The 115343-nt window shown below is 65.6% G+C and carries 91 protein-coding genes and 2 pseudogenes (1 of these 93 running past the window's edge); 44 read left to right on the top strand and 49 right to left on the bottom strand.

Features of this window, described 5'->3' with window-relative positions; translation table 11 throughout:
- The 18 genes from FBZ88_RS14835 to FBZ88_RS14750 all read right to left on the bottom strand — a co-directional run.
- On the bottom strand, positions 1-216 hold the start of the coding sequence (locus tag FBZ88_RS14835) for a FadD3 family acyl-CoA ligase (protein WP_145617963.1). 1356 nt of this gene lie to the left of the window's left edge; 216 of the gene's 1572 nt are visible here — the first part of the coding sequence; the start codon lies at positions 214-216; its stop codon lies off the left edge, out of view.
- The gene (locus FBZ88_RS14830; protein ID WP_145617961.1) at positions 213-1379 is read right to left on the bottom strand and encodes an acyl-CoA dehydrogenase family protein; all 1167 of its coding nucleotides are present in this window, start codon (positions 1377-1379) and stop codon (positions 213-215) included. The genes FBZ88_RS14835 and FBZ88_RS14830 overlap by 4 nt, the downstream gene beginning before the upstream one ends.
- Before the next feature lie 8 nt (positions 1380-1387).
- Positions 1388-2590, bottom strand: a complete 1203-nt coding sequence (locus FBZ88_RS14825; protein WP_145617959.1) for an acetyl-CoA C-acyltransferase — start codon at positions 2588-2590, stop codon at positions 1388-1390.
- 11 nt (positions 2591-2601) lie between these two features.
- Positions 2602-3060 (bottom strand): MaoC family dehydratase, encoded by a 459-nt coding sequence (locus tag FBZ88_RS14820; RefSeq protein WP_145617957.1) that lies wholly within the window; start codon positions 3058-3060, stop codon positions 2602-2604.
- Positions 3061-3064: 4 nt separating this feature from the next.
- Positions 3065-3865 carry an SDR family oxidoreductase gene (locus tag FBZ88_RS14815; RefSeq protein ID WP_145617955.1) on the bottom strand — a complete coding sequence of 267 codons (801 nt, stop codon included), beginning with the start codon at positions 3863-3865 and terminating at the stop codon, positions 3065-3067.
- An 8-nt stretch (positions 3866-3873) separates the two neighbouring features.
- Positions 3874-5022 (bottom strand): acyl-CoA dehydrogenase family protein, encoded by a 1149-nt coding sequence (locus FBZ88_RS14810; protein WP_145617953.1) that lies wholly within the window; start codon positions 5020-5022, stop codon positions 3874-3876.
- A 10-nt stretch (positions 5023-5032) separates the two neighbouring features.
- Positions 5033-5944 (bottom strand): SDR family oxidoreductase, encoded by a 912-nt coding sequence (locus tag FBZ88_RS14805; RefSeq protein ID WP_145617950.1) that lies wholly within the window; start codon positions 5942-5944, stop codon positions 5033-5035.
- 2 nt (positions 5945-5946) lie between these two features.
- Positions 5947-6591, bottom strand: a complete 645-nt coding sequence (locus FBZ88_RS14800; protein ID WP_145617949.1) for a gamma carbonic anhydrase family protein — start codon at positions 6589-6591, stop codon at positions 5947-5949.
- Positions 6592-6595: 4 nt separating this feature from the next.
- Complete coding sequence (locus FBZ88_RS14795; RefSeq protein WP_145617947.1) at positions 6596-7747, bottom strand: acetyl-CoA C-acetyltransferase; 1152 nt, start codon at positions 7745-7747, stop codon at positions 6596-6598.
- Entirely contained in the window at positions 7740-8813 is a 1074-nt protein-coding gene (locus tag FBZ88_RS14790) for an acyl-CoA dehydrogenase family protein (protein ID WP_145617944.1), read from the bottom strand. The genes FBZ88_RS14795 and FBZ88_RS14790 overlap by 8 nt, the downstream gene beginning before the upstream one ends.
- Before the next feature lie 11 nt (positions 8814-8824).
- Positions 8825-9985 (bottom strand): acyl-CoA dehydrogenase family protein, encoded by a 1161-nt coding sequence (locus FBZ88_RS14785; protein WP_145617942.1) that lies wholly within the window; start codon positions 9983-9985, stop codon positions 8825-8827.
- Between the two features lie 12 nt (positions 9986-9997).
- Positions 9998-10750, bottom strand: coding sequence for an enoyl-CoA hydratase family protein (locus tag FBZ88_RS14780; protein ID WP_145617940.1), 753 nt, complete (start codon positions 10748-10750; stop codon positions 9998-10000).
- Positions 10734-11837, bottom strand: coding sequence for an NAD(P)H-dependent flavin oxidoreductase (locus FBZ88_RS14775; RefSeq protein WP_145617938.1), 1104 nt, complete (start codon positions 11835-11837; stop codon positions 10734-10736). Before FBZ88_RS14775 ends, FBZ88_RS14780 begins: the two co-directional genes overlap by 17 nt.
- 3 nt (positions 11838-11840) lie before the next feature.
- Positions 11841-12752, bottom strand: a complete 912-nt coding sequence (locus FBZ88_RS14770) for an enoyl-CoA hydratase (protein WP_145617936.1) — start codon at positions 12750-12752, stop codon at positions 11841-11843.
- An 11-nt stretch (positions 12753-12763) separates the two neighbouring features.
- Complete coding sequence (locus tag FBZ88_RS14765; protein WP_145617932.1) at positions 12764-13573, bottom strand: CoA-transferase subunit beta; 810 nt, start codon at positions 13571-13573, stop codon at positions 12764-12766.
- Between the two features lie 12 nt (positions 13574-13585).
- Positions 13586-14461: a CoA transferase subunit A gene (locus tag FBZ88_RS14760; protein ID WP_145617931.1), complete on the bottom strand. Its 876-nt coding sequence runs from the start codon at positions 14459-14461 to the stop codon at positions 13586-13588.
- Between the two features lie 3 nt (positions 14462-14464).
- Positions 14465-15397, bottom strand: coding sequence for a VOC family protein (locus FBZ88_RS14755; protein ID WP_425465789.1), 933 nt, complete (start codon positions 15395-15397; stop codon positions 14465-14467).
- Between the two features lie 128 nt (positions 15398-15525).
- A complete protein-coding gene (locus FBZ88_RS14750; RefSeq protein ID WP_145617928.1) occupies positions 15526-16320 on the bottom strand; it encodes an SDR family oxidoreductase in 795 nt (264 codons plus the stop codon).
- Between the two features lie 168 nt (positions 16321-16488).
- On the opposite strand from FBZ88_RS14750, the gene FBZ88_RS14745 reads away from it, so the two are divergent.
- The 8 genes from FBZ88_RS14745 (at position 16489) to FBZ88_RS14710 (ending at position 23231) form a co-directional block, all read left to right on the top strand.
- Positions 16489-17322, top strand: coding sequence for a sugar phosphate isomerase/epimerase family protein (locus tag FBZ88_RS14745; RefSeq protein WP_145617926.1), 834 nt, complete (start codon positions 16489-16491; stop codon positions 17320-17322).
- A 71-nt stretch (positions 17323-17393) separates the two neighbouring features.
- Positions 17394-17903: an Lrp/AsnC family transcriptional regulator gene (locus FBZ88_RS14740; protein WP_211102672.1), complete on the top strand. Its 510-nt coding sequence runs from the start codon at positions 17394-17396 to the stop codon at positions 17901-17903.
- Complete coding sequence (locus FBZ88_RS14735; RefSeq protein WP_145617924.1) at positions 17900-18394, top strand: Lrp/AsnC family transcriptional regulator; 495 nt, start codon at positions 17900-17902, stop codon at positions 18392-18394. Before FBZ88_RS14740 ends, FBZ88_RS14735 begins: the two co-directional genes overlap by 4 nt.
- Positions 18395-18584: 190 nt before the next feature.
- Complete coding sequence (locus FBZ88_RS14730; protein ID WP_145617922.1) at positions 18585-19670, top strand: alkene reductase; 1086 nt, start codon at positions 18585-18587, stop codon at positions 19668-19670.
- Between the two features lie 37 nt (positions 19671-19707).
- On the top strand, positions 19708-20151 hold the full coding sequence (locus FBZ88_RS14725) for a nuclear transport factor 2 family protein (RefSeq protein ID WP_145613666.1): 444 nt from the start codon (positions 19708-19710) through the stop codon (positions 20149-20151).
- A gap of 233 nt (positions 20152-20384) precedes the next feature.
- A complete protein-coding gene (locus FBZ88_RS14720) occupies positions 20385-21476 on the top strand; it encodes a hypothetical protein (RefSeq protein ID WP_145617919.1) in 1092 nt (363 codons plus the stop codon).
- A 147-nt stretch (positions 21477-21623) separates the two neighbouring features.
- On the top strand, positions 21624-22859 hold the full coding sequence (locus FBZ88_RS14715) for an NAD(P)/FAD-dependent oxidoreductase (protein WP_145617916.1): 1236 nt from the start codon (positions 21624-21626) through the stop codon (positions 22857-22859).
- Between the two features lie 51 nt (positions 22860-22910).
- Positions 22911-23231, top strand: a complete 321-nt coding sequence (locus tag FBZ88_RS14710) for a 2Fe-2S iron-sulfur cluster-binding protein (protein ID WP_145617914.1) — start codon at positions 22911-22913, stop codon at positions 23229-23231.
- A 70-nt stretch (positions 23232-23301) separates the two neighbouring features.
- Here FBZ88_RS14710 and FBZ88_RS14705 read toward each other — a convergent pair whose 3' ends face one another.
- Positions 23302-25053 (bottom strand): FAD-binding protein, encoded by a 1752-nt coding sequence (locus FBZ88_RS14705; protein WP_145617912.1) that lies wholly within the window; start codon positions 25051-25053, stop codon positions 23302-23304.
- A gap of 244 nt (positions 25054-25297) precedes the next feature.
- Between FBZ88_RS14705 and FBZ88_RS14700 the strand changes: the two genes are divergently transcribed.
- Entirely contained in the window at positions 25298-26353 is a 1056-nt protein-coding gene (locus FBZ88_RS14700; RefSeq protein WP_145613661.1) for a 3-ketosteroid-9-alpha-monooxygenase, oxygenase component, read from the top strand.
- Between the two features lie 329 nt (positions 26354-26682).
- Positions 26683-28110: an NAD-dependent epimerase/dehydratase family protein gene (locus FBZ88_RS14695; RefSeq protein WP_145617910.1), complete on the top strand. Its 1428-nt coding sequence runs from the start codon at positions 26683-26685 to the stop codon at positions 28108-28110.
- Between the two features lie 41 nt (positions 28111-28151).
- Here FBZ88_RS14695 and FBZ88_RS14690 read toward each other — a convergent pair whose 3' ends face one another.
- Positions 28152-28796, bottom strand: a complete 645-nt coding sequence (locus tag FBZ88_RS14690) for a TetR/AcrR family transcriptional regulator (protein ID WP_211102671.1) — start codon at positions 28794-28796, stop codon at positions 28152-28154.
- 350 nt (positions 28797-29146) lie between these two features.
- Between FBZ88_RS14690 and FBZ88_RS14685 the strand changes: the two genes are divergently transcribed.
- From FBZ88_RS14685 to FBZ88_RS14660, 6 genes are read left to right on the top strand one after another with little or no spacing between them, the layout of a single operon-like run.
- Positions 29147-30355, top strand: coding sequence for an acyl-CoA dehydrogenase family protein (locus FBZ88_RS14685; protein ID WP_211102670.1), 1209 nt, complete (start codon positions 29147-29149; stop codon positions 30353-30355).
- Between the two features lie 14 nt (positions 30356-30369).
- Positions 30370-31182 (top strand): alpha/beta fold hydrolase, encoded by an 813-nt coding sequence (locus FBZ88_RS14680; protein ID WP_145617906.1) that lies wholly within the window; start codon positions 30370-30372, stop codon positions 31180-31182.
- Entirely contained in the window at positions 31157-31990 is an 834-nt protein-coding gene (locus tag FBZ88_RS14675; RefSeq protein ID WP_145617904.1) for a fumarylacetoacetate hydrolase family protein, read from the top strand. The genes FBZ88_RS14680 and FBZ88_RS14675 overlap by 26 nt, the downstream gene beginning before the upstream one ends.
- A gap of 46 nt (positions 31991-32036) precedes the next feature.
- On the top strand, positions 32037-32972 hold the full coding sequence (locus FBZ88_RS14670; RefSeq protein ID WP_145617902.1) for an acetaldehyde dehydrogenase (acetylating): 936 nt from the start codon (positions 32037-32039) through the stop codon (positions 32970-32972).
- Positions 32969-34009 (top strand): 4-hydroxy-2-oxovalerate aldolase, encoded by a 1041-nt coding sequence (gene dmpG, locus FBZ88_RS14665; RefSeq protein ID WP_145617899.1) that lies wholly within the window; start codon positions 32969-32971, stop codon positions 34007-34009. The genes FBZ88_RS14670 and dmpG overlap by 4 nt, the downstream gene beginning before the upstream one ends.
- Positions 34010-34034: 25 nt before the next feature.
- Positions 34035-35765, top strand: coding sequence for an FAD-binding protein (locus FBZ88_RS14660; protein ID WP_145617895.1), 1731 nt, complete (start codon positions 34035-34037; stop codon positions 35763-35765).
- Positions 35766-35803: 38 nt separating this feature from the next.
- On the opposite strand, the gene FBZ88_RS14655 is transcribed toward FBZ88_RS14660, so the two are convergent.
- From FBZ88_RS14655 to FBZ88_RS14605, 11 genes are all read right to left on the bottom strand, one after another.
- The gene (locus FBZ88_RS14655) at positions 35804-36661 is read right to left on the bottom strand and encodes an SDR family NAD(P)-dependent oxidoreductase (RefSeq protein WP_145617892.1); all 858 of its coding nucleotides are present in this window, start codon (positions 36659-36661) and stop codon (positions 35804-35806) included.
- A gap of 22 nt (positions 36662-36683) precedes the next feature.
- Positions 36684-37655: an aldo/keto reductase gene (locus FBZ88_RS14650; RefSeq protein WP_145617889.1), complete on the bottom strand. Its 972-nt coding sequence runs from the start codon at positions 37653-37655 to the stop codon at positions 36684-36686.
- A 274-nt stretch (positions 37656-37929) separates the two neighbouring features.
- A complete protein-coding gene (locus FBZ88_RS14645) occupies positions 37930-38730 on the bottom strand; it encodes a crotonase/enoyl-CoA hydratase family protein (RefSeq protein ID WP_145613651.1) in 801 nt (266 codons plus the stop codon).
- 18 nt (positions 38731-38748) lie between these two features.
- Positions 38749-39894, bottom strand: a complete 1146-nt coding sequence (locus tag FBZ88_RS14640; RefSeq protein ID WP_145617886.1) for an acyl-CoA dehydrogenase family protein — start codon at positions 39892-39894, stop codon at positions 38749-38751.
- A gap of 24 nt (positions 39895-39918) precedes the next feature.
- Positions 39919-40995, bottom strand: a complete 1077-nt coding sequence (locus tag FBZ88_RS14635; RefSeq protein WP_145617883.1) for an acyl-CoA dehydrogenase family protein — start codon at positions 40993-40995, stop codon at positions 39919-39921.
- A gap of 20 nt (positions 40996-41015) precedes the next feature.
- Complete coding sequence (locus FBZ88_RS14630) at positions 41016-41927, bottom strand: NAD(P)-dependent oxidoreductase (protein ID WP_145617882.1); 912 nt, start codon at positions 41925-41927, stop codon at positions 41016-41018.
- A 49-nt stretch (positions 41928-41976) separates the two neighbouring features.
- Positions 41977-43410, bottom strand: a complete 1434-nt coding sequence (locus tag FBZ88_RS14625) for an aldehyde dehydrogenase family protein (protein ID WP_145617880.1) — start codon at positions 43408-43410, stop codon at positions 41977-41979.
- A 4-nt stretch (positions 43411-43414) separates the two neighbouring features.
- Positions 43415-44701: a CaiB/BaiF CoA transferase family protein gene (locus FBZ88_RS14620; protein ID WP_211102669.1), complete on the bottom strand. Its 1287-nt coding sequence runs from the start codon at positions 44699-44701 to the stop codon at positions 43415-43417.
- A gap of 63 nt (positions 44702-44764) precedes the next feature.
- The gene (locus tag FBZ88_RS14615) at positions 44765-46696 is read right to left on the bottom strand and encodes a flavin-containing monooxygenase (protein WP_145617878.1); all 1932 of its coding nucleotides are present in this window, start codon (positions 46694-46696) and stop codon (positions 44765-44767) included.
- 54 nt (positions 46697-46750) lie between these two features.
- Positions 46751-47605, bottom strand: a complete 855-nt coding sequence (locus FBZ88_RS14610; protein WP_145617875.1) for an SDR family NAD(P)-dependent oxidoreductase — start codon at positions 47603-47605, stop codon at positions 46751-46753.
- 32 nt (positions 47606-47637) lie between these two features.
- On the bottom strand, positions 47638-50148 hold the full coding sequence (locus tag FBZ88_RS14605) for a TonB-dependent receptor (protein ID WP_186464413.1): 2511 nt from the start codon (positions 50146-50148) through the stop codon (positions 47638-47640).
- A gap of 412 nt (positions 50149-50560) precedes the next feature.
- Between FBZ88_RS14605 and FBZ88_RS14600 the strand changes: the two genes are divergently transcribed.
- The 7 genes from FBZ88_RS14600 (at position 50561) to FBZ88_RS14570 (ending at position 58204) form a co-directional block, all read left to right on the top strand.
- Entirely contained in the window at positions 50561-51325 is a 765-nt protein-coding gene (locus FBZ88_RS14600; protein ID WP_145613643.1) for an SDR family oxidoreductase, read from the top strand.
- A 16-nt stretch (positions 51326-51341) separates the two neighbouring features.
- Positions 51342-52184 carry an SDR family NAD(P)-dependent oxidoreductase gene (locus tag FBZ88_RS14595; protein WP_145617868.1) on the top strand — a complete coding sequence of 281 codons (843 nt, stop codon included), beginning with the start codon at positions 51342-51344 and terminating at the stop codon, positions 52182-52184.
- Between the two features lie 21 nt (positions 52185-52205).
- Positions 52206-53003, top strand: a complete 798-nt coding sequence (locus tag FBZ88_RS14590) for an SDR family NAD(P)-dependent oxidoreductase (RefSeq protein WP_145613641.1) — start codon at positions 52206-52208, stop codon at positions 53001-53003.
- Between the two features lie 197 nt (positions 53004-53200).
- The gene (locus tag FBZ88_RS14585; RefSeq protein ID WP_145613640.1) at positions 53201-53884 is read left to right on the top strand and encodes a hypothetical protein; all 684 of its coding nucleotides are present in this window, start codon (positions 53201-53203) and stop codon (positions 53882-53884) included.
- Between the two features lie 58 nt (positions 53885-53942).
- Entirely contained in the window at positions 53943-54887 is a 945-nt protein-coding gene (locus FBZ88_RS14580) for an alpha/beta hydrolase (protein WP_186464412.1), read from the top strand.
- Between the two features lie 109 nt (positions 54888-54996).
- Positions 54997-55290, top strand: a complete 294-nt coding sequence (locus FBZ88_RS14575) for a hypothetical protein (RefSeq protein WP_145617862.1) — start codon at positions 54997-54999, stop codon at positions 55288-55290.
- Positions 55291-55813: 523 nt separating this feature from the next.
- Complete coding sequence (locus tag FBZ88_RS14570; RefSeq protein ID WP_186464411.1) at positions 55814-58204, top strand: TonB-dependent receptor; 2391 nt, start codon at positions 55814-55816, stop codon at positions 58202-58204.
- Positions 58205-58396: 192 nt separating this feature from the next.
- On the opposite strand, the pseudogene FBZ88_RS14565 reads toward FBZ88_RS14570, so the two are convergent.
- Positions 58397-59405 (bottom strand): annotated as a pseudogene (locus FBZ88_RS14565) (IS630 family transposase).
- A gap of 674 nt (positions 59406-60079) precedes the next feature.
- Here FBZ88_RS14565 and FBZ88_RS31575 point away from each other — a divergent pair.
- The 15 genes and pseudogenes from FBZ88_RS31575 to FBZ88_RS14495 all read left to right on the top strand — a co-directional run.
- Positions 60080-60286 (top strand): annotated as a pseudogene (locus tag FBZ88_RS31575) (DUF6538 domain-containing protein); the annotation flags it as partial.
- 12 nt (positions 60287-60298) lie between these two features.
- Positions 60299-61774 (top strand): site-specific integrase, encoded by a 1476-nt coding sequence (locus FBZ88_RS14560; protein ID WP_145617857.1) that lies wholly within the window; start codon positions 60299-60301, stop codon positions 61772-61774.
- Positions 61775-61967: 193 nt separating this feature from the next.
- Positions 61968-65126 carry a DISARM system SNF2-like helicase DrmD gene (gene drmD, locus FBZ88_RS14555; protein ID WP_145617853.1) on the top strand — a complete coding sequence of 1053 codons (3159 nt, stop codon included), beginning with the start codon at positions 61968-61970 and terminating at the stop codon, positions 65124-65126.
- Positions 65127-69101 (top strand): Eco57I restriction-modification methylase domain-containing protein, encoded by a 3975-nt coding sequence (locus tag FBZ88_RS14550; protein WP_145617849.1) that lies wholly within the window; start codon positions 65127-65129, stop codon positions 69099-69101.
- 96 nt (positions 69102-69197) lie between these two features.
- Positions 69198-70304: a helix-turn-helix domain-containing protein gene (locus FBZ88_RS14545; RefSeq protein WP_145617847.1), complete on the top strand. Its 1107-nt coding sequence runs from the start codon at positions 69198-69200 to the stop codon at positions 70302-70304.
- A gap of 9 nt (positions 70305-70313) precedes the next feature.
- On the top strand, positions 70314-70820 hold the full coding sequence (locus FBZ88_RS14540) for a hypothetical protein (RefSeq protein ID WP_145617845.1): 507 nt from the start codon (positions 70314-70316) through the stop codon (positions 70818-70820).
- 1 nt (position 70821) lies between these two features.
- The gene (gene drmA / locus FBZ88_RS14535) at positions 70822-74340 is read left to right on the top strand and encodes a DISARM system helicase DrmA (protein ID WP_211102668.1); all 3519 of its coding nucleotides are present in this window, start codon (positions 70822-70824) and stop codon (positions 74338-74340) included.
- Between the two features lie 11 nt (positions 74341-74351).
- The gene (gene drmB, locus FBZ88_RS14530; RefSeq protein ID WP_145617843.1) at positions 74352-76238 is read left to right on the top strand and encodes a DUF1998 domain-containing protein; all 1887 of its coding nucleotides are present in this window, start codon (positions 74352-74354) and stop codon (positions 76236-76238) included.
- A gap of 386 nt (positions 76239-76624) precedes the next feature.
- On the top strand, positions 76625-76978 hold the full coding sequence (locus FBZ88_RS14525; protein WP_145617840.1) for a plasmid mobilization protein: 354 nt from the start codon (positions 76625-76627) through the stop codon (positions 76976-76978).
- A complete protein-coding gene (locus tag FBZ88_RS14520) occupies positions 76971-77930 on the top strand; it encodes a relaxase/mobilization nuclease domain-containing protein (protein ID WP_145617838.1) in 960 nt (319 codons plus the stop codon). Before FBZ88_RS14525 ends, FBZ88_RS14520 begins: the two co-directional genes overlap by 8 nt.
- 916 nt (positions 77931-78846) lie before the next feature.
- Positions 78847-81009 carry a peptidase domain-containing ABC transporter gene (locus FBZ88_RS14515; RefSeq protein WP_145617836.1) on the top strand — a complete coding sequence of 721 codons (2163 nt, stop codon included), beginning with the start codon at positions 78847-78849 and terminating at the stop codon, positions 81007-81009.
- Complete coding sequence (locus FBZ88_RS14510; protein WP_145617834.1) at positions 81006-82256, top strand: HlyD family secretion protein; 1251 nt, start codon at positions 81006-81008, stop codon at positions 82254-82256. The genes FBZ88_RS14515 and FBZ88_RS14510 overlap by 4 nt, the downstream gene beginning before the upstream one ends.
- Positions 82257-82318: 62 nt before the next feature.
- A complete protein-coding gene (locus FBZ88_RS14505) occupies positions 82319-82549 on the top strand; it encodes a hypothetical protein (RefSeq protein WP_145617831.1) in 231 nt (76 codons plus the stop codon).
- Positions 82550-82622: 73 nt separating this feature from the next.
- Positions 82623-82976, top strand: coding sequence for a hypothetical protein (locus tag FBZ88_RS14500; RefSeq protein WP_145617829.1), 354 nt, complete (start codon positions 82623-82625; stop codon positions 82974-82976).
- Positions 82977-83031: 55 nt separating this feature from the next.
- Positions 83032-84804, top strand: coding sequence for an alpha/beta hydrolase family protein (locus tag FBZ88_RS14495; RefSeq protein ID WP_145617825.1), 1773 nt, complete (start codon positions 83032-83034; stop codon positions 84802-84804).
- A 179-nt stretch (positions 84805-84983) separates the two neighbouring features.
- Here the strand turns inward: FBZ88_RS14495 and FBZ88_RS30900 are convergent, their stop codons facing one another.
- From FBZ88_RS30900 to FBZ88_RS30270, 6 genes are all read right to left on the bottom strand, one after another.
- The gene (locus FBZ88_RS30900) at positions 84984-85292 is read right to left on the bottom strand and encodes an OB-fold nucleic acid binding domain-containing protein (RefSeq protein ID WP_246138678.1); all 309 of its coding nucleotides are present in this window, start codon (positions 85290-85292) and stop codon (positions 84984-84986) included.
- The gene (locus tag FBZ88_RS30895) at positions 85270-86538 is read right to left on the bottom strand and encodes a helix-hairpin-helix domain-containing protein (protein WP_246138666.1); all 1269 of its coding nucleotides are present in this window, start codon (positions 86536-86538) and stop codon (positions 85270-85272) included. The genes FBZ88_RS30900 and FBZ88_RS30895 overlap by 23 nt, the downstream gene beginning before the upstream one ends.
- A complete protein-coding gene (locus tag FBZ88_RS30890) occupies positions 86505-88208 on the bottom strand; it encodes a PHP domain-containing protein (RefSeq protein WP_246138665.1) in 1704 nt (567 codons plus the stop codon). The genes FBZ88_RS30895 and FBZ88_RS30890 overlap by 34 nt, the downstream gene beginning before the upstream one ends.
- On the bottom strand, positions 88205-89653 hold the full coding sequence (locus tag FBZ88_RS14485; RefSeq protein WP_145617822.1) for a DUF6504 family protein: 1449 nt from the start codon (positions 89651-89653) through the stop codon (positions 88205-88207). Before FBZ88_RS14485 ends, FBZ88_RS30890 begins: the two co-directional genes overlap by 4 nt.
- Positions 89589-90314 carry an ImuA family protein gene (locus tag FBZ88_RS14480; RefSeq protein WP_145617818.1) on the bottom strand — a complete coding sequence of 242 codons (726 nt, stop codon included), beginning with the start codon at positions 90312-90314 and terminating at the stop codon, positions 89589-89591. The genes FBZ88_RS14485 and FBZ88_RS14480 overlap by 65 nt, the downstream gene beginning before the upstream one ends.
- Before the next feature lie 83 nt (positions 90315-90397).
- Positions 90398-90649: a hypothetical protein gene (locus tag FBZ88_RS30270; RefSeq protein ID WP_186464410.1), complete on the bottom strand. Its 252-nt coding sequence runs from the start codon at positions 90647-90649 to the stop codon at positions 90398-90400.
- A 430-nt stretch (positions 90650-91079) separates the two neighbouring features.
- On the opposite strand from FBZ88_RS30270, the gene FBZ88_RS14470 reads away from it, so the two are divergent.
- Together FBZ88_RS14470 and FBZ88_RS14465 are read left to right on the top strand one after the other, a co-directional pair.
- Positions 91080-92666, top strand: coding sequence for a hypothetical protein (locus FBZ88_RS14470; protein WP_145617815.1), 1587 nt, complete (start codon positions 91080-91082; stop codon positions 92664-92666).
- The gene (locus FBZ88_RS14465; RefSeq protein WP_145617811.1) at positions 92663-95131 is read left to right on the top strand and encodes a phospholipase D-like domain-containing protein; all 2469 of its coding nucleotides are present in this window, start codon (positions 92663-92665) and stop codon (positions 95129-95131) included. Before FBZ88_RS14470 ends, FBZ88_RS14465 begins: the two co-directional genes overlap by 4 nt.
- Before the next feature lie 800 nt (positions 95132-95931).
- Here the strand turns inward: FBZ88_RS14465 and FBZ88_RS14460 are convergent.
- The 4 genes from FBZ88_RS14460 to FBZ88_RS14445 form a co-directional block, all read right to left on the bottom strand.
- Positions 95932-97461 carry an AAA family ATPase gene (locus FBZ88_RS14460; RefSeq protein WP_145617809.1) on the bottom strand — a complete coding sequence of 510 codons (1530 nt, stop codon included), beginning with the start codon at positions 97459-97461 and terminating at the stop codon, positions 95932-95934.
- 3 nt (positions 97462-97464) lie between these two features.
- Positions 97465-98271: a metallophosphoesterase gene (locus FBZ88_RS14455; RefSeq protein WP_145617808.1), complete on the bottom strand. Its 807-nt coding sequence runs from the start codon at positions 98269-98271 to the stop codon at positions 97465-97467.
- A gap of 134 nt (positions 98272-98405) precedes the next feature.
- The gene (locus FBZ88_RS14450) at positions 98406-98813 is read right to left on the bottom strand and encodes a hypothetical protein (RefSeq protein ID WP_145617806.1); all 408 of its coding nucleotides are present in this window, start codon (positions 98811-98813) and stop codon (positions 98406-98408) included.
- 119 nt (positions 98814-98932) lie between these two features.
- Entirely contained in the window at positions 98933-99286 is a 354-nt protein-coding gene (locus FBZ88_RS14445; protein ID WP_145617805.1) for a hypothetical protein, read from the bottom strand.
- Between FBZ88_RS14445 and FBZ88_RS31470 the strand changes: the two genes are divergently transcribed.
- Positions 99249-99698 (top strand): helix-turn-helix domain-containing protein, encoded by a 450-nt coding sequence (locus tag FBZ88_RS31470; protein ID WP_342780174.1) that lies wholly within the window; start codon positions 99249-99251, stop codon positions 99696-99698. The genes FBZ88_RS14445 and FBZ88_RS31470 overlap by 38 nt on opposite strands.
- Before the next feature lie 702 nt (positions 99699-100400).
- On the opposite strand, the gene FBZ88_RS14435 is transcribed toward FBZ88_RS31470, so the two are convergent.
- The 6 genes from FBZ88_RS14435 to FBZ88_RS14410 form a co-directional block, all read right to left on the bottom strand.
- Entirely contained in the window at positions 100401-101876 is a 1476-nt protein-coding gene (locus tag FBZ88_RS14435) for an NAD-dependent succinate-semialdehyde dehydrogenase (protein WP_145617804.1), read from the bottom strand.
- Positions 101873-103156, bottom strand: coding sequence for a 4-aminobutyrate--2-oxoglutarate transaminase (gabT, locus tag FBZ88_RS14430; protein ID WP_145617803.1), 1284 nt, complete (start codon positions 103154-103156; stop codon positions 101873-101875). The genes FBZ88_RS14435 and gabT overlap by 4 nt, the downstream gene beginning before the upstream one ends.
- A gap of 110 nt (positions 103157-103266) precedes the next feature.
- Positions 103267-104322 carry an agmatinase gene (gene speB, locus FBZ88_RS14425; RefSeq protein ID WP_145617801.1) on the bottom strand — a complete coding sequence of 352 codons (1056 nt, stop codon included), beginning with the start codon at positions 104320-104322 and terminating at the stop codon, positions 103267-103269.
- Between the two features lie 30 nt (positions 104323-104352).
- A complete protein-coding gene (locus FBZ88_RS14420; protein ID WP_145617800.1) occupies positions 104353-105747 on the bottom strand; it encodes a flavin monoamine oxidase family protein in 1395 nt (464 codons plus the stop codon).
- Positions 105748-105762: 15 nt separating this feature from the next.
- Entirely contained in the window at positions 105763-106374 is a 612-nt protein-coding gene (locus FBZ88_RS14415; protein WP_246138664.1) for a TetR/AcrR family transcriptional regulator, read from the bottom strand.
- Positions 106375-106450: 76 nt separating this feature from the next.
- Positions 106451-107890, bottom strand: a complete 1440-nt coding sequence (locus tag FBZ88_RS14410; protein ID WP_145617798.1) for an amidase — start codon at positions 107888-107890, stop codon at positions 106451-106453.
- Between the two features lie 652 nt (positions 107891-108542).
- Between FBZ88_RS14410 and FBZ88_RS14405 the strand changes: the two genes are divergently transcribed.
- From FBZ88_RS14405 to FBZ88_RS14395, 3 genes are read left to right on the top strand one after another with little or no spacing between them, the layout of a single operon-like run.
- Positions 108543-110882, top strand: a complete 2340-nt coding sequence (locus FBZ88_RS14405) for a TonB-dependent receptor (RefSeq protein ID WP_186464409.1) — start codon at positions 108543-108545, stop codon at positions 110880-110882.
- A gap of 49 nt (positions 110883-110931) precedes the next feature.
- Positions 110932-112086, top strand: coding sequence for an MFS transporter (locus tag FBZ88_RS14400; protein WP_088872876.1), 1155 nt, complete (start codon positions 110932-110934; stop codon positions 112084-112086).
- A 52-nt stretch (positions 112087-112138) separates the two neighbouring features.
- A complete protein-coding gene (locus FBZ88_RS14395) occupies positions 112139-113563 on the top strand; it encodes an aldehyde dehydrogenase family protein (protein WP_145617795.1) in 1425 nt (474 codons plus the stop codon).
- Positions 113564-113729: 166 nt separating this feature from the next.
- Here the strand turns inward: FBZ88_RS14395 and FBZ88_RS14390 are convergent, their stop codons facing one another.
- Positions 113730-115244, bottom strand: coding sequence for an ISL3 family transposase (locus FBZ88_RS14390; protein WP_145617794.1), 1515 nt, complete (start codon positions 115242-115244; stop codon positions 113730-113732).
- Between the last annotated feature and the right edge of the window lie 99 nt (positions 115245-115343).

Below are 115343 nucleotides of genomic sequence, written 5' to 3'. Positions count from 1 at the left end.
TTCGATCCGATTGGGCGCCCACAGGGCGACCACGTCCCCTTTATGGATTCCCCACGTCAGATAGGCGGCTGCGGCCCGGCGTACCTGGGTGTGAAGGCCGGCGAAGGTCCAGGTGCGTCCGCCGTCGATCAGGGCTGCCTTGTCCGGCCAAAGGCGTGCGGCGCGGGCGGCGATTGCGGGCAGGGTCTCCGGCAGCACCGGGGTGGCAAGGGTCATGGCCCGCGCGCCTCCCGTGGCAGGCCCAGGGCGCGTTCGGCGATGATGTTGCGCTGGATCTGGTTGGTGCCGGCATAGATGGTGTCGGCCCGTGACATGAGGAACATGGTGGTCAGCGGCGGGAAGCGTTCCGCCGTTTCACCGATCTCCGCCGCCGGGCCGGCGACATCCATGACCAATTCGCCCAAATCGCGGTGCCAGGTGGACCAGTAGAGTTTGTAGGTATAGCCCTCCGGGCTCAACTGGCCGGACTCGGCGTTGGCCAGCAGGCGCAGGGCATTGAACCGCATGATGCGCAGGCCGATCTGCGCCTGGGCCAGGCGTTGCCTGATCAGTGGATCGGCAGCCTTGCCGTTCTCCTTCGCCAATTCGATCAGGGCGTCCAGTTCATTGCGGAATTGCATCTGCTGGGCCAGCGTGGACACCCCCCGCTCGAACCCCAGCAGGCCCATAGCCACCCGCCAACCGTTGCCGTCCGCGCCCACCAGGTCGCGGACCTCGGCTAATGCGCCATCGAAGAATACCTCGCTGAATTCCGACTCCCCCGTCATCTGACGGATGGGGCGCACGGTGACGCCCGGCTGATGCATATTTACCAGCAGGAAGGACAGGCCCTTGTTGCCGACGGACCCGGGCTCCGTCCGGCACAGCACGAAGCACCAGTCGGCGATCTGGCCCATGGAGGTCCAAATCTTCTGGCCATCGATGATGTAGCGGTCGCCATCCCGCCGGGCCTTGGTGCGCACATTGGCCAGGTCCGACCCCGCATTGGGTTCGGAATAGCCTTGACACCAGATGGCGCGGCCGGCGGCGATGTCGGGCAGGAAGCGGTTCTTCTGGTCCGGGGTGCCAAAGGCCAGCAGGGTGGGGCCCGCCAGTTCCACGCCGATATGGCCGATGCGGGCGGGTGCCCGGGCGCGGGCATACTCTTCGGCGAACACGACCTGCTGGGCGATGCTGGCGTCACGACCACCGTAGGCGGCGGGCCAGCCGACGCAGCTCCAGCCCGCAGCACCCAGGCACTGTTCCCAATCACGCCGCCGTTCGATCAGGTCGACATGGTTGTTCAGCCCACGGATGTCGCGGAACGGGCCGGCCAGTTGGCTTTCCAGCCAGGTCGCGGCCTCGGCACGGAAGCGCTCAAGTTCGGGGGTGTCGTCCATGGGCTGTCTCAGAAGATTTCGAACAGGCCGGCGGCACCCATGCCGCCACCGATGCACATGGTGACCACACCGTACTTCTCCCGCCGGCGGTGGCCTTCGACCAGCAAGTGACCGGCAAGGCGCGCGCCCGTCATGCCGAAGGGATGCCCCACGGCGATGGCGCCGCCATCCACGTTCAGGCGGTCGTTGTCGATGCCCAGCCGATCGCGGCAATACAGTGCCTGGGAGGCAAAGGCCTCGTTCATCTCCCACAGGCCGATGTCGGCCATGGTGCGTCCCGTCCGCTCCAGCAGCTTGGGCACCGCAAACACCGGGCCGACGCCCATTTCCTCCGGGGCGCAACCGGCGACCGCGACACCGCGGTAGGCACCCAGCGGTTCCAGGCCCAGGCGTTCGGCCAGCTTGGCCTCCATGAGCAACACGGCGGCCGCCCCGTCCGACAGCTGAGAGGCGTTGCCGGCCGTGACATGACGGCCCTCCTTCACCAGCGCGCCGTCCTTGTAGACCGGGGCCAGCTTGGCCAGGCCGTCCAGGGTCGTATCCGCCCGCGGGCCTTCATCAGCGCCCAGCGTCACTTCCTGGTAGGAGGTCTCGCCCGTTTCCTTGTCGACGACGGCTTTGCGGGTGGGCAGGGGGGCCAGTTCCGCCGCGAAGCGGCCGGCCGCCTGGGCCGCCACCGTACGCTGATGGCTCTGCAGGCTGAATTCGTCCTGCGCCTCCCGACTCACGCCATAGCGTTCGGCGACGATTTCCGCCGTCTCGATCATGGGGATCCACATGTGCGGCATATGAGCCAGCACCGACTGAGAACGGGTGCGGTAGGTGCTCTTGTGCTTGGTTTGGGTCAGACTGATGCTCTCGACGCCGCCCGCCACGACGACGTCCATGCCGTCGACCATGATCTGCTTGGCGGCGGTGGCGATGGCCATCAGGCCGGAGCCGCACTGCCGGTCCAGGCTCATGCCCGCCACGCTCTGCGGCAGGCCGGCCGAAGCCACGGTCAGGCGGCCGATGTTATAGCTCTGGTTGCCCTGCTGTGAGGCGCAGCCCAGGATCAGATCCTCCACCAAGGCGGGGTCGATACCGGCGCGGCGAACGACCTCCGCCACGACATGGCCGGACAGGGCGGCCGCGTCGGTGTCGTTGTAGGCGCCCCGGTAGGCCTTCCCGATGGGGGTGCGGGCGATGGAGACGATGACGGCTTCACGCATGGTAGGAACCCTCAGGGGAAGTAGCGGGAGACGGTGTCGGCGACGCAGGCGGGCTTTTCCTGCCCGTCAATCTCGACGGTCATGCGCACGACGGACTGGATGGCGCCGCCTTTGACCTCTTCCATCGCCAGGATCTGGCCTTGGCCCCGCAGGCGGGAGCCCACCCGGACGGGAGCGATGAAGCGCACCCGATCCAGCCCCACGTTGACGCCGGAAGCGAAGGACTGGATGCGCAGCAACTGGGGCAGGAACAGGTTGACCAGGCTGAGTGTCAGGTAGCCGTGGGCGATGGTGGTGCCGAAGGGGCCCTCCTTGGCCCGCACGGGATCGACATGGATCCACTGATGGTCGCCCGTGACCTGGGCGAAGCCGTCGATCCGGTCCTGGTCCACGACCAGCCATTCGGTGGTGCCGAGGTCCTGGCCCACCTGGTTCAGCAGATCGTGCGGCGTGTCCACGGTGATCGCCATGGGCTCAGGCCCGCTGGCTGGAGACGGACAGCACTTCGCCCGTCATGTAGGAGGAAAGGTCGGACGCCAGGAACAGCATGGCGTTGGCCACCTCCCACACTTCGGCCGGCCGCCCAAAGGCCTCTTGTGCCGCCAATCGCTCCAGCGCTTCCGGTGTCGTCACCTTGGCCAGGAAAGGGTGCATGGCGATGGAGGGCGCCACGGCGTTGATGCGCACGCCATGGCCCGCAGCCTCGATGGCGGCACAGCGGGTGAAGGCCATCACGCCCGCCTTGGCGGCCGCGTAGTGCGCCTGACCCGCCTGCGCCCTCCAGCCCAGGACGGAGGCGTTGTTGACGATGGCGCCGCCACCGCGGGCGTACATTCCGGGCAGGAAGGCGCGGCTCATGCGGAAGACGCTGGTCAGAGTGACATCCAGCACCCGCGACCATTGTTCATCCGTCATTTCGACGACGGACGCCTCACCACCCAGGCCGGCGTTGTTGATCAGGACGTCGACGCCATCCAGCGCCCGGTCCGCTGCGGCGCGCAGCGCTTGGACATCACTTTCCTTGGTGACATCGCACAGCTGGGTGGCCGGGCGGTGGCCCGTTTCCGCCGCCAGACGGTCAGCGGCTTCGCCCAGGCGGCGCTCATGATAGTCGCTGATCAGCAGCCGCGCGCCTTCCTCGGCGGCGCGCTTGGCGACGGCGTATCCGATCCCGGTGCCCGCGGCGGCGGTGATGACCACCGTCTTGCCCGCCAGAAGGCCACGGGCGGGCGGGTAGGGTGGGGGGGCGACGGGGCGGCGTGCTGGAATTGTCATGGGGGTCCTCACGGAATGTCATCCAGGCCCATCAACCGGGCGACCCGCTCGCGGTGATGGGCCGGGTCGCCCAGCCAGGCTGAACTGGACCAGGCGCGTTTGAAGTAGAGGTGGGCGTGATGTTCCCACGTAAAGCCGATGCCGCCGTGAAGCTGGATCGTTTCACCAGCGCAATGACGATAGGCGTCCGAACACCAGCTCTTGGCGGTGGAACACGCCTCCAGCAGGTCGGTGTCGGTATCGATGGCGGCAGCGGCGTAGAGCGCGGCAGAGCGGGCGGCCTCCACGGCCACCATCATGTCGGCCAATTCGTGCTTCACCGCCTGGAAGGAAGCGATCTTGCGGCCGAACTGCACCCGCTGCTGAGTATAGTCCACGGTGGTGGCCAGGCAGAAGGCGGCACCACCGGTCTGTTCCGCCGCCAGCAGGCCGGCGGCGGTGGCCAGGATGCGCTCCAGGACGGGGCCGGCTTCCTCGGCTGTCCCCAGGATTTGATCTGGCGCCACCGCGACGTTGTCGAAAGTCAGGCGACACAGGGGCCGGGTCGGATCCAGCCCGGGCTGGCGCTCTACCCGCAAGCCGGTGGCGTCGCGGGGCAGGGCCAGCAGGCTGATGCCCCTGGGCCCCGCGGACAGGGGGGCACGGGCCGCCAGCAGCAGGAGGTCGGCGACATGGGCGAAGGGCACGAAGCAGGATTCGCCGCTAAGACGCCATGCTTCTTCTTCCGCCCTGAGCCAGGCGGTAACCCCATCGGGGGCCGGCCGGCCCTGGGGACCGGTCAGGGCCAGGGTCGCCTTGGTGCTGCCATCAGCCAAGCCGGGCAACAGGCTCCGCTTCTGCGCCTCCGTGCCCGCGCCGAGGATGGTCTGGACACCGAGAACCGCGGTTTCGAAGAAGGGCGCCATGGCCAGCCGCGCGCCCGTCTCCTCCAACACCAGCGCCATGTCGACGGCGCCGCCCCCGATGCCGCCATAAGCTTCGGGCACCATCAGGCCAGCATAGCCCATGTCGACCGCCAGATTGTGCCAAAGTTCGGCATCCCAGCCGGCATCGGCCTCGATGGTGGCGCGAAGGCGGTCCAGGCCGGCGGCTTCCTGAAGGAAGGCCTGGGCGCTGTCGCGGATCGCGCGCTGATCGTCGGTCAAAGCGAAATGCATGGCGCCGTCCTCAGCCCGCGCCGTAGACGGGCTTGGGCGGCATCCGGGCACGCAGCAGGTCCTGGATCGCCGGGCCCAGCTCATCGGCTGCCCAGCGGGCCTTCTTGTCGATGGCCACGCTGTCGGTCCAGCCCTGGGACAGCCACAGCCGCCCGCCCTTCAACTCAAAAACCTGTCCGGTGACTTCCCGGGATTGGGCGCTGCACAGCCAGGCGACCAAGGGGGCCGTGTTCTCGGGGGCATAGATATCCAGGTCCCCCTCCTGCCGGTTCATCTCGGCGGCGAAGGCGCCCTCGGTCATGCGGGTGCGGGCATTCGGGGCGAGGGCGTTGGCGGTGATGCCGTAGCGGCCCAGTTCCGCCGCCTGTACAAGGGTCAGGGTGGCGATGCCGCCCTTGGCGGCGGAATAGGCGCTTTGCCCGATGCTGCCCTGCAGGCCGGCGCCGGAGGTGGTATTGATGATGCGGGCATCCACCGTGTGCCCGGCCTTTTGGCGGGCGCGCCAGAAGTCCACGGCGTGACGACTGGTGCAGAAGTGACCACGCAGATGCACGCGCAGGACGGCATCCCATTCATCGGGCGTGCAGGAAACAAACATACGGTCGCGAACGAAGCCGGCGTTGTTCACCACGGCATGCAGGTCGCCGAAGCTGTCCAGCGCGCATTCCACGATGCGGCCGCCGGCGTCCCAATCGGTGACGTCGTCCGTGTTGGCCACGGCTTGGCCGCCGGCGGCCCGGATCTCGTTCACCACCCGTGCAGCGGCCCCCTCCGTGGCTCCACTTTCACCGTGGGTTCCCACGCCTAGGTCGTTCACCACCACCCGGGCGCCTTCCGCGGCCAGGCCCAGGGCATAGGCCCGGCCCAGGCCGTTACCAGCGCCGGTGACGACAACCACCCGGCCTTCGCAGATACGCGACATCGTTATTCCCCATGCTCTGTGGCGGCGGCGCGGCGCCGGCGTTCCTCGGCCGTGGCGCCCCGCAGGCGCACGGCAATGGCGTTGGCGCGGATGCGTGGCCGGTCCGGTTCCGCGGCGGCCAGCGGCTGACATTCCCGCAGGTCGGTGAAGGCTTCGCGGGTCAGGCGCTGGTATTCGCCGTCCCCGGTGTTGCGCCAGGTGATCTGGTCGGGCTTGAAATGGCGGATCACCTTGGCCGGGTTGCCTGCGATCAGGCAGCCGGCCTCGAACCGGGCGTCCGGGCGCACCAGGGACAGGGCGGCGACCAGGCAGTCCTCTCCCACCTCGGCGTTGTCCAGGACGACGGCGTTGATGCCCACCAGGGTGTGCCGCCCGATGCGGCAGCCATGCAGCACGGCGCCGTGTCCGATGGTGGCGCCCAGCCCGACATGGCAGTCGTTGCCGGACGAGGTGTGGAGGGTGCAGTTGTCCTGGATGCTGCTGTCGCCCTCCACCACGATGCGGCCGAAGTCGCCGCGCAGCGATGCGCCCGGCCCGAGATAGCAGCCAGGGCCGACGATGACGTCACCGATCAGCGTCGCGCCCGGATGGACGAAGCTGCTCGGGTCTACGACCGGTACGATGCCTTGGTAGCTATAGACGGCCATGGCGTCACAGCCGCTCGATGATGGTCACGTTAGCCTGCCCGCCGCCCTCGCACATGGTCTGCAGGGCGTAGCGTCCTTGGCGCCGCTCCAACTCGTTCAGCAGCGTGGTCATGATGCGAGCGCCGGTGGCGCCCAGCGGGTGCCCCAATGCTATGGCGCCGCCATTCACGTTCACGCGGTCCGGATCTATGTCCAGTTCCGACATCCAGGCCAGCACCACGCTGGCGAAGGCCTCGTTGCATTCGAACAGGTCGATATCGGCCAGGGCCAGCCCCGTCTTGGCCAGGGCATGGCGCGTGGCGGCGATCGGGGCGGTCAGCATCCACACGGGGTCGTCGCCCCGCACGCTCATGTGATGGATGCGCGCCCGCGGTTTCAGGCCATGATCCTTCACGGCCTGGGCGGAGGCGATCAGCAGGGCGGCGGAGGCGTCGGCGTTCTGGCTGCTGACGCCGGCGGTCAGGCGTCCACCCTCCACCAGGGGCTTCAGGCCGGCCATCTTCTCCAGCGAGGTGTCGCGACGCGGCGTCTCGTCGGTGGTGAATTCCCCCACCGGAGCGATCTCGCGGGCGAAGCGCCCGCCATCGCTGGCGGCGATGGCCTTCTGGTGGCTGGCCAGCGCGAAGCCCTCCATTGCTTCTCGGGTGACGCCCCACTTTTCGGCGATCATCTCCGCAGCGCGGAATTGGCTGACTTCCTGCTTGCCGTAGCGGGCCAGCCAACCGGGGGAGGTGGAAAAGGGGTCGGGAATGCCGTAGATGCGGCCCACTTCCATGGCGGCGGAGATGGGGATCATGTTGAGGTTCTGCACGCCGCCGGCCACCACCAGCTCCTGCGTGCCGCTCATGACTCCCTGGGCCGCGAAGTGGAGCGCCTGTTGGGCGGAACCGCACTGACGGTCCACGGTGACGCCCGACACATGATCGGGAAGACCCGCCACCAGCCAGCAGGTACGGGCGATGTCGCCGGCCTGGCTGCCGATGGTTTCGGTGCAGCCGAACACGACATCGTTCACGGCACCGGGGTCGACCCCGGTGCGGGCTATCAGCGCGGCAATGGCGTGCGCGCCCAGATCGGCGGAATGCATGCCGGCCAGCGATCCCTTTTTGCGGCCGATCGGGGTGCGGACGGCGTCGATGATATAGGCTTCAGGCATGCTGGCCCTCGTTCTGGCGGGGATGATCGGGCAGGAAGGTTTGGTCGGGACCGAGGGGGCCGGCCAGGACGCGCCGTTCTACCCGCGCTTGGTGGAAGGCCGGCGTTCCCCAGACGTAAGTCAGGGCCAACGCGCGTTTCAGGAAGAAATGGATGTCCACTTCCCAGGAGTAGCCCATGGCGCCGTGCACCTGGATGGCGGTGCGGGCGGCCAGGTCCGCCGCCTCCGCCGCCACCAGCTTGGCGTGCGATATGGCCGCCCGGGACCGTGTGTCGCGGTCGGGGAAGCGCGTGGCGGCGGCATGCAGCACGGGGCGGGCGAATTCGATCTTCACCTGGACGGAGGCCAGGTGGTGCTTGATCGCCTGGTATGACCCGATGGGCTTACCGAACTGGGTGCGATCCTTGGCATAGGCGACCGCCAAGTCCACGCAGCGCTGCGCCAGGCCCAGGCACTGCGCGGCGGCGAACAGGGCACCCCGGTCGATGGCGTCCGCGAGGGGCTCGGCCGCGGTGGCGGCGCTGGCGATGCGGGTGGTTCCGCTCGGCTTCCACGCCACGTCGAACAGGCGGCGGAATGGATCGATGCTGGGACGGCGCGTCAGTGTCACCTGATCACGCGGTACCAGGTGCAGGTCGCCCTCATGGACCAGCAGCAAGGCGGCGGCCATATCGGCATCGGCGACCAGCGGGTTCAGGGGATGGCCGATCGCCAGCGTGGCGGCGCCGCTCAAGGCCTCGGCCAACAAGGGGTGCGCCGGGGCGCAGGCGGCCAACAAGGGCAGGGCGATGCCCGCATGGTCGACCAGCGGTTCGGGCAAGGCTGCACGTCCGCACGCCTGGGCAATCAGGGCGAAGTCCAGTTCGCCCAGGCCCAGGCCGTCTTGCTCCGCCGGCACCAGGACCGGCACCAGCCCGGTTTCCACGATGGCGCCCCAGCGGGCCGCGTCGCGGGGGGCTCCGTCGGTCATCAACTGGCGCAGGGCGGCGGGCGGGCAATGGTCGTCCAGCAACTTGGCGACCACGTCGGCCAGCATCTTCTGTTCGTCGGTGAGGGTGAAGTCCATCAGCCTGTTCCTCAGCGCGGCAGCCCAAGCATGCGTTCGGCGATGATGTTGCGCTGGATTTCGTTGGAGCCGGCGTAGATCGGGCCGGCGAGGGAGAAGATGTAGTCGTCCAGCCAATCGCCCGTGGGGTCGGGGGCGGCGGGGTCGGGCAGCAGTTCGGCGCGGGCGCCCAGGATCGACAGGGCGGTGCGGTTCAGCGTCACATCCAGCTCCGACCAGAAGATCTTGTTGGTGCTGGTTTCCGGTCCGATGAGCTGCCCGGCCAGGATGCGGCTGGCGGTGGCGTAGATGGACAGGGCGTAGGCCTCCGCATCCATCCAGGCTTGCGCCACCGCCGCCCGCGTAACCGCGTCGTCGGGGTCACCCTCCCGCCGGTACAGCGCCGCCAGGCGGGCGGCCGCCACTTGGTAGCGGGCGGGACTGCGCAGCATCAGGCCGCGCTCGAACCCGGCGGTGACCATGCAGATGTGCCAGCCTTGGCCCTCATCGCCCAGCCGCTGGTCCGCAGGCACTCGGACGTTGTCCAGGAAGATTTCCGCAAAGCCGACCTTGCCGTCGATGCGGGCGATGGGTTTGACCGTCACGCCGGGCGCGTTCAGGGGGAACAGCACCAGCGTCAGGCCCTTGTGCCGCTGGCTGCCGGCCTCGCTGCGGAACAGGCCGAAGGCCCAGTCGGCGAAGGCGGCGCGCGACGACCAGGTCTTCAACCCGTTGAGGACATAGTGGTCGCCATCCCGGGTGGCCGTCGCCCGCACCCCCGCCAGATCGCTGCCGGCCTGGGGCTCGGACCAGGCCTGGGCCCAGATCTCGTCGCCATTGGCCATGGCCGGCAGGAAGCGGGCCTTCTGTTCCGGGGTGCCGAATTCCATCAATGTGGGGCCCAGCAGGAAAATGCCGTTCTGGTTCACACGCCCTGGGGCGCCGGCGCGGTAGTATTCCTCCTCGAAGATCAGCCATTGCAGCAGATCGACGCCACGGCCGCCGTATTCCTGGGGCCACGTCACCATGCCCCAGCGACCCTCGGCCAGGGTGCGCTCCCAAGCCCGGTGGGCTTCGAAACCTTCCCGCGTGGCATCGAAGGAGGGCAAGGGCCGGGCGGGCACATGGGCCGCCAGCCAGGCCCGAACCTCGGCGCGAAAGGCGTTCTGCTCAGGCGTATAGGTCAGATTCACGGGGCAGGGCTCCTAGAAGGTGGCCGTCCGGCCCTTGTCGTGGACGAAGGCGTCCCGGGCGCGTTGGCTGTCCTCATGCATGTACATTTCCAAGGTGAAGCCCTGCTCCCAGCGGTAGCCCTGGCAGGGGTCCGAAGGTTCCAGCCCGTTCAGCGCCTGCTTGGCCAAGACCAGGGCGGTTCGGCTCTTGGTGGCGATGACGGCGCAGAAGGCGCGGGCCTCCTCCAGCAGGCGCTCCTTGGGCACGACCGCTTCCACCGCGCCCAGGCGATAGGCTTCCTCCACCGGGATCCGCCCGCCGGTGAAGAAGGCGGCGCGCACCTTGTGCAGCGGCAACATGCGCGACAGGAAGGCGGCCCCCCCCATGGCGCCCCGGTCGATCTCCGGCAGGGAAATATAGGCACCCTCCGCCGCGATCAGCACGTCGGAGGCGCCGGCGATGTTCACGCCACCACCGATGACGAAGCCATGCAGGGCCGACACGACGGGAACCGGGCAGTCGCGGATGGCTTTGAAGGTCAGGTAGTTGTCCCGGTTCAGCTTGACGATGCGTTCCGGATGGGCCTGCATCTCCTTGATGTCGACGCCGCCGCAGAAGCCCTTGCCCTCGGCGCGGATCAGGACGCAGCGTACCTCCGGGTCGCCCCCCGCCTTTTCCACCAGCCGGGGGATCAGTTCCCAGCCACTGGTGTCGAAGGCGTTGACCGGCGGCCAGTCGAAAACGATCTCGGCGACCCGCCCGTGGGTTTCAAGCGTGATCGGCATGGTACCTCCGGCTGTCGACAGGGGCGGGGCACAGCGCGGCCAGGCGCTCCCGCGCTTCCGCCACGATGCGGTCTATCAGGGCCTGGCAGGTGGGGATTTCGGTCAGGCGGCCGCCGACCATGCCGGTGGCCATGACGCCCTCGTCCGGTTTGCCTTCCACCACCGCCTTCTGGATCAGCATGGGGGCGCTGGCGGCCATCAGCGCCTGGTCCAGCCGCAGGCCGCCGTGGCTGGTCATGCCCCGCACCGTATGCAGAAGCTCCCCCCAGCCGGCGCCCGTCTGGCGTTTCAGGGCCAGGCCGCTTTCCAGCGCGCGCAGCCACATGCCCAGGGGGCCTGAGCGCTCAATGCGGTCCATCAGCGGGGTGCGCACCATGCGCTGGGGAATGCCGTCCAGCTTGGTGGTCAGCACGATGTCGTCGGTGCCGGCTTCCAGGTAGCGGGCCTTGGTCGCCGCCGGCACCGGGCTCTCTGCCGTCAGCAGGAAGCGGGTGCCCATGGCGATGCCCACGGCGCCGAAGGCCAGGGCGGCGGCCAGTCCACGCCCATCGGCGAAGCCTCCCGAGGCGATGACGGGCACGGTCACCGTGTCCAGCACCTGGGGCAGCAGCACGGTGGTGGGGACGGATCCGGTATGGCCGCCCCCTTCGCCGCCTTGGACGTTTATCATGTCGACGCCCAGCTGGACCATCTTCTTCGCGTGTTTCAGGGCGCCGACGGTGGGCACGCACAGGATGCCGGCGTCGCGGAAGCGGGCGATCATGGCGGCGTCCGGCCCCCGGCCGAAGCTGACGGCCCGCACCTGCGCCCGGTTGGCGATGATCGTCTCGACGATCTCGGCGGCGCCCGGCTGGAACATGTGGAAATTGACGCCGAAGGGCCGGTCGGTCAGGCGCCGCACGGCCGCGATCTTGGCCGCCGCGTCGGCGGGTGTCATGACGGCCGCGCCCAGGAACCCGAACGCGCCGGCATTACAGGACGCGGCCACCAGCGGCGGCTCCGCCACCCAGCCCATGGCGGTCTGGATGATGGGGTAGCGGCAGCCCAGCCGCTCCACCAAGGCGGTGATCAACGGATCCGGCTGCATGGCCTACTGCTCCCCCGCCTGCGATTTATTGGCCTGCGCCATGGACTTGGCGTCCAGGCCGCCCAGGCTGTTGGTGGAGGTCAGGTCGTTCTGCGCGTGGGCGAAGTGATGCATGTGGAAATGGGCGTCCGTGGCGGTGCGCTTGCCCCGCAGGTCTTCCACATGGTTCAGCGCCTGCTTGGTCAGCCAGTTGCCCAGGCGGGGCCGGCTGGCCAGTTCCGCCGCGACGGCTTTCACCTCGCCCTCCAGCTGGTCGCGGGGCACCAGGCGGTTGACCATGCCGAAGTCGTAGGCCCGCTGGGCGGGCATGCGCTCGCCCAGCAGGATGAATTCCTTGGCGATGCGCGGCGGCAGTTCGAAGCCGTGGGCGAAGTATTCCACGCCCGGGATGCCCATGCGGCCCACCGGGTCCTGGAAAAAGGCGTCGTCCGACGCGATGATCAGGTCGCAGACCCAGGCCAGCATCAGGCCGCCGGCCACGCAAGCGCCCTGAACCATGGCGATGGTGGGCTTGGGAATGTCGCGCCAGCGCCGGCACATGCCCAGATAGACCTCATGCTCGCGGGTGTAGAGCAGCTCGGCCGCCGGCTTGTTGGTGTGATCGGGCAAGAGCAGCGCCCGGTCGAAGCGGCTGTGCAGGTCGCGGCCCGGCGTGCCGATGTCATGCCCGGCGGAGAAGTGCTTGCCCTCGCCCTTCAGGACGATGACGCGGATGGCGTCGTCATCCACGGCGCGCCGGAATGCCGCGTCCAAGGCGTAGGTCATCTGCGAGTTTTGGGCGTTGTTGAAACGCGGCCGGTTCATGATGACCCAGGCGACCGGGCCGTCCGTCACGTAGCGGACAGGCTCATCCGTTTCATAACTCGGTGGCTGATGCCTGGGCTCGACCAGGTCGGGGGATGGCTGATGGGACATGGCTTCCCCTCTCACGCCGCACGCCGGTCGCCGGCAGGGTCGCCCTTGAACACCGTGCGCCGGACGTTGTTGGGGTCCAGTTGCCGGATCAGGGCCAACTGCTCCGCCGTCGGGGCGGATGTGGTGGCCACGTGTTCCAGCCGATGCAGGGGGAAGCCGGTGTTGTCCTGAACCTGGTCGAAGCTGACCCCGGGGTGCAGGCTGCGCACCTGGATCGCGTGGCCGGGCCCGCCGAAGTCCAGCACCGCCAGATCGGTGACAATCAGGCGCAGGTCCAGTCCGCGCGGCGGCTGGCCGTTCAGGTAACGGGCTGGGTTGTAGCCGGCGCTGCAAACGAAATCGACTTCGCCGGCGACAAAGGTGCGGCTGGTGTGGTTGGCGAAGAAGAAGCTATTGGGGTGGTGGACCGAGTTGCCGGGGAAGCCCCGGGCGCCCAGCATGGCCGCCTTGGGCCGGGCGTGGTCGCCGATGACGCTGATGTTGGTCTGGCCGAAGCGGTCCATCTGCACCGGCGCCACCATGGCGTGGCGTTTCCCGCCCCAGAGTGCGGAGAACACGCGGTCGTAGGGGGACCAGCCCTCGATTACCGGCGGCGTATCGGTGGCCGGGCCGGGCGGCACGGGGCTGGCGGTGTAGAAGCACTCGCCGTCCGTGGTCTGCAGCGCCGGATTGAAGGTGGTCTTCGCCAGGGCCGCAGCCAGGCGGGGCAGGGGGCCGATGCCCGTGGCCATGATTTCGCCGTCATGTCGCCAGGTTTCGGCGGCGGCGGTGATGACAAGTTCGGCGAGACTGTAGGGCGTGGGGCGCGATGTGTCTGTCATGGCGGCTCTCGCTCAATAGACGGGCTTGGGCAGGGCGGCGACGCGCCCGGCACCGCCTATGGCGTCCAGGTAGTGATCGGCACCGACATCGATGAAGCGGGCGCGGTAGTCGGCCCAGCCTTCGGGCGACGCGGCGCTGTCGGCGTAGGTCTTCAGGTGGCCAAGATCGAGCTGGTAGTCGGGGGCGGCACTGGTGGGGTGGGCGCCGAAGGGCGCCTCGGCCACGCCGCTGATCAGCGCCCGTTCGCACAGATTGAAGCGGGCGTTGTTGGCCATGTCCAGTTCGGGTGTCGGCACCAGCTTCTCCGTGGTGACGAAGACCCGCTTGGCCGCACGGGCCATCAGTTCATCAAAAAAGGGATCGGGGCTGAGCGTCAGGACATTGCCCAGCGCATCGGCCCGGTGGAGGTGCAGTAGGGTAGCATCCAAGGGCAGGGCCGGAACCGCCACAAGTTCCTCTCCATCCTCATAGGGGCTGCGCACGGTGCGGAATGCCGGCTGGCGGATGATGTCGGTGCCGATGCCGATGTGGGTAGGCAGGAAGGGGACACGCATGGCGGCCGCCCTCAGTCCCAGATGGAACATGCCTTCGTCCAGCTCCAGCACATCCAGTCCCTCCTGCCGGGCGGCGCGGAAATGCGGGTCCAGCGGGTAATGGTCCAGCGAGACGAAGGCGAACACCAGGCGGCGAAGCTTACCCGCGGCGGCCAGCAAGCCCACGTCCGGCCCGCCATAGCTGACCAGGGTCAGGTCCTTGAGCCGTGAGCGCAGCAGGGCGCGCACCAGGGCCATGGGTTTGCGCCGGGTGGCCCAGCCGCCGATGCCGATGGTCATGCCGTCGGACAACTGGTCGACGATATCGTCCAGGGTCATGCGCTTGTCGAGCATGGCTCAGCCCTCGCTTCCCTGGTTGTCGGCGTTCTGGAACGCCCAGACATGGCCCCAGTCGCTGACAGGCAGGCTGGTGGTGGGGATCCAGGTCGCGGGGTCGATCAGCAGGCCGTCGCAGCCATATTCGATGTCGAAGCCACCGGGTGTACGCATGTAGAAGGACAGCATCTTGTCGTTCACATGCCGCCCCAGCGTGGCGGAAACGGGAACCTCCTGCTTGTGCACCCGCTCATAGGCGCGGCCGACGTCGTCCACGCTGGCTACTTCCACCATCAGATGGACCAGTCGCGCCTCGTTCTGGGGCAGCTCACCCAGGGCCAGGCTATGATGGCGCTGGTTGCGGGCGTGCATGAAGGCGAAACGGACACCCGGATCATCCGGGCCGCCGCCGGCCAGATAGAAATGGCCGAGGTCGGTGTCACCAAAGCCCAGCACCGACTTATAGAAGGCGTGCGTTTCGGCGAAGTTGGGGGCGGACAGGACGACGTGGCCCAGGCCCAGTTCCCCACTGGGGCCGGTGACGAAACGGCTGACCCCGGCCGGCGACCGGAAGGGGGCGTAGTCCAGGACGCGGCCGTAGTAGATTTCCAGATCGTTGCCCGCCGGGTCGGACGATCGGGCCAGGGCCGTCACCTGCCGGGCCCGCGCCTCCGCCGGCGTGGCCAGCTGGACGGGCCGGCCTGCGCTTTTCAAGCGTTCCACGGCGGCATTGAAGTCCCCCGCGTTGGCCAACTCCCAGCCCGGCTGCACGAAGGCCTCGCGATCCCCCTGCTGGATCCAGAAGCGGAAGGGCCGATCGTCCATGCGAAACAACAGCACGTCGTGCTGGGCCGAGGGGGCTGGCATGAGGCCCACAACCTCGGTCGCAAACGTGGACCAGGACGCGAGATCCCTCGTCTCGATTACCACATAGCCTAGTGACGCCACCGTCATCCCTGGGATCTCCCTGTTCCGGCCCGGCATTTCTGCGCAAAGGCGGATTTTTGCGATCAATTATCGTTGATATGCGTAGATATATACCAGTCTAAAACGCAGATCCACAGAAACAAGCGCGACGGTCGTCAGTTTGCGCAATCCCGGCGGTGCTGCTTGACGATTTCCAGGAACAACGGGCGTTCGCCGCCGCCATCGACGGCCAGGTCGGCACCGCTGACGTAGGCGGCCCCGGCGGAGGCGAGGTAGAGGGCGGCAGCGGCCACATCGCCGCCATTACCCATGCGGCCCAGGGGCAGGGAGGCGGCGATCGCGTCGCGGGTGGCGGCCGATCCGTAGGTCAGTTCCGACTGTTCCGTCTCGACCAGGCCGACGGTGATGGCGTTCACCCGCACCTTGGGCCCCCATTCCTGCGCCAGGCTGCGTGTCAGGCTTAGCAAGCCCGCCTTGGCGGCGGCATAGACGGCCGTCCCGGGGGAGGCCCGCTTGGCGGCGATGCTGGTGATGTTGATGATCGTGCCCCCCTCCGCCTGTTCCGCCATGATCCGGTTGGCCGCCTGGGCGACATGCAGGGGGGCCAGCAGGTTCAGCGCGACGATGGCCTCGGAGAAACGGGGGGAGGCCGTGGCGGCATCGGCTTGGGGGGAGCCGCCGGCGTTGTTGATGACGATGTCCAGGCGGCCGTGGCGTTCCGCCACCGCGTCGACGAAGGCTCTGGCTTGGTCGGCCTGTCGGATGTCGCAGGGGTGGAAACTGGCGACCTGGCCGTTGGCGGAGGGCAGCGCTTCAGGCGCATGGCGCCCGCAGATGGCGACGGTGCAGCGGGAGCGCAGGAAGGTTTCGGCAATGACGCGGCCAAGGCCGCGGGTGCCGCCGGTGACGATGACCACGCGACCGGGCGGAACGGAAAGGGGATCGTGCATGGTGGCCCTCGCGATGTTGTTGTACGCCAATGGATGCCTGAACGGCGTTCTATTGCTGATATGCGTCGATGTGAGCAAATTAATATACGAATTTCAATGACCATCGCCCGCATTGAACATATGGTGCGGAGCGTTGGGCCGGTTGGGGCCGGGAGACGGGGCGCGTACATGCATTTGTCGCTGGATCATTTGACCGTCATAGACGTCCCTCCTTGGGACCTTCCTGATCTGGCGGCGGCGACGGGGTGTGACGGCGTCTGCCTGTTCCTGCATGCCATGAGCGTGCTGCCCCGCATGGCCGATTATGATCTGGTGACCGATGCGGCGGCGCGGCGGCGCGTGCGCTCGCGATTCCAGGAGCGGGGGGTTCGCATGGACCTCGCCTATCCATTCACGCTGCACGGCCGATCGGTGGCGACGGATTTCCGACCGGTGCTGGATGCCGCGGCCGACTTGGGTATCCGCGCCGTCAACGTGCTGCTGTACGACCGCGACGCCGGGCGACGGCACGATCAGTTCGCAGCCTTTTGCGAGGAAGCGGCCGGCCGCGGCCTTGCCGTTGGTGTGGAGTTCTACCCGCCGTCCCTGGTGCCGGACTTGCCCGCTGCGATTGCGGAGGTCGGGCGCATCGGCCGGCCCAGCCGCGTCGGGATAACCCTGGACCTGTTGCATCTTGTTCGGTCAGGCGGCGATGTGGCCCAGGTCGCCGCTTTGCCGGCCGGGAGTGTGTTGCTGGCCCAGCTATGCGATGGACCGGCAAGGGTGGCGCCGGGCGCGCGGGAGGCGGAGGCCGCCAGGGAAAGAGGGCTGCCGGGACAAGGGGATTTCGACGTCGCGGGATTCTTGCGCGCCCTGCCCCCGGACGTGCCGGTGAGCGTTGAGGTGCCGCAGGAGGAGGCTATCCTGCAGGGGGAGGCGCCGCTCGCCCGCGCGCTACGCGCCGTGTCGGCGGCCAGGGCGGTGGCGGCCAGGGCGGTGGCGGAAGGTCATGGCCCTGCATAGCGGTAAAACGGCCCGCCTGCGAAAGCAGTCGCAGCCATGAGGGGCTCTTGTTACGATGCGTAGCCGGCAGCGTGACGGCGATAAGTGTAAGGCACCATATGCAGATCAGAAAGGGGCGGCGCGCGACGCCTGCCGGACTTGATACCGTCGATGAGGCGATCATCGACATCCTTCGCTCCAACGGGCGCGCAACCAACCAGGAAATCGCGGACCGCCTGTCGATCACGGCTGGGACCGTGTCGGCGCGCCTTCATCGGCTTGAGGAAAGCAAGGCCATGCGGGTGGTGGCCGTCGCCGACTTCTCGGCGCACGGCTACAACATGCTGATCGCTACCGGGGTGAAGGTCCTGGGGCGTCCGGTGGCCGACGTGGCCAAGGATCTGGCGGATCTTCCGGAAGTCTTCAGCCTGCACATCATGAACGGCGCCTACGACATCGAGATGCTGGTCATCCTGCATGAGTTCGGGGAGATCAATACCTTCCTGCTGGACCATGTGGCCAAGATTCCGGGCATCAGCGAATTGAGCCCCGGAATCGCCGCCGATATCGTGAAATTCGAATTCAATGTGGCCCCCCTATGAACGGCGGAAAGCTTGACGACCTTGACCATCGCATCGTCGAAGCCTTGGGCCGCGACGGGCGCTCGTCCAACCGGCAGATCGCGGCGGAGCTGGGTGTCACCGAGGGCACCATCCGCACCCGTATCAAGCGGCTGCAGGCCGAGGGGCTGATCCAATTCACCGTGGTGACCAGCTTCCGCATGGCGGGGTCCCCCAACCTGGTGATGATGGGAATCCAGGCCGATCCGGCGCGGGTGCCTGAACTGGCCAAGGAGCTGTCGGCCATCCCCGCCATCGGCTGCGTCATGGTCCTGCTGGGGCGGTACAGCCTGATGGCCATGGGCCTGTTCACCAGCCTGGAGCGGGTGCACGAGCTGGTCAGCACGTCCATCAAGCCGCTGGCCGGGGTGCGGGAGGTGGAGGTGTCCACCGCCATTCACAGCCTGAAGTACGATGCCCGCATGGCGCGTATCGTCCGTGTGGAACCAGAGGCCGCGCCGAGCGAGGAGTGACCGCCGTTTGTGCTGATATGCGTAATATTTCATCGCTAAAAATACGCAAAGTGTGATTGGTGTGGATCTGAACCGTTGATTCTGGCAATGTGGCGGTCGCTCGGGTGAGCGCCCACCCCGTCGGTGCCATGAGCATCGGCCGTGCCGGTTTGGGCGCCGCGAATGGCTCGGGCTTCCACCGGAGTGAACCATGGCCAGCATCTTCTCGCCCATTCGCCTGGGCGACCTCACCCTCAACAATCGCGTGGTGATGGCCCCCATGACCCGCTGCCGGGCGGGGGTGAACGACGAGCCCACGGCCGACATGGCGGAATACTATCGTCAACGGGCCGGTGCCGGCCTGATCGTCAGCGAAGGTGTGCAGCCCAGCATCCATGGCAAGGGCTACTTCCGGACCCCCGGCATCCATACGCCGCTGCAGATGGCGGCCTGGCGTGCCGTGACGGCGGGTGTGCGCGCCGCTGGTGGCAGCATCGTGATGCAGCTGATGCATTGTGGGCGGGTGGGGGCGGCGGGGAATAAGGACCCCTGGGCTGAAACCGTGGCGCCCTCGGCCATTAGCAGCCGACAGGCCCTGTATACCGCCGCCGGCATGGCGCCCTGCGCTGAACCCCGTGCGCTGGCGACAGCCGAGATAGCCGGTGTCATCGATGAAATGGCCGCGGCGGCGCGGAACGCCCGGGCGGCAGGCTTCGATGGCGTGGAGTTGCACGCCACCAGCGGCTACCTGCCTATGCAGTTCCTGGCGACGGGCACCAATCAGCGAACGGACCGCTATGGCGGCTCGCCTCAGAACCGTGCCCGGTTCGTCATCGAGGTGCTGGAAGCCATGGCCGCAGCCATCGGATCTGGGCGGGTGGGGTTCCGCATTTCGCCTGGCAACGGCTATAACGACATGGAGGATGAAGAGCCGGTGACGACCTATACGGCGCTCCTGCGGGCCGTCGAGCCCTTAGGGCTGGCCTACCTTCACCTCATCAACACGCCCATTCCGGAGTTGGAGCCCTTGTCCTTCGTGCGGCAGCATTGGACCGGGCCGGTGATTGGCAACGGCGGCCTGACGCTGGACAGCGCACAGAAGCTGCTGAGCGATGGGCGGTTGGAGGCGGTTTCTTTCGGCCGGTTCTTTATCAGCAACCCTGACCTAGTCGCGCGCTTCCGCAACGGGGCGCCGCTGGTAGAGCCCGATCGCGGCACCTTTTACAGCGGCGACGCCCGGGGGTTCACCGATTACCCGCAATGGAGCGCGGACGTGCCCGTCGCCGTCGGCGCGTGACACCATCAACACCAATCTCATATTACAGGAGGAGCGAATGTCGGCGGACGCCCGAGATCTGGCACAGGCGATGACGCGGTCAACGGTGGCGCAGGACCCGGCCCGTCAGCGCCGCACGGTGGAGGCGTACTTGGCCAGTTGGCGCGATGGTGACGCGGCGGCGCGGGCGTCGCTGTTCGCCGGCGACGCCGTGGTCGAGGATCCTGTCGGCGGCCCACTCCATCGTGGCCTTGACGCCATTCGTGCCTTCTGGGCGATGGCGGAGCAAGGGGGCTATCGCTTCGCGCCTGTGTTGGAGGTGTTCGTCCCCGGTGGGCGGGAGGCCCTGATCCGGTTTTCCATGGGAATGGAGAAGGCCGGGGCGCCTGTGGAACGTCTGACCGTCCATGAAGTGGTGGCGTTCGATGATACGTATCGCATCACGTCGCTGCGGGCGTTCTGGACCATGGACGCCTTCACCTCAGCCGGCGAGCCGACCTGAAGGTCTTCGTTATCTTGGGGGCAAAGATACGCGCCATCTCCGTCGCAAGCATGCGCAAGGGCGTCTATTTATGCCAAAATAAATTCATAATGCGTAGTTAAAGATGTGAATAACTACGCATCGTCCTGTTTTCGCGTTGCGTGGCCGATGGCGCCTCCCTATAATCCCGGAACAATCACAGAAGGGGGGCGACTGGTCCCAGTAGGGGCGGCCTTCCTGCCAGGGAGCGAACGATGAACACCGATGCCCGCAGGGAACATTTGTCCAATATTCTTCGTCCGGCGGCGCCGCCGCGGGAATTGGTGGACATCTACACCGAGGACCAGCGCCAGCGGCTGCTGGACGTGGTGCACCGCAACGGTCCCTGGAAGCTGATCATCGCCCAGCACTTCTCGTCCGTGGATGCGCTGATCGCGACCTTGTCGGGTGCTATGCCGGCGGGTATCACGCCGACCCTGGACATGTTCCTGACGCCCACCTTCCGCGGCTACTACGCCAGTTATTCCACACCGCTGTATTCCGAGATCGCGGATTGTTTCTATAGCCAGCGCTTCCTGGATTACGCCAAATCCTATTGGAAGGCGCAGTACGCCAAGCCGCAGATGATGCTGTTCAACGTGAACGGCCCCTGCGCCAATACCGACCCCGGCCATCTGGACACGCCCAGCTTCCGTGGCGTCCGGTATGAGAGCGCGCCGACCTGGCTGTGCAGCGTCATGGGCAAATCGGGTCTGTTCAAGGACTACCTGATCAAGATGGCCCAGGTGATCACCTGGTTCTCCAACGATCCTCAGAGTGGCTTCACCTACTGGCCCGAGGGGCCGCTCAACCCGCCCAAGCGGCTGATGCCGCCCGTTTACAACCGCGGCGTCCTGGTGCAGAACGAGATGATGCTGCACCGGGGGGAGGCTAACGGGCCACGCGACCAGCAATATCCGGATGGGCTTGGCTTCGACACTGTCTTCCAGGGGGACCCGTCCGACCGGAACGGGTGGCTCCTCAAGACGGGCGATCGGGTGATCGCCCGCCATTCCACCGACGATTTGCGCTTCCTGGTGCACTGGTCGGCTGAGGTGTTCGAGGACTATGCCGAGTTGAAGAAGAATATGGATCGCTCGGCCGATCTGACGCTGGACCAGGTGTTCGAGACCCTGATCAAGGACGTGCGCTCCAAGGGGATTGAGATCACACCGCCCGCCGATCCGCTGGCCGATCCGCTCTTCATTCGCACCTTGAACGCGGCTTACGATTTCGGGCCGCCGGTCCAGTATCCGGCCGATGCCCCCCTGTCGCCCTTGCGCATTGGGGGCGCCCGGGCCGCGTGACGCGGTGCTGTTGTCGGCGGGAAGGCTGTCGGCCTTCCCCAGCGGGGCGGCCGTTCGCATCGCCGGTACTGCGGTGATGGCGGGCGGCCGTTCCCCTATCGATGGGCCGGTGCTGCCTGGCCGCGAGAGAAAAGGTGGGAACCACGCGTGGGGCAGAATGTGAACCGCAATGTCGTCATTGTCGGCGCCGGCCACGCTGGTGCCAGTGCCGCCTTGCAGTTGCGGCAAAATGGATGGCAAGGGGCCATTACCTTGCTGGGCGCGGAAGGCGAGTTGCCTTATCAGCGGCCGCCCCTGTCCAAGGCCTGGTTGAAGGGGGAGGTTTCCTTCGACGGTGTCGTGCTGCGCAAGGCCGAAGTTTACCAGCAGCAAAGGATCGCGCTGCGCTGCGGGTGTCGGGTTGTCGCCCTTGATCGCGGCGCCAAGGTGGTGGTGCTGAGCGATGGTGCCCGGGTTCCCTATGACGCGCTGATCCTCGCCACCGGGTCGCGGCCGCGGGACTTGCCTGTCCCCGGCGCGGGGCTCGACGGCGTGGTGACGCTGCGCACTGTGGCTGACGCGGACGGGTTGCGAAGCCGGTTGGGCTCCACCGGACGGCTGGTGGTGATCGGCGGGGGCTATATCGGGCTGGAGGTCGCGTCCGCCGCCCGTGCCCTGGGGCGGGATGTCGTGGTGGTGGAGCGTGAAGCGCGCCTGCTGGCCCGCGTCGCCAGTCCGGAGGTTTCGGACTTTTATGCCGCCCTGCACGCCGCGCGAGGAGTGGACCTGCGCCTTTCGGCGGCTGTGGAGGCCATCGGGGGGCGGGACGGGCGTGTGACGGAGGTGATGCTGACCGACGGAACGGCAATTCCAGCCGATACGGTTCTGGTCGGCGTCGGCGCCATCCCCGAGAGCGCGTTGGCCGAGGCCGCCGGCCTGGCGTGCCAGGACGGTATCCGGGTGAGTTCCACCTGCGGAACCGACGATCCGGACATCTACGCCATCGGCGACGTGAGCCGGAGGCCATTGCCTTTCAATGGTGGGGCCGGCCGGCTTGAAAGCGTGCAGAACGCCTTGGAACAGGCGCGCCAGGTGGCGGCAAGTCTTTGCGGCTTGCCGGCCCCGGCGCCGGAGGTCCCGTGGTTCTGGTCGGACCAATATGAGGTCAAGCTGCAACTCGCCGGCTTGCCTGGTGGCGAGGTCCGCCGGGTGATGCGCGGCGTTTCCGCCGAAGGGCGCTTCGCCGTGTTCCATATCGGAACGGACGACACCGTGAGGGCGGTGGAGGCCGTGAATATGCCGGCCGAATTTATGACCGGCAGGCAATGGATCGCCCAACGGCGGGCGGTTTCTCCGGCCCGTTTGGCGGATGTCGCTGTCGGCCTGAAGGACGCGGCCGTTTGATCGCCCAGGCGGCGGGGCCGTCTTCACAGGGTTCGTGCCAAGGATAAGACCATGCCTAAAGTGAATTACGTTTCCGCCACCGGCCTCCATACCGTGATCGAGGCTGGTGCCGGCGACAGCGTGATGGAGGCCGCGGTGCGTAATGGCGTTCCCGGCATCGACGCCGAGTGTGGCGGGGCCTGCGCCTGTGCCACCTGTCATGTGATGGTCAGCACGGACTGGCTGTCCCGCCTTCCTCCCGCTGCCGAGGCGGAAAGGACCATGTTGGAATTCGCCGTCGATCCGCAGCCGAATTCCCGCCTGGCGTGCCAGATCCGCCTGACGGCCGAATTGGATGGGCTGGTGGTTCACACGCCGGTGTCGCAACGCTGACATCCTTCCGGTCCGCCGCCATCGGATGCCCGCGGCCTGCACGCCAGGCCGCGGGCATGCTTTTCCCGGATCACCCGGCCAGCAGATCGAGCCGCTCCAGGGGCAGGGGCTGGCCTGCCAGGTGGCTGGCCGCCCGGTAGGCGAAGGTCATGGCCGGCCCCAGGGTGGAACCGGCGCCGGGATAGGCGGGGCCCATGACCGATGCGCTGTTGTTCCCCACACAATACAGGCCGGGGATGACCACGCCCTGGGCATCCAGCACGCGGGCGTCCCGATCGGTCAACAAGCCCCCCTTGGTGCCGATGTCGCCCGGCCACAGCTGCATCGCATAGAACGGTGCCTGGCTCAGCGGGGCCAAGTTGGGGTTGGGCTTGACGGTGACGTCACCGTAATAGCGGTCGAAGACGTTGCCGCCCCGGTCGAAATCCTCATCCTTGCCGGTGCGGGCGAAGGCGGCCATGCGGTCGGCACTGTTCCGCAGGCCTTGGGGGTCGACGCCGATGCGCGTGGCGAGGGCTTCCAATGTCGGGGCTGTCCAGACGACGCTGTCCCACCAGGCCTGGGGTACCTTGCGGTCGGGCATCAGGCTGGTGGGAAGCAGGGGCCCCATGGGATAGCGGGCGCGGAACCGGCCGTCGAAAACGATCCATGCCGGAATGGCGCCGCCCGTCGCTTGGTGGTTGGCGATCATCGCCTGCTGGAATTCCGGATAGGGGCCGGACTCGTCCACGAAGCGCTGACCCAGAGCGTTGACTACCAAACAGCCGGGCAGGGAGCGTTCCACGAAGACGCCACGGAATTTCTCTTCACCGGGGACATTCACCGTGGGGACGCCCCAACTCAGGTCCATGATATGAAGGGCCCCGCCGACAGCGGCGCCGGCGCGGATGGCGTCACCCGTGTTGCCGTCAGGTGGGGTCGCCGTCCAGCGGGCATCGGTCGGTTTGGGAAGGTATTGTTCGCGCATGTCCTGGCTTCGCTCAAAGCCGCCAGCGGCAAGCACGACACCCCGCTTGGCGACGACGCGCACATCCTGGCCGCTATGGCGGATCACCGCGCCGGCCACCCGCCCTTCCTGCGTCAGCAGTGACTGAAGCGGGCTGTCCACCCAGATAGGGATTTGGCGCTGGCGCGCCGCCCGCAACAATCCGGCGACCAGGGCCTGCCCGCCGGTCATGCGGCGGTCCTTGGATGTCTTAAGCCGCCAGCGTAGGTCCGTGGCGTAGCGCAGGATGTTCTTCAGGACGACGGACACCGAGCCCGGTCCCTGGGACAGGATGGTGTGGGCGTCGAAGGAATTGAGATTGATGCGCCCGAACAGCGCCTGTCCGGGATTGCCGGGCCGCATCTGGGTGAGGCCCTCCAGGCCAAGCGACGCGGCGTCGAAGTCGGCCGGGTCCATGGTCCGACCACCGGGGCGGGCGCCCGGGAGGGAAGGGTAGTAATCGGCATACAGCGGCATGCAGCGGTAAGGTACCCCGATGCTGCCAAGATAGCGGGCCATCAGCCTGGCGGTCTCGACATAGGCCAGGATGCGGTCATCGCTGGCCAAGCCCTTGGCGCAAGTCCGCACGTACCGGAAGGCGTCCTCCAGCGTGTCGCGCACACCGGCCTGCGCCTGATCGTCATTACAGGGTATCCAGATGCCGCCGCCGGATATGGCGGAGGTGCCGCCAATCAACGCGGCCTTTTCCACCACCAGAGGCTTCAGGCCCAGGTCGGCGGCCCGCACAGCGGCCATCAGGGCGCCAGCGCCGGACCCGACGATGATGACGTCGACATTCGGCCCCTCGCTCCCGCGGCTGTCGGGTTTGTTGCTCATAAGTCCTCCCGTGCTTTTGCTGTTATCTGTCCGGTCACATCCGTCGGGCCTAGAGCACCCGATAGGTGCCAGGGCCGCAGAGTGTGGGCACAATCGGCGTTATCCGATAATCGCAGAATTATCGGTTAATAGATACGCAATATGGCGTACTATTGATATTGAAAACGCGTTTCGCGTAGAAAATTGCCATGATAGGATCGCCACGAATAAGCGCCGATACGCGAAACAGGCAAGGGAGGTTATCGTGGCGAAGACCGTTGAGTATGGGCTGGGGCCGTTCACCTATCCCCGGGGATGGTTCATGGTGGCGGCGGCACCGGAGGTCACGTCGGTGCCGTCCGCGGTGCGCTTCTTCGGGCAGGACCTGGTATTGTACCGGGGGCAGAGTGGCCGGGCGTACATGGTGGACGCCTATTGCCCCCACATGGGCACCCATCTGGCCAAGAACACGACGTCCTACGTCATTCAGGACGGCCGGCATGTGGAGGGCGATTCCATACGGTGCCCCTATCACGCGTGGCAATTTGGGCCTGACGGCAGATGCACCGAAATCCCTTATTCCAAGGCGCCGATTCCGGCGGCGGCGCGATTGCGCACCTGGGTACTGGAAGAGCGATACGGTTGCCTCTTCACCTGGCACGACCCCGAGGGCGGCGCGCCGGATTTCGACTTGCCGCTGATCCCTGAATGGGATCATCCGTCCTATGTGCACTGGAGCATCGACCAGCTGGGCACGTTGCCCTGCCATCCGCAGGAGATCGTCGACAACATGGCTGACGTGGCCCACCTGGGGCCGACCCACGGTGGACCGGCGGAATATTTCAGCAACGTCATCGACGGTGTCGTGCTGCGGCAATTCCAAGGGGCGCAGCATCGCAGCCTGGCGCCAGGCTTCATGCTGGAAACGAACACCTTCTACACCGGCCCCGGCGTCCTGTTGTCTTACTTCAATGGTGCCCATGCCGTGATGTACATCGCCCACACGCCGGTGGATGACGGGGTGGTCCGGGCCTGGCACGGCCTTTTGGTCCATTCGGGCAAGGACGTCGCGACCGACGACGATGTCGCCGGCGCCCGGCAGCAGCAGGCTGGCAGCTTGGCTGCCTTGGCCCAGGATTTTGAGATTTGGGCCAACAAGCGCGCTTGCCTGGCCGCCTTGGCCGTTCCCGGAGACGGGGCCTTCTCCAAGCTGCGCCAGTGGTACAAGCAGTTCTATAACCCCAAGGCTGAGGCGGCACGGTTCCAGGCGCAGGCCAACGGCACCTTCGGGGCCCGTGGCTTGCCGCTTACCCGGGCCTGACCATAGGGGTCGGTCGCCAGGGCCGTTCCCCTGGGCGGCCGCCCCTGTCACCGCCGCACCCCGCGCCATAGCGTTTTCCGCCGGTTGAAACTGGGCGGAATTTAAGGCACATCATAGTAAGTGAGTAAATACTTAATAAGATCGGGAGGGTCCCTGCGCCAAGGGCTTACTGCAGGCGGCGCGGGCGGATGACCATGGCACCTTGGCGGCTACCATGGTGGTGGCGGTGAGACGACCGCCTCTGGTTAAAGTGAGCGGGCGGGAACCGCGAAGCAGGGCCGTCACCTCCGGTCTGTCATTGGCGAACTTTTCAGGCGGAGCGTGTCTTGATGCAGGGCAAGAAAGTAGTCTTCCTCACCGGGGCGTCGGGCAATATGGGGGGAGAAACCCTACGGCAATTGCTGGAGCGCGCCGACCGCTTCCGCGTCAAGGCGCTGGTCTTGCCGAAGGAGCGTGACCATCCTGTCCTGAAACGCTTCAAGGGTCATCCACACCTGGAAATCGTCTGGGGGGATCTGCGGCATTACCCCGATGTGCTGAATGGTGTGACGGGCGCCGACCAGGTGCTGCACATCGGCGGCTTGGTTTCCCCCATGGCGGATCGTTTGCCGAAGCTGACCATGGAGGTCAACGTCGGTGGCGCGCGCAACATCGTCCAGGCGATCAAGGCGCAGGCGGCACCGGACCGTGTGCGGCTGGTCTATATTGGTACCGTGGCCCAAACCGGTGATCGCCAGACGCCGGTCCATTGGGGGCGCACCGGCGATCCCATCAAGATCAGCAAGTATGACCATTATGCTGTCAGCAAGACCCAGGCGGAAGCCATCGTTGCCGAATCCGGCCTGAAGCATTGGGTTTCCTTGCGCCAGACGGGGATCGCCCACGCCAATCTTTGGAAAATCCAGGATCCCATCATGTTCCACAGCCCTTTCAACGGGGTACTGGAATGGGTAACCGTGGGGGATTCGGGGCGCCTGGCGGCCAACTTTTGCGAGGACGGCGTCCCGGACCAGGTCTGGCGCAATTTCTATAACATCGGCGGTGGTGGCGACCTGCGGGTGGTCAATCATGAATTCGCGGCGGCGATGTTCAAGGTGCTGGGCTTCTCCGATTTCCGCAAGGTGTTCCAACCCAACTGGTTCGCCACGCAGAACTTCCACGGCCAGTGGTACACCGATTCAGACCGCCTACAGGAACTGGTCCCCTTCCGGCGGGAGACGCTGGCGGATTTCCTGGCGATCCTGAAGGCCGCGGTGCCGTTCTATGTGCGCTGGGGGGCCCAGCTGGCCGGTGGCGCCGTGCGTAAGCAGATTGTGAAGCTGGCGCGGAGCGAGGGCGGGCCGTTGCATTGGCTGGAACAGGGGGACGAGGCGCACATCAACGCCTATTTCGGCTCACGGGCGCAGTGGCAGCAAATCCCCTCGGACTGGGCCCAGTTTCCGCTAGGCCAGCCGTCGCGCGCCCCGTCATACCTCGATCACGGATACGACGAGAACAAGCCCAAGGAGCAGTGGACTGTGTCGGATTTGCGCCAAGCGGCGGAATTCCGGGGCGGTCAGTGCATGGCTGACCATGCGCACGACCCCCACGAACCGGTCGGTTGGCGGTGCGCTGTGGGGCATGAGTTCCAGATGTCGCCCAACCTCATGCTGCGCGGCGGGCACTGGTGCCCGACCTGCATGATTGATCCCGATGGCTATGATGTCGTGGCCCGGCGCAGCCCGTTCTTCGCGCAAGTTTGGCGCCAAGGCCGCTGATTGTTCACTTATTGTTGCAAGGCTTCATGCCGTCGGGTGGGTTATTTCGTCCCAACGGCCCGAAGCGACAGGGCGGCGTCGGCGCCGAGATGCGCCTGGATGACCTCTTCCCGCAAGCCGATGCCCCGACCGCAGAAAAGGATCATCTGTTCCAGCAGCTGGTCCTCGGTGCCGGCGTACTGGACCAAGTGCGGCTCCCGCATGCGGGCGACGGTGACGTTGGAGCCGAGGTGCTCCAGCATCGCCACGATGTTTATCGGGTCGATGGGGGCTCCCACCAAGTCGCCTGCCGCCCGGGCGCCAGCCAGGGCGTCGATCAATGACGGCAGGCTGAGCCGCAGGGAACGGCGATAGGTCAGACGGGCATAAGTGCCGTCGCCGGCCAGGCTAGCGTAAAGGATGCGGATGGCGTTGGGATTGGGGGTCAGGCTGCCACGCAGGCAGTTACCGAAGTAATTCCGCATCATCGTGATGAGGCCAGCGGCATCCGGGCTGAGTTCCCCCACCGCCTTGAAGGCCTCATTCTGATCCCGGATCAGCTTCCGCAGCACGGAGCGATAAAGCGTTTCCTTCGACGGGAAGTGCCGGAAGATCAGCGCCTCGGAAACCTGGGCCTCGGCCGCGATACGATGGGTTTTCGCGCCATCAAAGCCATGCTCCGCGAAAACCCGGATCGCGGCTTCCAAAATCAAGGCGCGCCGATCGGCACTGAGTAAGCGTTTACGGACCATGCACCGGGTTTAATCCATGTCGGTGCGGAAACAAACGAAAATCGGGGACCTGGTTGTACCGCCGGCGAGGTTTTGCGCCCACTGGATGGTCCAGGGATTCCCTCTCTGAGGTCTCTTCGGGCTTAGCTTACACGGGGGAGAATCCGCGAGCTCGTGCATCTTCGTTAATTGTGGGTCTCCCATCTCCCGATAATCGCGCCATGTGCGTTTGTGATTGACGATTTGCGTAGTCAGACGTACCAATAAATACGAATGATGATGATGAATCGGCGGCGTGACGCGTCGAAGCCAACGGGAGGCATCGCATGAACAAGATGGTCGAAGTGCAACGGGACAGGGACGTTCCCACGCCGGGCCAGCTGCTGGACCGGGCTCGGGCCATGCTGCCGGCGCTCCGCGCGCGGGCAGCCGAGGCGGAGCGCGATTGCCGCCTGCCCATGCAAACCGTGGAGGAAATGCGCGAAGCCGGCTTCTTCCGCATCCTGCAGCCCAAGCGCTGGGGCGGGTTCGAAATGGCGCCGCAGGTCTTCTTCGATGTCCAGATGACCCTGGCTGAGGCCTGCATGTCCACCGCCTGGGTGCTGGGCGTGGTCGGCGTGCACCCCTACCAGCTGGCTCTGTTCGATGACCGGGCGCAGGCGGACGTGTGGTCCACCTCGCCGGACACGCTGATCTCATCGTCCTATCAGCCGGTGGGCAAGGTGGAGCGGGTGGAGGGCGGCTTCCGCCTGTCCGGACGCTGGGGATTTTCCAGCGGCTGCCAGCACTGCGACTGGGTGTTCCTGGGGGCCATCGTTCCGCCGCTGAACCCCGGCGACCCCATGGACATGCGCACCTTCCTGTTGCCCCGGTCCGACTATGAGGTGGTGGAGGCCTGGGACACCTTCGGCCTGCGGGGAACGGGCAGCCATGACGTCGTCGTTTCAAACGGCTTCGTCCCGGAACACCGGACCCACAAGGCGTCGGACGGTTTCCTCTGCACCAATCCCGGCCAGGCGGTGAACACCGCGCCGCTGTTCGCGCTGCCCTGGGCGCAGGTATTCGTGCGGGCCGTGTCCACGGCGGCGATCGGTGCCACCCAGGGGGCGCTGGACGCCTACCTGGGGATCGTGCGGGAGCGGGTGTCGAGCAACACGGGCAAGGTGTCGCGGACCGACCCCGCGTCCCTGGCGGCGGCGGCCCGCGTCCGTGCCCAGATCGATGAGATGAAGGTGCAACTGGCCGCCAACTTCGATCGTCTGCTCGGCAAGGTGACGGCCGGTGAACCGCTAAGCCTGGAGGAGCGGCTGATGTACCGATATCAGTCGGCCACCATCGTGCCCCGCTGTGCCGGCCTGGTGGACAGCCTCATGCCGCTGCTGGGCGGGCGCGCCATTTATCGCAGCAGCCCCATCATCCGTTTCTGGCTGGACGTCAATGCCGCTCGCGCGCACGTCGCCAACGACCCCAACAATGTCGGGCCCGATCTCGGCGGCGTGCTGCTGGGCGGCGCGCCGGCCGTCCATTTCTGCTGAAGCGGGGGACCACCATGGACTGGCAATTGTCCGGCCGGCATGTACAGGCCGGCGACTATCGACTTTGGGTGGCGGTGGCCGGGTCCGGCCCAACCGTCGTCTTCATCCACGGCAGCGGGCCCGGCGCCAGCGCCGCGTCCAATTTCAGCCGCAACTGGCGGGCTTTCGCCGATGCGGGCTTCCGCGTCATCCTGCCGGATCTGATCGGGTATGGCGCCAGCGACAAGCCCACGCATGTGGACTACACGCTGGACCTCTTCACCGGCACACTGCGCGCCGCCCTGGCCGAGGTGGGTGTGGAGAGTGCCACGCTGGTCGGCAATTCCCTGGGTGGCGCCATCGCGATGCAGATCGCGCTGGATGATCCGGCGCTAGTGGATCGCCTGGTGATGATGGCGCCGGGCGGCATCGAGACGCGGGAAACCTACTTCGCCATGCCGGGCATCGCTCGCATGGTGGGGGACTTCACCAGTCCGGATTTCACCGAGGCTGATCAGCGCCGCCTGGTGACCAACTTGGTCCACGACCCCGTCCACATCACCGACGCATTGGTGGCGGAACGCTATGCCGTGGCCCGGCAACAGCCCAAGCAGGTGCTATCCACCATGCGCGTACCCGATCTGAGCCCCCGCCTGGGGGAGCTGACCCAACCCATCCTGGGCTTCTGGGGGACCGAGGACGCCTTCTGCCCGGCCAGCGGCGCCCAGAAGTTCCTGGCGGCCTGCCCGGATGTCCGTTTCATGCTGTTCAACAAGGTCGGCCACTGGGTGATGGTGGAGCGGGCCGGGGAGTTCAACCGCCATGTCATCGACTTCCTCACGCACTGAGATCTGTCCCGCCGAACCCGCACCCGCCGACTTGGTCGAGCGACTGGCCCAGGAACTGTACGGCGCCCTGCGCGGGCGTAGGACGCTGGCTCCCCTGATCGCGCGCCATCCCAGCCTGACCATCGAGGACGCCTACCGGATTTCGCTGGCGACCTTGCGCCGCCGCGAGGCGGATGGCGAGCACGTGGTGGGCAAGAAGATCGGCGTCACCTCCAAGGCCGTCCAGGACATGCTGGGCGTCTTCCAGCCGGACTTCGGCTTCCTGACCGACCGCATGATCGTGGCCGATGGTGCCGTCGTCGACATCGCCGGCGCCGGGCTGATCCAGCCCAGGGCGGAAGCCGAGATCGCCTTCATCCTGAAGCGGGACCTGCGGGGGCCGGGGGTCACGCCGGAGGACGTTCTGGACGCCACCGAGGCGGTGGTGCCCTGCTTCGAGATCGTCGACAGCCGTATTCTGGATTGGCGCATCGGCATCGTCGATACCGTGGCCGACAACGCGTCTTGCGGCGTCTGTGTCCTGGGCGCCGCGCAGGTGCCGCCCCGGGCGCTGGACCTGCCGGCCGTGCGGGTGGTGGTGGAGAAGAACGGGGCCTTTCTCAGCGAGGGTTACGGCTCGGCCGTGCAAGGGTCGCCACAGGCGGCCGTGGCTTGGCTGGCCAACACCCTGGGCGGCTTTGGAGTGTCCCTGAAGGCGGGCGAGATCGTGCTGTCGGGCTCCCTGGTGCCGCTGGAGCCAGCCCGGCCGGGCGACCATTTCGCCATGACGCTGGATGGCATCGGCACGGCGTCCATCACGTTCAAATAACAGACAGTCAGCACGCGGCCGCCGGTCGCGGGGAAGGGAGCGGACTTTGGCCAAGGTCAAGGTAGCGATCATCGGCTCGGGCAATATCGGCACCGACCTGATGGTCAAGATCGTGCGCCGGTCGGCGCACATGGAACTGGCGGCGATGGTCGGGATCGATCCGGCGTCGGAAGGCCTGGAAAGGGCGCGCCGGCTGGGCGTGCGGGCCGTGGACAACGGTATCGGCGGGCTGCGGGAACTGCCGGACTACGCCGACATCCGCATCGTCTTCGATGCCACCTCGGCCTATGCCCACAAGGCGCATGACGCGGCGCTGCGCGCCGACGGCAAGCGGGTGGTGGATCTCACGCCGGCGGCCCTGGGCCCCTTCACCGTGCCGGCGGTGAACCTGGCGACCCATTTGGACGCGCCCAACGTCAATATGGTCACCTGCGGCGGCCAGGCCACCATCCCGATAGTTGCGGCGGTGTCGAGGGTGGCGCCGGTGCCCTATGCCGAAATCGTGGCGTCGGTCTCCAGCCGGTCCGCCGGTCCCGGCACTCGGGCCAACATCGACGAGTTCACCCGCACGACGGCGCGCGGCATCGAACTGGTGGGCGGGGCGCAGCGTGGCAAGGCCATCATCATCATGAACCCGGCCGAGCCGCCCATGATCATGCGCGACACGGTCTATACCCTGAGCCTGGGCGAGGATGAGGACGCCGTCCGCCGGTCGGTGGAAGACATGGTCCAGGCGGTGCAACGGTATGTGCCCGGCTATCGGCTGAAGCAGGAAGTCCAGTTCGAGCGCTATGGCGACAACAACCGGCTGAAGATTCCGGGGCTGGGCGAGTTCACCGGCCTCAAGACCTCCGTCTTCCTGGAGGTGGAGGGGGCCGGCCATTACCTGCCGCCCTATGCCGGAAACCTGGACATCATGACGGCGGCGGCGGAGGCGACAGGCAATCTGATCGCCCAACGCTTGGAAGGGGGCGTGGCATGAAGAACCCGCAGGCGGAAAAGATCTACATCCAGGACGTGACCCTGCGCGACGGCATGCATGCCATCCGCCACATGTACGGCCTGGACCATGTGCAGGCCATCGCCCGGGCGCTGGACCGCGCCGGCGTGGATGCTATCGAGGTGGCGCATGGCGACGGCCTGAATGGCACCAGCTTCAACTACGGCTTCGGCGCCCATACCGACTGGGAGTGGATCGAGGCGGTGGCCGAGGTATTGGAGCGGTCGGTGTTGACCACCCTGCTGCTGCCCGGCGTGGGCACGGTGGAGGAGTTGAAGCGCGCCTATGGGCTGGGTGTCCGCTCGGTACGGGTGGCCACCCACTGCACCGAGGCTGACGTGGCCAAGCAGCACATCGGGGCCGCCCGCGACCTGGGCATGGACGTGTCCGGCTTTCTGATGATGTCGCACATGATCGAGCCCGAGGCGCTGGCCGCCCAGGCGAAGCTGATGGAATCCTACGGTGCGCATTGCGTTTATGTGGTGGACAGCGGCGGGGCCCTGGACATGGACGGCGTCGCCGCCCGGCTCCAGGCCTATGACCGGGTGCTGAAGCCCGAGACGCAACGCGGCATGCATGCCCACCACAACCTGTCGCTGGGCGTGGCCAATTCGCTGGTGGCCGTCCAGAACGGCGCCGTGCGTATCGACGCCAGCCTGGCCGGCATGGGGGCCGGCGCCGGCAACGCCCCCCTTGAGGTGTTCATCGCCGCCGCCGACCGCAAGGGGTGGAAGCACGGCTGCGAGCTCTATCCCCTCATGGACGCGGCGGAAGACCTGGTGCGCCCGCTGCAGGATCGCCCCGTGCGGGTGGATCGCGAGACGCTAAGCCTGGGCTATTCCGGCGTCTATTCCAGCTTCCTTCGCCATGCGGAGGCCGCCGCCAAGACCTATGGAGTCGATGCGCGCGTGGTGCTGGCGGAACTGGGGCGCCGGCGCATGGTGGGCGGTCAGGAAGACATGATCGTCGACGTGGCGTTGGACATCCTGAAGGCGCGCGAGACGCGGGCCGCGACGTGAGACGCATGGGGGCGGGGAGGGCAAGATGACCGGAGAGGAGAGGCCGGGCTCTCCCGGCTGGCATTCCGCTGTCGAGGCGCCGCTGACGGTCGCGGACGCGAGCGAGGTGCGCTGGGACGCGGAAGCGGACCTGGTGGTGGTCGGCTACGGTGGTGCCGGCGTCGCCGCGGCGGTGGAGGCCGCGGAACGAGGGGCGTCCGTTATCGCCGTCGACCGCTATCACGGCGGCGGCGCCACGGCCATGAACGGCGGCGTGCTGTACGCCGGCGGCGGCACCTCGGTGCAGCAGGAAGCCGGCGTCGAGGACACGGTGGAGGATATGTACCGCTATCTGCGCCGGGAAACGGAGGGGGTGGTGTCCGACCGCACCTTGCACCGGTTCTGCGCGGAAAGCCCCGGGATGGTGGAGTGGTTGAAGGCCCACGGCGTGGCGTTCAACAGCCGGGTCTATTGGGAAAAGACCAGCTACCCCCATTCCGACTATTACCTCTACCACTCCGACAGCTGCCTGGCCCCCGAGCATGCCGCCGTGGCCAAGCCGGCGCCGCGTGGGCATCGGGTGTTCATGCCCGCCGCCAACACCGCCGTCGGATACGGTGTCGGCTTGTACTACCCCCTGCAGGCGGCGGCTGCCGGGTTGGGGGTGCGGCTATGGACCAAGGCAGAGTGCCGGCAACTGGTGGTGGACCGTCATGGCCATGTCCTTGGCGTGCGGGTCCTGCATATTCCGCCGAGGACCATGGACGCCATCGAGTATGAGCGGCTGGCGGCGAAGGGCACGAAGTACATGCTCATGTTCCCGCCGTCGTTCCCAGGGGCCGGCTTCGCCAACTGGCGGGCATCCCGCTTGTGGGAGAGGGCGCGCGCCATTGAGCGGACCGGCCGGGTGGAATGCTTTATCCACGCCCGGAAAGGGGTTTGTCTCAGCACGGGCGGCTTCATCTTCAACCGGCCGATGGTGGCCCACCATGCGCCAGCCTATGTCCAGGGCATGCCCCTGGGGTCGCCTGGGGATGATGGCAGCGGCATCCGCCTGGGGCAGACGGTGGGGGGCGCCGTCGCGCGCATGAACCATGTCAGCGCTTGGCGCTTCATCAATCCGCCCCTGGCCTGGGCCCATGGCGTCATCGTCGACGGGCGGGGAGAGCGCTACGTCAATGAGATGCTGTATGGCGCCGCCATCGGCCAGAAGATGTGCGAGGAGCGCGGGGGGCGGGCTTACCTGATCCTGGACCAGCAACTCTATGACCAGGCTTGGCAGCAGGTCACCCGCGGGAAGGTGCTGCCTTTTCAGAAATATCCCGCGATGCTGGCCATGCGTTTCGGCCGCCGCAAGGCACGCACGCTGGCCGCCCTGGCGGAGCGTTGCGGCTTTGACCCCGCCACGCTGGATCGCACAGTGACCCGATACAACCAGGCGGCCCGTGGAATCGTGCCCGACGCGTTCAACAAGGGCGCTGACAACATGGCCGTCCTGGAACGCGGGCCGTTCTATGCACTGGACATGTCCATCGATGCCAAGCTGGCGCCGCTACCCACGCTGACCCTGGGGGGACTGACCGTGGACGAGGACACCGGTGCCGTCCTGAACAGCCAAGGCCGTGCCATTCCCGGCCTCTATGCCGCTGGCCGCGCTGCGGTGGGCATATGCTCTAATCTCTACGTCAGCGGCCTATCCGCCGCCGACTGCATCTTCTCCGGTCGTCGGGTCGGGGCGGTGATGGGCCAGGTGGTGGCGGAGCAGACAGGGACCTGACCGCTGCCACGGATGGTCGGTAATCCGTCTGCGAGGGGTCAGCGCACGATGGCGGGGTGGGGAATGCGCGGACTGCCCAGCATGTCCCGGTAGGAGGGCGGCTGTTTGCCGCCGGCATCGCGGATGCCGTAGCGTGCCGCCAACTCGGCGCCGATCTGCGTGCTGCCGGATAATTCCATGCGGTTGGGATCGGCGTGGACGGCTGCGATCAGGCGGCCGGTGAATTCCGGCGTCTCCGCCTGTTCCATGAAGGACGCGTATTGGTCCGGGCGCTGTTCCAGGGTGCGGGCCGTCCGCGCGGTCAGCAGCGGCCCCATCCAGAGGGAGAGCGTGGCCACGCCGTACGGTGCCAAGTCCACCCCCATGTCGGCCGCGAACTTGTCCACCCCGGCCTTCTGGGCCCCGTAGGCTGGCCCATGCATATAGCAGACGGACCCGAAGGACGAGGTGAAGGTGATCAGCCCGCCGCCGGTGGCGATCATCAAGGGGGCCGCGTGGTAGCTGGCCACGTAGTGGGAGCGCAAGCCTACCGTCAGGATATCCGCCAGCTCCCGCGGCCGTTCCCAGAAGCCGCCGGGGCTGGTCAGGGCATCGTGCAGGGCGGTGGCGTTGTTCACCAGGATATCCAAGCGTCCTTGGTCATTCCGGACCCGATCGAACAGCGACGCCACCTGGTCGTCATCCCCGTGATCGACGGCCACGGGAATGCCGATGCCGCCGGCGGCCGTAACCTCCGCGGCGACGGCGCCAATGGTGCCGGGCAGTGCCGCCGCCCCTTCCACGGTCGTCCGGCCGGTGACGTAGACGGTATAACCGGCTGCGCCCAGCGCACGCGCGATGCCGGCACCCGCACCCCGGCTGGCGCCGGTCACTACAGCGACTTTGCCCACGGGCATCCCGTCAACCTTCCTGTCAGGGTCACGCGGTGGCGAGAGCCGCAAGCTCAGCGGCCGATAGCGTCAGGGCGGTGGCGCGGGCGCTCTCCGCCAGCTGCTCGGGCTTGCTGGCGCCGATGATGGGAACAGTCAGGTGGGGCTGCGACGTCAGATAGGCCAGCGCCGCCGTGTTCAGGCCGACACCGTGAATTTCAGCCACCCGCGTCAGCGCCGCCAAGCGATGCCGGTTGGCCTCGTTGACGTACATGGCCTTCAGGTCATCGGGCAGGCCCTGCTCGCCGCTGGCCGCCAGCTTGGTGAAGAAGCCGCGGCTCTGGCCGGAATAGGGAACCATGGCCAGGCCAGCGGCGTGCACGGGCTGAAAGCCGTCCTCATAATAGGGACCGTAGCCCGAGACCGCCGCCGCCTCACGGTTGGGGACCGCCAGGCCCCAGAAGGGCTGGCAGGCGATAAAGCCATCGTGGCCGATCGCCTGGGCGTAGGCACGTGCCTCCTCCAGGCGCGCCGGGGACCAGTTTGAGGCGCCGAACTGGCGAATGCGCCCGGCCTGCTGGTGTTCGATCAGCGCGTCGACCAGGGCGCCCACAGGCTGGGTGTCGTCGTCGGTATGCAGCCAATAGAGGTCGATATAGTCGGTCTGCAGGTGTTCCAGGCTTTCAGCCAAGTCGCTGGCGATGTCCTCAGGGTTCACCCGCTTGCGATAATCCATGACCTTGAGGTCGAAGAACCCGCCCTTGGTGGCCAGGACGATGTCCTGACGCCGGCGTCCCTTCATCCAGGCGCCCACCGCCCGTTCGCTGGCGCCCTTGGGCGCGTCGGGAATCCAGTCGCCGTAAGACCGGGCGGTGTCGATGAAGTTGCCGCCCAGCGCGGCGAAGGCATCCAGTAAGGCGTTGGCCCGGACCTGGTCGACCGCCGTTCCGAACATGTTGGTGCCGAGGCACAGCCGGCTGACGGCGGGCAGGGCGGAATGAAGCGCGACACGTTCGAGCATGGGATCACCTTCTGATGAGGCTGGCTGAGCAGGGTCTGGTCGGATGGCGGCGTAGTCGGGGGTGGGGGAGCGTGACCTGGCCGGTGCCGCAGCGCCGCGGCTCGGTTGTCCCAGGTTGCCTGTCGTGTACGGGGACGGACACCCTCCCAGGCGGTCCGTTTATCCGCTCACATCCTGGCGCTCCCCCAAGGCGACACTATAGTCTGTATGCGTGTTTTTAAAAGGAAAAAACTACGCAAATTATGATGTTATGAGCTGATGGGGTGGGCTTTAGTCACTGGCCCACGAAGGTTGGTGCGCGTTTCCCCAACATGGCGGCGATGGCCTCCTTGTGATCCGCAGTCGCATGGGCCAAGGCCTGCATGGTCGCGGACAGGTCCAGCACGGTCTCCAGGTTGCTGTCGCGCGCTTTCTGCAGCAGGCGCTTGGTCATGCGCACGGCATGCGGGGGATTGCAAGCGATGCGCTGTGCCAGCACCCGGGCGTGGTCCAGCAGCTCGGCATCCGGGACGATCTTGGAAACCAAGCCGCAGGCCAGCGCTTCAGCGGCGTCGATGGCGTCGCCGGTCAGGGCCATTTCGCTGGCTTTGGCGAAGCCTACAACTCGGGGCAGCAACCAGGCCCCGCCGTCGCCGGGCACGATGCCCAGCTTGACGAAGCTTTCGGCAAAGCGGGCGCTCTGTCCGGCGATACGCAGGTCGCACATGCAGGCCAAGTCACAGCCGGCGCCGATGGCCGGGCCGTTGACGGCGGCGATGACGGGTACGTCCAGCGCCGCGAACGCCAGCGGCAGCCGCTGGATGCCGTGCTTGTAGTTGCGCCGCGTCTGGGCGGGCAGGGGATCATTCACGCCGCCTTGTTCGCCCATCTTCTTCAGGTTGCCGCCGGAGGAGAACGCGCTTCCGGCGCCGGTCAGGATGGCGACCCGCACCGTAAGGTCGGCCTCGATCCGCGCCAGGACGGCCAGGATCGCCTCGATCATGTCGGGGTCGGAGATGGGATTGCGGGTCTCGGGGCGATTGAGGGTGATAAGGGCGATGCCCTCGCTCTGCTCGAATAGAACCGGTTCGGACATGGGGATTCCCTGGTTGGGTCAGCGCAGGCCCAGGCCGCGCGCGATGATGCCGCGAAGGATTTCCCGCGTTCCGCCGCGAAGCGAGAAGGCGGGCGCGTTCAGGATGGCGTAGCCCTGCACCGCCTGGAAAATGTCGTCCGATCCCAGCATCGGCTCCGTCGCCACCAGTTGGCGGGCCAGTTCGGGAATTTCCTGTTCCACGATGGCGCCGAGGTCCTTGACCAGGGCGGCTTGCAGTGCCGGGTTCGCCCCTTCCTGCAACAGGCCGGCCACCGATCGGGACAAACGCCGCAGCACCGCGAGATGGCTGCTCAGGCGGCCCAGCACGGCTAGCGCCTGGTCGGACGGATCAGTTCCCAGCGCCCGGATCAATTCGACCAGTAGCACGAAGGTCGACAGGAAGCGCTCCGGCCCGCTGCGCTCATAGGCTAGTTCGCCCATCACCTGGTTCCAGCCGTCGCCCTCCGTGCCGAGCAAGGCGCTGGCGGGTAGCGGCGCATCCTCGAACACCACTTCGTTGAAGTGCCGCTCACCCGACAGATCGGCGATGGGGCGGATGGTGATGCCCGGCAACGTCAGGTCCACCAGAAACTGGCTGGTGCCACCGTGCCGATCGTCGACACCGCCGGTACGGCAGTAGAGGATCATGTAGTGGGACTTGTGGGCGTAGGTGGTCCACAGCTTGGTGCCGTTGACCCGCCAACCGTCCTGGGTCCTTACGGCGCGCGTGCGCACGGCCGCGAGGTCGGATCCGGAGTCAGGCTCGCTCATGCCGATGCAGAAAAAGCATTCGCCGGCGGCGATGCGGGGCAGGAGGTGGCGCTTCTGCTCCTCGGTCCCCTCCTTCAGCAACAGGGGGCCGCTTTGCCGGTCGGCGATCCAATGGGCGGCTACGGGCGCGCCGGCGGCCAACAGCTCTTCCAGAACGATGTAGCGCTCCAGCGCGCTCCGCTCCCGGCCGCCATATTCCTTGGGCCAGGTCATGCCGATCCAGCCGCGCTGTCCCAGCTTACGGCTGAAATCGGCATCGAATCCGCTCCAGGATTTGATGCGCTGGGACGCAGGGCGACCGGCCAGTTCCTCGGCCAGGAACTCGCGCACTTCGGCTCGCAGATCATCCGCCCCTGGCGGGAGGATGGGCGGCGGGAATGCGAAATGAGACATGATGGTTCCTCGCAATCGGCGGGCCTAAAGGGTGGTGAGCAGGGGCCAGAGCCCCTCAGGGCCCGCGGCGGCCATGCGCCGGCCGATCAGGCGCTGCCAATGGGCGTCGTTGCCGAACTCATCCCGCCATGACCACAGGCGCTTGGTCAGGAAATGCAGGGCGTGCTCATGGGTGAAGCCGATGGCGCCATGAACCTGGTGGGCGATAGCGGCGATCATCCCCGCCGCCTCGCCGGCCCGGGCCTTGCCGATGGCAACCGGAAGGGGGTCGGCTTCTCCTGGTTGGGAATAGGCGTCCAGGTAGCCTGCGGCCAAGTCGGCGGCGCCCTTTGTGGCGGCGACCTGGCCCGCCATCAGGGCCAAGGATTGCTGAACGGCCTGGAATTTGCCGATGGGCCGGCCGAACTGGCTGCGCTCGTTGGCGTAGGCCACGGTCATGTCCAGGACGCGGGCGGCGGCGCCCGCCAAGGCCACGGTGCGGAACGCCGCGCCCAAGGCCAGGGGGTGGCAAATCGTGATGCCGGCCGGCAGCGGGGCGACGGCATCCCCGGGCAACTCCAAATCCACCTCCAGCCGATCGCGCGGCTCCAGCGCCAGGTTGCGGCCGGGCAGCGGCGTGACGTCCGATCGGGCGACACGGGCGGCAAGCACCTGGCCCTCAGCCTCCGCAACGATGACGATGTCACCGGCGATGCTGGCCCAGGGCACACGCTCGGCCCCACCATGGAGGTGCCAGCCAGCCCCCCGCCGCTCCAGGGTGAAGCGGTCGCCGGGCCGGGCGGGTGCCAGGGTGGCCGGTCCCTCGGCCAAAGGCAGGCCGGCATCGGCCAGCAGACGGTTGGCCAGCATGGTTTCCGCCAAAGGGACTGGCAGGGCGGTGGTCGCGGCGCTGGCGACCAGCCCAGCGGCGTCGGCCGCCTCCAATCCAACGCCGCCCGCCTCCTCCGGCACCAGGGCCAGGGGCAATCCCATCATCTGCACCCGGTCCCAGGCCGGCTGGTCCCAAACTCCGGCTTCGGCCTCATAAAGCCGGGCCGGGGTCGCCAAGTCGGCGAACAACCGGGCCGACATGTCCCGCACGATTTCACTGGTCTCGCTCACCGTTGCCGCTCCCCGTTGCGTCAGGACGCCTGGGGGGACAGGCGGGGCGGAGCGACGCCGGCGATCTCGCAGGCGTAGTCCAGCAGGGCGGAGAAGTCCCGGCCCGCATAGTCGCCGCCCCGCGCCGCGCCCAAGGCGGACGCCGCCGCCTGACCGACCGGCAAGCCCAGGCGCTGCTGTGATGCCGCGGCCAGGGCCAGCATCAGATCCTTGTGCGCCAGATCGATGGTGAACCCAGGCGCCGTGTCGCCCTTCAGCACCTTGCTGGGGAAATTGATCATGAGCTGGCCGTTGGTGGCGGTGGTGCCGCCGGCGACGTCGCGCATGGTCGCCACGTTCAGTCCCAGCTTCGTGCCCAGCAACAGGGCTTCCGCCGTCAGTTGCGCCCCCACGATGGCCAGATAGTTGTTCACGATCTTGGTGCGCGTGCCGCTGCCCTCCGGTCCGCAGCGCAGGATGGTGGTGCCCATGGCCTGCAACAGGGGCAGGGCGCGGGCATGGCCTTCATCACTGGCTCCCACCATAAATAGGGATTCGCCGCGCTCGGCGTGGCTGACCAGGCGGCCGACGGGGGCGTCGACGAAGGTCTGGCCTTCCCGGCGGCAGGCATCCGCCACGTCATCCGTGGTTGCGGGGTCGATGGTGCTCATGTCGATCACCAGACTGCCGGCCCGCAGATGAGCCAACACACCATCGGGTCCCAGCATGACGCTGCGGACATGGGGTGGGGCGGGCAGCATGGTGATGACGATGCCGGCTTCACGGACGGCGTCGGCCAGGCTGCCAGCCGGCTTGGCGCCCGCCGCCACCAGGGCGTCCAGCTTGGCGCGGTCAAGGTCGAAGCCGATGACGCGAAAGCCCTTGCGGACCAGATTGCTGGCCATGGGCAACCCCATGGCGCCAAGGCCGATGAAGGCGATGGTGTCGGTCATGTCGTTGACCTCCTTTCAAAGGATGGGCCGGATGACGGCCGGGGATGGCTCAACCGATGACCCCGTGGTTGACGTAGGCGGTCTTGCCCTCGGTGAAGAATTCGATGGCGGCGCTGCCCTGTTCGCGTCCGCCATAACCCGAGGCGCCGCGGCCGCCGAACGGCACGTGGTAGTCGATGCCGGCGGTGGGGGCGTTCACCATCACCAGGCCGGCATGGGACCGGCGGCGGAAGGCTTCGGCGGCGGAGAGCGAGCGGGTGACCACGCCGCTGGACAGGGCGTGTTCGCTGTCGTTGGCGATCGCAATCGCGTGGTCCAGGTCGTCAGCGGATATGATGCAGGCCACGGGCCCGAAAACCTCGTCACGATTGATGCGCATGGCGTTGTTGGTGCCGACGAACAGTGCCGGTTCCATGAACCAGCCCGGCCGGTCCAGGCGCTTGCCGCCGCAGGCCAGTTCAGCCCCCTCGGTCCGGGCTTCCGCGACATAGCCCAGGTTCTTCTGCAACTGGCCCTCGTTGACCACCGGGCCCATGTCGGTTTCAGGCGCCATGGGGTCGCCCACCCGCAGGCCCCGGGTCCTGGCGACCAGGCGTTCGACGAAGGCGTCGTGGACATGGCGATGGACGATGATGCGGCTGGTGGCTGTGCAGCGCTGGCCCGTTGAGTGGAAGGCCCCCTGCACGGCGATGTCGGCCGCCAGATCGAGGTCGGCGTCGTCCAGCACCACCAGCGGGTTCTTGCCGCCCAGCTCCAACTGGACCTTGATGCGTCGGGGGACGCTGCGGGCCAGGATGTCCTGCCCCACCCCTGGCGAGCCGGTGAAGCTGATGGCATCCGCGCCATCCACCAGCGCCGGGCCGAGACGAGACCCGGGACCCATCACCAGGTTGAAGACGCCGGCCGGCAGCCCGGCCTGGTGCAGCAGGCTGGCCAATTCCCAGGCGCAGGCGGGCGTGACGTCCGATGGCTTCAGGACGACGGTATTGCCGTAGGCCATCGCATAGGCCGTCTTCCAGGCCGGCAGGGCCATGGGGAAGTTCCAGGGCGTTATCAGGCCCACGACACCGACCGGTTCCCGGCTTACGACCACGGTCATGCCATCGCGCAGGCCGGGCAGGCTCTCGCCACCGGCGCGCAGCGGCTCGCCCGCCGCGTAGTGGAAAATCTGGGCACTGCGCCGCACCTCGCCGATACCCTCCCGCAGGGTCTTGCCTTCCTCCCGCGTCAGCAGGGCACCCAATTCCTCGGCGTGGGCATGGAGCAGGTCACCCGTCCGGCGCAGGATATCCGACCGCGTCTGCGGGTTGGTGGCCGCCCAGGCCGGTGCTGCGGCACGCGCGGCGGCAATCGCTTCGGCGGCCTGGTCCGGGCTGGCGCAGGCGTAGTGTCCGATGACGTCGTCGGGGTTGGCCGGGTTGGAATTGGGCGTGAGACGGATGCCCGCCACTTGCCGCCCGCCAATCCAGTTCAGCTTTTCCATGATATCAATCCTCTGTCTGCGAGGCGGGCGTTTCGGGGGCGCTCTGGACCACGCCCCGGCTGGCCAGTCCGTCCACCGTTTGCGGGTCCAATCCCAGGATTCGCCCCAGAACCTTGGCCGTCTGCGCTCCCACCCGGGGGGGCGCCAAGGTGTAGCGGGCCGGTGTGCGCGACAGCTTGGCCGGGAAACCCACGACGGGGATGGGGGTGCCGTCCAGCGCCGCCAGTTCATGCACCAGGCCGCGGGCCGCGATCTGGGGATCGGCGAAGACCTGGTCGACGCGGTTTATGGGGCCGGCCGGAACGCCCGCGCGGGCCAGGTGATCGATCAAGGGCGCCATTTCCCAGCCGGCGATGCTGTCCGCCAGCGCCGCCTCCAGCGTCTCGCGATGGCGCTGGCGGCCGGGGTTCGCCGTGTAGCGGGGATCGGCCGCCAAGTCGGCGCGATCCAACGCCTGGCACAGGGCGCGGAACTGGCCGTCGTTGCCCACCGCGACGATGATGTGCCCATCCCGCGTGGCGAAGCAGCGATAGGGGACGACGTTGGGGTGACCGTTGCCCAACCGACGGGGCACTTGGCCACCCACCAGCCAGTTCATGCCCTGGTTCGCCAGCAGGGCCACTTGCGTGTCCAACAGCGCGCAGTCGATATGCTGGCCCTCGCCCGTGCGTTCATGATGGCGTAAGGCGGCCAGGATGGACACCGTGGCGTAGAGGCCGGTGAACAGGTCGGAGACCGGCACGCCCACTTTCAATGGCTCGGCCCCCGGCGTGCCATCCGGTTGACCGGTGACGCTCATCAGGCCGCTCATTCCTTGGATCAGGAAGTCATAACCGCCCCGGGCCGCATAGGGGCCGGTCTGGCCGAACCCGGTGATGGAGCAGTAGATCAGGCCGGGGTTTTCGGCCGCCAGGCTGGCGTAGTCCAACCCATAGCGGGCCAAGCCTCCCACCTTGAAGTTCTCCAGCACGATGTGGCTGCGGCGGGCCAACTGGCGCACCAGCGCCGCTCCCTCAGGCTTGGCGATGTCGATGGCCACCGACTGCTTGTTGCGGTTGCAGGCCAGATAATAGGCGCTGAACGGGTCGGCGTCGGTATCGCGGCTGGGGAGATAGGGAGGGCCCCAACTTCGGGTATCGTCTCCCTTGCCGGGTTGCTCGATCTTGATGACGTCGGCGCCCAGGTCGCCCAGGATCTGGGACGCCCAGGGCCCCGCCAGCACGCGGCTGAGGTCCAGGACCCGGATGCCGGCCAGCGCTGCCGGGGTGGGGGAAGTGTCGTCAGGGGGCACGAAAGACGTCTCTCATGGGGGCGGGTGGCGGCGGTCCGGCTGGGACCGCCGCTTTGGAACCGGTCAACGCAGAAGGGTGAAGTCGTTGAGGTCCGGCTTGCGCATGGCCGTCCAATAGTCGACCAGTCGATACGGCCAGGACAGGAAGATGCGGCCCTTGCTGTTGTTGTAGTAACTGTTGGCCTTGGGGTGGGTCCAAATCATGTCCTGCATGCGCCGGTCGATGCGCTCGTTGAAGGCGTCGAACGCCATCCTCGTTGGCTCGATGGCCTTGGCGCCGGCGGCCACCACCGCATCCAGGCACTCGATGATGTAGTTGACCTGGACTTCGGAGATCAGGTTCTGGCCCGCGGCATGATTGGGCGCGCTGTTCGGACCCACCGTGTAGAAGAAGTTGGGGAAGCCCGGGATGGTCACGCCCAGATGCGAGCGGGGGTCGTCCTCGCCCCAGATCCGGCCCAGGTCGGCGCCCTCGCGTCCGATGACGGTAAGGGAGCCCAGCATCTTGGCGACGTTGAACCCGGTGGCCAGCGCCAGCACGTCCGCGTGCAGGCGGGTCCCGTCCTTCAGCACCACGGCGTCGGCCTCGATATGATCGACCGCCCGGTTCTCCAGGGTCACGTTGTCCCGCTTCAGGGTATCGAACCAGCCATCGTCCAGCAGGATGCGCTTGGAGAAGATCGGGTGGTCGGGAAGCAGCTTCTCGAACAGGTCCGGCCGGTCCGCTGTTGCCGCCTGCAGCTGGGACAACGCAAACTGGCGCATGCCCTCGTTATGGGCCGAGACCGACAAATCCGAGCCCGTCCAGTTGGGGTCCTTCACGACGTTCACGAACAACCCATCGCCGGCGAACCAGTAGACGCGATAACGGAACCATTCCTTGTAATGCGGGATATGGCGCAGGGCGAATTTGACGCCTTCCGTGACCTGGCGGCCGATTTCCGGATTGCGGATGACCCAGTGGCGCGAGCGCTGCAGGATGGTCAGATGCTTTACCGACGGTGCGATGGCAGGCGCCAGCTGCACGCCGCTGGCCCCGGTTCCGATCATGACCACGTCCTTGCCGCCCAGGTCGACACGGGTATCCCAGGCGGCCGTGTGCATGGCCGGACCCTTGAAGTCCTTCAGCCCCGGCATGTCCGGCAACTGCCAGCGGTTCAAAGGGCCATGGGCGTTGATGACGGCGTTCGCGTCGATGACCCATTCCCGACCATCGTTCGACCGCACGGTGACGTGCCACAGGCCCAGGTCGGCGTCATAGACGCAGGAGAGGACCTGGGTGTTGAAGATGGTCCGATCCCGGATACCGTACTTGTCCGCCACCCGCAGCAGGTAATCCTGCATATCGTGGCCCTTGGGGTGGTAGTGGTTCCACTCCGGATTGATCTCGAAGGAGAAGGAGTAGAAGTGGCTGGGCGTGTCGACCCCCACGCCGGGATAGCGGTTCTCGTACCAGGTACCGCCGACCTCGGGATTCTTCTCGATGATGACATGGTCGTAGCCGGCCTCCGCCAGCTTGATGCCGGCGACGATGCCGGTCATGCCGCAGCCGATGACCAACACCTTGAAGCCGGCCGGCGCCGCGCGCCCCGGCACGCTGGAGCGGGGAACCGGCGTTTCGAACCCCATCTGCTCCAGCAGCATGGGCACGCATTCCTCATCCACGGTCTCAGCCACGCCGACGCTCATCATCCGGCGCATCAGGTCCTGCGACAGCGGCCGTTCGACGGGCGGCGGCGATTGGGTCAGCAGACCGAAGAGACGATCGCGCAGTTCCTGCTCCAATTCCGCCGGGACGGGTGCGGGATTATGGGCGTAGGGGGAGTGGATATGCGGGGCGAACCGCTCCAGCATCCCCTCATCCTCCGTGTAGTGCATGTAGACCATGAGCAGGGTGGGCAGGTTGGCGTCGGTCAAGGCTTGGCGCAGTCCGTCATGGTCCCGGATGGGCAGGCTGCGCGCGTCTGAAACGGGGACCGGGGAGTGGGGTGCCATGGGACAGTCTTCCTTGGGGCGGAGGGTCGTGAGGGCAGGCGGGAGGCTGCCGGGTCAGCTTTCCAGGAGGTGCCTGGCCTGCTCGCTGAGGGTGGGGTCGGTCTGCCGGGTCAGGAAGTCGACGCGCCCCGCGATCATGCCGGTCGTCATTTCCGGCTGGGTCGAGACCCAGAACCGGCCCTCGGCGATCTGCGCCACGATGCGCTGGCAGCCCTCGTCCAGGTCCATGCCGTAGGTGGACATCAGCTCGCGCATGACCTTGCGGTGGTGGCTGGCGGCCGGCGGTTCGCCCTTGCCGCCCGCCTCATCGAAGATCGAAGTCTTCAGCATGCCGGGAATGACCGAACTGACCCGGATCGGCGCCTTGGCCATCTGCAGTTCCAGGAACAGGCATTCGCTGAAAGACTGCACCGCGTGCTTGCTCATGATGTAGGCGGTCTGCGTGGGCATGACCCCGAAGGAGCCGACCGAGGCCAGGTTGGCGATCCACGCCGGCTGGCCGGCTTTAAGCATGTGGGGCACGAAGGCGCGGACCCCGTGGACGGCGCCGTGGATGTTGACGTTCAGCGTCGTCTCCCACCGCTCGGCCGGGACTTCCCAGCTGAAGCCGATGGTCTCGATACCGGCGTTGTTGACCAGCAGCTTGACGGCGCCATGGCGGCGGAACAGGTCCGCCGCCAGGCGGTCCAGTTCCGCCGGTCGCGACACGTCCAACGTTTGCGCTTCCGCCCGGCCCCCCTGGGCGCGGATGGCGGCAGCCACCGCTTCAGCGCGGTCACCGGCGATATCGGTCACCACCACGTGCATGCCCAGTTGCCCCAGCCGCCGGGCGATGCCGGAGCCGATGCCGGCCCCCGCCCCGGTGACGACGGCGACGCCGCTGCCGAATACTTCCTGTTCGATGCTCATCTGAATTCCCCTTGAGGATCACCGGCGTGGGCTCAGTCGCCGAAGCGGTAGCGCAGCGACAAGCCGTACATGCGCGGCTCGCCGTAAATGGACGCGGAGCTGCCGAACGCGGTGTCGGTCAGGTTGCTGTTGCTGATGCGGTAGACCTTGTCCGTGGCGTTGGTGACGAACAGACGCAGATCCAGCGGCCGGTTCAGCAGATCCTGCCACTCCAGGCTGAGGTTCAGCAGTCCATACGGGGCTAGCGTGGCGCCCGGCTCTCCTGCCGGCGTCGAAATGGATGAGGCGAATTGCTGGTCCACCCAGGAGAAATTGGCCGTTCCCACCAGGGAGCCCAGGGAGCGCCCCAGGTCGTACTGGTAGCGGGCGTTGAGGTTGAACTGGTGCCTGGGGGCGAAGGGGAAGGGGATGCAGCTGAGGTTGGCGCTGACCGCCTTGGCGCCCGGCAGATAGGGGGAAGGCACGGCCAGCGGGCCGCTGCAGGTATCCTTCATCGTGACCAGCGGATCGGGCGGGATGTCGATGTGGAAGTTGTTGTAGTGGGCGTCCATGTAGGCGTAGGAGCCGCTCAGCTCCAGGCCCTTGGCGGGTCGTACTGAAAGCTCCAGTTCCACGCCACGGACGGTGGATGCGCCGGCATTGAAGATGCGGGCCCCCTGGTCCAGGCCGGACGCGTTCTGGAAGCCGTTGAAGGCGTTGTCGGCGCTGTTGCGCTGTATCCCGTCGTCTTCCATGTCGTAGAGGGTGGCGTTCAGCCGGACGGGAATGTCGGCGACGCTGAAGTCGGTCTTGGTTCCGACCTCGTAATTGGTGACGTGCTCGGGCGCGTAGGTCAGGCCATCCTGCTGCACCCCGACCATGTTGAAGCCGCCGGCCTTATAGCCGCGGGTGACCTTGCCATAGACGATGGTGTTCGCGGCCAGGCGGTAGTCCAACCCGACGGTCCAGGTGGTGGCCGCGGCGGTCTTGCTGGCCTGCGCCTCCGGGATATTGAAGTAGCTGCTGGCGTAGCGCCGGCCGTCATAGCTGTCCCAGGTCTCGCGGACACCGGCGGTCAGCTTCAGGCCGTCCAGTGCGCCGACATAGGCGCCGAGATCAAGATCGGACTGGGCGTAGACAGCCTTGCTCTGGGTCTTGACCGAATAGAGCACCATGCCCGGTTCGCCGAAGTTGAAGCTGCCCAGCGCCTGCAGGCCTTCCGGCTGGACATCGGAATAGAACAGGCCAACCACGGTGTTCAGTTTGTCGGCCAGGAATTTGCCCTGGATCTGCGGCTCGACGCTGAGCTGGCTCAGGTTGGTGATGTTGGTGCCCTGGCCCACTTGGCCGAAGCTGCCGGGTGTCCCGGCCACCACCAGGGTGGGGTTTTGCGCGGTCAGCGGCAGAATGGAACCATCGAGGTCCCAGGCGTAGCCCTGCTTCATCCGCTGATAGCCGAAGATATTGCGGAACAGCAGCGTGTCCGTCAGGTCGACCTTCAGGATGTCGGTCAGGCTCCAGACCTTCAGATCGTCGAACTCGTTGGTGTTCAGCGCCGTCTCGCGGGGGCCCAGGGCCCGCTGGCGGGCCAGAATGCCTTGGGCGATCGTGGGGTCGTTGCTGCCGTACAGCGGGTCCGTCGGCTGGCGATAGAACAGGTTGCCGGCTAGGTTCGACAGGTTGGCGCCGGTGTTGGCATCGCTGATGGACAGGCCGGTTCCGTTGTCGTGGCTTTGCGTGTAGTAGGCGACCAGATAGTTCTCAACCCGCTCCGTCGGTGTCCAGTTAACACCCAGACGAACTGTGTCGTAGTGGCGGTCGTCGTAGTCCTTGCCGGCGAAGCCGTTGGACGGGCCGTTGGGCGTCAGCACGTAGCCGTAACCGAAGGCCTGTGGGCCGACATCCTTGGTATAGCCGTCGCGGTCCACCTTGCGGAACGACAGGCGGACAGCCAGCTTGTCGTCGACGGGGACGTTGATGACCCCTTCGTATTCCCGGTCGTTGTAGTTACCGACCTGGGCCTGGAAATAGCCCTCGAATTTATCGGTGGGCTTGGCCGGCCCCAGCAGCAAGGCGCCGCCTGTGGTGTTCTTGCCGAACAGCGTGCCCTGCGGCCCGCGCAGCACCTGCAAGGACTCCAGATCGAAGAACGTGCCCGGTCCGCCCTGATTCGAAATGATCGCGCCCTGGATCAGCGGCACCTCGGCGAAATAGTTCACGACGCCGACTGGGGCGAGATAGCTTTGCCCCTGACCGCGGATCACGACGGTTTCGGCGTTTCGGGTGGTGCCGTTGGACGTCACCATCAATGACGGGATCTTGCCGGGCAGATCCTGGGGCGTGCTGATGTTCTGTTCGTGCAGGGTGTCGGTGCTGACTGCGGTGATGGCGGTCGGAACGTCCTGAATGCGCTCCGCACGGCGGTTGGCCGTGACAATGATGTCATTGAGCGTGTTCGCATCTGTCGTGTTGGCGGGGGCTGCCGTCGAGGGCGGGACGGCGGATGGTGCCGTCGTTTGAGCGGCCGCGACGCCGGCAACCAAGGATAAAGCCGTACCGGACAACAACATTCCCAACAGCCAAGGGTTTCCTCTCCGCACGCTGTTTCCTCCCTGCATGGTTTTGTTTATTTGCGCGCCTTTCCGGGGCGCCCACCGTCATCGCTGGATGTGTTCGATCTGGAATGGCGGTCGGCGCCTCCAACTTCGCCGCGTTCAGGCGATGGGGCCGACATCCGCTCTTGCGCTCCCGTCGCGCGCAATCCTCCCTCAGCTGCTCATTCTGCGATGGCGCTACGTGCCTAGGATGTGAGTGTTCACTTACAAAGTCAATATGCGTTGACGGTTGCGTTCATGAAAGCGCATAGTGCTGGTATATCGACAGTTTAAAACGTTATTTGCGTAGATATATGTCGCTCTCGGGTCGCATACGCGGGCTCTGGGATAAAGTGACGTAATAAGGAACGGGGGAGGGAAGATGGCTCGAACCGTGCTGGTAACGGGATCGGCGTCGGGTATTGGCTTGGCCGTGCGCCGCCGATTGGAGGCCGCAGGCGACCGCGTGATCGGTGCCGATATCCGTGATGCCGAGATCGAAGCGGATTTGGCCACGGCGGATGGCCGGCGGTGGCTGGTGGAGCGGGCCCATGCCCTGGCGCCTGAGGGGCTGGATGGTGTCGTCGCCAACGCCGGGATCTCGCGGCCGGACCGGCCGGAGGAGACGTTGGCCGTCAACTATTTCGGTGCCGTCGCCACGCTGGAGGGGCTGCGCCCGCTGCTGGCGTTGTCCTCACGAGGTCGCGCCGTCGCCACCTGCTCGACGGCGGCACTGCTGCCGGTGGGAGATGCGGTGGCCGCCACTTGCCTGACAGGGGATGAGGCTGCCGCGCTGGCTGTCCTTTCCGACAGTCCGGAAGTGGCTTATCCGGCGTCGAAAAAGGCGTTGGCGCTATGGCTGCGCCGCACCGCTGTGCATCCGGAATGGGCGGGCGCCGGCATCCTTCTGAATGGTGTGGCGCCGGGTGTGGTGGAGACACCCATGACCGCGCAGTTGCTGGCGGATGCACAGATGCGGGCGGTGATCGACCAGACCAACCCCATGGCGGTCCCCGGTTTTGCCAGGCCGGATGAGATCGCGGAGTTGATCATCTACCTGCTGGGTTTCGAGGGGCACTACCTCCTGGGCCAGATCATCTTCAACGACGGTGGGACGGATGCGCTGATGCGACCGGACCGGTTCTGAGCACGGGGAAGCGGGAATGTCCGGTCGTCTAAATGGGAAGGTCGCCTTGATCACCGGCGGCGCTTCCGGCATCGGCTTGGCGATGGTCCGGCTGTTCGTGGCCGAAGGCGCGCGCATTGTCGTCGCCGACATCCAGGATGACAAGGGACGGGCGCTGGAGCAGGTCCATGACGGGCGGGTGCGCCACATTCGGTGCGATGTCACGCAGGAGGCGGAAATCGCCGCCGCCGTCGCCCTGGCGTCAACGTCGTTCGGCGGGCTGGACATCCTGGTCAACAATGCCGGCATTTGCGACATGATGCCTTCCATCACCGCGATCGAGGCCGAGCAGTGGGACTGGATCTTCCAAGTCCTGCTGCGGGGACCCGCCTTGGGCATGAAGTACGCCGCCCCGTTGCTGGCAGCGCGCGGCGGTGGCGCCATCGTCAATGTCGCGTCCGTGGCGGGCATGCAGGCGGGATGGGGACCGATCGCTTATTCCACGGCCAAGGCCGGCCTGCTGCACCTGACGCGCACGGTGGCAGCTGAATTGTCCCCTCAGCGTATACGGGTCAACGCCGTGTGCCCCGGCATGATCGCCACGTCCATCTTTGGCGCTTCATTGGGTATGGACCGGCCGGCTGCGGACCAGTTCGCTGCCCGTGTGGCGGAGGTGTGCGCGCATGCCCAGCCCATTCCCCGGGCCGGGCAGCCGGAAGACATCGCCTGCGCGGCCTTATACTTGGCCAGTGAGGAGGCGAGTTTCGTTACCGGCGTCAGCTTTGTCGTCGACGGCGGGTTGAGCGTGGGGCCGCGTCACGCCTGGGACGCCAACGCGCCCAATCCCCTGGCCGATCTGGCCCGTGACCAGGCGCAATGACTGCGAGATAGGGAGGAAAAGGTGGATCGACTGAAGGACCGTGTCGCCATTGTCACCGGTGGTGCCAAGGGCATGGGGGCGGCCACTTGCCGCCTGTTCGCGGCCGAGGGCGCATACGTTGTCGTGGCCGACATGGCGGATGACGAGGGACGCGCCCTTGCCATGGAATTGGGGCCGCGGGGGCAATATTTCCCGCTGGATGTCCGGAAGGGGGCGGCATGGGAAGCGTTGGTGGCCGATGTCACGCAGCGCTGGGGGCGCATAGACGCCCTGGTGAACAACGCCGGCGTCCTGCACTTCGCGGACATCGAACACCTTGCCGAAGAAGACTTCGACCGGGTCTACCAGGTGAACGTGAAGGGCGCGTTCCTGGGCCTGAAGCATGTCGGTGGCGTGATGAAGGCTGCCGGCCGGGGGGCTGTGGTCAACATCTCGTCCATTGACGGGCTGCGTGGCAGCAATGGTGTGGCCGCCTATGTCGCCAGCAAGTGGGCTCTCCGTGGGCTGACGCGGGCGGCGGCCCTGGAACTCGGCCACCATGGTGTCCGCGTCAATTCCGTCCATCCCGGGGGCATCGACACCACCATGGGCAATCCCATGGGCCTTTCGGGACAAGCCAAGAACCGGGGCTATGAGGTCGTTCCCTTGCAGCGCATGGGGGAAACCCAGGAAGTCGCGGCCGCCAGCCTGTTCCTCTGTTCCGACGATGCCTCCTACATCTGCGGGGCCGAATTGGCGGTGGATGGCGGCTGGTCGGCCGGCCATTACCATGTGTTCCTGCAAGGGGCTCCGTCTTCCATCGCGCAGTCCTTCACCTGACCGATCACGCTGGGCTATTGGCTTGGATAAATTGTAAGTAAGTGCACGCTTAGTATTGCGCGACCCCGTCATGCCCGCTACGCTGGTGGTAGAAGAAGTAAGACTTCCGACGCCGCTGGGAGGGCGTCACCCCTGACGGTGCTTGAGCCGATATCGCGCCTAAGCCCTTGAAATAATGAAACCAGGGAGGAAGCCTCGTGTCGAACGCGGGCCAGGAACCGAAGGGCGGCGCCGAGCGCCATCTGGGACATATCGCCTTACATTATCGCGTGCCGGAGGAGGGGCCGCTGGCCGCGCGTCTGCTGATGCTGGTGGGCTTTCAGGTCGTGCAGGATTTTCCCATGCCCGATGGAACACGCTTCTATCAGCTGGCGTTGGACGGCGCTGAAGCGGCGGCGGGCCAGGGGATCGTCTATCTCTCCGCGCTGCCGGCGCCGGATCGCGCCTTGATGGCGGCGGTGCACGCGGCCTTGCGCGTAGGTGAAGTCGATGAGCATCCCGCCGTGGCGGGCTTCCGCGCGGCGCAGGCCAGCGATCCCGAATATGGCTTCCACGTCGGCATCGTGGCCCGGTCCTTGGACTGGGTGGAGCGGACGATGCTGGCGGCGCGCGAGTTGGCGGCGAACGATCCTGCTTTCAAGGGGCGGCTGAACCTGCTGGCCAACCGATCGCGCCGGGGTACGGCGGCGGTGGACGAGCGGCTGGATACCTCCCCCGTCTTCGGGGATACGCCGCGCTACACCTATGGTCGGCACGCGGTCCAGGCTTTCATCGAGACCGACATTTTCGCCGCCGGGCCGTTGGGTGAGAAGCTGGTTCTGGAACTCGATTACGTCTTCCCCGGCTACCCCGAGAACATGTTCACCAAGACCGAAATCTGACTTGTCGCTTCCCGTTGGCGGGGAAGCCGCGCCGATCTCGCTGTCTCTGGAGCAAACCATGAATATTTCGCCGCAACTGAAACCCTTCGTCGATGCCGCTGCCCATTTCCCCAAGGTGGACAGCATTCCCCTGGCCGTTTTACGCAAGGCGGTGCGGGACGCGTCGCTGGCCTTTCCGCCGTTGGCGGTGCCCATCGCCAAGATCGAGGATCGCGTCATCGCCGGCCCGGCGGGCGACCTGCGCCTGCGGCTCTACACCCCGGCAAGTGGAACTCCGGCACCGGTATTGGTCTATTTCCATGGCGGCGGCTTCGTCATGGGGGACCTGGATACGCAGGACATGATCTGCCGGGGCCTGTGTCATGCGGCGGGATGCTTGGTGGTTTCGGTGGACTACCGCCTGGCGCCCGAGCATCCATTCCCGGCGGGGCCTGATGACTGCTGGGCGGCCACCTGCTGGGCCGCCGACCATGCCGAGGAGATCGGCGGCATTCCCGGCCGCTTGGCCGTGGCTGGGGACAGCGCCGGTGCGGTGCTGGCGGCGTCGGTGGCCCTGCGGGCCCGCGATGAAGGCGGCCCCCAACTGGATGGGCAGGTGCTGATCTATGGATCGGGCGGCTATCCCCGCGGTGAGACGGCGTCTTGGCGCGACTATCCCGTGGCCCCCTTCATCAGCACCGAGGACACGTTCTTCTATTGGCATCAATACCTGTCACAGGTGGAGGCGCAGCGGGATAATCCGCTGGCGTCGCCCAATCGCGCCGAATCCCATGTTGGCGCCGCGCCGGCCTTCATCGCCACGGCTGAATTCGACCCGACCCGTGATGATGCGGAAGGCTATGGCCTGCTTCTTGTGGCTGCGGGCGTTCCCGTCACCACCCGGCGTTATGTCGGCATGGTGCACGGCTTTGTTTCCTGGCTTGGCGTGATCGACGCGGCGCAGACGGCCGTGGATGATGTAGGCGGCTGGCTACGCCAGCAATTCAGCGCGAAGGCCGGGTAGCCGGCCGGCTGGGTTCTCTGCCTGTGCGTGCGTTGCCTGAGAGACCGATACAACAACGGTGGTCCTGACGCGGAATCCGCGCAAACCGCCGAACCCCGGGGAGGCGGACATGGCTCTATCCAAGGCGAGCGGTAAGCACTTTTCCAGCATGGTCTTCAGGTCCGGGCGAAGCGCCCATGGGGCCCGGGGGTGGGACAATGGGGGGCGGGACAGTGGCTTCCGCCTGCATTACATTGGTGTGTCGGTGGCCGCCGGCCTCCTGGTGCTGGTGGCCGTGTTGTTGCTTCACTCCCTCAAGCCGGCCCTGTTGTCACGCCTGGTGACCGATCCCCTGGTGGCCGCCCAGGCGCAGATTGCCCGTGGATATCATTGCAAGGCCAACGGCTCGTTTATCGGGTGCTGAAGCGATCTGTTTATCGCACCCTGCCGGAACCCGGTGGCTTGGCCAATTGAAGGCCGGGTGCCTTGCAAGAGCCCCTTTGACCCCATTCACGCGCGTGCCTTCGCCGTGTGCCGCGCCATGCCCGCGAGTTTGTCCGCGGATATGGCGCGGATGCGTCGCCGTGCTCTGAGGGCCGCCGGCCATCGCGGCTACGCAAAGTGGGGTTCTTGGCCACAATGACCGCCAAAATGCGGCGCCACTACATAGAGATGTTGCGCAATAGTGCGTATCATGTACTATGAAGCCGTTATTTGCGTAAAAGATGATAGTGCAGACGTCGCAATTGCCGGAAGGGTGATTGGCGCGACGGGAAACTGCGTCTCCGGCGATTGGGCTCGCCGAATTAGTCAAAAGTCAAAGAGCCGAGGCGGAAACAAGCCTGCGGCATACGGGGAGGGAAGACATGTCTTTGCGTTCATACGCCCGAGGTGCGTCCACGCTTGGTGGCAGTTTCGCTGGTGCAACACTGGCGGGGGTCGCCGCCTTGTCCTTGTGTTTGGCCACCACCGCACGGGCCCAGCCTGTCGCCGCATCCGGCGCGTCGGATAGCCAGGGAGCGACGGAGCTTGAGGAAATCATCGTCACCGCGACCCGCCATTCCCAGGCGCTGAAGGATGTGCCGATGGCGGTCGATGCCGTGTCCTCGGCGGACATGGCGAAGTACAACATCCTAGCGGTGCAGGATGTCCAGCAGCTGACGCCGGGGCTTGAGATCGCGAACACCACCGGACGCAACCAGGCCGCCACATTGCGTGGCATTCCCTTCGATCCCGATACGGGATCGGCGCCGGCGGTCGATGTCTATTTCAACGAGATCAACATCGACGCACAGACGGCCTTCACCTCGCTCTATGACGTCAGCCAGGTCGAGGTCCTGCGCGGGCCCCAGGGTCTGCTGCGTGGACGGACGGCCCCGGCGGGCGCCATCACCATCACCACCCGCAAGCCTGACATGGACAAGGTTGGGGGCTATGCCCAGATGACGGTGTCGGACCGGGGCGGGCGGAACGTGCAGGGCGCGATCAACGCCCCCATCGTCGACAATGTGCTGGCCGTTCGTGTTGCCGGTGTCCTCGACGGCAACCGGATCAATGACGTTCGGAACGTCAACAATGGCGAGCGCTCGCACGGCCGCACGGGCAGCGTGCGTGCCACGGTGGAATATGATCCGACGCCCGACCTGCAGTTCGTCGTGACCGACCAGTACATGAAAAGCCGGAATGTTCAGTTCCAGCAGGTGGCCGGCAACGGCAATTCCATTCTGGCGTCGGGGCCGGGTTTTCCTCCCACGGTGAAGCTGGCCGCCAACGGTCCGGTCGCTGGTGCCGACGACTACATCGCGGTGGCCGACGGCATCCCGCAATTCGTCAGCGAAACCAACTTGATCACCTTTGAAGGCTCCTGGGATCTGGGGCCGGCCACCCTGGTGCTGAACGCCGGTGATCAACAGGCTGTCCTGAACCAGCTGGTCGATCTTGATGTGGGGAATAGCCTACCTGGTTACCAGCAGCTCCAGAAAAATCACATTAGCTATTACATCCGGTCCGCCGAATTGCGCTTGCAGTCCAATGGCCAGAATTTTTGGAACTACTTGGTAGGTGTCTCCTACTATTCAGAAGGTACGCCGACGACCACAACCCAGCCCAATGACCAGTTCCTGACCGGGCTGTATCCTTCCCCACCGCAGCCGGGTTCATTCTATCCCTTCTACAATGTCATTCCGGTGAATGTCAGGATCACCGTTCCGGGGACCACGTATGTGTCCTCGCTCTATGCCAGCAACAGCTTCCAGTTCACCGACCAACTGGGGTTGCAGGTGGGTGCCCGCTACACTCATTCCCGCAGCCAGCAACAGAGCTTCCTGACCGTCAGTTCGGCCGGGACCACGGTCTACGACAACTTTGGGACGCTGCCCAACAGCGCGGCCTACCGGTCGCAGGACTATGTGACCGGCGGCGCCAACCTGACCTATAAGCTGACCGATGACATTTCCACCTACATCAGCTATGGGCGTTCCTACCGTGTCGGCCCGGCCTCGGTCGGTGTAACGGCGCAGCTGAATAGCGCGTTGATCGTCGCGAAGAACGAGTCCTCCAATTCCTACGAATTGGGCCTGAAGGGCAGTTTCCTGGGCAACCGGCTGTCGGCCAATGTCGACGTCTTCCACCAGGACTTCACCAACTACATCGGTCGCACGACTGATACCATCAATGCGTCCGACGGTCTCTACGGGCCGGGGATCGTGGACTCCACCCTGCAACTGAACTGGAACGGGAACGTCAGCTCGACCGGTATCGAGGCCCAGCTCCGTGGCCAGATTCTCGACAACTGGACCGCTGGTGCCAACGTCAGCTATGTCGATGCGCACTATGAGAACGGCCAGATGCCGTGCAACATCTTCGACGCCAACGGCACGCCCATCCTGAATACCCCGACGGTGGGCGTGTCCTATTGCCCCTACAACGGCCGGATCGCCCAGACCTCCAAGTTTCACCTGTCGGCCAACACCGAATATGATTTCGACGTGGGGGCGGTGCAGCCCTTCATCCGGGCGTTGGTGACCTATCAACCGGGGTTCTATTCGTCGGTCGACCATTACCAGTTCAACGATATCACCGAGATGAATCTCTATGTCGGTGTCCGCGGCAAGGACGACCGGTGGAGCCTGACCCTGTTCGCCAAGAACCTGTTTGACACGCGGGAGATCACCGCCATCAACAGCGCCAACGCCAGCTATCCGTCAGTCGTGGGCACTTATCTCGCCACGCCGCCCTATTTTGCAGAGACCGCCGGTCCCGCCTTCAACTCCGGCTACCGTCTGGTCAGCACGACCCGGCCGCGGGAACTGGGGATGACGCTGTCCTATGAGTTTTGAGAGAACTGATTTTCCGGCCCTGACTCCTGGCTGACCGTGTATCTAAATCTGGTGGGGGCGATCTTCGGCTCGTTCCTCACCACATAATCCGAATGTTGCGACCGTTCGGCCGGCTGCTTCAAATTCAAAGCGTGGCTTGGACAAGCGATTCTTGCGCCAAGCTAGAACCGTGGTTGCACCTAGTGCACTGACTCATTCAGAAGGTTCAGGTAGCCGAGCGATCTTGGCGAGGATGATGTCGGCTGGCTTGGTCCAGACGAAGGGCTTGGACGCTTTGTTGTGCTCGCGGATGTATCGGGCGATGGCGTCCTGGAGATCGGCCACGGATTTGAATACGCCGCGCCGGATGCGTCGGCGGGTGATGATGGAAAAGAAGCCCTCGACGGCATTGATCCAGGACGCCGAGGTCGGGGTGAAATGGAAGACCCAGCGCGGGTGATCGGCCAGCCATTCCAGGACCTTGGGATGCTTGTGGGTGGCGTAATTATTGACAATGGCATGGATCACCTTGCCCACCGGGACGGCCCGCTCCACAGCATTCAGGAACTTGATGAACTCCTTGTGGGTGTGCTTGGGCAGGCAGCGGCCGACCACGGTTCCGTCCAGAGTGTTCAGCGCGGCGAACAGCGTGGTGGTGCCATTGCGCTTGTAGTCGTGGGTCATCGTCCCGCACTTGCCCGGCTTCAGCGGCAGGCCGGGCTGGGTGCGGTCGAGCGCCTGGATCTGGCTCTTCTCGTCGATAGACAGCACCACCGCGTGGCACGGCGGGTCCATGTAGAGGCCGACAATCTCCTCGACCTTGGCGGCAAAGGCTGGATCGTTGGAGCGCTTGAAGGTGCGCAGGCGATGGGGTTGAAGGCGATGGGCCTCCCAGATGCGCTGCACGGCGCGCAGGCTGATGCCGACCGCCTTGGCTACCGCCCGGCCGGTCCAATGGGTCACCGCGCCGGGTGGTTGCGAGCAGGTCAGCGCCAGCACCTTGGCCACGGTCGCGGTGGGCAATGGCGCCCGGCCGGGTTTGCGCGTTTTGTCGCGCAGCAGCCCGTCCACACCCTGTTCGGCGTAGCGCATGCCAACGCCAGACCGCCGGGCGGCTGACACCGGCGCGGCGCGCCACATCCTGCACCGCCAGCCGCTCGGCCGAGAGCACGATAAGAAGGAGCGCGGGATTCCTCATTTTTTGGTGGGCATAAGTCTGAATTTTTCGGACTTTTTCGGATTTTCTCCGACATTGTCGGAAAAGTTCGGACTTTTTCGGAAAAATTCAGAAAAGTTCGGATTAAGTCAGACTTTTTCAGACTTTAAAGTTCCTCAACAATGCCAATCCTGAGCAAGGTGGCCGCATGCACGGCCACCTTTGAAGTCGCTGGCCGGCTTTCGCGCGCTCAGGCAGGATGGTCAATTAACCTGCCAACCCATCATCTGTCCCTGGCAAAGCCATGGGTCGAGGAGTTGCACTGTGTGGTAGGTACTGTTGCGAGGCTCCATCGGGCCATCGATAAGGTGTCCTTGATGCCGATAGGCGCGCCGGAGCACCACAAGCTTCCGATTCGCGCCATTTGTCGGCCATTCGGGTTGGGGACAAATCCGGACAGTGCCGTGCGGTGGAAAACGGGCTGTCAGCCGTGACGGCGGTGTCCTTTGTGCGGGACAGATGCGGGACAAACGGCACCGCAAAATCCAGCGGCTCACAGCATCCCACAGCACGAAAAGCCCAAGGAATATGCCGATATTCCGTGTGGCACCTAGATCTGATTTCGCCCTTTCACGGCGGCGACACGGGTTCGAATCCCGTAGGGGACGCCAAATTTGGCCTAATGGCTTGATTTGGCTCTAGATTTCGCCTTTCGCCAAAAAGCCGTGTGACACACGTATGTGATACACGCGGAGGCGCTGGCTGTGACCCTCATTCCATACATCGTCCAACGTCGCCGCAGACTCTACTTGCGGGTCCGCGCGCCTGCCGATATCGCTGCCTTGAGCGGCCGGACGCACATCACGCGGACGTTGCGGACGGCGGACCCCCGGAAGGCCAGGGCGGAGGCGGCCCAGCTTCTGGCGGTCGTACATCGTCAATGGGGCGAGGCACGACGAATGATCGCGGCGACGGTGCTGGGCAAGCCGATCAGCGAACTGACCGACGAAGAGATCTTCCAGGTCACGCCTGAGCAGGTTCAGGGCCTGCCGACGCAGGACCAAGCCCGATTCCTCGACGCTTTGGATCTCGCCGGCCAGCGGACCGTCCTGGAGGCCCGCCGTCTGGAGGTGGAGGCGCAGGAGCAGAGTGTGCAAACCCAGCGACTCGCCAATGCGATGTGCGGCTTGGAGACCGTTCGGAGGGCCACCCAACTCGCACGGCGGCAGCATACCGTGCTGAGTCAGATAAAGGACATCGCCGCCGACCGAAGCCGTGCCGCCTCGGTTGCTGACGTGGAGGCCGCTATGCGCGCTGAATTCATGGCCATATTCCGGGAGGGGATGGCCGAGATGCGCGAGCTGAAGGCCGCGATATCCATCAGCACGTCCGCCGCGCAGCAAGCGGTGCTTCAGCCCGAGGCGGGCGTCGCTTCCGCTGCCGCCAATGTTCCCTGGGATGCCTATCTCGAGGCTTTTTTTCGAGACAAGCCGGACTTGGGGGAGGCGACGCAGGCCAGCTACAGCCAGGCGTTCCGTGCCTTTGGAGGATTGTTCCCGGACAAGCTGCTGAGCGAGATCACCAAGGCTGACATCAAGCAGTTCTGCGATCACCTGCGCGACCGGCCCATCAAACGGGCGGGACGGGAAACGATGGCGCGGGACAGCATCGTCAAGCTGCTGGGCCACCTGCGCGGTTACCTGGCGTGGACCGTATCGGCGGGCCATCTGCCGACAGGCAACCCCGCGGATGGCGTTCAACCCCGAGCGGAGAACCGGCAGGAACGTATGGACCGCGACAAGCGGCGGGCTTTCTCAGCTACGGAACTGACAAAGCTTTTCGACAGTCCGCTGTTCACCGGCTTCCTTTCCACCAGCAAGCGGGCCCAACCCGGCACCCTCCATTATCGCGACGAGCCCTTCTGGTTCTTCGCCCTCGCCGCGTTGACCGGTGCCAGGACGGAGGAGATTGCCGAACTACCCGCCCAATTCGCAAAGTTGGGGGACGTGGAGTGCTTCGACCTGCGGCACGCGTCAAAGACCGCCGCCGGGCCGCGGCTCATTCCCGTGCTGCCAGACCTCTGGCGAATGGGACTGCGGCAATGGGCCGCCGACCAGCAACGTCGCGGGCGGGGCATGGTCCAGGGGCCGGAAGCCTCTGATGATTGGAGCAAATGGTCGAATCGCTATCTGGTCAACATCGGCCTGAAAGCGCCGGGGCTGGTGACCTACTCGCTCCGCCATAGTTTCCGCCAGGCCCTGCGCGCCGCAGGTCTTCATGAAGAGCTCGCCGACAAGGTCTTCGGCCACGAGGGCAAGTCTGTGGGCGCGGGCTACGGGCGGGACCTTGCGCCGGCGGAAGCCAAGCTGGTTGTGGAACGCGTGAAGTTCCCGGTGCCCTTGGATCACTTATTCATTCCAAGGAGCGATTACTGAACAGTAGGAAAAATATACGGAAAGTCCGTGGGCAGGTCGATGGCGGCAGGCGCATGTGAGTACCGACGAGCAGCCGGTGAAACGCGATCCGCCGAGCAATTCTGTCACGGTTGATTGACAGCTGCCCCCTGCAAGTTGCTAACGTCCTGACCAGGGCACGCTCGGCGCGTGCCTTGGTATCTGGGAAGAAAGCATGACGACCGTTCAGACTGGTGATTTTGTGCGGTTGCGGGGGCGGCGTTGGCTGGTTGAAGGTGAGCGTGATTTGGGCGAAGGCCTCACAACGCTCAACCTTGCCTGCGTCGATGACGACGCCCAGGGCGAACGCGCGGACATTGTCTGGTCGGCCGAATTAGATGCCGAACGGCTTGGTGATGAAGGCTGGGAGGCGCTGGCGCGCACCGGCACCGACGATCCGGCCGTTTTTTCCGCTTATATCCGGACACTGCAGTGGGGCACGGCGACCGCGACGGATCTGCGTCTCTTTCAGGCGCCCTTCCGCGCCGGTATCCGGCTCGACGCCTATCAGCTTCTTCCACTGTGGAAGGCCCTGCGCCTTCCCCGGGTGAACCTGCTCATCGCTGACGACGTCGGCGCCGGCAAAACCGTTGAGGCGGGCTTGGTCCTGCGGGAGATGCTGCTGCGCCGCCGGGTCGACTTCGCTGTGGTGGCGGCTCCCGCCGGCATGGTGCGGCAATGGCAGGATGAACTTGAGGCGAAGTTCGGCCTGACCTTCACCATTGTCGACCGCGAGCACCTTGCCCAACTGCGCCGGGAGCGCGGATTCGCGGCCAATCCGTGGACGGCCGGGTCGTTCTTCATCATCTCCCATTCGCTGTTGACCGATGATACCTACGCTGGCGGTTTGCGGGACGCCCTGGGCAGTTTCCGGTCAAAAGCGATTCTGATCCTGGATGAGGCACATCATGCGGCGCCAGCTTCGGGGGCCCGCTATGCCGTCGACAGCCAATTCACCAGGGCCGTGCGGGGGCTGGCCGCCTGTTTCGAACATCGCCTGTTCCTGTCGGCCACCCCCCATAACGGGCACAGCAACTCATTTTCGTCGCTGTTGGAAATCCTTGATCCACAGCGCTTCACGCGGGCGGTCCCTGTCCGCCCGCGTGAGCTTGACGCCGTCATGGTCCGCCGCCTCAAGTCCGACCTTCGGCATTTTGGCGAACGCTTCCCCAAGCGTACGGTGGAGCCCGTCATCCTTCGTGACCTGCCGGAGGACGCCCCCGATCTTCTGCTTCCGCGGATGCTGGCCGCTTACGGCGAGGGGCTGAGGACCCGGGCGGAGACATTGCCGGCCCGGGAAGCGGGGCTGGCACGCTTGGCTTTCGTGGGACTTCAGCAGCGCTTGCTATCGTCAGCCCAGGCCTTCGCTGACACGTTGGCCATTCATATCAATGGCCTGAAGCGCCGGACCGCATCCGCCGCTGTGGCGGCAGCCTTCGTCCACGGGGCTGCCGAAGTCGAAGAAGCCGAGACCGAGGACGGCGCCGGCATGAATGACGTGCTGGAAAAGGAAGAGATGCGGCGGGCGGAAGCCGCCGCCAGCTTCGCTGCACCCGTGGCGGACCTCGCCGCCGCCCAGGCGATGTTGGACTTGGCGCTGAAGGCCGCCCGACGACCCGATGCCCGGGTCACCTGGTTGGCCAACTGGATCCGCGCGCAGATGGCGCCCAATGGCCGGTGGAATACCCGACGCTTGGTCATTTTCACCGAGTATGAGGCCACCCGGCGGTGGTTGGAGCGTCGGCTCATGGAGGCGCTGGATGATCTGGCGCCGGAGGACCGGCTGGCCCATTTCACCGGCGCCACGCCTTTGGACGAGCGTGAGGAGCTGAAGCGCCGCTTCAACGCCGATCCCGCCACCGACCCCCTGCGCATCCTGCTCTGCACCGATGCCGCGCGGGAAGGCATCAACCTACAAACCCGCTGCCACGATCTCATCCACTTCGATCTGCCCTGGAACCCGGCCCGGCTGGAGCAGCGCAACGGGCGTATCGATCGCAAATTGCAGCCGGCGGAGGAGGTCTTCTGTCGCTACTTCGTCTACGCCCAGCGACCTGAAGATGTGGTGCTACAGGCGCTGGTCAGGAAAACTGAGTTGATCCGCGATCAACTGGGCTCCGCCGGCCAGGTCATCGCCGCCCGGCTGGCGGATAAGCTGGCCCGCAACGGCATCGTCGCGGCGCAATCCCTGGCCCAGGAGGTGGAGACGGCTGGGGATGATCCGCTGGTCCATCAAGCCAATGAGGAGATGGACGATGACACGCAGCGTCGCCGTGCCCGGCAGGCGCGTGAGATAGATGAACTGCGCAAGCATCTGGAACAATCGCGCGAACGCGTCGGTGTGGACCCGGAGCAACTGAGCGCCGTCGTCGCCACAGCCCTGTCACGCGCCGGGGTTCCATTGGGCCAACCGACAGGCAGCGTCGAGGGGACGCCGGTGTTCCAGCTGGACGCCAGCAACCCGGCCTTCTCGACCGCCGGGTGGCCGGAAGCGTTGGACACGCTGCGGGCCCGTCGTCGTACACGGGCGGATAAGTCAACCAAGGATTGGCGGGCCGCTGCGCCGTTGCGGGCCCTGTCCTTCCGCCCCGCCATCACGGCGGAGGGGGCGGACGCCGAGGGTGTGGTTCAACTGCATCTGGAACATCGGCTGGTCCGCCGCCTGCTGGGGCGATTCCTGTCCCAAGGGTTTCAGTCGGGATTGTCGCGTGCCTGCGTGGTGGTTGGCCCCGGTGCCCAGCCGCGCGTGGTCCTGATCGGCCGCCTGGCCCTTTACGGACCTGGTGCTGCCCGCCTGCACGAGGAGATGATCACCGTCACCGCGCCGTGGACGGAGGCGGGACGGGGAACCACCCCCCTGAAGCCGTTCGCCACCCGCGGCGAGGAAGCGACGATGGTCCAGGTGGAAAAGGCGCTACGCGACCCGCGCCGGCCCCCGGCCGTCGCCATTGACCGCGTCCGTTCCTGGGCGGCGAAGGACGCGGCCGACCTTGAACCCGTATTGCGGACACGAGCCGAGGCCGCCCGCCGCGAGGCTGCCGCCGCCCTGACCGAGCGCGGCATCAAGGAGGCGGAGGACCTCCGCGCCTTGATCGCGGGACAGCGGAGTCGGGTGGCGACAGCGGTGGATGCGCCGGAAGACACGCAGTTGAGTCTTTTTGGGGATCAGGAAGCGGCCCAGCGGCGGCGGGACCGGGAACATTGGCGGCGCAAGCTGGTGGAGCTTGACGGGCAGTTGGTCACTGAGCCAGACCGTGTCCGCGCCAGCTACGATATTCGGGCCGACCGCCTGGAAATAGTTGGTCTTCTCTACCTTTGGCCTGCGAGTAACTAAATGGCTGCCCCCGATCCCAATCTTGAGTGGCTGGGCCATGTGCAGCCGACCGGCCTGGTCGTCGCGCCCTCCGTCCTGACGCGTTATGGCCTTATCCCGGAAGAGCAGCTGCGCGCGGATAGCGACGCCGTGGCGGAACACATCGGGGTTTCGGAGGATGGCCCTGCGCTGCCCTCCCCCTGGCCCTTCTTCGCTGACATCCTGGGGTGGAACGCCACCTTCATTGCCGGCGCGCCGGGGGGACCGGCGCTGCCAGACGATCTGGTGGCCATCGTGCCCGAGGCTGATACGACGCTGATGCCCACCTGGGCCGTGGCGGAGCCCAGCGGTGGTTGGCAAATGCTGGTCCGGATCGAAGGGCCGGGCGTGGACCCTGATGGTCGGGGCGCCCTGGATGGGTGGGAGGCGACACCACACCAACGCCTGGAACGTCTTTTGCGGACGACCGGTGTGCCCACCGGTCTGTTGATCACCGATGATGAGTTGCGCCTGGTCCATGCCCCCAGGGGGGAGACCAGCGGCTGGCTGGTCTTCCCCCTGCGCGCCCTGCCGACCGTCGGAGGGCGCCCCATGCTGGGCGCCCTGAAGCTTCTGCTGGAGAGTTTCCGCCTTTTCGCCGACGCGACGGAGCGGCGGCTGCCGGCGTTGCTGCGGGCCAGCCGCGACACCCAGGCGGAGGTTTCCGCCAAGCTGGCGACGCAGGTCCTGGGCGCCCTGCATGAGCTGTTGCGCGGCCTGCACGCGGCCGACCGCGCCAGCGTCGAGCGCCTGGCGGCGGAACGGCCGGCCCATGTTTATGAGGGCCTGCTGACGGTTCTTCTGCGTCTGATCTTTCTGCTTTATGCGGAGGATCGGGCCCTGATCCCGTCACGCGCCGACACCGCCGCCCGCGCCCTTTATGATGAGGGCTATGGGGTGCGGACCCTGCACGCCCGCCTGCTGGGCGACAAGGCGCGCCATCCTGACACGATGGACGAGCGGCGTGGCGCCTGGGGGCGGCTGCTGGCCCTGTTCCGCCTGGTTCATGGCGGCGACACCACCGGGGGCTGGATCCGGGGCCGGGGCGGCAAGCTGTTCGACCCCGATACATTCCCCTTCCTGGAAGGGCGACGGCAAGCAAGCGATCACGCCGCCCCGCCGGCCGTCACCGATGGCTGCGTCCTGCGCGTGCTGGATGCGCTGTTGGTGCTGGATGGGGAGAAGCTGTCCTATCGGACGCTGGACGTGGAACAGATCGGCAGCGTCTATGAAACCGTGATGGGCTTCACCGTCCTGACCATGGCTGGGCCCGCCCTGGCCATCAAGGCTGGCAAGAACAACCGCACGCCGGTGTTCGTTGACTTGGCCGCGCTGGCCGCGACCAAGGGGAAGGAGCGGGAAAAATATCTCAAGGAACAGGCTGACCGGGGCGGCCTTACCGCCCGCGTCACCACCCCCCTGGCCGCCGCGGCCGATGCCGCCCAATTGGCGGAGGCCCTGCGCCCCATTGTCGATGACCGCGCCAGCCCCCACGGCACCGCTCCCGCCGGCACCCCGCTGTTGCAGCCGACGGATGAGCGTCGCCGCACCGGCAGCCACTACACCCCGCGCGACCTGACGGGACCCATCGTCCGTCACGCGCTGGAGCCCGCCTTCGCCCGCATCGGTGACAACGCCACGCCGGAGGAGGTTCTGGCGCTCAAGGTCTGCGATCCGGCCATGGGTTCAGGCGCCTTCCTGGTGGAGGCCTGCCGGCAACTGGCGGCGCGGCTGGTGGCGGCATGGGCCCGCCACCCGGGGACCCGTCCCGCCATCGCGCCGGATGAGGATGAGGATTTGCTGGCCCGGCGCCTGGTCGCCCAACGGTGCCTGTATGGGGTGGACCGCAACCCGCTGGCGGCCGATCTGGCCCGCCTGTCGCTGTGGCTGGCGACGCTGGCGCGTGACCACGAATTCACCTTCCTCGACCATGCGTTGAAGAGCGGCGACAGCCTGGTAGGCCTGAGCCGCGCGCAGATCAGCGCCCTGAACTGGGATACCAGCCAGCCGCCCCTGGCCCTGCTGGGCGGCTTGGTCACCGAACGAGTCACCGCCGTTTTGGAGGGGCGCGAGGAAATTCGCCAGGCGCCCGACGACGTCAGTCGCGCGGTGCAGGAGAGGCGGCACCAGCGGATCGAGGCGCGCCTGGACCACGCGCGGGCATTGGGGGACGCCGTCGTCGCCGCCTTCTTCACCAGCGGGAAGGCCAAAGAGCGGGACTGGGCGCGCGTGGGGCTGGAGATGGAGGCCGGCGGCGGCAACACCGACAAGCTGTGGGAACGCACCTCGGCCGCCCGCATTGCCCTGGCGTCTGGCCCCCATCCGCTAAAGCCGTTTCATTGGGAACTCGAGTTTCCCGAGGTCTTCACCGGGCCACAGGGCGGTTTTGACGCCATCGTCGGCAACCCGCCCTTCGCCGGCAAGAACACGCTGATCAACGGCAACCGCGACCATTACCTGGATTGGCTCCAGACCCTGCATCCGGGGGCCCATGGGAATGCCGACATCGTCGCGCACTTCTTCCGCCGTGCCTTCGCGCTGCTGCGCCCCGGTGGCCGTTTCGGGCTGATCGCCACCAACACCATCGGCCAGGGGGACACCCGGGACGCGGGTCTGCGTGTGATCCTGGAACAGGGTGGCATCATTGCCCGCGCGGTGCGGCGCCTCCCCTGGCCGGGGGACGCGGCCGTCGTCGTTTCCGTCGTCCATGTGTCGAAAGGAGAAAACGGCGGGGAGGCCAGGCAAGGCCAGCCCCATCTTGACGGTCGCCCGGTGCGCCGCATCAGCGCCTATCTGGTGGAGGGGGACCTGGACGCCAGCCCGGCGCGCTTGGCCGCCAACGCGGGCAAGTCATTCCAGGGCATGATCTTATTGGGGTTGGGCTTCACTTTCGATGACGAGGCCGCCGCCAAGGGTAAGGCGACGTCCATCGCCGAAATGCACCGGCTGATCGAAAAGGACCCTCGAAACGCCGAGCGGATCTTCCCCTATCTGGGTGGGGAGGAGGTGAACACCAGCCCCACCCACGCCCATCGCCGCTATGCCATCGACTTCAACGACTTTCCGTTGCGCCGGGATGTCATGGCGAAGCAATGGGCCAATATGAATGATGATGAACGAGCGGCCTGCCGCCGTCGAGGCATCGTGCCGCTGGATTATCCCGACCCGGTCGCGGCGGATTGGCCCGATTTGCTGGAGATTGTTGAGCGACTGGTGAAGCCGGAGCGTCTTCTACAGAAGCGTCCGGCCTTAAGGGATCGCTGGTGGCAATATGCTGAGAAGAGGCCAGGGCTGCGGCGCGCATTAGACGGCTCAGGTAAAATGCTAGTTAGGTCTCTAACGAGTTCAAATTTTTCAACATTCACATATTTGTCTGGTGAAATCTTGCCGGACCAGACCTTGATAGTTTTTCCTGGCGCAGATTATGCCTCTATTGCGACCTTGTCTTCTCGGGTGCATGAGACATGGGTAAGAGAATTTGGGTCTTCTCTAAAGGATGACTCAAGGTACAATATAAGTGATTGCTTTGAAAATTTTCCATTCCCTCGAGAATGTTGTGGGAGCATCATGAATGATTCTGGCATGTTTTATTATGAAAAAAGAGCTGAATTAATGGCTTCTGAAGGGGTTGGCCTCACGGGAATTTACAATCTTTTTAGAGATCATAAAGAGAATTGCTCTCGTGGTCAGTTGTTGCGAGAGATTCACCTGTCGATAGACCTCGCCGTTCTTCGTGCTTACGGCTGGCACGATCTTGCGGATCACGCGACGCCCATTTTTTTGACCGAAGATAACGAAACCGATCATCGTTATCAGGGGCGGCTGTTCTGGCCCTCGGATTTTCGGGATGAGGTTCTGGCCCGCTTGCTTGACCTGAACCAATCCCGGGCGGCGGAGGAGCGGGCCCTCGGCTTGTCCCCAGGGGTGGCCCCCGCGCCGGAGGAGGGTGGGGAATAAGTCGCGGGCTCTTTTCTTGCAAATCAAAACTCGCAAGAAAATCTTGCATGGCTAAATTTGCTCTGCCATAGCAAGGCTCGGTTAAAGGAGCGGGTGATGTCGGACGGATTGATAGCGGCTCGGATCAAGGTGAGGCGCGAGGCGCTGGGTTTCACGCAGGATGGCGTCACCAAGCTATTGGGGTTCAGCGACCGTCAGACGCTGTCTGCCATCGAGAACGGCGACCGCCGCGTCTCCGCGTCGGAATTGGTGCGCTTTGCCGAGGTGCTGGCCGCGCCGCTGACCTATTTCACCGACCCATTCCTGCTGGCCGGTGTCGGTCGCTTCTCCTGGCGGCAGGCGGGCGTGCCGCCCCAGAAGCTGGCCGATTACGAGGAACATGCCGGCCGGCTGATCGCGCTGTACCGCGCCCTGGGCGCGGAACTGGGGCGCCGGCCGCCCCTGCTGCGCCAAGCCTTGGGCCTGAGCAAAGCCAGTTCCTATGAGGAGGCCATGGTCGCGGGGGAGCGGTTCGCCGAGGAATTCGGCCTGGGCCCGGTCCCCTCGCGCCGCTTGGCAGAGGTGATGCAGGACAGGCTGGGCATCCTGGTCCTGATGGTTGATGCCCTCCGGGGAGTCTCGGGCGCCGCCTGCCACCTGCCGGAATTGGATGCCGTGCTGATCAACCGGCAGGAGGTGGCAGGCCGGCGCCATTATGACCTGGCGCATGAGCTGTTCCACATCCTGACCTGGGACGCCATGCCGCCGGATCACCTGGAGGACACCGTCGCCGCGCCCAAGGGGCGGGTGGAGCAACTGGCCGACAACTTCGCGGCGGCCGTCCTGATGCCCAGCAGCGTGATCGCGCCCTTTGGCCCTTGGGCCGATTTGGCGGATGACGCCTTGGTCAGCCGGCTGAACGACACGGCGGAGGCGCTGGGCGTGAGCGCGTCGGCGCTGCGGTGGCGATTGGTCGCAGCTGGAATGCTGACCAAGGGCCGGGCCAAGACGGTCGATGAGAACGCGTTGCGGAACAACGGCCGCAAGCCCGTGGCGGTGGAGGCGCCCCCGCTGTTCTCCCGCCCGTTCGCGGAACTTGTGACCCAGGCGGTGGATGAGGGGCTGATTTCCGCCCGAAAGGTCGCCGGCTTGCTCGACATGCCATTGGATGACGTGGTGGACGCGTTCGCGGCGCAGGGCGTCGCCTTCGATCCCGGCTTGTGAGGATTGGGCATGGGGGCGCGGCTGGTTCTGGTGGACACCAACGTCATCCTGGAGGCGCACCGGACTGGCAGCTGGCGGGCCCTGCGGGGTGGCCACCGCTTGGAGACGGTGGAGGATTGCGTCATCGAAACCCAGACTGGCGCGCAGAACCGCCGGCCGGAGCAGCGCATAGAGGAAGCCGCCTTGCGCGGGGATTTTCGGGCGATCCACGAGGTTGGCGCCATCGACCGTGCCAACGCCGTGTTGTCACATCCGTCCATCGCCTTCCTGGACGCGGGGGAACAGGCGCTGTGGTGCCACGCCTTGACCCGGACGGATGTTTGGGTGCTGTGCGGGCCGGACAAGGCCAGCCTGCGGCTGGGCCTGGCGCTGGGCCTGGGCGGCCGGCTGGTCGCGCTTGAGACGCTGTTGGATGAGGTCGGCCATCGGCCGGTCATCGCCCTGCGGCGCAACTACACCATCGCCTGGCACCGGGAAACCCTGGCCAGCCTTTCGACTGAAACAAAGCGGGTGTGACATGACCGACGCCGCGACCCCCACTCAACCATCCGCCCCGCTCCCCGGTCCGCAAAAGAATGCGGCGGCGGTCCGCCATGACCTGGTGGAGGTGCTGCGGCGTGACCTGATCGGGCCTGGCCCCACCGATTCCGACCTGGCGCGGGAGATTTTGCAGGTCAATCCATCACGCTGGTATCTCAGCGGATTTTTGGCGCCATCGCTGGACGACCGGGCCGATTTGGCGGTGGATCCCCGTGACGACGACAAGGCGGAGGCCCAGGAGGACGAGGACGGTCCCGTGTTCGGCGATGATCTTGGGGCGGGCCCTGAAACGGGGATGGCCCGTGCCGCCGACGACGCCCCGCCGGACGAGACATCCGCCCGGCCAAGGCGCCTGCCGGCCTCGCTGGGCCTCACCACCCTGATCCCTGACGGCGTGACAGAGGTGGAGGTGGTGCTCAATTGGGGCGACTACCGTACGGAACCACCATTACCGCCCGAGGTCCTGGCCCCCGAGGCGACGGGCGGCGACCGCGCCAGTCCAGATGTACAGTGGTGCCGGGTGCCTAATGAACAGGTCCTGCGCATCGCGGTGCCCGAAGGGCGGGGGGCCAGCATTCCGATGCCGAGCACGGGCGGCGCCCAACGTCCCATCGGTGGGCTCTTCCTTGAGGCGCATGCCCGCCCCTATCTGATCAAGCAGCCGGATGGGTCATCGACCCCGGTGAGGGCCTTGACGGTGATGGTGGTCAACCGCCGGTCATCCGTGCGCCGCCGCTATGCCGATGTCGCCTACGCCTTCCAGGTGCGGTTGGAGGTGCGATGCGCGACCGGCTTCTATCCGCGCTGTGACTTGTCGGGTTACGGATCGTCCGACGTCGACGCCGCTATCGCTGATCTGCAGTTCCGCGACGTGGCGGAATATGCCGTGGGGCGCGGCGTGTCCGCCGGCTGGCGGACGGACGCGGATGGCAAGGTCCGGGCCGTGTTCACCGACCATCTTCCCCAGGCGGAGGTGGAGCGGGTGGAACCCAACGAGGCCATCGCCGATGTCGAGTTTGGGATGGAGGCGCTGGCCGAAGCGGCGAAGCGCGGGGCCGAGGCGTTGACGGCCGCGCTGCGCGGGTTGCCGGCCGCCTATGGCGCGTGGCTGGGCGAACAGGAGGATGCCGCGCGCTCCATCGTCGGTGACAGGCGCCAGGCGACCGCCAGGGCCTTGTTGACGGCGGCGCGGGACGCCCAGGCCCGGGTCGCCGACGGCATCCAATTATTGGAAGACAACGACAGGGCGCGCCTGGCCTTCGTGGCCATGAACGAGGCGGTGTCGCGCGCGTCCCGCCGCCGCAATGCCGGACGTCATGGCGATCCCCTGGCGCAGCGGGCACCGAAATGGCGGCCCTTCCAGCTGGCCTTCATCCTGCTGAATCTGCGTGGCCTGGCCGAACCGGATCATGCCGACCGGGAAATCGCGGATCTGCTGTTCTTCCCCACTGGCGGTGGCAAGACGGAGGCCTATCTGGGCCTCGCGGCCTGGACCATCGCCTGGCGCCGGCTGTCGGCCGATGGTGTACTCGGGGCGGGCGTGTCGGTGCTGATGCGCTACACCTTGCGCCTGCTGACGCTGGATCAGCTGACGCGCGCCGCTGGGGTGGTTTGCGCGCTGGAGCTGATGCGCGGGGAACCAGGGTGGCAGGGGGGCGGCCGCCGCTTGCTGGGGGATTGGCCCATTGAGATCGGGCTTTGGGTTGGCTCCGCCGCCTCACCCAACCGCCTGGGTAAGACCGGCGACGGCAGGACCGACACGGCGGTGGCGCGGGTGCGCCGCTTTATTAGGGATGGGCGGGAGGCGCCGGCGCCGATCAAAGAGTGTCCTTGGTGTGGCGCACCCTTTGAGAGAAGAAGTTTCCGATGCGTCCCCAGTGATGTGGCGCCCCAGAACATGGTTATCGGGTGCGCCAACACGACCTGCGATTTCTCGCGAGATAGGCCACTGCCCATCCTGACGGTGGACGAGGCCATCTACCGCCGGCTGCCCGCCTTCCTGATCGCCACCGTCGACAAGTTCGCGGCATTGCCCTGGGTGGGACAGGTCGGGGCGTTCTTCGGGCATGTCGACCGGGCGGATGATTGGGGCTTCTACGGCGCCGCGGACCCGGGCCAGGGCAAACGGCTCTGGAGTGGCAATCAGCTGGAGCCCCCCAACCTGATCATTCAGGACGAGCTTCATCTGATCAGCGGCCCGCTGGGGACTGTCGCGGCCTTGTATGAGGTGGCGCTAGACCACCTGGCGTCCCGGCAGCATGGTGGACGCCGCATCCGTCCCAAAATCGTCGCGAGCACCGCCACGGTGCGGCGGGCCGCCGACCAGGTGCGGCTTCTGTTTGATCGTCACCGCACGGCGGTGTTCCCACCGCCCGGCCCTGATCGTCGGAATAGCTTTTTCGCCGTCACGGCGCGGCCGGATCAAAAGCCGGCGCGTCTCTATGTCGGGCTGGCATCGCCGGGGCGCGGGCCGAAGCTGATTTTCCTGCGCGCCTTGACCACGCTGCTGGCTGCGGCCCGCGCGGCTGCGGAAGCGGGTGGTGAGGCGGACGCCTATGAAACGGCGATTTGCTACTTCAACGCCCTCCGCGAACTGGGCGGGGCCCGACGCATCGTCGAGGACGAAGTGACGGCCCGATTGCGCAGTTACGGCACGGAACGCCGGCGCGTGTCACCAGCGGACGCACCCTTTGCGGATCGCCATTTGAGAGCGCCGCTGGAACTCACGTCCCGCGTCACCACCGACGACGTTGCGTCCGCCAAGGACACGCTGGCGCTGCCCTGTGCCGATCCCAAGGGCGTGGACGTCTCGATGGCGACCAATATGATCTCCGTCGGTCTGGATATTGGCCGCTTGGGGTTGATGCTGGTGCAGGGACAACCCAAGACGGCGTCGGAATATATCCAGGCGACCAGCCGTGTTGGACGTAAGGAGGAGCGGCCGGGGCTGGTGCTCGTTCTGCTGAACGTCCACAAGCCGCGGGACCGGATGCACCATGAGCAGTTCCGGCATTTCCATGCCTGCTTCTATCGCGCGGTGGAAGCAACCAGCGTGACCCCATGGGCGGCGCGGGCCCTGGACCGGGCCTTGGCCGCCGTTGTCGTGGCGGCGGCGCGACATCTCGACCCCAACCTCACACCGGAGAAGGCGGCCGCGCGGGTGCTCAATAATCCCGCCCTGCATGACCAGATTGTCGAAGTCATCCTCAACCGCGCACCCAATGACGCGGTGGTCGGTGGCCGCGAGGCCCTGCGCGACCTTGTGGCCGGCTTGGTTCGCGATTGGGCCGCCACGGCGGATAACCAGACCGGCAACGGCGGCGACCTTTTCTATGGTTACCCCCGTGACAAGGCCCTGTTGCATGAGCCGTTGGATCCGTTGGTGTCGCGACTGTCGCCAGCGGCTCAACGCTTTGTGGCGGGGCGCTCCATGCGTGATGTGGAGCACGCTTCGCCGTTGAAGGTCATGGACCGCTACGGCAACGAACTGCGCTGACGGGGAGAGACATGGGTAACACAACCATCCGCATGAGCCAGGTCGTTGGTGTCTATGGCCCCGGGGCCATGATCGACCTGCCGGAGCGTTCCGTCATCGTGGGCAGCCTGGACCGGTGGAACATGGCGGGCGTCGACGCCTTCCGCCCTATTGATGAGCCTCGCCTGGCTCGACTTCTGCAACAGCGATTGGCTGGTGACCCTCGCCTGGCGGGGGATGCGCCCCCGACGTTCCGCACCCCGCCGATAGACCCCAACGACATCAGGGCGTCCCGTCCGCCATCCATTGACGCGCCGCTGTTTCCAGAGTGGTTCGTGTGCGAGACCATCGATGGCGATAAGCCAGGCCGCCGCCGGCTGGTGCGGTTTAGCGACCTGGAACCGCAGAAGCGCAAGGAATACATCGGGGAGGATCGTAAGAAGCGTAAGGTGTCGCCGGTACGCTTCGTTGCCGGCTGCACCAAGGGGCATCTTCAGGATATCGACTGGCGGTGGATCTTGCACCGGGGCGAGCCGTGCCGCGAGGCCATGTGGCTTGTGGACTCCAGCGCCAGCGCCGACCCGCGTGATACCCAGATCGTCTGCGACTGCGAAAAGTCGCTGACCTTGGCCGAGCTGTTTCAACCCCATCGTCTGGGAAACTGCACGGGGGAACGTCCCTGGATTGGTGATCGGGATCCCGTGACGTGTGATGCGCCGAAAGGCTTGCGACTTCTGACCCGCAGCGCCACCAACACCTATTTCCCCCAGGTGGCCACGGTCATCTCGCTGCCGCAAGCGGTGGATGAGCTGACCCGTCGTATTGAACAGCACCTTTCTAGCCTGCGGACGGCCCAGAACGCCGCTTGGATCAGCATCGCCCGTGTCGCGAACCCCGCCATCGGCGCCGCGCTGGAGGGCTATGATGATGAGGATGTGTTCGCGCGCCTTCAGACCATATTGGCCAGCTCCGCCAATGGCGACGATGCCAAGGACCCACGCCTCGCGGAATTCGAATTGTTTTCCTGTGGGCGGGCGCTGATTGGTGAGAATGCGCCTACCGCGCTTTTGCATGCCGAAACTCTGGACCGGGCCATCTGGGACCCAGCGGATGCGCTCGAATTGGAAAGTATCGGCTCCCTGGTGGCCGTGCATCGCCTGCGTGAGGTTTCCTGCCTCTACGGCTTTACCCGCCTGGAGCCTGCGGCGATGGCCAATGATGAATTGGAAGACGTGGGCTTGGCGGTGGAGGGCGCGCCGTTGGCCGCCAGGCCAACATGGCTACCGGCCATCGAACAGTTCGGGGAAGGATTCTTTCTGACGTTCAAGCCCGAAGCTCTGCGGGATTGGCTCTTGGGTGACGGTTTGCTCAGCAGGGCGTATGAGCTTGAGGCCGGCATCGCCACTTGGGAGCGCATCCGGCGAGACGGCGGCTTGAGCCTTGATCGCCGGTCGTTGGGGGAACGCGTCCGGCCGGAGTATGTCATGGCCCATAGCTTGGCGCATGCGCTCATGACCCAGGTGGCCTTGGACTGCGGCTATCCGGCCAGTTCGCTGAAGGAGCGGATCTATGTCCCGCCCGTCCCGGCATCCGGCGAGCGTCAGGCCGGGATTCTGATCTACACCGCCAGCGCCGGCATGCAAGGGACCTTGGGCGGTCTGGTTGAGGTGACCCGCCGGTTCCACCACATCCTGGCCAACGCGCTGGAGCGCTTGCGGCTCTGCTCAGGGGACCCGGTATGCGCCGACCATGAGCCCGGCAAGGCGGACGAGGACCGCGCTCTACATGGCGCCGCCTGCCACGGTTGCCTGCTGATCGCAGAGACGAGCTGCGAAGCCCGGAACCTGCACCTCGATCGCGCCCTGCTGGTGGATACGGTTCGGACAGATGGCGCGGGGATCTTCGAGGCGCCGTTTTGAGCGTTCCCGCGGATGGCCGTGGAATAGTCTAGCCTAGTCTGCCTTGCCGATTTCGTTGTCGCCAATGGTGCCCGTTGGCTAAGCTTAGCAAGCCATGTTTACCGGTTGCGGTAAACCTCGGTTTGATTGTGTTCCCTGGTAGGCGCCGCTACCCCTCACGGCCATTTTCCATCACGCCGGTATTGGTTCAGGCGAAAATTGCCTGCGGCCATTCCACCACCCTGCGCTTAGCCTGATAGAGCGGCAGCCAGCCATGTGTGGCTTGCTGTCGCCAGGGGAAATCCGCTTCTGCGGGCGCCCTGGATCTCCGGCTGGCGGCCACTTGCCGTTCCAGCCACGGCACATTTCAGGTTGCTCCGCAGCCTGTGAATAAGGTGGAGGCTACGATGGCGCGCCCGAAAAAAGACGTTGGCGACCGGCGCCGACAAACCACAATCTGGCTATCCGATGAGGAGCGGCGAGAAATTGGGCAACGTGCAGAAGCCGCCCGTCAGCCCTTCGGCGATTACGTCCGACGGGCCGCCTTGGGCCGGCGCCTCACGGCTGCACCCTCCATCATCAATTTGGCGGGATGGGAAGAGTTATCTAACCTTTCCATCAATTTGCGCGAAATCCTGTTGTATGCGCGCGAATGGCGCGACCTGGACGAAGCGGGGCTAATGGGCCAAATCATTGAAATCCAGATGCAGATTGAGAGGCTGGGCGCCACGCTGATCGGCGGAGGCGATCCAGATGCTTGAAAAAATCGGACGTGGCGCAGACATGCGGAGGCTGCTGGAATATCTTTTGGGCGAGCTGGATCATGCAGGCCGCAAACGTGACCGGGTGGCCGTCGTCGGAGGCACGGTGTCGAGCGGCAATATCCTCACCATGACCTTGCAATATAATGCTCTCCGGCGTCTCCGCCCCAACCTGATGCGGTCAGTAATGCACTGTAGCCTCCGCTCCGCGCCTGGTGACCGGTGGCTGACTGATCAGGAGTGGGCCAGTATTGGTAAGAAATGGGCGCAGGCGATGGGCTATCAGGCCTATACGATTGTGCGCCACGATCAGCCTGATGGCGATCATATTCATATCGCTGCGAGCCGTGTAAACGCCGATGGCGCAGTTGTGCCCGACAGCTGGGACTTCCGACGCGGCGAATTACTTGTGAGAGACATCGAAAAAGAACTGGAACTTTGCCAAGTGGCGCGCTCCCATCTGCTTGCGCCTGAAAACGTCATGACTGAATCGATGCTTCTCACTCGGGCTGATATCCAGCAGGCCCTTGCGGGGAAGCGGGTCCCTCGGGTTGAGATAGCGGCGGCGATCAACGGAGCCCTGGCCAAAGGAACAACCACCTTCACTGAATTCGTAGCCTCTATGCGAAGGTCTGGTGTTGTGGTGCGCCCCAAAATGTCGCGTCAGAGCACCGATTTATCTGGACTTTCCTTCGAACTTGACGGGGTGGTACTGCGGGGAGGTGCATTAGGCAAAGGGTATAGCGTCCATAACCTGTTCAAGAAGGGGCTCAGTTATTCGTGGAGCAGAGATCAGCAGGCAATCCGCGATTGCCTGGACATGGTCACTCTTCCCGCAGCCGCCGGCTTTGGAGGTTTTGGTCGCAACGGTGAATCGGATCCGTACTTCCCCAGCGATCTTCCAGAAAAAAGCCTTCCATTGAATGATGACGATGTCCCTTCGCCATTTTGAGTTGGGGCCGGGACTATCAGGAATTTCGTGCTCGGCGGGGTTGGTTTCACGAACAGGCGCTCATCGTTGTCAACGTTTGGCCCGCCCCGTCCACAGGTGGTTTGACCATCCCGCCTTGATCAGTCTGCTTCAACGTATCCGGCCTCGGGTGTGAACCGGCATCGAATTTGGCCTCTTAGGAAATGCAAGGCAATATACTGACACAGCTGAAGAAAGTGACAAAAGAGCAGGGTCCCGACCGGCACCGGTCGGGACCCTGCCCACAATACAATTTTTGCTGATTTATCAGGCTGTGGGGCGAGAGCAAGCTCAGGGCTCCCTTTCGGTGCCGGTTCACAGTGAAGGCAGCAGAAGGTCGGTGGTGCGGCGCGGTCATGGACTGGTCAGGGCGTTGGGGGACTCTATCCAGCCTACCAGGCCCACGTGGCGCTGCCGAGCCGATAGAAGTAGCAGCCAGCCAGGGCTGCACCGAGGCCGACATGCCGACATTCCCCCATGCCTACCGTGCTCGGCTGTTGGCGCATCGGCATTAAGTTGTGATTTGCGATGCCCCCCAATGCCGTGTAGGGCGGCTACCGATTCTTAATTTTGGTGCCGGGATGGGATGGGCGTCCGAAGGTTGACGTAGGCGCCGCTTAGTTACGCGCTAATCGTATGATTTATTGTCGCATCTACCCAAAGGGTAGGGCGCGCGCGGATTTGGGTCAATGCGTGCACGGTTATATTATTGATATTACAGTATTTTTTGCACAGAATACAATTGTATTTAGATGTCTGGCATCGAAATTAACGTATTAATGGCAAATATTCATTGACAGATTTGCGCGGGATTTCGTTCGATCGGACCGGTTGTTGCGCACGAACAGCAACTTTCTTTCCCTTCGGGGAACGCCGTCCCTTGTCGTTGGATCTGTGATTGTCGCTCCTATCCCTTCACCGCCACAACCGCATCGAGCCCGTTCTGCAATCAGAGGCGGCGGAGTGTGGATTAGCCTGCCTGGCCATGGTGGCGGGATACCACGGTCACCGGGTGACCTTGTCGGAGCTGCGGCGGCGGCATGCGGTATCGCTGAAGGGCACGACGCTTAAGACCCTGATCGCCATTGCTGACGCGCTGAGCTTCACCAGTCGACCCTTGCGCCTGGAGCTGGGCGACCTGTCCAAGCTGAAGTGCCCCTGCGTGCTGCATTGGGATCTGGCGCATTACGTGGTGCTGAGTCGGGTGACGCCGCGCTGGGTGGAGGTGCATGACCCCGCCAGCGGCCTGCGCCGCCTGACCCAGGCCGAGGTGTCCGAGCATTTCACCGGTGTGGCACTGGAACTGACCCCAGCGGCCAGCTTCCGGAAACGCGAGGTGGTGGAGCGGGTGCGCTTGGCTGATCTGTGGTCCAAAGCGGCGGGCTTCATTCCCAGCCTGGTGCAGATCCTGGCCCTGTCGGCCCTGCTGGAGCTGTTCGGCCTGGTGTCGCCGCTGATCAACCAGATGATCGTGGACGACGCCATCGCCAAGGGCGACCTGGACCTATTGAATGTCATCGTCATCGGCGCTGGCCTGCTTCTGCTGATCCAGGTCGGCACCACCCTATTGCGCGGCTATGTGCAGATGCACTTCGGCACACTGCTGACCTTCCAGATGCGGGGCAACCTGCTGCGCCACGCCCTGCGCCTGCCCGTACCGTGGTTCGAGAAGCGGCGCCTGGGCGATATCCTCTCCCGCTTCAACTCGCTGCAGCCGGTGCAGGACCTACTGGCCGGCGGCATCATCTCCGTAGCGCTGGACGGGGTTATGGCCCTCATCACCCTGGTGGTGATGGTGCTCTACGCCCCCGTGTTGACCGGTATCGTCCTGGCCTCGCTGGCGCTGCTGATCGGGGTGCGGCTGGGTACATTCCCTTGGTTGAAGCGACTGGCCAACGAGGGCATCCAGTACCAGGCCAAGGTGGACAGCGTGTTCCTGGAGACCATCCGGGGCGCCCGCGCGTTCAAGCTGTTCGGGCGGGAGCGAGAGCGCCACGCCGTGTGGCAGAACGCCTACGCCGACAGCGTGAACAACGGCCTGCGGGTGCAGAAGGTGGGCCTGAACGGCGGCGCCGGCCTGTCTATCCTGTCCGGGGCGGAGACGCTGCTGGTGTTCTACCTGGGCGCGAGGGCGGTCATCGCCGGGGAGATGACCCTTGGCATGCTCATGGCCTTCCAGTCTTATCGGGGGCAGTTCTCGAGTGCCGCCCTGTCGCTGGTGAACCAGTTCTTCAGGTTCCGTATGCTGGGCCTGCACCTGGAACGTCTGGCCGACGCCGTGCACCAGGACCCGGAGGCGGGCCTGGACGTGGAGGTGCGGGAGGAGCGGCCGCTGACCGGCGCCCTGGCCCTGCGGAACCTCAGCTTCCGCTATGCCGAGCATGAGCCCTGGGTGCTGAAGGACGTGGCCCTGTCCATAGAGCCGGGCGAGTTCGTGGCCTTCGTCGGCCCCTCGGGCGGGGGTAAGTCCACGCTGCTGAAGCTGCTGATGGGCCTGTACCCGCCCTATGAGGGGGAGGTGCTGGTGGACGACTTGCCGCTGACAGCCTTCGGCTTGCGTGCCTATCGCGAACGCATCGGCGTGGTCATGCAGGACGACCAACTGTTCGCCGGCACCATCGCCGACAACATCGCCTTCTTCGATCCTGACTTGGATCTAGAGCGGGTGGAGGAGGTGGCCAAGCTGGCGGCCATCCATGACGAGATCGTGCGCATGCCCATGGGCTACATGACCCTGGTGGGCGACTTGGGCTCCACCCTGTCGGGCGGCCAACAGCAGCGGGTGTTGCTGGCTCGAGCCCTGTACCGCCGGCCCAGCGTCCTGTTCCTGGATGAGGGGACGGCCAACCTGGACATGCTGGCGGAACGCCGCATCATGCAGGCCTTCGCCAACCTGGCCATCACCCGGGTGGTGGTGGCGCACCGGCCCACGGCCATCGAGGGCGCCGACCGGCTGTTCGCGGTGGAGGGCGGGCAGGTGCGGGAACTGGTGCGGGAGGTTCCCAACCAGCCGCCGCACCTGGTGCGCACCCCGGTCGAGACGCTGGAGGCCGCGCCATGACCGCCGGCCTGTTCCGCCCCGAGGCGGTGGAGAACCGCCGCCGGCGCCTGTGGGGCGAGGTCATCATCGTGCAGCCGGTGAGCCACGGGGTGATGACGGCGGTGCTGAGCCTGTTCACCGTGGCGGCGGCCACCTACCTGGTGACCGGCACCTACGCCAAGACCGAGACGGTTCAGGGCTATGTCGCCCCCACCGGCGGCCTGGCGCAGGTGTACGCCAGCAAGGGCGGCATCGTGACGGCGGTGCTGGCGCACGAGGGCGATGTGGTGGCCCAGGGCCAGCCGCTGGTGGCGCTGTCGCTGGAGACGGCGGGCACGGACGGCCCGGTGGGAGAAAAGCTGCGACTGGAGACCCAGGCGCGCATCCGCGAGACCGACGCGCAGATTGCGGCGGCGGAGGCACGCTACGCCGAGGAGGGCCGGCGCCTGGCCGCAAGGCTGAAGGGCATCGGCGAGGAACTGGCCAGCCTGGACCAGCGCCTGGTGTCGGAGCGGGACCTGCAAGTGCTGCAACGGGATGACGTGACCCGCTATGCCGGCCTGGAGGCGAATGGCAACGGCACGCGCCTGGAACTGTCGCGGCGCAAGCAGCAGGTGCTGGCGCAGGAAGGGTCGATCCGGGAGCTGGAGCGGCAGCGGGAGTCACGCCAGGGCGACCTGCGCGACACGCAATCGCAACTGGCCACCCTGCCGGCGGAGCGGGCGGACAAGCTGGCGCAGCTGCGCAGCGCGCGCAGCGAATTGGAGCAGTCGTTGGCCCAACTGGACGTGAACCGGGGCTACGTCATGGTGGCGCCGGTGGCGGGACGGGTGGCGGCCCTACAAGCGCAGCCCGGACAGACGGCGACAGCGCAGTCGCCGTTGGCGGCCCTGGTCCCGGCGGGCAGCGATCTGGAGGCCAACCTGCTGGTGCCGTCGCGGGCGGCCGGGCTGATCCAGCCGGGGCAGGAGGTGCGCCTGCGGGTGGACGCCTTCCCCTATCAGCGCTTCGGCGCGGTGCTGGGTCGGGTGGTGCAGGTCAGCCACGCCACCTACCGTGAGGGCGAGCTGCTGGCGCCTATCCCCTACAAGGACCCGGTGTACCGGGTGACCGTAAGCCTCGAGCGCACCAGCGTCACCGCTTATGGCGAGGACCGGCCGCTGACCTCCGGCATGACCTTGACCGGCGACGTCGTCACCGACCGCCGGCACTTCATCGACTGGGTGCTTGACCCGCTAAGGGCGGTACGCAGTCTCAGTGGCAAATGAGGAGGTGTTAAAGACAGCAATAATGATTGACGAGTAGGATTCAAATGATTGGGAATATGGAAATGATTGAGCTTTCTTTAGATCAATGCGCTTTGGTTTCTGGCGGCTACGCCAGTATTTCGGCCGGCGATAATGGATTGGGTGCCGGTGATGGTTACACCTACACCGGAAGCAGCGGTCCGGCCACCTCGGCCCAGATCGAAGCCTACAAGAAGGAGCAGGCTTGGCTGGCCGCTCATCCTGGCATGACGGAAGCGGACTATCCGCATCCGTGGCAGGGGGCAATCCCCTGAGCGAGCAAAGCCGGCTTGCCAATGGGGAATATGGCGGCTTTGCGGTAACATCTTGTAAAACATGAAAGGATAAATGATGCGCGCACTTACGTTCGATGAGATTGATTTTGTCTCTGGCGGTGGTGACCCTGATGGTACGGGCGGACAGCAACTCCGTCCCCAGGATCCTCTTACGGAGATCGTGGTCTACGGCAGCCGTGGTGAACCTATGTATAGTATCAGTAGCGTTCCCGGAAGTGGGCAGTCAACTGTCAGAATATTGGAAGACATGACTATCTCTGGCAGTTTGCCGAGCATACCGTTTACTGCATCTGGCGGAAATGCTACGGCCAATCTACATAAGGGAGATGTCATAACTGGGCCGACTGACTACATCAATAGAGCTTTCAATAACAGCAAGCAAGGCCAGAAAAACGCCTTAGATTAATAGTATCCCGGTTCGTGGGTGGTCTTCCACTCACGAACCGACTGAACATGGGTTGATGATGCGAATTCTAGCGACCATTTTTGCAATGGCTACAGTTTTTATAAACTGTGGCGATGTGGCTTTTTCTCAGGAAGTACCTGGGAGGTACATGAGGGAGTTTTGTACGTATTATCCGATTTCTATATCTAAATCTGGGATGTCTCTGGTTTATTTTGATAAGCAAAATAAGACATACTCGGTATATAACTACAGTGATCGTACCAAGAAGAATATTATTGGAACTTTCCTCGGGTGGTCTCGAGACGGCGGCAGTATTATATCTATAGATCCAGAAAAAGGAGTATTTGTATACAATGAAAATGGCTCATCTGGAAAAAACATTGCGGCTAATAGAGGGGTTCCGATATCTTTTATTGATAGCTCTAGTGTCGTAAATAGAGGGTTTTCTGATTTTGTAGAATATCTCTCAACTGACGCAAAAAATAAACGTGATGGAGTTTCATGGTATCAATTTAGCATTAATAAGGCCAACAAGGAATATGTCATTAGTGACGCGCATGGAGTCTTGGGTATCGCTTCGTCGAATGATGGGTCTATGATTTCAAGAATTGTTCTTGAAATGAATAGTGGTGTGAAGATTTTACAGATTAAATATCTTAGAAAAAAGTCAAGCAAATGGCATAATATAGAGTTCTTTGGAAAGGATGAATCTGTCAGTGGCATGAGATTTTTCGACGGCACCTTGTATTTTTTGTCGAACAAATGGTCGGATATGCAAAAAGTGTATGGATTTAACACAAAAACTGGCGCGATTAAATCTATAAGAAGCAACATTCGCGAAGATATTATATCATACTTAGTTGGAGATAGGAATGGCCGTACATTAATTGTCGATAGCGCCAGTTACAGAATATTAGGCAAAAATAAAAATATATCTGAATTAATTGGTATTTCGGGCAGTGGAAGAGAATTAATTTCTGTTGTTAATTCCTCCGGGAAGACTTATCTTTTAAAAGATGGGGATAATTTGAAAGAAGTCCCATCAGAATGCGCAAAATACACAGGGAAAATTTCTTATATTAACGGAACCGTCGAGAACGGGGGTTTTCACGTACCATACTATCTGAGTATCCCGGAAGGAAATGGTAAGGCGGTGCCGATGGTAGTTGATATTCACGGTGGGCCATTTGATAGAGAATATTTTATGGGAGACAATGGAGCTAGCTATTGGGCAGACAAGGGATTTGCTTTATTGAAGATAAACTATCGAGGATCATCAGGTTTGGGGAAGAAATTCGCACAAGCTGGATACGGAAATATCGATGATCTTATGGTAGGCGACATTGAGGAATCCATTAAAGCCGCTAGCTCATTCGGAACTATCGATAAAAACAAGATAATCTTGTTTGGTCACAGCTTTGGTGGGTACGAGTCTATTCGAGTGGCTCTAAGACATAGAATAAAAATAAATGGGATTATTCTTATTAATTCACCGCACGACATAAATCGAATGGTCTCTTCTTGGAGTCCCTGGAAGAATATAATATATAACAAATGGGGATTTTACACGGATAATGGCAAATATGGCACGATCAAAACAGATGATATTCGATCAATTAATGCGCCAATTCTTCTAATATATGGAGACAAAGATGATATTGTTCCCAGTATACAGTCAGTGGAAATAAAAAAGGCGCTGGTAGGTGTAAATAGTATGAGTAACTTCATTGAAATCAAGAACGGAGATCATGTATTGTCGTCTCTGCCTCAGCGAGACTTAATATATGATTACATGGTAGGTTGGATTAAAAATGTTATATCTCCATGAATTTACAGAGACGATTATCCCATGACTATTAGTCGGCGTGCAGCTTGGACGCCGATCGGCGCGGTATCCGTTTGATTCTATTGAAGTCGGTGGGGTCATTTACCAGCGCCGATTTATAGAAACGGCGGGTTCACCCAGCCGCCCCAGCGCCTGACGGCGCTGTTCGCGGCCTCTTCGCATCAGCGGAAGTTCCGCCCTTCCCCGTAGATGAGGCGCAGGCTCCCCGGCTCAGCTCGCTTCACCTCGTCCGCCCGGGCCAGCGGCGGCTCCAGGGGCACGTCCCCGTCCAGGGTGGTCAGGTTCCGCAGCACGTCGCCGAGGTCCACCAGCCGGTCGGCGATCACATGGATCACCTCCCCTTCCCGCTGTAGGCGGCCGTGGACGCCTAACAGGGCGGCCGTCAGCACCTCCCGCCGCTGCCGGGCGAAGAGGGCCGGCCAGATGATGACATTGGCGATGCCGGTCTCATCTTCCAGCGTGGCGAAGATGACCCCCGACGTGGTGCCCGGCTGCTGACGGACCAGTACCAGGCCGGCGACGGAGACCCGCCGGTTGTTGGGCGTGGCGGCCAGGCTGACCGCCGGCATCATGCCCAGGGCGGCGAGCTGGGGCCGCAGCAGAGTGCAGGGGTGGCCCTTGAGGGACAGGCTCAGGGAACGGTAGTCCTCCCGGATGGCCTCGCCCAGCGGCATGCTGGGCAAGCAGGGCCAGGGGTTCCTCGCCGAACTCCGCGGGCGGGCGATTGTCGCCCGGGAGGGAACCGGCCTCGGCGGCGGCGAACAGGGGGAGCGGGGCGTCGCCCAGGCGTTTGGCCTCCCACAGGGCCCGCCGGCGGTCCAGGCCCATGGACATGAAGGCGTCGGCACCGGCCAGCCGTTCCAGCACCGCCACCGGCACGCCGGCGCGCCGCCAGACATCGCGCAGGGTGGCGTATCCGTCGCCCCGGGCCATGGCGATGCGGACGGCGTCGGCCTCCCGCAGGCTCTTGATCTCCCGCAGGCCCAGGCGCACGGCCGGCCCGTTGCGCCCCTCCTCCAGGGTGCAGTCCCAGTCCGACCGGTTCACGTCCACCGGCCGCACCTCCACCCCGTGTTCCCGCGCGTCGCGCATGATCGTGGCCGTGGCGTAGAAGCCCATGGGCTGGCTGTTCAGCAGGGCGCAGGCGAAGATGGCTGGATGCCGGTGCTTCATCCAGGCGGAGGCGTAGGCCAGCAAGGCGAAGCTGGCCGCGTGGCTCTCAGGGAAGCCGTAGCTGCCGAACCCTTCGAGCTGCTGGAAGCACCGCTCCGCGAAATCCGGCTGGTAGCCGCGGCGGATCATGCCCCCGACAAAGCGGTCCCTGAACGCCTCGATCTCCCCGTGCTTCTTGAAGGTGGCCATGGCCTTGCGGAGCCGGTCCGCCTCTTCCGGCGTGAACCCGGCCGCCACGATGGCGATCCGCATGGCCTGCTCCTGGAACAAGGGCACGCCCAGGGTCTTCACGAGCACGGCGCGCAGTTCCTCCGTGGGGAACTCCACGGCCTCCAGGCCCTGGCGCCGGCGCAGATAGGGGTGGACCATGTCGCCCTGGATGGGGCCGGGGCGGATGATGGCCACCTCCACCACCAGGTCGTAGAAGACGCGCGGGCGCAGGCGCGGCAGCATGGTCATCTGGGCTCTGGATTCGATCTGGAATACGCCGACGGTGTCCGCCTTGCAGATCATGTCGTAGGTGCCCGGGTCCTCCGCCGGCACGTCAGCCAGGCCGAAAGGCGGCCCAGGCGGTGGGACAGCAGCTCGAACCCCTTTCGCAGGCACGACAGCATGCCCAGCGCCAGGATGTCGATCTTGAGCAGGCCCAGGGCGTCCAGGTCGTCCTTGTCCCACTCGATGACCGTGCGGTCCTCCATGGCCGCGTTCTCGACGGGGACCATCTCGTCCAGCCGCCCGCGGGTGATGACGAAGCCCCCGACGTGCTGGCTGAGGTGGCGGGGGAAACCGCGCAGGTCCTGGGCCAGGTCGATGGCCAGGGCCAGGGTGGGGTCGGTGCCGTCCAGCCCCGCTACCTGCGCCGTCTCGCCGCCCAAGCCGTTGCCCCTGCCCCAGGTGGCCTTGGCCAGGGCGCCGATGGTGTCGGGCGTTAGGCCCAGGACCTTGCCCACTTCGCGGATCGCCAGCTTGGACCGGTAGGTGATCACCGTGGCGGCCAGGCCGGCGCGCTCGCGTCCGTAGCGGGCGTAGATGTACTGGATCACCTCCTCACGCCGCTCATGCTCGAAGTCGACGTCGATGTCCGGCGGCTCGTCCCGAGCGGCCGACACGAACCTCTCGAACAGCAGGTCGTGTTTGGTCGGGTCCACGGAGGTGATGCCCAGGCAGTAGCAGATGGCGGAGTTGGCGGCTGACCCCCGGCCCTGGCACAGGATTCCCCGCCCCCGGGCGAACAGCACGATGTCGTGGACGGTCAGGAAATACGGGGCGTAGTTCAGTTTGGCGACCAAGTCGAACTCGTGCTCGATCGTGGACACCACCTTGGCCGGCACGCCCTGGGGGTACCGCTCCGCCGCCCCGGCCCAGGTGCGCCGGACCAGCTCGCGTTGGGGCGTGCTGCCCGCCGGCACCGGTTCGGCCGGGTATTCGTAGCGCAACTCGTCCAGGCTGAAGGTGCAGCGCGTGGCGATCTCCGCCGCGCCGGCCACGGCGTCCGGCCTGGCGGCGAACAGGCGGGCCATGTCCTCCGGCGCCTTCAGGTAGCGCTCGCCATGGGGCAGCAGGCGCTTGCCGGCGTCGGCTAGGGTGCAGCCCAGGCGGATGCACGTCACGACGTCGTGCAGGACGTGCCGGCCAGGGTGATGGTAGAGGGCGTCGTTGGTTGCCATCAGGGGCACGCCGAGGCCGTCGGCCAGGTCGCCCAGCCGCATCAGCCTGGCACGGTCGTAGCCGCGGTAGAGGGGTGACACCGCGAGGTAGGTCCGGTCGGCGAAGCGCTCCTTCAACCGGATCAGTTCGGAACGGAACCGGTCCATCTTGGTGGTCGTCGGACGCCCCTCCGGCGCCAACGACACCACCACCTGGCCCTCGCCATGGTCGGCCAGGTCCGCCAGGGACAACGCGCAGTTCCCTTTGGTCGCGCGCCGCTTGCCCAAGGTGAGCAGGCGGGACAGGCGGCCGTAGGCGGCCCGGTCCATGGGGTAGACCAGCACCGGGGGCGCGTCGGTCAGGTCCAGGCGGGTGCCCACCACCAGGCGGATGCGGGCGCTTCGGCAGGCGACGTGCATCCGGACGACGCCGGCCAGGGTGGCACGGTCGGCGATGCCGATAGCCTGATAGCCGAGGGCGGCGGCGGCCAGGGCGAACTCGCCCGGGTCGGACCCTGACCTCAGGAAGCTGTAGTTGGTGGTGACCTGCGGCTCGGCGAAGGTCATGCGAACCACCCGTGCATGAACCAGGTCTCGGCGGCCTGGAACAGCCAGAACTGTCGTCCGTCGACCATCTGCATACGCCAGTAGTCACGCTGCGCCGGCGCCTCGCCATGCCACCATTCGCCCCGCAGGCGCTCCGGGCCCTCCAGCCGGGCCACCAAGTAGCGGTCGCCCCGCCACCGGAAGGCCGCCGGCGTCCCGCTTGGCAGGACGCTGGACACGTCCACCGGCTCCGGCCGGGGCAGCAGCAGCACCGGACACGGGGCGTCGGAGGCCCATTCGTCGGCGGAGGAGACGGGGTCGTCGACCGTGCCGCGCCGCACCGCTCGCTCAGGCACGTGCGTGTCCACCGGCCGGGGCTGGCCCATGCGCGCCGGGCCCACGCGGTTGACCACCCGGTCCACAAGGGCCTCCAGCTCGGTGCCGCCGGCGGCGCCCTCCAGGCCCGCCTGCTCCGGCGCCATAGCGTCGACGGAAACGGCCTCCAGCACCATGGCCTCTACGCCAAAGCCGGGGTCGACCTGGCTGAACTTTTCCCCGAACAGGCTCAGGAGATGCCGAGCGTCCCGCATCGGCCGGCCGGTGCCGACCGCCACCCGCTGGGACGTGGCGTCCGTGCGGATGAAGCCGAGATCGAGCTGGCGCGCGCCCTTGCCGTCCTGGGCCAGGCGGCCGCCCATCTCCCGCAGCAGGTGCAGGGCCGCCGCGTCGATGTCCTCCCGCCGGCTGATAGGTTCGGCGAAGGGCATGCGGACGATGTAAGGCGCCTGCGGCCGCACCGGCGTCATGGGCTCGGGCGCGTCGCCCGTGAGCTGGTCGAGACGGCGGAGGGGTTCCAGGCCGTACCGTGCCGCGAGGGGCGCGCGCGGTAGGCGGGCCAGTTCCTCGACGCGGCGGATGCCCACCCGCGACAGGTCGTCGACCAGGCGGTCGGAGAGCCGGAGGGCCGACAGGGGCAGGCGCCAGAGGGCATCACGGGCGGCCTGGCCGTCGGGCAGGATGGGGCCGCCGCCGGCGGTGGTATGGAAGCGCGCCCACGCCCAGGCGGCGGCGGGGGTGGACGCAGTGGCGGAGAGGGCGCTGATCCCCGCCTTGGCCAGGCACCGGTCGAGGTCGCCCAGCAGCCCGGGCTCGCCGCCGAAGAGGTGGGCGCAGCCAGTGATGTCCAGTAGCAGGCCGTCGGTGCCGTCCAGTGCGACCAGGGGGGTGAACCGGGTGGCCCAGTCGGCCAGGCTGGCCTGGAGGGCGGGGACCACAGCCTGCGCGTCGGCCAGGGTCATGCCCGGGCGCAGCCCCTGGCGTGCGGCCAGCGTGTCGACGGCCTGCAGGCGGACTCCGCCCTGCCCGGCCGCCGTGGTCACCAGCGGCCGGTCGGACGGCGCGTCATTCCGCCGCCGCCACAGGTCGGTGGGCCACCGGCCCAGCCAGATCGAGACGTAGCGCCTCATCGTCCCATTCCAGGTCCCAGTTGCCGGCGCCGCCACCACGGCAGCGCAGGAGGTTGACGGTCCAGCGGGGGCGCCCCAGCCCGTCGGAGGCGGGGTCGTCCGGTGCGGCGGCCACGCGCCAGCGCGTCATGGCCACCGATGGCGGGGGCCGGGCGGTGGGCGGCAGCAGCATCAGCCCCAGGGTGTCGCCCGCCTCGGCCGCGAGCTGGAGCCGGCGGCATTGGGTCGGGGTGGGAAGGAGGCCGTCCCCCACCGCAGCGGCCAGGCGGCGGCAGCGGAGCGCCTCCTCCATCACCCAGAGGGCGTCCTCGTCGCTGCGGGGATAGACCTGCAGGAGCCGGCCCGGGAGGAGGCCGAATCCGGCGATGCCCGGCGCGTAGAGGGCGGCGTTGGCAGGGCCCGGCGCCCGGCACCACAGGATGCGGCCGTCCGATTCGGGCAGCCGGCCCAGGAGGGCGGCGACGAAACCGTGCCCCGCCCCGCAGTGCCGTCCGGGGAGGACTTCATGGATACCGCCACAGACCAGGCCGCCGGCCGGCAGGGCGCCGTCGATGGCGGGCACGCCGGTGGCGACAGGCGGCCGGCCGCCCACCGGACGGGTCCGGTCGAGGGCCGAAAGCTGGGCACGCAGGGCGGTGATGGCGGCGGCATGGTCGGTCATGCCTTATTGGGTGTTCGTGATTTGTTCTAAGTCAAGGTTGGGCCTTGGTTAATGGGGATGGGCTGAACGGAAGTGTAGGGGAATCAAGCCGCGGCGCCGGAGAGGGAAGGCAGCCAGGGGTCCCGTCCGACGATCTCGACGGCCGCGCAGTGCAGGCTGGGAGCAGCGGGATCGGACGACTCGGTGAAGCGGGAGGTCACGCGGACGCGGGTGCCATACAGGTGGGCCAGGTCGGCGACGAGGAGAGAGACTTGGTCGGGCTCGGCGGCGGTGATGAGGAGAGAGGTGGGGATGTCGGGGGTGGACATGGCGGCCTCCGGGATTGGGGGAGGCAAATGATGTTCATGTTATGTTCTAATGGTCAACTGAGTCTTTGGGGATGGGCTTTGGGTGGCAGGGCTGTGTCTATCGTCAAGAATGGGGCCGTGTGCGGACTGTCTGGTACTGGCTGAAACACTCATCAAGCTGCCGTTTGCCAATCGAGCCGAGTACGCCATTCGCAGTTGATTTTCGAAGTTCTATAAGCGGCCACCCGTCCGCTTACGGGGCCAGCGGCTTCGGGGCCACAAAAGGCACATGTGTGGCCACGGCAGTCCGTACGAGCCGGTCGCAAACAAAAAATCGGACTCTGCTCATGCCTTGGGTACAGTTTCACTGTGAAGACCCGCACCTCTCCGTCGGCACACGACTGCGCGGTCAGCACCCGTTCCGTCCGGACTGTCGTCATGGATCAAGCGGGGACGATCTCGGGAAAGGTAGCGGCTAATGTCTGATCAGGAAATCAAAACAATAAACCTCCCGGTGTGGACCGAGTACAGAAAAAAGAACGGGCTAGATCCGCTGGGGATGCAGAATATCAGCGTCAGCCTGTACCAAAATTTGCTTCCCGGTATTAGCAACGTGACCCTACGGATGCGTTACTATGGACTCTACGCTTGGCTCTGCCGGACCTATGCGCGGCAGATTGGCGACACCAACCCCGATTCCTGGAAACGTTTCATTCGCCGCGCTGAAGCACTCTATGCGCTTATCGCCTACCGTCACGGCGGCGAGGGCGGCGTCGCCGGCATCGAATGGGCGCAGAAAATCATCGAGCCAAACCAGAGCGGGTTCATCGAATTCGCACAGGCGGCGGAGCCCGGCAGCGAGAACTACTACCTGAAGCAGGCTTGGGGCGCCTATGGCGCAGCCTATCGCAGCCAGCTGTTCGAGATCGGCATCTTCGACCCCTCGAACGAACACGAGCTTCCGTTGCCCAGCAAAGAGACCGGCGAACGGCTGGCTGCCGCCTTCGAGAGTAACGTGGGTGAGCTCGCGAGGGCGTTCTATGAAATCATGCAACGTGGCGACGTGACGAATGACGAGCTCGACGAGCTCGGTCCCCTCGCTCCATCCGAGATCGCGCTCTCGGGTGAAGAGCGCGATCTCTATCAGGAGATCCTGCTCGGGCCCTTCGACCCTACCAACGTCCCAGCGCGTTCCCGTCGCGATAGCATTCTGTTGATCCTGAAAATCGCGGCCTTGCTCGGGCGCGACCCCAATCCCGAAGAGATACGCTGGATATTGTTCGCTGGCTGCGACCAGAAGGGCCGCGCGCTCTATCTCGGATCGTCCGCGCTGGAGGCGCAAAGACGGCTTTGGTGGATCTATCACGCCAACGATCTCTGCCACGTCGCCTACGAGACGCTGCTCAAATTCGCCCTCGATACTCTCGCCGAATACCCGGCTGGTATCGCTTTGTCGCGGCTGATTCCCCTGTGCGTCGAGAAGATATTGGAGGCGGCACCGGTGAAGCCGGAGAACTGGTCTGAATTCATCGGTTGCACTATTCCTGCCTCGAACGCCTATGCAGCGGATGACGACCGATCGGAGTTCTCACTCTCCGTTGCCATCATGAAGCGCGCCGGGCGTAACGACACGAGCGTTTGTCCACCGGAGATCGCGTGGAATGCAGTGAGGCTTCTCGCCATCCTGCATAGGCGGGTGTGCGACGAAGACCGCGACATCGCCACCGTCCTCGCCCGGTTCAATCCGGAAGCCTTTCACTCCCTGCTGACAGAAACCCGTTTCCTCAAAGGACACATGGGCGAGCCCTTCGAAGCGCTGCTGGCAAGACTTCTGGAAGAGCGCATATTGCAGCGGCACTTGTGGGTCGCCCTGCAAAAGCTCCGGGCTGGAGATTACACGTTCCTGATCGAGCGCGACGAAGGGAAGCTCAGGCTGCGTGGGAAGGATGGACCCGTCTTCACGAACCCGCGCCTCGGTCCCGCTATCACATTCCTCAAAGACATTCACCTCGTCGGCGGCCAAGGGCTCACCGATTACGGCGCAGCAGCGGCAGGTGTCGCATGAAGCTCTATGAACGCTTCGCCGACAAGGAATTTCACACGAGCATAGCGACCAGTTTCGGGATCGATTTCGATGCCTATGAGAACATCGTGCTGCCGCGCCTCCGTGGCGCCGGGTGTCGCAACAACCTCGTACTCGCCGACGGACGCATGCTCACTCATGCGCTTTGCGGGGCATCGGCACTGCCTCAGCATGCAGGGCGGCTCTACACGATTAACGGCATCAGCGCGCCGGGAGTGTTCCATCCGAAGCTTTTCTTGCAAGCCGGCCGCCGCCGTGGGCGCCTGATCGTCAGTTCCGCGAACCTTACGACGCCAGGCCTGGCTGGAAATCTCGAACTCGCCGGTATGGTCATGTCCGACGAACCGGGTTCGGGCGAACAGCAACTCGTCGCTATGGGATGGCAGTATCTCTCCCGGTTTCTCAAAGGGGATCAGCAGGCAACCACGGCTCAGGTCGATTGGATGCTCACGCGCTCACCCTGGCTCGCCAAAGCCACCTCGGCGACCGGCCCGGTCGGTCTCGCCGACGGAACGCTCGCTGCCCTCCTGACCACCGGCCAGACTTCCGGTATTGGCCAGCGCTTCATTGACCTAGTGAGCGAGCCGGTCGAGCATCTAATAGTCATCAGTCCGTACTGGGACCCCAACCTGGCTGCGCTTTCCTACCTGGCGGAGCGCCTCTCCAGCGGTGAAGTTTCGGTTCTTGTCGATCCTGAGTGCGCCGTCTTTCCGAAATGGGCGCTCGGCAAAGTCCAGGGGGTGCGCCTGTACGACCGCGGTGACTTTCGCAAAGGCCGCTTCATTCACGCGAAGGCGATCATCGCTCAAACGGCTACCGCCGATCATGTACTGGTGGGCAGCGCGAATTGCACGCTACCCGCGCTCGGTGACACGGACTTCGCAGGAGTGAATGAAGAGGCATGCCTCTATCGTCGCCTCCCGCCCGGCTCCATGTCCGATGCGCTCGGCCTCGGCGCCATTCTGACGAGCGAGCGGCAACTCGATCCGGCGACTCTACCGGACCTGGACGTCGACGAGGAACTGGCCATGGGCGAGCTGGCGGCTCTGAACCCTGGCAGGTTCGAGTGTCGCGTCGACACGCTCACTTGGCACCCGGCAGATGCATTCAATCCGGCAGAGTGCACCATTACTCTCCTCGATCACCATGGAAAGCCCATGCCCTTCCGCCTTTCGCCGCTCGCCGGCAGCGGCTATACCCAGCGGTTTGAGATCGGCGATACGCAGGACCGCCCGGCATTTGCACGGGTTCAGCACGAGGATGGGCGGGTTTCCGCACCCTCGATCGTCACACTGATCGATCGCCTGCGTGCGGTCGTCCGCGAAACATCCTCCCGCCCGGCCGACAACGCACTACGTCAATTGGACGACGAGACCGAAGCGAGCCTGATGCTCCTCGACGTGCTAGGTGTCCTCGAGCGGATCGAACGAGCCGAGCCATCGGACAAAGAACCCTTCTCGATCCAGAAGGCGCGCAAGGAAGAGGAAAGCGGCGCTTCCGCGTACAGGACGCTCAGTTACGAGCAATTCATCGCCGGGCGAAGGCCGCGCACGGAAAACCAGCTCCCCCATAATAGCCTCGCCGGAAGCGACGTCTCCATCGTGCGCAGCTTCCTCAACCGGGTGATCGGTCTGGCCGCCGATGAACGGGACGATGAAGAGGACCAAGCTCCCGTGCCGACCAACGCGTTCGATCTCGGCGATGAGACCGGCGATGGGCAGGCTGCGCTGGATGCCGGTGAAGAATTCGACACCAAGAAGCCGGGGCGCGAAGAAGAAGAGCGCGAGCGGGCGGAGCATCGAAGGGTCGCGGCAGCGAAGAAGGCGACGAAGGAGCAGATTGTCGCCGCGGTTGCGACTTTCAGCAAGCGTATCAGCGAACGCAGGGAAAGCGGCGCACTCGACAATCACGACGTCATCCGCCTGCGGGCACTGCTGATGATCGTCTGCACGGCCGCAATTCCGGTAGCAACAGCGAGAGATTCCAAAGCTAAAGTTTCGAGATTGCAGGTTCTACCTCCGGAAGGCGATCCGAACAGCTGGCCCACGGTGATCGGCCGTACACTTTTCGAGCTCTTCGGCGGGAAAACTCCTGGTATCCGCCACCTCCACCTGACCGCGGAGCACGATCAGATCCCTGACGACATCCTGGAATGCTGGGCAACTTGCTACTGGTGCTTGCAGGCATGTCTCACGGCACCGGTCTCGCCCCTCGAACGAGAGCGACTTACCCGATACGTCAAGCCGCTCGCCGAGCGTGCCTATCTTTTGACGCTCCCGACTAACGCCGAGCTATTAAGCCCGGACGTGACTGGCTTGATGAGCGCGATGAGCGAAGCGTATGGGGGGCGGCTGGGGATCGAATGGGAGATGATCGCGAGCGCACACCGCGCCATGGTGGAATCGTTGTTCTCGAAGACCGTGCGCCATAGGGACACAGTCTCGTAACTCCGATTAAATGTTAATAGGCGTGCAGCTTAGACGCCGATCGGCGCGGTATCCGTTTGATTCTATTGAAAGTCGGTTGGGTCATTTACCCGCGCCGATTTACAGTAAGGGTGCAGGAGCAGGGGCTCTATGCGCCGAATCGCGCAAGATTATGCGCCGTTTTGCGCAACCTTTGGGCCGCTTAACAACAGCCTAAAGTCAGCTCGCCCCCCAGGCAGGAATCGAACCTGGATTCTCGACTTTGCGTTCCAGCGCCTTGCGGAGAGCATAAGGCGACTCCGAGGAAATATCGTGGATTTCTAATGCTTTACGAAGCGATGGCGGATGCTCCCGCCGCCGAGGTTCTGCCATCCCCGCCAAACTATGGTGTCATTCGAAGCAGGCTATGGCCCCAATTGGCCAAACTATGGTGCCCCTGACACTCCGCCACTGAGGCCTACCTGATGGAAACGTGGCGCATGCCTTGAGAATCTGGGTAAGTGCCTGATAGCTTATCCGATGCTGGGGCCAAGGTAAGGCTCTTGCTGATTCCCAGCTCTTTGAAATCGTTCCTCCGACCAAGCTTGCTTTGGAGGCGATGGTCGTGGAGGCCAGGCTCTTCGTAGGCACCGCGAATGAGGCCGCCGCTGGGCCGGTGGCGGCCGCGGACGCCATGAACCGCCACCGGTCGATGATTGAGCGAAGATGACCAAGGTCACCCATGGTGCTTCTGGCCAAATGGCCGGTTGATGTGAAGGGTAAAGACGCCTGCGGAGCCCTTTCGGGGCATCCGCAGGCGTCTTGGCGTGATCGTTGCGAGCTCACTGCAATCCGCCGATGGGGACGAGGACCGCGATGGCGGTTCCATCAGCCGCCGCATCCAACGACGCCAACTGCTGCATCAGGTCACCCGGGCGCATGCACCGCTGCGCCTTCCTGGCGGTCCGCCTCGCCCCCCGCACCCACTGCGTCACATGGGCCCCCGTGGCGCCGGCGGCGGCTGCGATGGCCGCCACCTGGAACAGGTCGGCACCGGGCAGGTCCGTCCCCAGATGGTGCCTGAAAATGCCGATCAGCGCCGCTGTGTCCGGTACCGGGATGGTGATCACTCGTTCCAGGCGGCCGGGCCGCAGCAGGGCCGGTTCCACCACCTCCGGCATGTTGGAGGCCCCTACAACGATCACTCCCGGCCGGCCGGCCACGCCGTCCAAGTGCTCCAGCAAGGCGTTGACGATCTGGCGCTGATAAGTGCTGTTGTAGCCGTGGGAGTTGGCCGTGCGGCTGGTGAAGCCATCGATCTCATCAATGAACAGGATGCAGGGACTGGCCTCGGCAGCCTCGGCGAAGGTGGCGGTCATGGCCTTCAGCATCTCACCCTGGTGTCCTGCCGCCTGCCAGCTGGCGTGGGAGCCGAGGATCAGGGGCACACCGCAACTGCGCGCCAGGGCCGCCGCGAACGTGGTCTTGCCCGTGCCCGGCGGGCCGGCCAAAACGACGCCGTGTTCAACCGCGTCCCACCCGATCCGGCCCGCGCCGTAGTCGGCCAAGTCCTCGGCCAACTGACGCCCCCAGGTCACCGCCTCATCCATTCCCGCCAGTTGGTCCAGCGTCGGCCCCGCTGGAGGCTCGTGGACCTCGGGTGCCGGCGGCGCTTCGGTGGCCGCCTGCAGCCGCCGTTGAAAACTCGTCCGCGTGGCAAGGGACTTACGGACCGCGGCCAGCCAATCGTCGGCTGTGATCCCGTCGTACCACCCCAGTGCCATGTCACCGGGGACCACTTGACCAGCGAAGGAGTCCGGCAGCAGTTCCCAGGAAAAACTGGGCCACTGTCCCGTCCGGTCGTCGATGAATTGCATGACCTGCAGGTTCGTCGGCCCCGGCAGCCGGGCCTGCCCGCGCCTCGGCAAGCACCAGAACTCGAGGGGCAGGTCGTCGGCTGAGAAAGCCACCCCGACCACGCTTCGTCCCCGATGCCAGGCGTCCGTCACCGCAGCCCCTGCGGTATCCCACGAAAGGGGGCCGGGGCTTTCCGGCACCATCCACGGGTCGTCGACGTTATCGACAGTGTCGTCGGCCGTCCGATTGTTCAGCAGGTGGCGGAGGGCCGCCCGCACCGGCTGAAGCCAATCAGCACTCGGTACCAGCAGCAACGCGGCGGTCTGGGCATCGGGGATGACTTGGTGGTCACTGCTCTGGGTGCCCCCCAATTGCAGGTCCATGTCCGTACCCTCGATCGTATCCAGAACCATCTGACGGGCAAACTCTACGTCGATGGGCAGGACGGGGTGGGCGGGGGCCGCGTCGAGCAAACGCTCCACATCGGCGATGGTGAGGCAGTCAAGATTGTCCATGTTTCAGAACTCCTGTTGCAAGCCGTAGGGATCGAAAGAGGGGTTGTGGTCGTGAATGCTGTCGCCATGGCCGCGGGGGTTGGCCCACAGGGGCGTCCGGCCGATGGCGAGGTTGGGTGGCGGGTCGTGGATGTGGCCGTAGCACCAGCCGTCCGGCTGGTACCGCTCCACCAGCCAGTCCAAGTGACTGGCGTAGGCACAGGACCACCGGTCCTGCTGCGCCCAGGCCGGCAGGCACCGGGCGGATGGAGCGTGGTGAGTGACCACGACGGTGGGACCGTTGTGAGGGGCGGCCAGCCGGCCTTCCAACCAATCCACCGACTGGTGGTGGAGGGTGGCCGTGTCCAAGGGACGCAGGCGGCGGTAGCCGCCCCCGGCTACTCTGATCTGCCGATAATCCCGCATGTGGGGGCTGTAGGCGTCGCCGACCAGCATCGCTGCATCGGCCCTGACCAGGCGGTCGTCGGCACCGGCGAACAGTCGGACGTCGGTCCAGAGGGTACAACCCAGGAACCGCATACCGTGAACGACGGCCTCGTCGCGTTCCAGCAAGGTCACGCCCTGGCTGGCCAGCCTGGTCCGCAGCCTATCCATGCCATCATCGATGCTGCTGCCGAAGACGTCGTGGTTGCCGGCGACGGCCAGGACATGGTCGCACCCGAACACAGCCCTGGCGTCGGGCCAGGGCAGGCCACGGGCCTTGACGTTCAGATCGCCAGCCAGGACGACGATATCGGCCTGCAGGTCGGTGGGTGGTGTCCAGGGGGCGGAATCGAGGTGAAGGTCGGAAAAAAGGGCAACACGGACCATGATGGGCTCCGGAACTGGCCTGGGGCAGTGCCCAGGCCAGTTGGAGCCCAGGCGCGCTTAAGCCGTGGCTATGGCCACCGGCGGACGTTTGGTTTTGGCGCGCATGGTCATGATGATTTTCCTTTATCCGGCGGTCAGAGTGGGATCGGGATACCGCCCTGAGCCTTGAACTCGGTAGCGGCCAGGCAATAGTTGAAGTCGGCGAGGAGGGCCGGCAGTAGCAGGAGGCCAAACCCCAGGATGGGGATAGTCAGGATGCTGAAAATAACGAAGAACGTGACGAAGAGAATGGACCTCTTGAGGTAGTACAGGTCGCCGGAGGGCGTCCTGATCGCCCGGATCTGTCGGCCACTCAGCCAGTTTCCGTTCCAATAAATGGTTGTATCGCCTTGGGCATGGACGTTGAGGAAGCTATCCAGCGATTCCGCGATATGAATGTTGTTCAGGACGATGTCGCCGATCTTCACCACGGAATACTTGCTGAACTTTCCCGCAACGATGCCATTGCCAAGAAGGCTGAGTCTTCCAGTCACTGATCTCATGATGCACCTACATCTGGGGCGCACGGCGGCCGGACCGGGCGGGCTTTCAAGCCGCAAATCCAGGCGGGCCGCCGGCTGGGGCCGGGGGCGGGGAATACGGCAGCCGCCTTGGCGACTGCCTAGCCTTTGGCTTTGATGTAGGGGACGGAACCGAGCATCGGGACCTCGAGCGTCAGGTCGTTCTTGGTGCGGTGGGCGGTGATGCTGTGACCATCGGCTGTGACGATGAACCAGGTGTCGCCATCGTGCCTGTAGCTCACCGGGACGGCGGGGAAGCCATTGCTGGGGACCATGGCGCCCGCGGTGAACTCGACTGTCTCACCGAAGATGGCCGCCTCCTGTTGCTCTTTCGTAGCCGCCTTGGACATCTCCCATTTCCCCAGCACCGGGTTGTTGTCGCCGCAGGCGCTCAGCAGCAGGCCGACGCTGGCGATCATGGTGAGACGGGTGGTGGTGCGGAGGAAGGCGGCCATGATGGGAGATTCCATTGGGGGAAGGCACGCAACGAGCGAAGCCGATGATTGGCACAACGCTATTCGGATATATCCGATACTTGGTATATATCCCATGGCGGCGTGCAATGCAACAGCGTGTTTTGCCCGGATGGAAGACATCCGGGTTCAGTTTGGGAAGCTATTGAGGGGAAGGCGTCGAGAACGGGGCCTCACGCAGGAGGAACTCGCCTTCAGAGCGGGAATGGACGTGACATATCTGTCGGACTTGGAGCGGGGGAAGTGGAATCCCAGCCTAGCTATGATCGTCGATTTGGCACGCGGTCTACGCGTACACCCTTCTGAACTTCTGATTGGGCTTCAGGTCGAGCAGGCTGATGTCACCGGAGCCGATGATCCCATCCTGCCGGAGCGAAAGCGCGGTGGGCATTAAGGAATGGTCAACGTCTTAATGGCTCCTGCGGACGTATTGCTTCCCTGCCCACAGAAAAAATAAACTCTGCCACCAAGATCGTACGTTCTGGATAATATTACCAGGTTCCTTATCGAAAAAGTAAAACATCTCCGGGTGGTGCTGGATGGCCTGTTGGACGAAGGATGCGCCATCTATATTTACGCGATACTGCTTGCTATGATTGGATGGTTTATTGGATTTTCAATGATTCCCAATCCTCAATTTGTTGTTCTCGTGGTCGGATGGTGCATGGCCTTGCCGCCTTCAGGGGGCAACTGAGGCCTTGCGCAATACGGTCGAACGTGGCATACGTTTGTGACTCATACGGCTACACAAGATTTTGTGCCTTCCGAGGCAATAAAATCAATATCTTGTGCCCAAGGTGGCGAAACCTCCCGTAGGGGACGCCACGCTTCCAGCGTTTCGGCTGGATTTTGCGGGACAATCTGGGGACAAATGGATCCGCGGGACATCCAGCGGAGACAGCTTTCCCATGGCTACCATCGCCCCCCGAAAGAACCGGGACGGCCAGGTCATTGGCTACCAGGTGAAGATCCGGCGTAACGGTGTGTAGCTTGGATGCCGATCGGCATGGTATCCATTTGATTCCATTGAAGTCCATAGGATCACTGGGCCACGCCGATTTACACCGGGGGGCCCACTTCGGTGCTGATGCACATTCTAAATGGCGCCGACACAGACGTATTTGAGATCCAGATACTCCTCGATGCCGTGGTGCGACCCTTCACGGCCCAGGCCGGACTCCTTGAAGCCGCCGAAAGGGGCCACCTCCGTGGAGATGCTGCCCGTGTTGATGCCGACCATACCGTATTCGAGCGCTTCGGATACCCGCCAGAAGCGGGCGAGGTCGCGGGTATAGGCGTAGGCGGCCAAGCCGGCGGCGGTTTGGTTGGCCAGGACCATGGCCTCGTCCTCATGGGTGAAGCGCTGCAAGGCCGCGACGGGGCCGAAGGTTTCCTCCGTCGCGATCTTCATGGCCGGGGTTAGGCCCGTCAGCACCGTGGGGGCAAAGAAGTTACCGGTCCCGGACAGCCGCTCGCCGCCGGTCATCAGAATGGCGCCCCGCGTCAGGGCGTCCTGCACATGGCTTTCGACCTTGGCCAGGGCGGCACCGTTGATCAGGGGGCCTTGATCGCTGGGGCCGGCCAGGCCGTCACCCACGACCAAGGCTGCCGTCCGGGCCGCCAGCCGCTCCGCGAAGGCGTCATGGATGCCGTCCTGCACCAGCAGGCGGTTGGCGCAGACGCAGGTCTGGCCGGTGTTACGGAATTTTGCCAACAGGGCGCCTTCCACGGCCGCATCCAGGTCGGCGTCGTCGAAGACGATGAAGGGCGCGTTGCCCCCCAGTTCCATGGAGACGCGCTTCATGGTGCCGGCCGCTGCCGCCGTCAGCCGCTTGCCCACGGCGGTGGAGCCGGTGAAAGTCAGCTTGCGTACCCGGTCGTCCGCCAGCCAGGTGTCGCCGATGGTCGGCGCGTCGCCGCACAGGATGTTCAGAACGCCCGCCGGCACGCCGGCCTCCTCCGCCAGGACGGCCAGGGCCAGCGCGCTCAGCGGCGTCAGCTCAGATGGCTTCAGCACCACGGTGCAGCCGGCCGCCAGCGCCGCGCCCACCTTGCGGGTGATCATGGCGGCGGGGAAGTTCCACGGGGTGATGGCAGCCACCACCCCCACCGGCTGGCGGGTCACCAGGATGCGGGCGTCGGCACGGTGGCCGGGAATGGTCTCGCCATAGATGCGCTTGGCCTCTTCCCCGAACCATTCCAGGAAGCTGGCGGCATAGGCGATTTCCCCCTTCGCCTCAGTCAGGGGCTTGCCTTGCTCTGCCGTCAGCAGGCGGGCCAGGTCATTGGCATGCGCCGTCATCAGGTCGAACCACCGGCGCAGGATGGCGGCCCGCTCCTTGGCCGTGCGCTTGCGCCAGGCGGGAAACGCCCCGGCCGCGGCGTCGACAGCCGCCCGGGCGTCCTCCCGGTCCGATCGGCGCACGTGGCCCAGGGTTCGGCCGGTGGCGGGGTTGGAGACCGCCACCAAGTCGCCCTCCGGCGCCAGCCAACGGCCGCCGATATAGGCCCCGTCGCGCAACAGGTCGGGGCGTTTCAGCGCCAGGCGCCGCTTTTCGGCGTCAGCGTTCATGGCGTCACCGCCAGGGCCCGGGCCAGGATGTCCAGGCCGGCGTCCAGCTCGGCATCGGGAATGGTCAGGGGCGCCAGAATGCGGATCACGTTGCCGTGAACCCCGCAGGACAGCAGGACCAGGCCCAGGTCCAGCGCCCGCGCCGTGACCTGGCGGGTGGCGTCGGCGTCCGGGTCCACGCCGCCGCGCTCCTTGAAAATCTCGAAGGCCACCATGGCGCCGGGGCCCCGAATGGCGCCGATAGGCAGGATGTCGTTGCGCTCCCGCACCGATTCCAGCCGGGCCTTGATACGCCCACCGATGGCATCGGCGCGCGCCAGCAGCCCTTCCTCCTCAATGACGTCCAGCACGGCCAGGGCGGCGGCGCAGGCCATGGGATTGCCGCCATAGGTGCCGCCCAGGCCGCCGGGCGCCACCTTGTCCATAATGGCGGCCCGGCCGATGACGCCGGACAAGGGGAAGCCGCCGGCCAGCGACTTGGCGATGGTGACCAGGTCCGGCTCCACGCCGGCATGCTCGATGCCGAACATGCGCCCGGTGCGACCGAAGCCCGCCTGCACCTCATCGGCGATCAGCAGGATGCCATGGGCGTCGCACAGGCGGCGCAGGTCGCGCAGCAGTTCCGGCGGTGCCGGATTGAAGCCGCCTTCGCCTTGCACCGGTTCCAGGATGAAGGCGGCCACGCGCTCCGGCTCCACATCGGCCCGGAACAGGAAATCCAGCGCCTTCAGGGTGTCGGCGACGGTGATGCCGTGGTGCGGTATCGGGAAAGGCAGGTGCCACACCTCCGGCGGCATGGGACCCGCGTCCTTCTTGTAGGGATTGACCTTGCCGGTCAGGGCGGAGGTCATGAGCGTGCGGCCGTGGAAGGCGCCGGTGAAGGCGATGACGCCGCTGCGGCCGGTGGCGACGCGGGCGATCTTGACGGCGTTCTCCACCGCCTCGGCGCCCGTGGTGAAGAAAACGGTCTTGGCCGGGCCGCTGAACGGGGCCAGCGCGTTCAGGCGCTCCGCCAAGGCGACGTAAGGCTCGTAGGCCGCCACCTGGAAGGCGCTGTGGGTGAACCGCTCCATCTGCGCGGCGGCGGCGGCCATGACCCGGGGATGCCGGTGGCCGGTGTTCAGCACGGCGATGCCGCCCGCGAAGTCGATATAGCGCCGGCCGTCGACATCCCACAGCAGGGAATTGTCGGCGCGGTCTGCATAAATGGCGGTGGCATGGGCCACGCCGCGCGGCACGGCTTTGGTGCGGCGGGCGAGAAGGTCGGCGTTACGGGACATGATGGGGCGTCCTCCGCGGCGAGGGTAGGGGGCGGCGATCCCGCCGGCGAATGGGCGGGGTGGACCGGCGGGTCGATGGGAAAGGTCAGGCCGAATACGGTGTCGCGGCGTCAGCCGCGTTGTCGTCGCCGGTCCAGGGCCAGGGTGGCCAGGCACAGCTGTTCGAACAGGATTTGGGCCCCGACATGGGCGGTGTTGCTGGTGGGGTCGTATTGCGGGGCGATTTCCACCACGTCGGCGCCGACCACGTCCAGGCCGGCCAGGCCGCGCAGGATGGCCAGCGCCTCGCGCGAAGTCAGGCCGCCCACCTCGGGCGTGCCGGTGCCAGGGGCGTAGACCGGGTCCAGGCAATCGACGTCGAAGGAGATGTAGACCGGCCCATCGCCGACCACCTCCCGCGCCTTGGCGATCACCGCCTTGACGCCCATCTCGGCCACATCCTCGGCATGCAGCACGGTCATGCCGGCGTCGTAGGAGAATTCCCAGAAGAATTCCGCGCTGCCGCGGATGCCGATCTGGATGGTGCGATCCGGGTCCAGCACCCCGTCCAGGACGGCCAAACGGAAGGGGCCGCTGTGGTGGAAGCGGGCGCTGTCATCGCTGCCGCTGGTGTCGCAATGGGCGTCGAAATGGATCATGCCCACGGGGCGATCCCGGCCCAGCGCCTTCAGGATGGAATAGCTGACGGAATGGTCGCCGCCCACGCTCAGCGGCACCACCCCCGCCGCCGCCAGCCGGCCGTAAAAGGCCTGGATGTCGTGGTGGCAGGCCACCAGGCTCAGATAGTTGCTGAAGGGCACGTCGCCGATGTCGGCGATACTGGCCTGGGCAGAGGGAACCAGGCGCAGCACATGCTCATACGGCCCAATGCGGTCCATGCCCCGGACGGCGCGGGGGCCGAAGCGCGACCCCGCCCGGTTGGTGACGCCCAGATCCATGGGCACGCCGACCAAGGCGATGTCCAGGCCGCCGAAATCGTCCAGTGCCGCCAGATCGGGACGCAGGGGCGCGTCCAGCAGGGTGCCGGCGTCGGCGAAGGGCTGACGCGGCGCCTCAGCGCCCCGGAACACCGCCTCCGCCACGGCACGGAAATGCAGGTCGAAGAAGTCGGCCGGCGAGGCGGCGCCGTAGCGCTGCCGCAGGCGGTCCAGCTTGGTCTGATCCACTGTCGTCCCCCTATCTCAGCGTGCCGTGTCTCAGCGTGCCGCCAGGATTTCGGCGGCGGCCCGCTCGCCGGACCGGATGGCCCCGTCCATATAGCCGGGCCAGCGGCTGGCCGTTTCCGTACCGGCCCAATGGATGCGTCCGGTGGGCTGGCGCAAGGTCGCGCCCAGGCTGGTCCAGGCCCCCGGCACCATGACGCCGGCATAGCCGCCCCGGGCGTATTCCTCCTCCAGCCAGGACAGTTCGATATATTCCCGCATGTCGGCCGCCCGGGGCCCGAACAGGCGCACCAGCGACTGAGTGATGGCGGACTGGCGCTCGGCCGGCGTGCGGGCGGTCCATTCCTTGGCCTCATCCCCCTCGATGAAGGCGACCAGAATGCCGGGCGTGCCGGCGGCGGGGGAATTGTCGTAGATCAGGCTCACCGGGCCGTCCTCGCTGATCGCCATCCCCGACAGACCCTCCTCTCGCCAGAAGGGGGTGGGATAGAGGCATTGCACCTTGATGCAGGCGCCCATGGGCATGCGCTGGGCCAGATGGTCCCGCGTCCCGGGCAGCGGCGGGCTGTAGCGCAGGCGGGCGGCCAGCGCCGGCGGCAGGGTCACGATGGCGTGGCGGGCGCGGACCGTGTCGCCCGTGGCGGTGGTGATGGTCACGCCGTCACCGTCCTGGGCCAGGGCGGCCACCGGGGTATCGAGACGCAGGTGCGGCCGTACCGTGTCCGCCAGCCGTTCCGCCAGATGCTGCGCCCCCAGGCTGAAGCGCCGTTCCTGCGCGCCGCCGCCCATGCTGATCAGGGCGGCCAGCCCGCCGGCGGCCTTGATATAGAAGAGGACGTGCAGCAGCGACAGCTCCCGCGCCTCCGACGCCAGGACGGACCGGGCCAGGAAGCGCATCCAGAACCGGGCCTCGTCGCTGGTGGCCGTGCGGATGATCCAGGCGTCGAAGCTCTCGCTATCCAGGGCGGCGGCGTTGGGGCTGGTCCACGGGGCTTCGGCATCCACCGTTTGCGCCAGGGCGTCCAGCGCCTGGAACGTCGCCTCCACTTCCGCCAGGGCCGCCGGCTCATGGGGCGGCAGCAGACCGGTGAAGCGCATCAGGCGCCCGTTGTGCAGACAGAGGTTCTCCCCCTCCTCGAAGGAGGGGAAGGTTTCCACCCCCAGCTCCTCGGCCAGGGCCAGCACCTTGTCCTGGCCGGGCCCCACCCATTGTCCGCCAACGTCAATGGGGGTGCCGTCTTGGGCATGGCGGGTATGGATGCGGCCGCCGACGCGGTCGCGCGCCTCCAGCACCGTGACGCGCAGGCCGGCGCTGACCAGGGCGCGGGCGGCGGTCAGGCCGGCGAAACCGGCCCCGATGATGGCGATGTCCACCGGTTCCGCGCAGGCGGACTCCGGGCGGCAGGCGGACTCGATGGGCTGGCCCATGACGCTCTCCGGTTCTTAGAGATAGGTGCGCTGCGCGGCAATGATCAGGGACTGCACCGCTTGGCGCGAGCGGAAGCTGTTGGCGGTCGCCAGCCATTGCAGAAGGATGCCGACGAAGCCGGTGAAGATGAAATTGGCCAGGCCGTCGATGTCCGGCTTGATGCTGCCGTCGCGGACATCGCTGGCGTCGGCCAGGACGGACCGGTACAGGTCCAGATATTCCTCATACTTGCGCTTGGCCAGCCACTCGGACCCCGGCGTGCTCACGGCGTAAAGCGTCAGGTTGAACAGGGCCAACTGCTCGTTGGGGCTGCGCTCCACCTCTCCCCGGATGAAGGTCAGCAGGTGGTCGATGCGGTCGTGCAGCCGCTCGGGCGCGGAGAAATAGGCGGCCAGGCTCTCACGTGACTTCGCCACCAGGTGGGTCAGCACGTTCATCAGCACGGCGTCCTTGCCGTCGAAATAATAGTGCAGGGTGCCCAGGTTCACGCTGGCCTCGCCCGCGATCTTGCGCGTCGTGGTCCCGTGCACGCCTTCGCGGGCGATGACGGTGACGGCGGCGGCCATGATGGCTTCCCGCTTTTCCTCGCGTTTCTCCTCGCCTTTGGTTTTCGGGGGCTTGGACACGGGCGTTTCCTCTGGTCTCGCGGGCGGCTGGCCCTTTGGGCGGGCGGTTGGGCGGGGCGGCATGCTGATCGGGGTGTTAGCGGGGGTCAACGGCGGCGGCTGATGACGGCTGTGGGTCAATCGGGATGATCGGCCCAAGCCGTTCCTCCAGCGCCGTGGCGGCGGCCAGCACCAGGCCGTCGCGGAAGCGGCCGGCCACCAGCTGGACGCCCAGGGGGCCGTCCGTTCCCCGGTGCACCGGCACCGACAGGGCGGGCACGCCCAGGAAGGCCGTCGCCGTGCAAGGGCTGTGCGCGGTCAGCAGCCGGCGGGCCTCCTCCACGCCGCGCACATCGTAGCCGACGGGGAAGGGCACCGACCAGGCGGTGGGCATCAGCAGCAGCGGGAGGTCCTCGAAGAACATCTGCCAGGCGCGCTGGAAGGTCGTGCGGCTGGCCAGGCTCGCCAGCATCTCCTCCGCCGACAGGGCGGGGACGCAGGCCGCCGTCAGGTCCAGGGAGCGCAGGAACGTCTCGTCGCCCAGGGCGAAGGCGGCGCGCGCGCCGGGGCTGCGGCAGTCGTTGGACAGCAGGGTCATCCACAGCGCCGCCGCCTCCTCGAAGCGGGGCGGTGCCGTCTCCACCACTTCATAGCCGGCGCTGGCCAACGCATCGGCGGCGCGGCGCAGGGCGGCCAGGACGGGGGCGTCGGCGGCATGGTCCGCCGTGCCGGTGAACAGGGCGACCCGCTGCCGCCACGCGTCATCCGGAAAGTCCAGGGGAACCGGGACCCAGGCCGGATCACGCGGGTCACGCCTCGCCATGGTCTCCAGTCCCAGGCGGATATCGCGGACCGAGCGGGCCAGTACGCCCTGGGTCGATCCCAGCTGCAGGCACAGCGACCGCTCCGCCTTGCCCGTGGGGTTGTAGGCGGGAACGCGGCCCGTGGTGGGACGCAGGCCGTAGACGCCGCAGGCGCTGGCCGGCAGGCGGGCCGATCCCGCCAGATCGTTGCCGTGGGCCAGCGGCACCATGCCGGTGGCCACTGCCGCGGCCGCCCCGCCACTGGACCCGCCCACGTTCAGGGCGGTGTTCCACGGATTCAGGGTCAGGCCGTGCGGCGCGTTGTCGGTGAACCAGCGGCAGGAGAAGGCGGGGGCGTTGCTGCGGCCCAGCAGGATGGCCCCGGCCTTGCGCCAGTTGGCCACCGGCGGGCTGTCCTCTGCCGCCACCAGGCTGGTGAAGGCGGCGACGCCGTTGGTGGTGGCGCTGCCGGCTTGGTCGACATTGATCTTGGTCGTGACAGGCACACCATGCAGCGGCGGCAAAGGGGCGCCTGCCGCCATCCGGGCATCGGCCTCGGCGGCGGCGGCCAGGGCGGGGTCGCGGTTTATTTCGGTGAGGGCGTTCACCGCCGGATTGACGGTGGCGATACGGTCCAGGCAGGCGGCCGTCGCCTCCCGTGCCGAAACCCGTCGTTCCCGGATCGCGGATGCCAGATCCGTGGCATCCCATTGCCAAAGCGCGGTGCCGCCCATGTCCTGTCCCTGTTCCTGAAAGACATTTTTTAAGAAGGCGTCAGCGTCGTGCGGCGGGTCGTTGCCAGGCCGCGGACCGGCTTAAGGGCACCTTACGGGGCGCCCGGGGGCCGGATCGACGTTCGTCATGCTTCCTGGTTACAGGCCGCCGATGGGTCTGTCAATCATATTTAGTCATTTGATCAATTTATCTTCGGCCCTGTCTGGGCTGAGGGCAGGGCGCCAATCGGCGGATTTTTTGTCGCGCCTCTCAGTGTGCGCAGAGTACGGCGACTAGGGAAATGCCATATATCATATTGATTATGAACGAATGTTTTTGAAACGACCTCTGTGTGGCTTTCGCAGATAATTCGTCGAACCTTGAATCTTTATCCTTGACAACCTTTCCGAAATGCGTCGCACTTGGGGCATAAATTGGTCAAATGATCAAACATTGACGTGAACAGGGTATCCGGCCGGGTCTGGCCGGGAATGGCTTTGATGCTCCGGTACGGGACGACCGTCCGGTGATTTCCGATGCAGGCTGGCCCCTTGGGGCGCGGGTCCTTTTGGCGGGGTGCGAAAGCGTCCCCGAACGGGGACGGCTTGCCGGATAATGGCCGCCGTCAAGGCGTGCCGCGCACAGATGAACGGGAAGATTCGGGAGACGGAAATGAAGCGGAAACGGTATGCCTATGCGGCCCTTGGCCTGTCTTGCTCCCTGATTTTGGGGGTATCGTCACGCGCTGCGGAACCGGCCGCCGCACCCACAAGCGGCGCCTCCGACGACGTGTTGCAGGACATCGTGGTGACGGCGCAACGGCGCGCCCAAAGTTTGCAGGATGTGCCCGTGTCGGTCAGCGCCTTCGCCGGCGACGACCTGAAGAGCCGGGGGGTGACCTCCATCGACCAGATCGGCGGCATGATCCCCAACGTCCAGATCCACAACGACAAGGGCGGCGGCGCCCCCACCTGGGTCATCCGTGGCGTTGCGCTGTTCGACTTCAACGCCAACAACAACCCCGCCACCGCCATCTACATCGACGACGTCTACCAAAGCTCCGCCGTCATGGGTGGCGGCGCGCTTTATGACCTGGAGCGGGTGGAGGTGCTGAAGGGCCCGCAGGGCGGGCTGTACGGCCGCAACACCACCGGCGGTGCCGTCCAGGTGCTGTCCAAGCCGGCCAAGCTGGGCGCCACGGATGGCTATGCCTCCGTCGATTACGGCAAATGGAACGAATACCGGGTGGAGGGGGCGCAATCCATCCCCGTCACCGACACCCTGGCGTTGCGCATCGCCGCGGTGCAGGAAGGGGGTGACGGCTGGCAGAGGACCCTGGCCAGCAATACCCGCTGGGGGGCGCCCGACCGGACCTCGGCCCGCCTTCAGGCCCTGTTGCAGCCGTCGGAGCGCTTCACCGCCCAGTTGAAGCTGTTCGGCAGCCGGGACCAATCGCAGACGACGCTGGCCACCAGCAACGCCGCCTATGATGCCACCGGCGGCTTCTGCGGCGCCGTGGCCGGTGGGGGCAACGGCAACGCCTCCTGCCTGAACTTCGCCCAGTTCAACAACCTCATCACCGGCACCACCGGCGCCTTGTCCTCGGCCAGCCAGTCCAACGACGGTCGCGTCGTCATTTCCAGCCCCATCAACCGGCTGGATGATCACGAATGGGGCGCCACGCTGACCCTGGACTATGACTTCGACGCCGCCCGGCTCACGTCGATCAGCGCGGCGGACTATTTCCACTACGGCCAGGTTTACGACTACGACGCCACCAACCTGCGGCTGGGTGACCAGGCGGAACGGGCCACCATCCGCAACCTGTCCCAGGAACTGCGCCTGACCTCCACCGGCGACAGCCGGTTCAAGTGGCTGGCCGGCGCGGTCTATGCCCAGACCGGTTTCCAGGAGTACCGGACCTTCGATATGCGCGACAACGTGGCCGTCGTCTCCGCCTCCTTCACGCCGCTGGGTGTGCCGCAGCAGGACGGCGTGCTGGCGGTGCAGTACCGGCAGCAGACGCGCCACGCCTCGGTCTATGGCCAGGCCGACTACGCCTTGACCGACCGCCTGAACCTATCGGCCTCCCTGCGCTACGCGACGGAGGAGACGGATTTCCGCAACGGCAAGGACTTCTTTCCCCTGGCCGGCATCACCCTGCTGGACAACCTGAACTCCACCTACCGCCTGCACGACCATGTGTCGGGCAAGGTGTCGGCCGATTACCACCTGACCGATACCGTCCTGCTCTACGCCTCGGCGGCCCGTGGGTACAAGTCAGGCGGCGTCTTCGGCGGCTTCCCCCAGGAACCGGGCGACGTGACCCCGTATAAGGAGGAAATCGTCTGGGCCTACGAGACGGGGGTGAAGAGCACTTGGCTGGACCACAGGCTGCAGGTCAACCTGGCCGGCTTCCATTACGACCATAATAATTTGCAGGCGCTGACCACCCTGCCCAGCGTGCTGACGCCCGGCCAGTTCATCTTCCGCCTGACCAACGTGGGCAAGGCCACCCACGACGGCATCGAACTGGAAACGACGTTGAAGCCCTTGCCGGGCCTGACGTTGCAGGCGTCCGGCGCCTATGTCGATGCCGAGGTGACGCAGAGCAACGACATGCTCTACTCCTTCGACAACCAGGCACTGCCCTGGCAGGGTCGGCGCATCGACTACTCGCCGCGGTGGACCGGTTCCTTCAGCGTGCGCTACGACCATGCGGTCACGGCGGATCTGGTGGGCACGGCGCAGCTCGACTTCGACGTGCGCAGCGCCCAGGTGATCGGCAGCACTCTGGTCGATGGCGCCATGCGCAATATCGGCGGCTACGGTCTGCTGAACGGGCGGCTGACGCTGGCATCGGACCACGAAGGCTGGAGCGTGTCGCTGTGGGGCAAGAACCTGCTGAACCGGCATTACTTCACCGATCGCAGCAATGACGGCCTGGGCAGCTATTACTCGGTGTACGGGCGCCCCGTGAGCTATGGCCTGAACCTCACGAAGACCTGGTGAAGACGCCCACGCCGTCGCCCGCCAGTACGCCACGCCCACAGGAGGCACCATGGCATCCGTCACCCCCGCCGCCGACCAGCCGGTCACACCCATCCTGTCCTTGGCGGCCATCACCGTCTTTGGCCTGATCGGACCCTTCATATTCCTGGTGTCACCCGTCATCGCCGGGCAACTGGCCCTGGAATGGCACTGGTCGGCCGGGGATATCGGCCAGCTCATGTCGGTGGAGCTGGGTGGGGCCGCCCTGGTTTCCTTCCCGGCGGTCTTCCTCTTGCGCCGCCTGCCGTGGCGGCCGCTGGCGGCGGCGGCGTCCGTGGTGTTCGCCGTGGCGGCCGTTGGCTCCGCGATGGTCGCGCGGGCCGGCGGCGACCCCGCCGCGTTGGTCCCCCTGCGGTTCATCGGGGGTGCCGCCGGGGGCATGCTCTCGGTGGTGTGCCTGCTGGCGGCGGGCCGCTCCGCCGATCCACACCGAGCCTTCGCCTGCTGGACGGGCGGCCAGACCGTATCGGCGGCGTTGGGCTTGCTCTACCTGCCGCGCCTGTTCGGCCACGCGGGCCTCGCCGGCCTCTATGCCCTGCTGGGGGCGGCGGCGTTCCTGGCGCTGGCGGTGGTGGCGGGCTTGCCGGCCGGCTGGCCGCGCCAGCCTGACGCCGCGCGTGGTGGCCGCTCGGTGGCGGCGCGCCTGAACCTTTTCGCCATCTTCTGCTACTACTTGGCCATCGGCGGCGCCTGGGCCTTCGTCGGCGTTCCGGGGCTTGGCCTCGGCCTGAGCGAGGAAGAGGTCGGCACGCTGACGGCGGTGGCCATGTTCACCGCCATCCTCGGTTCCATCCTGGCGACGCTCGCGGGCCGCTCCCGTCACCGCGGCGTCCTCAGCCTGGGTTTCTTCGGGCTGTTGCTGGCCTGCCTGCTGGCGCTGGCCTTCCCACCGGGACGAGGCGTCTTCGTGGCCGCGGTCGTGCTGCTGCAGGTGTGCTGGTCCTTCCTGGTGCCCATGCTGCTGGCCGCGCTGGCCGACACCGACGCCGGCGGGGGGCTGGTGATCCTGTCCAACATGATCATCGGCGGCGGCGCCGCACTGGGCCCGCTGCTTGCCGGCTACGCCTTGGATTACACCGGGACCTATGTCGCCGTCGCCGCCCTGGGCGCGCTTTTGCTGGTGCTGTCGGCTGCCGCCTTCGGGTGGGCGCGTCGGTGCGCCTGAGGCGCCGGCCCCCTTTCCCCATTCCTTCGGTTTCACTGCTTGGATCGGACCCATGTCCTCACTTCCGCTTCTTTCCTGTTACATCGACGGCCAGTGGCGCCTGCCCGGCGGCGGCCTGCTGGATGTGATCAATCCGGCGACCGAGACTCCTTGCGCCCAGGTGGCCCTGGCGGGCCCGGCCGAGGTGGACCTGGCCGTGGCGGCGGCCCGGCGGGCGTTCGACACCTTCTGCCAAACCAGTCGCGGGCAGCGCCTGGATCTGCTGTCGTCCATCCTGGCGGCCTACGGTGCCCGCATGGCCGACATTGGTGACGCGGTCAGTCGGGAGATGGGGGCGCCGCAGGGCTTCGCCCGGCAGGTTCAGGCCGGCATCGGCGCCGCCCATCTGGCGCAGATGATTGAGACGCTGAAGACGTTCGTTTTCGAGGAGGAGCGAGGTTCCCTGCGGCTGTTGCGGGAACCGGTGGGCGTCGCCGGGTTGATCACCCCGTGGAACTGGCCCCTGAACCAGATCGTGTGCAAGGTGGCGCCCGCGCTGGCGGCGGGCTGTACGGTGGTGCTGAAGCCCAGCGAATTGGCCCCGCTCAGCGCCAACCTGTTCGCGGAGGTAATGCACGCCGCCGGCGTGCCGGCCGGCGTGTTCAACCTGGTGCATGGCGATGGTCCCGGTGTCGGCCAGGCCATCGCCCGCCATCCGGACATCGACCTGGTGTCCTTCACCGGTTCAACCCGCGCCGGCGTGCAGGTGGCGAAGCTGGCCGCCGACACCGTGAAGCGCGTCACCCAGGAATTGGGCGGAAAATCCGCCAACATCATCCTGCCCGACGCCGACCTGCCCACGGCGGTGGAGCAGGGGGTGCGCCGCTGCTTCAGCAACAGCGGCCAATCCTGCAACGCGCCCACCCGCCTGCTGGTGCCGGAGGACCGGTATGAGGAGGCGGCCGCCTTGGCCCGCGCCGTGACGGAAACCATCGTCGTGGGCGACCCGCTGGATGCCGCGACGACCCTGGGGCCGCTGGCCAATGCCACCCAGTTCGCCAAGGTTCAGCGGCTGATCGAGGTTGGTGTAAATGAGGGGGCGGAACTGGTGGCGGGCGGATCCGGCCGGCCCGCGGGGCTGGATCGCGGCTACTACGTCCGGCCCACAATCTTCGGCCGCGTGACCCCGTCGATGACTGTGGCGCGGGAAGAGATCTTCGGCCCCGTCCTGTCCATCCTGACCTACCGCTCGGAGGAGGAGGCCATCGCCCTGGCCAATGACACCGTTTACGGATTGGCAGCCTATGTCCAGTCCCGCGATGCTGGCCGCGCTCAGGCGGTGGCGCGCCGTCTGCGCGCCGGCACGGTCTATGTCAACGATCCGGCGTGGAGTCCGGCCGTGCCGTTCGGCGGCTACAAGCAGTCCGGTAATGGCCGCGAGTATGCCGAATTCGGGCTGGCGGAATTCATCGAGGTGAAAGGTGTTGTCGCAGGTTGATGGCGCGGCAGCTTGGTATAAACCCGCAAGATCCGCCGGTGTTCGGTCCCGGATGAGGTGGCCGTCCGGCGGTGGCGTGATCGTGTCCCTGGGCGTGGCGTAACAGGCGCCCGACTGTAAATCGGCGCGACACAGTGGCTCTGACGCAAACTTGATGATGGGCAGATCATTCGGCGCCGATGACGCGGGCCTGGAGGAGGTCAAGCTTTCCACAGCCATACATCTGGCGTTTGACGAGTTTGAGCTTGGTGATCTGGCCTTCGGTTTGGCCATTGGACCAGGGTGACGTGATGGCGGCGGCGACAGCGGCGCGATCCTTGATGATGCCGTTGGCGAACGACGCCACCAGACTGCCTTTGGCCCGATCCAGCCAAGGTTGGAGGTCGCTGAGGGACTTGCGCCGGATCATCCCCTGGAAGTCGGCGACAATGTTCCTGGTATCGACCAAGCCGGGGACGCCCCCTTCAATGGCAGCGATGACGACGGTTTCCGCCTTGGTCAGGGTATCGCTGCCCAAGGTCATGAGCCGCGCGATGGTTCGAGCCGACGGCGTGCGGCTCAGGGCCTCTGCCCCAATTTGATCAGCCCGGCGTCGGCGGGTCGCCCACTCGGTGACTACGCGCAGAGAGCCCCGGAATCCATGCTGCTGCAAACGGCGCCAGAGATCGGCGCCATTGCGCAGCCCTGCCGCCCATTGCTGGTCCAGCCAGGGAAGATGAACTTCAAGAGAGCTTTCCCGGGTACGGAAGATGTCTGATCGCTGGCCGCGCAGGATTTTCCGCACCAAGCCGCGGCTGTGGCCCGTCCGGCGGACGATCTCCCGGATCGGCATGCCTTCCGCGGACAGTCGCTGAATGGCGGCATTGGTTTCCTCACGGCGGATGTATCCGTCGTGCTGCAGCCTCTCCGCCGCCGTCAGCAGGGCGGGATCGATGGTGCTGGCGCCCACCGCCGCGCGGATCTGTTTCATCGACTTACGGACGGCGTCCAGGAAGGCACGGCTGGCGTTCTCCATCAGGTGCCAACGGTCGGCGACCTGCGTCACGTCCGGCAGCACCCTGGCGGTTGCTATCGCATAGCCGCCGCCACGATCTCGGGCGACGGTGCTGACCTGGGGCTGGCCTTCCAGCCAAGCCTGGACGGTTGCTGGTTCGCGATCCGGCAAGAGCGCGATCGTCCGGCGGCGCTCCAGGTCACAGATCAGGGTTCCGTAGCGCTGGTTACGTCGCCAAGCCCAGTCATCGACCCCAATAACGGTCGGCGGCACGAACTTGGGACTGCCTCGGCGGCAAACCACACGCAGCAGCGTGTCGTTGCTCACCGGCATCATCAGCCGTTGCGCCAGGGCCGCCGCAGGCCGCCCGCCCAGGGCCAAGCCCAGGTGATGAATGATCTTATCCAGCCTCGCCGTCCGGCGCGCCCTCGGCGCCAAGATGGTCGGATCGAACCGTTCGGTGAAGACGCGACGGCCACACAGAACCGCATCGCAGAAGAACCGGCGGGCGATCAGGATCAACTGCACCGTACGGCCAGCGGCAGGCAGGTCCAGCAAACCGCGTCGATAGCGACTATGGACACGCCGGGCAACAGTCCCACACCCAGGACAAGGGCAATCGGCGTTGGACGATCGGATCACGAGCCGTACCGCTGTGCCGTCGTCGGCAACGTCGTTGATCACCATACCCGGTGGACTCAAAAACGAAGTGCGACTTTCCAACGTTCTCAGTGAGTTGGACAGGAGGTCGCAGATGGGGTCTCACTACTCTCACCTGGATTTGTC

The organism is Nitrospirillum bahiense (assembly GCF_007828025.1).
Lineage (GTDB): Bacteria > Pseudomonadota > Alphaproteobacteria > Azospirillales > Azospirillaceae > Nitrospirillum > Nitrospirillum amazonense.
The sequence above is the reverse complement of the archived record's forward strand: the minus strand, read 5'-3'. Positions and strand labels throughout refer to the sequence as shown.

Excerpts from the sequence above, each read along its gene's own strand:
- FBZ88_RS14830 (WP_145617961.1), bottom strand. The coding sequence starts at position 1,379 with ATGGACGACACCCCCGAACTTGAGCGCTTCCGTGCCGAGGCCGCGACC.
- FBZ88_RS14825 (WP_145617959.1), bottom strand. The coding sequence starts at position 2,590 with ATGCGTGAAGCCGTCATCGTCTCCATCGCCCGCACCCCCATCGGGAAG.
- FBZ88_RS14820 (WP_145617957.1), bottom strand. The coding sequence starts at position 3,060 with ATGGCGATCACCGTGGACACGCCGCACGATCTGCTGAACCAGGTGGGC.
- FBZ88_RS14815 (WP_145617955.1), bottom strand. The coding sequence starts at position 3,865 with ATGACAATTCCAGCACGCCGCCCCGTCGCCCCCCCACCCTACCCGCCC.
- FBZ88_RS14810 (WP_145617953.1), bottom strand. The coding sequence starts at position 5,022 with ATGCATTTCGCTTTGACCGACGATCAGCGCGCGATCCGCGACAGCGCC.
- FBZ88_RS14805 (WP_145617950.1), bottom strand. The coding sequence starts at position 5,944 with ATGTCGCGTATCTGCGAAGGCCGGGTGGTTGTCGTCACCGGCGCTGGT.
- FBZ88_RS14800 (WP_145617949.1), bottom strand. The coding sequence starts at position 6,591 with ATGGCCGTCTATAGCTACCAAGGCATCGTACCGGTCGTAGACCCGAGC.
- FBZ88_RS14795 (WP_145617947.1), bottom strand. The coding sequence starts at position 7,747 with ATGCCTGAAGCCTATATCATCGACGCCGTCCGCACCCCGATCGGCCGC.
- FBZ88_RS14790 (WP_145617944.1), bottom strand. The coding sequence starts at position 8,813 with ATGGACTTCACCCTCACCGACGAACAGAAGATGCTGGCCGACGTGGTC.
- FBZ88_RS14780 (WP_145617940.1), bottom strand. The coding sequence starts at position 10,750 with ATGCCGATCACGCTTGAAACCCACGGGCGGGTCGCCGAGATCGTTTTC.
- FBZ88_RS14775 (WP_145617938.1), bottom strand. The coding sequence starts at position 11,837 with ATGCAGCCGGATCCGTTGATCACCGCCTTGGTGGAGCGGCTGGGCTGC.
- FBZ88_RS14770 (WP_145617936.1), bottom strand. The coding sequence starts at position 12,752 with ATGTCCCATCAGCCATCCCCCGACCTGGTCGAGCCCAGGCATCAGCCA.
- FBZ88_RS14765 (WP_145617932.1), bottom strand. The coding sequence starts at position 13,573 with ATGACAGACACATCGCGCCCCACGCCCTACAGTCTCGCCGAACTTGTC.
- FBZ88_RS14760 (WP_145617931.1), bottom strand. The coding sequence starts at position 14,461 with ATGCTCGACAAGCGCATGACCCTGGACGATATCGTCGACCAGTTGTCC.
- FBZ88_RS14755 (WP_425465789.1), bottom strand. The coding sequence starts at position 15,397 with ATGACGGTGGCGTCACTAGGCTATGTGGTAATCGAGACGAGGGATCTC.
- FBZ88_RS14750 (WP_145617928.1), bottom strand. The coding sequence starts at position 16,320 with ATGCACGATCCCCTTTCCGTTCCGCCCGGTCGCGTGGTCATCGTCACC.
- FBZ88_RS14745 (WP_145617926.1), top strand. The coding sequence starts at position 16,489 with ATGCATTTGTCGCTGGATCATTTGACCGTCATAGACGTCCCTCCTTGG.
- FBZ88_RS14735 (WP_145617924.1), top strand. The coding sequence starts at position 17,900 with ATGAACGGCGGAAAGCTTGACGACCTTGACCATCGCATCGTCGAAGCC.
- FBZ88_RS14730 (WP_145617922.1), top strand. The coding sequence starts at position 18,585 with ATGGCCAGCATCTTCTCGCCCATTCGCCTGGGCGACCTCACCCTCAAC.
- FBZ88_RS14725 (WP_145613666.1), top strand. The coding sequence starts at position 19,708 with ATGTCGGCGGACGCCCGAGATCTGGCACAGGCGATGACGCGGTCAACG.
- FBZ88_RS14720 (WP_145617919.1), top strand. The coding sequence starts at position 20,385 with ATGAACACCGATGCCCGCAGGGAACATTTGTCCAATATTCTTCGTCCG.
- FBZ88_RS14710 (WP_145617914.1), top strand. The coding sequence starts at position 22,911 with ATGCCTAAAGTGAATTACGTTTCCGCCACCGGCCTCCATACCGTGATC.
- FBZ88_RS14705 (WP_145617912.1), bottom strand. The coding sequence starts at position 25,053 with ATGAGCAACAAACCCGACAGCCGCGGGAGCGAGGGGCCGAATGTCGAC.
- FBZ88_RS14695 (WP_145617910.1), top strand. The coding sequence starts at position 26,683 with ATGCAGGGCAAGAAAGTAGTCTTCCTCACCGGGGCGTCGGGCAATATG.
- FBZ88_RS14685 (WP_211102670.1), top strand. The coding sequence starts at position 29,147 with ATGAACAAGATGGTCGAAGTGCAACGGGACAGGGACGTTCCCACGCCG.
- FBZ88_RS14680 (WP_145617906.1), top strand. The coding sequence starts at position 30,370 with ATGGACTGGCAATTGTCCGGCCGGCATGTACAGGCCGGCGACTATCGA.
- FBZ88_RS14675 (WP_145617904.1), top strand. The coding sequence starts at position 31,157 with ATGTCATCGACTTCCTCACGCACTGAGATCTGTCCCGCCGAACCCGCA.
- dmpG (WP_145617899.1), top strand. The coding sequence starts at position 32,969 with ATGAAGAACCCGCAGGCGGAAAAGATCTACATCCAGGACGTGACCCTG.
- FBZ88_RS14660 (WP_145617895.1), top strand. The coding sequence starts at position 34,035 with ATGACCGGAGAGGAGAGGCCGGGCTCTCCCGGCTGGCATTCCGCTGTC.
- FBZ88_RS14655 (WP_145617892.1), bottom strand. The coding sequence starts at position 36,661 with ATGCCCGTGGGCAAAGTCGCTGTAGTGACCGGCGCCAGCCGGGGTGCG.
- FBZ88_RS14650 (WP_145617889.1), bottom strand. The coding sequence starts at position 37,655 with ATGCTCGAACGTGTCGCGCTTCATTCCGCCCTGCCCGCCGTCAGCCGG.
- FBZ88_RS14645 (WP_145613651.1), bottom strand. The coding sequence starts at position 38,730 with ATGTCCGAACCGGTTCTATTCGAGCAGAGCGAGGGCATCGCCCTTATC.
- FBZ88_RS14640 (WP_145617886.1), bottom strand. The coding sequence starts at position 39,894 with ATGTCTCATTTCGCATTCCCGCCGCCCATCCTCCCGCCAGGGGCGGAT.
- FBZ88_RS14630 (WP_145617882.1), bottom strand. The coding sequence starts at position 41,927 with ATGACCGACACCATCGCCTTCATCGGCCTTGGCGCCATGGGGTTGCCC.
- FBZ88_RS14625 (WP_145617880.1), bottom strand. The coding sequence starts at position 43,410 with ATGGAAAAGCTGAACTGGATTGGCGGGCGGCAAGTGGCGGGCATCCGT.
- FBZ88_RS14615 (WP_145617878.1), bottom strand. The coding sequence starts at position 46,696 with ATGGCACCCCACTCCCCGGTCCCCGTTTCAGACGCGCGCAGCCTGCCC.
- FBZ88_RS14610 (WP_145617875.1), bottom strand. The coding sequence starts at position 47,605 with ATGAGCATCGAACAGGAAGTATTCGGCAGCGGCGTCGCCGTCGTCACC.
- FBZ88_RS14600 (WP_145613643.1), top strand. The coding sequence starts at position 50,561 with ATGGCTCGAACCGTGCTGGTAACGGGATCGGCGTCGGGTATTGGCTTG.
- FBZ88_RS14595 (WP_145617868.1), top strand. The coding sequence starts at position 51,342 with ATGTCCGGTCGTCTAAATGGGAAGGTCGCCTTGATCACCGGCGGCGCT.
- FBZ88_RS14580 (WP_186464412.1), top strand. The coding sequence starts at position 53,943 with ATGAATATTTCGCCGCAACTGAAACCCTTCGTCGATGCCGCTGCCCAT.
- FBZ88_RS14575 (WP_145617862.1), top strand. The coding sequence starts at position 54,997 with ATGGCTCTATCCAAGGCGAGCGGTAAGCACTTTTCCAGCATGGTCTTC.
- FBZ88_RS14560 (WP_145617857.1), top strand. The coding sequence starts at position 60,299 with ATGATCGCGGCGACGGTGCTGGGCAAGCCGATCAGCGAACTGACCGAC.
- drmD (WP_145617853.1), top strand. The coding sequence starts at position 61,968 with ATGACGACCGTTCAGACTGGTGATTTTGTGCGGTTGCGGGGGCGGCGT.
- FBZ88_RS14550 (WP_145617849.1), top strand. The coding sequence starts at position 65,127 with ATGGCTGCCCCCGATCCCAATCTTGAGTGGCTGGGCCATGTGCAGCCG.
- FBZ88_RS14545 (WP_145617847.1), top strand. The coding sequence starts at position 69,198 with ATGTCGGACGGATTGATAGCGGCTCGGATCAAGGTGAGGCGCGAGGCG.
- FBZ88_RS14540 (WP_145617845.1), top strand. The coding sequence starts at position 70,314 with ATGGGGGCGCGGCTGGTTCTGGTGGACACCAACGTCATCCTGGAGGCG.
- drmA (WP_211102668.1), top strand. The coding sequence starts at position 70,822 with ATGACCGACGCCGCGACCCCCACTCAACCATCCGCCCCGCTCCCCGGT.
- drmB (WP_145617843.1), top strand. The coding sequence starts at position 74,352 with ATGGGTAACACAACCATCCGCATGAGCCAGGTCGTTGGTGTCTATGGC.
- FBZ88_RS14525 (WP_145617840.1), top strand. The coding sequence starts at position 76,625 with ATGGCGCGCCCGAAAAAAGACGTTGGCGACCGGCGCCGACAAACCACA.
- FBZ88_RS14520 (WP_145617838.1), top strand. The coding sequence starts at position 76,971 with ATGCTTGAAAAAATCGGACGTGGCGCAGACATGCGGAGGCTGCTGGAA.
- FBZ88_RS14510 (WP_145617834.1), top strand. The coding sequence starts at position 81,006 with ATGACCGCCGGCCTGTTCCGCCCCGAGGCGGTGGAGAACCGCCGCCGG.
- FBZ88_RS14505 (WP_145617831.1), top strand. The coding sequence starts at position 82,319 with ATGATTGAGCTTTCTTTAGATCAATGCGCTTTGGTTTCTGGCGGCTAC.
- FBZ88_RS14500 (WP_145617829.1), top strand. The coding sequence starts at position 82,623 with ATGATGCGCGCACTTACGTTCGATGAGATTGATTTTGTCTCTGGCGGT.
- FBZ88_RS14495 (WP_145617825.1), top strand. The coding sequence starts at position 83,032 with ATGATGCGAATTCTAGCGACCATTTTTGCAATGGCTACAGTTTTTATA.
- FBZ88_RS30890 (WP_246138665.1), bottom strand. The coding sequence starts at position 88,208 with ATGACCTTCGCCGAGCCGCAGGTCACCACCAACTACAGCTTCCTGAGG.
- FBZ88_RS14485 (WP_145617822.1), bottom strand. The coding sequence starts at position 89,653 with ATGAGGCGCTACGTCTCGATCTGGCTGGGCCGGTGGCCCACCGACCTG.
- FBZ88_RS14480 (WP_145617818.1), bottom strand. The coding sequence starts at position 90,314 with ATGACCGACCATGCCGCCGCCATCACCGCCCTGCGTGCCCAGCTTTCG.
- FBZ88_RS14470 (WP_145617815.1), top strand. The coding sequence starts at position 91,080 with ATGTCTGATCAGGAAATCAAAACAATAAACCTCCCGGTGTGGACCGAG.
- FBZ88_RS14465 (WP_145617811.1), top strand. The coding sequence starts at position 92,663 with ATGAAGCTCTATGAACGCTTCGCCGACAAGGAATTTCACACGAGCATA.
- FBZ88_RS14460 (WP_145617809.1), bottom strand. The coding sequence starts at position 97,461 with ATGGACAATCTTGACTGCCTCACCATCGCCGATGTGGAGCGTTTGCTC.
- FBZ88_RS14455 (WP_145617808.1), bottom strand. The coding sequence starts at position 98,271 with ATGGTCCGTGTTGCCCTTTTTTCCGACCTTCACCTCGATTCCGCCCCC.
- FBZ88_RS14450 (WP_145617806.1), bottom strand. The coding sequence starts at position 98,813 with ATGAGATCAGTGACTGGAAGACTCAGCCTTCTTGGCAATGGCATCGTT.
- FBZ88_RS31470 (WP_342780174.1), top strand. The coding sequence starts at position 99,249 with ATGGTGAGACGGGTGGTGGTGCGGAGGAAGGCGGCCATGATGGGAGAT.
- FBZ88_RS14445 (WP_145617805.1), bottom strand. The coding sequence starts at position 99,286 with ATGGCCGCCTTCCTCCGCACCACCACCCGTCTCACCATGATCGCCAGC.
- FBZ88_RS14435 (WP_145617804.1), bottom strand. The coding sequence starts at position 101,876 with ATGAACGCTGACGCCGAAAAGCGGCGCCTGGCGCTGAAACGCCCCGAC.
- gabT (WP_145617803.1), bottom strand. The coding sequence starts at position 103,156 with ATGTCCCGTAACGCCGACCTTCTCGCCCGCCGCACCAAAGCCGTGCCG.
- FBZ88_RS14420 (WP_145617800.1), bottom strand. The coding sequence starts at position 105,747 with ATGGGCCAGCCCATCGAGTCCGCCTGCCGCCCGGAGTCCGCCTGCGCG.
- FBZ88_RS14410 (WP_145617798.1), bottom strand. The coding sequence starts at position 107,890 with ATGGGCGGCACCGCGCTTTGGCAATGGGATGCCACGGATCTGGCATCC.
- FBZ88_RS14405 (WP_186464409.1), top strand. The coding sequence starts at position 108,543 with ATGAAGCGGAAACGGTATGCCTATGCGGCCCTTGGCCTGTCTTGCTCC.
- FBZ88_RS14400 (WP_088872876.1), top strand. The coding sequence starts at position 110,932 with ATGGCATCCGTCACCCCCGCCGCCGACCAGCCGGTCACACCCATCCTG.
- FBZ88_RS14395 (WP_145617795.1), top strand. The coding sequence starts at position 112,139 with ATGTCCTCACTTCCGCTTCTTTCCTGTTACATCGACGGCCAGTGGCGC.
- FBZ88_RS14390 (WP_145617794.1), bottom strand. The coding sequence starts at position 115,244 with ATGGTGATCAACGACGTTGCCGACGACGGCACAGCGGTACGGCTCGTG.